The sequence below is a fragment of the Arthrobacter sp. YAF17 genome (assembly GCF_052113365.1).
Taxonomy (GTDB): domain Bacteria; phylum Actinomycetota; class Actinomycetes; order Actinomycetales; family Micrococcaceae; genus Arthrobacter.
In genome coordinates, this window is record NZ_JBFRDB010000014.1 from 1 (window position 1) to 112,333 (window position 112,333).

At 67.7% G+C, this 112,333-nt stretch carries 102 protein-coding genes, 3 pseudogenes and 2 riboswitches; of the genes and pseudogenes, 66 read left to right on the plus strand and 39 right to left on the minus strand.

Annotated features, from left to right (window positions below):
* Window positions 1-363 precede the first annotated feature (363 nt).
* From pucL to AB4Y67_RS12530, 9 genes are all read left to right on the plus strand, one after another.
* The gene (gene pucL, locus AB4Y67_RS12490) at window positions 364-1,272 is read left to right on the plus strand and encodes a factor-independent urate hydroxylase (RefSeq protein WP_441406100.1); all 909 of its coding nucleotides are present in this window, start codon (window positions 364-366) and stop codon (window positions 1,270-1,272) included.
* Between the two features lie 130 nt (window positions 1,273-1,402).
* Window positions 1,403-3,001: a malate synthase A gene (gene aceB / locus AB4Y67_RS12495; RefSeq protein ID WP_441406101.1), complete on the plus strand. Its 1,599-nt coding sequence runs from the start codon at window positions 1,403-1,405 to the stop codon at window positions 2,999-3,001.
* A 4-nt stretch (window positions 3,002-3,005) separates the two neighbouring features.
* Window positions 3,006-4,328, plus strand: a complete 1,323-nt coding sequence (locus AB4Y67_RS12500) for a DUF6986 family protein (protein WP_441406102.1) — start codon at window positions 3,006-3,008, stop codon at window positions 4,326-4,328.
* Window positions 4,329-4,348: 20 nt separating this feature from the next.
* Window positions 4,349-5,164 (plus strand): bifunctional allantoicase/(S)-ureidoglycine aminohydrolase, encoded by an 816-nt coding sequence (locus AB4Y67_RS12505; RefSeq protein WP_441406103.1) that lies wholly within the window; start codon window positions 4,349-4,351, stop codon window positions 5,162-5,164.
* A gap of 23 nt (window positions 5,165-5,187) precedes the next feature.
* The gene (locus AB4Y67_RS12510; protein ID WP_441406104.1) at window positions 5,188-5,349 is read left to right on the plus strand and encodes a hypothetical protein; all 162 of its coding nucleotides are present in this window, start codon (window positions 5,188-5,190) and stop codon (window positions 5,347-5,349) included.
* Window positions 5,350-5,379: 30 nt separating this feature from the next.
* A complete protein-coding gene (locus AB4Y67_RS12515; RefSeq protein WP_441406105.1) occupies window positions 5,380-6,177 on the plus strand; it encodes a hydroxypyruvate isomerase family protein in 798 nt (265 codons plus the stop codon).
* A gap of 179 nt (window positions 6,178-6,356) precedes the next feature.
* Window positions 6,357-7,766, plus strand: coding sequence for an allantoinase AllB (allB, locus tag AB4Y67_RS12520; protein ID WP_441406106.1), 1,410 nt, complete (start codon window positions 6,357-6,359; stop codon window positions 7,764-7,766).
* 67 nt (window positions 7,767-7,833) lie between these two features.
* Window positions 7,834-8,313, plus strand: a complete 480-nt coding sequence (gene bcp, locus AB4Y67_RS12525) for a thioredoxin-dependent thiol peroxidase (protein WP_441406107.1) — start codon at window positions 7,834-7,836, stop codon at window positions 8,311-8,313.
* Between the two features lie 76 nt (window positions 8,314-8,389).
* On the plus strand, window positions 8,390-8,824 hold the full coding sequence (locus AB4Y67_RS12530) for a DUF6855 family protein (RefSeq protein ID WP_441406108.1): 435 nt from the start codon (window positions 8,390-8,392) through the stop codon (window positions 8,822-8,824).
* Between the two features lie 108 nt (window positions 8,825-8,932).
* Here the strand turns inward: AB4Y67_RS12530 and AB4Y67_RS12535 are convergent, their stop codons facing one another.
* Window positions 8,933-9,781 (minus strand): class I SAM-dependent methyltransferase, encoded by an 849-nt coding sequence (locus tag AB4Y67_RS12535; RefSeq protein ID WP_441406109.1) that lies wholly within the window; start codon window positions 9,779-9,781, stop codon window positions 8,933-8,935.
* A 96-nt stretch (window positions 9,782-9,877) separates the two neighbouring features.
* Between AB4Y67_RS12535 and AB4Y67_RS12540 the strand changes: the two genes are divergently transcribed.
* The 3 genes from AB4Y67_RS12540 to purM all read left to right on the plus strand — a co-directional run bounded on the left by AB4Y67_RS12540 (window position 9,878) and on the right by purM (window position 13,132).
* Window positions 9,878-10,222 carry a hypothetical protein gene (locus AB4Y67_RS12540; protein WP_441406110.1) on the plus strand — a complete coding sequence of 115 codons (345 nt, stop codon included), beginning with the start codon at window positions 9,878-9,880 and terminating at the stop codon, window positions 10,220-10,222.
* Window positions 10,223-10,286: 64 nt separating this feature from the next.
* Window positions 10,287-11,963, plus strand: coding sequence for an amidophosphoribosyltransferase (gene purF, locus AB4Y67_RS12545; RefSeq protein ID WP_441406111.1), 1,677 nt, complete (start codon window positions 10,287-10,289; stop codon window positions 11,961-11,963).
* The gene (gene purM, locus AB4Y67_RS12550; RefSeq protein ID WP_441406112.1) at window positions 11,960-13,132 is read left to right on the plus strand and encodes a phosphoribosylformylglycinamidine cyclo-ligase; all 1,173 of its coding nucleotides are present in this window, start codon (window positions 11,960-11,962) and stop codon (window positions 13,130-13,132) included. Before purF ends, purM begins: the two co-directional genes overlap by 4 nt.
* Before the next feature lie 82 nt (window positions 13,133-13,214).
* On the opposite strand, the gene AB4Y67_RS12555 is transcribed toward purM, so the two are convergent.
* A complete protein-coding gene (locus tag AB4Y67_RS12555) occupies window positions 13,215-13,997 on the minus strand; it encodes a VOC family protein (protein ID WP_441406113.1) in 783 nt (260 codons plus the stop codon).
* A gap of 230 nt (window positions 13,998-14,227) precedes the next feature.
* Window positions 14,228-14,461, minus strand: a complete 234-nt coding sequence (locus AB4Y67_RS12560) for a DUF3073 domain-containing protein (RefSeq protein ID WP_082492711.1) — start codon at window positions 14,459-14,461, stop codon at window positions 14,228-14,230.
* Window positions 14,462-14,851: 390 nt separating this feature from the next.
* On the opposite strand from AB4Y67_RS12560, the gene AB4Y67_RS12565 reads away from it, so the two are divergent.
* Complete coding sequence (locus AB4Y67_RS12565; protein WP_441406114.1) at window positions 14,852-15,655, plus strand: septum formation family protein; 804 nt, start codon at window positions 14,852-14,854, stop codon at window positions 15,653-15,655.
* 103 nt (window positions 15,656-15,758) lie between these two features.
* Here the strand turns inward: AB4Y67_RS12565 and clpB are convergent, their stop codons facing one another.
* Entirely contained in the window at window positions 15,759-18,428 is a 2,670-nt protein-coding gene (gene clpB / locus AB4Y67_RS12570) for an ATP-dependent chaperone ClpB (protein WP_441406115.1), read from the minus strand.
* Window positions 18,429-18,974: 546 nt separating this feature from the next.
* On the opposite strand from clpB, the gene AB4Y67_RS12575 reads away from it, so the two are divergent.
* From AB4Y67_RS12575 to AB4Y67_RS12600, 6 genes are all read left to right on the plus strand, one after another.
* The gene (locus tag AB4Y67_RS12575; protein WP_441406116.1) at window positions 18,975-20,033 is read left to right on the plus strand and encodes a LacI family DNA-binding transcriptional regulator; all 1,059 of its coding nucleotides are present in this window, start codon (window positions 18,975-18,977) and stop codon (window positions 20,031-20,033) included.
* 127 nt (window positions 20,034-20,160) lie between these two features.
* A complete protein-coding gene (locus tag AB4Y67_RS12580) occupies window positions 20,161-21,480 on the plus strand; it encodes an MFS transporter (RefSeq protein ID WP_441406117.1) in 1,320 nt (439 codons plus the stop codon).
* 92 nt (window positions 21,481-21,572) lie between these two features.
* The gene (locus tag AB4Y67_RS12585) at window positions 21,573-22,337 is read left to right on the plus strand and encodes an SDR family oxidoreductase (RefSeq protein WP_441406118.1); all 765 of its coding nucleotides are present in this window, start codon (window positions 21,573-21,575) and stop codon (window positions 22,335-22,337) included.
* A 42-nt stretch (window positions 22,338-22,379) separates the two neighbouring features.
* On the plus strand, window positions 22,380-23,312 hold the full coding sequence (locus AB4Y67_RS12590) for a 3-keto-5-aminohexanoate cleavage protein (RefSeq protein WP_441406119.1): 933 nt from the start codon (window positions 22,380-22,382) through the stop codon (window positions 23,310-23,312).
* Between the two features lie 4 nt (window positions 23,313-23,316).
* Window positions 23,317-24,312, plus strand: a complete 996-nt coding sequence (locus tag AB4Y67_RS12595; protein WP_441406120.1) for a glycerate kinase — start codon at window positions 23,317-23,319, stop codon at window positions 24,310-24,312.
* A gap of 314 nt (window positions 24,313-24,626) precedes the next feature.
* Entirely contained in the window at window positions 24,627-25,151 is a 525-nt protein-coding gene (locus tag AB4Y67_RS12600; protein ID WP_441406121.1) for a carboxymuconolactone decarboxylase family protein, read from the plus strand.
* Here AB4Y67_RS12600 and AB4Y67_RS12605 read toward each other — a convergent pair.
* From AB4Y67_RS12605 to AB4Y67_RS12620, 4 genes are read right to left on the minus strand one after another with little or no spacing between them, the layout of a single operon-like run.
* Window positions 25,139-26,188 carry a sulfate/molybdate ABC transporter ATP-binding protein gene (locus tag AB4Y67_RS12605; RefSeq protein WP_441406122.1) on the minus strand — a complete coding sequence of 350 codons (1,050 nt, stop codon included), beginning with the start codon at window positions 26,186-26,188 and terminating at the stop codon, window positions 25,139-25,141. The genes AB4Y67_RS12600 and AB4Y67_RS12605 overlap by 13 nt on opposite strands.
* Window positions 26,185-26,988 (minus strand): ABC transporter permease, encoded by an 804-nt coding sequence (locus AB4Y67_RS12610; RefSeq protein ID WP_441406263.1) that lies wholly within the window; start codon window positions 26,986-26,988, stop codon window positions 26,185-26,187. Before AB4Y67_RS12610 ends, AB4Y67_RS12605 begins: the two co-directional genes overlap by 4 nt.
* Before the next feature lie 53 nt (window positions 26,989-27,041).
* Window positions 27,042-27,854: a molybdate ABC transporter substrate-binding protein gene (gene modA / locus AB4Y67_RS12615; protein ID WP_441406123.1), complete on the minus strand. Its 813-nt coding sequence runs from the start codon at window positions 27,852-27,854 to the stop codon at window positions 27,042-27,044.
* Entirely contained in the window at window positions 27,851-28,261 is a 411-nt protein-coding gene (locus AB4Y67_RS12620) for a TOBE domain-containing protein (RefSeq protein ID WP_441406124.1), read from the minus strand. Before AB4Y67_RS12620 ends, modA begins: the two co-directional genes overlap by 4 nt.
* Before the next feature lie 172 nt (window positions 28,262-28,433).
* Here AB4Y67_RS12620 and AB4Y67_RS12625 point away from each other — a divergent pair, with 172 nt between their 5' ends.
* The 5 genes from AB4Y67_RS12625 (at window position 28,434) to AB4Y67_RS12645 (ending at window position 32,570) form a co-directional block, all read left to right on the plus strand.
* Complete coding sequence (locus AB4Y67_RS12625; protein ID WP_441406125.1) at window positions 28,434-29,780, plus strand: FAD-binding oxidoreductase; 1,347 nt, start codon at window positions 28,434-28,436, stop codon at window positions 29,778-29,780.
* Window positions 29,781-29,881: 101 nt separating this feature from the next.
* Window positions 29,882-31,075, plus strand: a complete 1,194-nt coding sequence (locus tag AB4Y67_RS12630) for an AI-2E family transporter (protein WP_441406126.1) — start codon at window positions 29,882-29,884, stop codon at window positions 31,073-31,075.
* Between the two features lie 25 nt (window positions 31,076-31,100).
* On the plus strand, window positions 31,101-31,970 hold the full coding sequence (locus tag AB4Y67_RS12635) for a DUF4031 domain-containing protein (protein ID WP_441406127.1): 870 nt from the start codon (window positions 31,101-31,103) through the stop codon (window positions 31,968-31,970).
* 52 nt (window positions 31,971-32,022) lie between these two features.
* Window positions 32,023-32,175 carry a ribbon-helix-helix protein, CopG family gene (locus AB4Y67_RS12640; RefSeq protein WP_441406128.1) on the plus strand — a complete coding sequence of 51 codons (153 nt, stop codon included), beginning with the start codon at window positions 32,023-32,025 and terminating at the stop codon, window positions 32,173-32,175.
* Window positions 32,172-32,570, plus strand: coding sequence for a VOC family protein (locus AB4Y67_RS12645; RefSeq protein WP_441406129.1), 399 nt, complete (start codon window positions 32,172-32,174; stop codon window positions 32,568-32,570). Before AB4Y67_RS12640 ends, AB4Y67_RS12645 begins: the two co-directional genes overlap by 4 nt.
* 80 nt (window positions 32,571-32,650) lie before the next feature.
* Here AB4Y67_RS12645 and AB4Y67_RS12650 read toward each other — a convergent pair whose 3' ends face one another.
* Window positions 32,651-33,163 (minus strand): SRPBCC family protein, encoded by a 513-nt coding sequence (locus AB4Y67_RS12650; RefSeq protein WP_441406130.1) that lies wholly within the window; start codon window positions 33,161-33,163, stop codon window positions 32,651-32,653.
* Between the two features lie 22 nt (window positions 33,164-33,185).
* A complete protein-coding gene (locus AB4Y67_RS12655) occupies window positions 33,186-33,599 on the minus strand; it encodes a YccF domain-containing protein (protein ID WP_441406131.1) in 414 nt (137 codons plus the stop codon).
* A 132-nt stretch (window positions 33,600-33,731) separates the two neighbouring features.
* Here AB4Y67_RS12655 and AB4Y67_RS12660 point away from each other — a divergent pair, with 132 nt between their 5' ends.
* Together AB4Y67_RS12660 and AB4Y67_RS12665 are read left to right on the plus strand one after the other, a co-directional pair.
* Window positions 33,732-33,890: a hypothetical protein gene (locus AB4Y67_RS12660; protein WP_441406132.1), complete on the plus strand. Its 159-nt coding sequence runs from the start codon at window positions 33,732-33,734 to the stop codon at window positions 33,888-33,890.
* Window positions 33,891-33,912: 22 nt separating this feature from the next.
* Window positions 33,913-34,308 (plus strand): hypothetical protein, encoded by a 396-nt coding sequence (locus AB4Y67_RS12665; RefSeq protein WP_441406133.1) that lies wholly within the window; start codon window positions 33,913-33,915, stop codon window positions 34,306-34,308.
* A gap of 17 nt (window positions 34,309-34,325) precedes the next feature.
* Here the strand turns inward: AB4Y67_RS12665 and AB4Y67_RS12670 are convergent, their stop codons facing one another.
* Window positions 34,326-34,871: a YceI family protein gene (locus AB4Y67_RS12670; RefSeq protein WP_441406134.1), complete on the minus strand. Its 546-nt coding sequence runs from the start codon at window positions 34,869-34,871 to the stop codon at window positions 34,326-34,328.
* Between the two features lie 119 nt (window positions 34,872-34,990).
* A pseudogene (locus AB4Y67_RS12675) lies at window positions 34,991-35,858 on the minus strand (LLM class flavin-dependent oxidoreductase).
* On the opposite strand from AB4Y67_RS12675, the gene AB4Y67_RS12680 reads away from it, so the two are divergent.
* The gene (locus AB4Y67_RS12680) at window positions 35,772-36,005 is read left to right on the plus strand and encodes a hypothetical protein (RefSeq protein WP_441406267.1); all 234 of its coding nucleotides are present in this window, start codon (window positions 35,772-35,774) and stop codon (window positions 36,003-36,005) included. The pseudogene AB4Y67_RS12675 and the gene AB4Y67_RS12680 sit on opposite strands and share 87 nt — an antisense overlap.
* 53 nt (window positions 36,006-36,058) lie before the next feature.
* Here the strand turns inward: AB4Y67_RS12680 and AB4Y67_RS12685 are convergent, their stop codons facing one another.
* Window positions 36,059-36,676: a phosphoribosylanthranilate isomerase gene (locus tag AB4Y67_RS12685; protein WP_441406135.1), complete on the minus strand. Its 618-nt coding sequence runs from the start codon at window positions 36,674-36,676 to the stop codon at window positions 36,059-36,061.
* 210 nt (window positions 36,677-36,886) lie between these two features.
* On the opposite strand from AB4Y67_RS12685, the gene AB4Y67_RS12690 reads away from it, so the two are divergent.
* Window positions 36,887-37,558, plus strand: coding sequence for a HutD/Ves family protein (locus AB4Y67_RS12690; RefSeq protein WP_441406136.1), 672 nt, complete (start codon window positions 36,887-36,889; stop codon window positions 37,556-37,558).
* Here AB4Y67_RS12690 and AB4Y67_RS12695 read toward each other — a convergent pair.
* The 4 genes from AB4Y67_RS12695 to AB4Y67_RS12710 are packed head-to-tail and all read right to left on the minus strand — an operon-like array spanning window position 37,555 to window position 41,674.
* Window positions 37,555-38,382, minus strand: a complete 828-nt coding sequence (locus AB4Y67_RS12695; RefSeq protein WP_441406137.1) for an ABC transporter permease — start codon at window positions 38,380-38,382, stop codon at window positions 37,555-37,557. The genes AB4Y67_RS12690 and AB4Y67_RS12695 overlap by 4 nt on opposite strands.
* A 40-nt stretch (window positions 38,383-38,422) precedes the next feature.
* Window positions 38,423-39,352 (minus strand): ABC transporter permease, encoded by a 930-nt coding sequence (locus AB4Y67_RS12700; protein WP_441406138.1) that lies wholly within the window; start codon window positions 39,350-39,352, stop codon window positions 38,423-38,425.
* A gap of 1 nt (window position 39,353) precedes the next feature.
* On the minus strand, window positions 39,354-40,541 hold the full coding sequence (locus AB4Y67_RS12705; RefSeq protein WP_441406139.1) for an ABC transporter substrate-binding protein: 1,188 nt from the start codon (window positions 40,539-40,541) through the stop codon (window positions 39,354-39,356).
* A 59-nt stretch (window positions 40,542-40,600) separates the two neighbouring features.
* Window positions 40,601-41,674 carry an ABC transporter ATP-binding protein gene (locus AB4Y67_RS12710; RefSeq protein ID WP_441406140.1) on the minus strand — a complete coding sequence of 358 codons (1,074 nt, stop codon included), beginning with the start codon at window positions 41,672-41,674 and terminating at the stop codon, window positions 40,601-40,603.
* A 221-nt stretch (window positions 41,675-41,895) separates the two neighbouring features.
* Between AB4Y67_RS12710 and AB4Y67_RS12715 the strand changes: the two genes are divergently transcribed.
* The 6 genes from AB4Y67_RS12715 to AB4Y67_RS12740 all read left to right on the plus strand — a co-directional run bounded on the left by AB4Y67_RS12715 (window position 41,896) and on the right by AB4Y67_RS12740 (window position 46,250).
* Window positions 41,896-42,636, plus strand: coding sequence for a FadR/GntR family transcriptional regulator (locus AB4Y67_RS12715; RefSeq protein WP_441406141.1), 741 nt, complete (start codon window positions 41,896-41,898; stop codon window positions 42,634-42,636).
* 26 nt (window positions 42,637-42,662) lie between these two features.
* Complete coding sequence (locus AB4Y67_RS12720; protein WP_441406142.1) at window positions 42,663-43,373, plus strand: cache domain-containing protein; 711 nt, start codon at window positions 42,663-42,665, stop codon at window positions 43,371-43,373.
* Between the two features lie 185 nt (window positions 43,374-43,558).
* Window positions 43,559-43,624, plus strand: a riboswitch (guanidine-III (ykkC-III) riboswitch).
* A gap of 9 nt (window positions 43,625-43,633) precedes the next feature.
* A complete protein-coding gene (locus tag AB4Y67_RS12725) occupies window positions 43,634-43,957 on the plus strand; it encodes a DMT family transporter (RefSeq protein ID WP_441406143.1) in 324 nt (107 codons plus the stop codon).
* Window positions 43,958-43,959: 2 nt separating this feature from the next.
* A complete protein-coding gene (locus AB4Y67_RS12730; RefSeq protein WP_441406144.1) occupies window positions 43,960-44,349 on the plus strand; it encodes a DMT family transporter in 390 nt (129 codons plus the stop codon).
* A gap of 218 nt (window positions 44,350-44,567) precedes the next feature.
* A complete protein-coding gene (locus AB4Y67_RS12735; protein ID WP_441406145.1) occupies window positions 44,568-45,578 on the plus strand; it encodes an aldo/keto reductase in 1,011 nt (336 codons plus the stop codon).
* A gap of 21 nt (window positions 45,579-45,599) precedes the next feature.
* Window positions 45,600-46,250: an MBL fold metallo-hydrolase gene (locus AB4Y67_RS12740; protein WP_441406146.1), complete on the plus strand. Its 651-nt coding sequence runs from the start codon at window positions 45,600-45,602 to the stop codon at window positions 46,248-46,250.
* Between the two features lie 151 nt (window positions 46,251-46,401).
* On the opposite strand, the gene AB4Y67_RS12745 is transcribed toward AB4Y67_RS12740, so the two are convergent.
* A complete protein-coding gene (locus AB4Y67_RS12745) occupies window positions 46,402-48,297 on the minus strand; it encodes a DEAD/DEAH box helicase (RefSeq protein ID WP_441406147.1) in 1,896 nt (631 codons plus the stop codon).
* Window positions 48,298-48,621: 324 nt separating this feature from the next.
* Entirely contained in the window at window positions 48,622-48,975 is a 354-nt protein-coding gene (locus AB4Y67_RS12750; RefSeq protein ID WP_441406148.1) for a hypothetical protein, read from the minus strand.
* Window positions 48,976-49,171: 196 nt separating this feature from the next.
* On the opposite strand from AB4Y67_RS12750, the gene AB4Y67_RS12755 reads away from it, so the two are divergent.
* From AB4Y67_RS12755 to AB4Y67_RS12765, 3 genes are all read left to right on the plus strand, one after another.
* On the plus strand, window positions 49,172-49,834 hold the full coding sequence (locus AB4Y67_RS12755; protein ID WP_441406149.1) for an SAM-dependent methyltransferase: 663 nt from the start codon (window positions 49,172-49,174) through the stop codon (window positions 49,832-49,834).
* A 316-nt stretch (window positions 49,835-50,150) separates the two neighbouring features.
* Window positions 50,151-50,321 (plus strand): CsbD family protein, encoded by a 171-nt coding sequence (locus AB4Y67_RS12760; RefSeq protein WP_441406150.1) that lies wholly within the window; start codon window positions 50,151-50,153, stop codon window positions 50,319-50,321.
* A gap of 616 nt (window positions 50,322-50,937) precedes the next feature.
* Window positions 50,938-52,422 (plus strand): amino acid permease, encoded by a 1,485-nt coding sequence (locus tag AB4Y67_RS12765; RefSeq protein WP_441406151.1) that lies wholly within the window; start codon window positions 50,938-50,940, stop codon window positions 52,420-52,422.
* A gap of 139 nt (window positions 52,423-52,561) precedes the next feature.
* Here AB4Y67_RS12765 and AB4Y67_RS12770 read toward each other — a convergent pair whose 3' ends face one another.
* Window positions 52,562-53,962, minus strand: a complete 1,401-nt coding sequence (locus tag AB4Y67_RS12770) for an MFS transporter (protein ID WP_441406152.1) — start codon at window positions 53,960-53,962, stop codon at window positions 52,562-52,564.
* A gap of 207 nt (window positions 53,963-54,169) precedes the next feature.
* Between AB4Y67_RS12770 and lhgO the strand changes: the two genes are divergently transcribed.
* Window positions 54,170-55,375 (plus strand): L-2-hydroxyglutarate oxidase, encoded by a 1,206-nt coding sequence (lhgO, locus tag AB4Y67_RS12775; protein ID WP_441406153.1) that lies wholly within the window; start codon window positions 54,170-54,172, stop codon window positions 55,373-55,375.
* Between the two features lie 34 nt (window positions 55,376-55,409).
* On the opposite strand, the gene AB4Y67_RS12780 is transcribed toward lhgO, so the two are convergent.
* Complete coding sequence (locus AB4Y67_RS12780) at window positions 55,410-56,642, minus strand: MFS transporter (protein WP_441406264.1); 1,233 nt, start codon at window positions 56,640-56,642, stop codon at window positions 55,410-55,412.
* A 143-nt stretch (window positions 56,643-56,785) separates the two neighbouring features.
* Window positions 56,786-57,403 (minus strand): class I SAM-dependent methyltransferase, encoded by a 618-nt coding sequence (locus tag AB4Y67_RS12785; RefSeq protein ID WP_441406154.1) that lies wholly within the window; start codon window positions 57,401-57,403, stop codon window positions 56,786-56,788.
* Between the two features lie 86 nt (window positions 57,404-57,489).
* Here AB4Y67_RS12785 and trmB point away from each other — a divergent pair, with 86 nt between their 5' ends.
* The 8 genes from trmB to AB4Y67_RS12825 all read left to right on the plus strand — a co-directional run bounded on the left by trmB (window position 57,490) and on the right by AB4Y67_RS12825 (window position 67,690).
* The gene (gene trmB / locus AB4Y67_RS12790; protein WP_441406155.1) at window positions 57,490-58,413 is read left to right on the plus strand and encodes a tRNA (guanosine(46)-N7)-methyltransferase TrmB; all 924 of its coding nucleotides are present in this window, start codon (window positions 57,490-57,492) and stop codon (window positions 58,411-58,413) included.
* 184 nt (window positions 58,414-58,597) lie between these two features.
* Window positions 58,598-59,404 (plus strand): DUF1206 domain-containing protein, encoded by an 807-nt coding sequence (locus AB4Y67_RS12795; protein ID WP_441406156.1) that lies wholly within the window; start codon window positions 58,598-58,600, stop codon window positions 59,402-59,404.
* A 161-nt stretch (window positions 59,405-59,565) separates the two neighbouring features.
* Window positions 59,566-59,653, plus strand: a riboswitch (SAM riboswitch).
* Between the two features lie 101 nt (window positions 59,654-59,754).
* On the plus strand, window positions 59,755-61,416 hold the full coding sequence (locus AB4Y67_RS12800; RefSeq protein WP_441406157.1) for an ABC transporter substrate-binding protein: 1,662 nt from the start codon (window positions 59,755-59,757) through the stop codon (window positions 61,414-61,416).
* A 6-nt stretch (window positions 61,417-61,422) separates the two neighbouring features.
* Window positions 61,423-62,382, plus strand: coding sequence for an ABC transporter permease (locus AB4Y67_RS12805; RefSeq protein ID WP_441406158.1), 960 nt, complete (start codon window positions 61,423-61,425; stop codon window positions 62,380-62,382).
* Between the two features lie 18 nt (window positions 62,383-62,400).
* Complete coding sequence (locus tag AB4Y67_RS12810; RefSeq protein WP_441406159.1) at window positions 62,401-63,300, plus strand: ABC transporter permease; 900 nt, start codon at window positions 62,401-62,403, stop codon at window positions 63,298-63,300.
* Between the two features lie 11 nt (window positions 63,301-63,311).
* The gene (locus AB4Y67_RS12815) at window positions 63,312-64,979 is read left to right on the plus strand and encodes an ABC transporter ATP-binding protein (RefSeq protein ID WP_441406160.1); all 1,668 of its coding nucleotides are present in this window, start codon (window positions 63,312-63,314) and stop codon (window positions 64,977-64,979) included.
* A gap of 33 nt (window positions 64,980-65,012) precedes the next feature.
* The gene (locus AB4Y67_RS12820; RefSeq protein WP_441406161.1) at window positions 65,013-66,263 is read left to right on the plus strand and encodes an acyl-CoA dehydrogenase family protein; all 1,251 of its coding nucleotides are present in this window, start codon (window positions 65,013-65,015) and stop codon (window positions 66,261-66,263) included.
* Entirely contained in the window at window positions 66,263-67,690 is a 1,428-nt protein-coding gene (locus AB4Y67_RS12825; protein WP_441406162.1) for an NtaA/DmoA family FMN-dependent monooxygenase, read from the plus strand. Before AB4Y67_RS12820 ends, AB4Y67_RS12825 begins: the two co-directional genes overlap by 1 nt.
* A 67-nt stretch (window positions 67,691-67,757) precedes the next feature.
* Here AB4Y67_RS12825 and AB4Y67_RS12830 read toward each other — a convergent pair whose 3' ends face one another.
* Both AB4Y67_RS12830 and AB4Y67_RS12835 read right to left on the minus strand, forming a co-directional pair.
* Entirely contained in the window at window positions 67,758-68,435 is a 678-nt protein-coding gene (locus AB4Y67_RS12830; RefSeq protein ID WP_441406163.1) for an anti-sigma factor family protein, read from the minus strand.
* A complete protein-coding gene (locus AB4Y67_RS12835) occupies window positions 68,432-68,932 on the minus strand; it encodes a sigma-70 family RNA polymerase sigma factor (protein WP_441406164.1) in 501 nt (166 codons plus the stop codon). Before AB4Y67_RS12835 ends, AB4Y67_RS12830 begins: the two co-directional genes overlap by 4 nt.
* A 243-nt stretch (window positions 68,933-69,175) precedes the next feature.
* Here AB4Y67_RS12835 and AB4Y67_RS12840 point away from each other — a divergent pair, with 243 nt between their 5' ends.
* The gene (locus AB4Y67_RS12840) at window positions 69,176-69,745 is read left to right on the plus strand and encodes a COG4315 family predicted lipoprotein (protein WP_441406165.1); all 570 of its coding nucleotides are present in this window, start codon (window positions 69,176-69,178) and stop codon (window positions 69,743-69,745) included.
* 37 nt (window positions 69,746-69,782) lie between these two features.
* Here the strand turns inward: AB4Y67_RS12840 and AB4Y67_RS12845 are convergent, their stop codons facing one another.
* Entirely contained in the window at window positions 69,783-70,655 is an 873-nt protein-coding gene (locus AB4Y67_RS12845; RefSeq protein WP_441406166.1) for a DMP19 family protein, read from the minus strand.
* Window positions 70,656-71,399: 744 nt separating this feature from the next.
* On the opposite strand from AB4Y67_RS12845, the gene AB4Y67_RS12850 reads away from it, so the two are divergent.
* Both AB4Y67_RS12850 and AB4Y67_RS12855 read left to right on the plus strand, forming a co-directional pair.
* The gene (locus tag AB4Y67_RS12850; RefSeq protein WP_441406167.1) at window positions 71,400-71,750 is read left to right on the plus strand and encodes a DUF3846 domain-containing protein; all 351 of its coding nucleotides are present in this window, start codon (window positions 71,400-71,402) and stop codon (window positions 71,748-71,750) included.
* Window positions 71,751-71,985: 235 nt separating this feature from the next.
* Window positions 71,986-75,474, plus strand: coding sequence for a DEAD/DEAH box helicase (locus AB4Y67_RS12855; protein ID WP_441406168.1), 3,489 nt, complete (start codon window positions 71,986-71,988; stop codon window positions 75,472-75,474).
* Window positions 75,475-75,760: 286 nt separating this feature from the next.
* On the opposite strand, the gene AB4Y67_RS12860 is transcribed toward AB4Y67_RS12855, so the two are convergent.
* Together AB4Y67_RS12860 and AB4Y67_RS12865 are read right to left on the minus strand one after the other, a co-directional pair.
* A complete protein-coding gene (locus AB4Y67_RS12860) occupies window positions 75,761-76,180 on the minus strand; it encodes a hypothetical protein (RefSeq protein ID WP_441406169.1) in 420 nt (139 codons plus the stop codon).
* A 75-nt stretch (window positions 76,181-76,255) separates the two neighbouring features.
* Window positions 76,256-78,178: a primary-amine oxidase gene (locus tag AB4Y67_RS12865; RefSeq protein ID WP_441406170.1), complete on the minus strand. Its 1,923-nt coding sequence runs from the start codon at window positions 78,176-78,178 to the stop codon at window positions 76,256-76,258.
* A gap of 121 nt (window positions 78,179-78,299) precedes the next feature.
* Here AB4Y67_RS12865 and AB4Y67_RS12870 point away from each other — a divergent pair, with 121 nt between their 5' ends.
* Together AB4Y67_RS12870 and AB4Y67_RS12875 are read left to right on the plus strand one after the other, a co-directional pair.
* Complete coding sequence (locus AB4Y67_RS12870) at window positions 78,300-78,890, plus strand: TetR/AcrR family transcriptional regulator (protein WP_441406171.1); 591 nt, start codon at window positions 78,300-78,302, stop codon at window positions 78,888-78,890.
* Window positions 78,891-79,026: 136 nt separating this feature from the next.
* Entirely contained in the window at window positions 79,027-80,004 is a 978-nt protein-coding gene (locus AB4Y67_RS12875) for a helix-turn-helix domain-containing protein (RefSeq protein WP_441406265.1), read from the plus strand.
* A gap of 96 nt (window positions 80,005-80,100) precedes the next feature.
* Here the strand turns inward: AB4Y67_RS12875 and AB4Y67_RS12880 are convergent.
* Window positions 80,101-81,567 (minus strand): annotated as a pseudogene (locus tag AB4Y67_RS12880) (APC family permease); the annotation flags it as partial.
* Window positions 81,568-81,869: 302 nt separating this feature from the next.
* Here AB4Y67_RS12880 and AB4Y67_RS12885 point away from each other — a divergent pair.
* Window positions 81,870-83,279 carry an aldehyde dehydrogenase family protein gene (locus tag AB4Y67_RS12885; RefSeq protein ID WP_441406172.1) on the plus strand — a complete coding sequence of 470 codons (1,410 nt, stop codon included), beginning with the start codon at window positions 81,870-81,872 and terminating at the stop codon, window positions 83,277-83,279.
* 190 nt (window positions 83,280-83,469) lie between these two features.
* Window positions 83,470-84,342 carry a prephenate dehydratase gene (locus AB4Y67_RS12890; protein WP_441406173.1) on the plus strand — a complete coding sequence of 291 codons (873 nt, stop codon included), beginning with the start codon at window positions 83,470-83,472 and terminating at the stop codon, window positions 84,340-84,342.
* Between the two features lie 18 nt (window positions 84,343-84,360).
* Here AB4Y67_RS12890 and betT read toward each other — a convergent pair whose 3' ends face one another.
* Window positions 84,361-86,658, minus strand: coding sequence for a choline BCCT transporter BetT (betT, locus tag AB4Y67_RS12895; RefSeq protein ID WP_441406174.1), 2,298 nt, complete (start codon window positions 86,656-86,658; stop codon window positions 84,361-84,363).
* 104 nt (window positions 86,659-86,762) lie between these two features.
* Entirely contained in the window at window positions 86,763-88,673 is a 1,911-nt protein-coding gene (locus tag AB4Y67_RS12900) for an FAD-binding monooxygenase (protein ID WP_441406175.1), read from the minus strand.
* 130 nt (window positions 88,674-88,803) lie between these two features.
* Between AB4Y67_RS12900 and AB4Y67_RS12905 the strand changes: the two are divergent.
* From AB4Y67_RS12905 to AB4Y67_RS12940, 8 genes and pseudogenes are all read left to right on the plus strand, one after another.
* Window positions 88,804-88,917 (plus strand): annotated as a pseudogene (locus AB4Y67_RS12905) (ArsR family transcriptional regulator); the annotation flags it as partial.
* 125 nt (window positions 88,918-89,042) lie between these two features.
* Window positions 89,043-90,548: a fumarylacetoacetate hydrolase family protein gene (locus tag AB4Y67_RS12910; protein WP_441406176.1), complete on the plus strand. Its 1,506-nt coding sequence runs from the start codon at window positions 89,043-89,045 to the stop codon at window positions 90,546-90,548.
* Entirely contained in the window at window positions 90,541-91,233 is a 693-nt protein-coding gene (locus AB4Y67_RS12915; RefSeq protein ID WP_441406177.1) for a GntR family transcriptional regulator, read from the plus strand. Before AB4Y67_RS12910 ends, AB4Y67_RS12915 begins: the two co-directional genes overlap by 8 nt.
* 10 nt (window positions 91,234-91,243) lie before the next feature.
* Window positions 91,244-92,758 carry a 5-carboxymethyl-2-hydroxymuconate semialdehyde dehydrogenase gene (gene hpaE, locus AB4Y67_RS12920; RefSeq protein WP_441406178.1) on the plus strand — a complete coding sequence of 505 codons (1,515 nt, stop codon included), beginning with the start codon at window positions 91,244-91,246 and terminating at the stop codon, window positions 92,756-92,758.
* Between the two features lie 52 nt (window positions 92,759-92,810).
* The gene (gene hpaD / locus AB4Y67_RS12925; RefSeq protein WP_441406179.1) at window positions 92,811-93,887 is read left to right on the plus strand and encodes a 3,4-dihydroxyphenylacetate 2,3-dioxygenase; all 1,077 of its coding nucleotides are present in this window, start codon (window positions 92,811-92,813) and stop codon (window positions 93,885-93,887) included.
* A 2-nt stretch (window positions 93,888-93,889) separates the two neighbouring features.
* On the plus strand, window positions 93,890-94,675 hold the full coding sequence (hpaH, locus tag AB4Y67_RS12930; protein ID WP_441406180.1) for a 2-oxo-hept-4-ene-1,7-dioate hydratase: 786 nt from the start codon (window positions 93,890-93,892) through the stop codon (window positions 94,673-94,675).
* Complete coding sequence (locus tag AB4Y67_RS12935) at window positions 94,660-95,490, plus strand: HpcH/HpaI aldolase family protein (RefSeq protein WP_441406181.1); 831 nt, start codon at window positions 94,660-94,662, stop codon at window positions 95,488-95,490. Before hpaH ends, AB4Y67_RS12935 begins: the two co-directional genes overlap by 16 nt.
* A gap of 43 nt (window positions 95,491-95,533) precedes the next feature.
* Window positions 95,534-97,039: an NAD-dependent succinate-semialdehyde dehydrogenase gene (locus AB4Y67_RS12940; protein ID WP_441406182.1), complete on the plus strand. Its 1,506-nt coding sequence runs from the start codon at window positions 95,534-95,536 to the stop codon at window positions 97,037-97,039.
* Here AB4Y67_RS12940 and AB4Y67_RS12945 read toward each other — a convergent pair.
* A complete protein-coding gene (locus AB4Y67_RS12945; protein WP_441406183.1) occupies window positions 97,027-97,968 on the minus strand; it encodes a LysR substrate-binding domain-containing protein in 942 nt (313 codons plus the stop codon). The two genes, AB4Y67_RS12940 and AB4Y67_RS12945, sit on opposite strands and share 13 nt — an antisense overlap.
* Before the next feature lie 103 nt (window positions 97,969-98,071).
* On the opposite strand from AB4Y67_RS12945, the gene AB4Y67_RS12950 reads away from it, so the two are divergent.
* The 4 genes from AB4Y67_RS12950 (at window position 98,072) to AB4Y67_RS12965 (ending at window position 102,373) form a co-directional block, all read left to right on the plus strand.
* A complete protein-coding gene (locus AB4Y67_RS12950; RefSeq protein ID WP_441406184.1) occupies window positions 98,072-99,268 on the plus strand; it encodes a cytochrome P450 in 1,197 nt (398 codons plus the stop codon).
* Between the two features lie 16 nt (window positions 99,269-99,284).
* On the plus strand, window positions 99,285-99,608 hold the full coding sequence (locus AB4Y67_RS12955) for a 2Fe-2S iron-sulfur cluster-binding protein (protein ID WP_441406185.1): 324 nt from the start codon (window positions 99,285-99,287) through the stop codon (window positions 99,606-99,608).
* A gap of 7 nt (window positions 99,609-99,615) precedes the next feature.
* Entirely contained in the window at window positions 99,616-100,854 is a 1,239-nt protein-coding gene (locus AB4Y67_RS12960; RefSeq protein WP_441406186.1) for an NAD(P)/FAD-dependent oxidoreductase, read from the plus strand.
* A gap of 121 nt (window positions 100,855-100,975) precedes the next feature.
* On the plus strand, window positions 100,976-102,373 hold the full coding sequence (locus AB4Y67_RS12965; RefSeq protein ID WP_441406187.1) for an MFS transporter: 1,398 nt from the start codon (window positions 100,976-100,978) through the stop codon (window positions 102,371-102,373).
* Window positions 102,374-102,405: 32 nt separating this feature from the next.
* Here AB4Y67_RS12965 and AB4Y67_RS12970 read toward each other — a convergent pair whose 3' ends face one another.
* The 7 genes from AB4Y67_RS12970 to AB4Y67_RS13000 all read right to left on the minus strand — a co-directional run bounded on the left by AB4Y67_RS12970 (window position 102,406) and on the right by AB4Y67_RS13000 (window position 108,738).
* Window positions 102,406-102,852, minus strand: a complete 447-nt coding sequence (locus tag AB4Y67_RS12970; RefSeq protein ID WP_441406188.1) for a hypothetical protein — start codon at window positions 102,850-102,852, stop codon at window positions 102,406-102,408.
* Window positions 102,853-103,085: 233 nt separating this feature from the next.
* On the minus strand, window positions 103,086-103,508 hold the full coding sequence (locus AB4Y67_RS12975; protein WP_441406189.1) for a heat shock protein transcriptional repressor HspR: 423 nt from the start codon (window positions 103,506-103,508) through the stop codon (window positions 103,086-103,088).
* Between the two features lie 15 nt (window positions 103,509-103,523).
* Window positions 103,524-104,513 (minus strand): DnaJ C-terminal domain-containing protein, encoded by a 990-nt coding sequence (locus AB4Y67_RS12980; RefSeq protein ID WP_441406190.1) that lies wholly within the window; start codon window positions 104,511-104,513, stop codon window positions 103,524-103,526.
* Between the two features lie 94 nt (window positions 104,514-104,607).
* Window positions 104,608-105,282, minus strand: coding sequence for a nucleotide exchange factor GrpE (gene grpE, locus AB4Y67_RS12985; RefSeq protein WP_441406191.1), 675 nt, complete (start codon window positions 105,280-105,282; stop codon window positions 104,608-104,610).
* Window positions 105,283-105,284: 2 nt separating this feature from the next.
* A complete protein-coding gene (dnaK, locus tag AB4Y67_RS12990) occupies window positions 105,285-107,147 on the minus strand; it encodes a molecular chaperone DnaK (protein ID WP_441406192.1) in 1,863 nt (620 codons plus the stop codon).
* Window positions 107,148-107,432: 285 nt separating this feature from the next.
* Window positions 107,433-107,825 carry a hypothetical protein gene (locus AB4Y67_RS12995; protein ID WP_441406193.1) on the minus strand — a complete coding sequence of 131 codons (393 nt, stop codon included), beginning with the start codon at window positions 107,823-107,825 and terminating at the stop codon, window positions 107,433-107,435.
* Between the two features lie 142 nt (window positions 107,826-107,967).
* Entirely contained in the window at window positions 107,968-108,738 is a 771-nt protein-coding gene (locus tag AB4Y67_RS13000; protein ID WP_441406194.1) for a TetR/AcrR family transcriptional regulator, read from the minus strand.
* Window positions 108,739-108,920: 182 nt separating this feature from the next.
* Between AB4Y67_RS13000 and AB4Y67_RS13005 the strand changes: the two genes are divergently transcribed.
* A complete protein-coding gene (locus AB4Y67_RS13005) occupies window positions 108,921-109,883 on the plus strand; it encodes an NAD-dependent epimerase/dehydratase family protein (protein ID WP_441406195.1) in 963 nt (320 codons plus the stop codon).
* A gap of 54 nt (window positions 109,884-109,937) precedes the next feature.
* On the opposite strand, the gene AB4Y67_RS13010 is transcribed toward AB4Y67_RS13005, so the two are convergent.
* Window positions 109,938-112,160 (minus strand): MMPL family transporter, encoded by a 2,223-nt coding sequence (locus tag AB4Y67_RS13010; RefSeq protein WP_441406196.1) that lies wholly within the window; start codon window positions 112,158-112,160, stop codon window positions 109,938-109,940.
* Window positions 112,161-112,333 lie beyond the last annotated feature (173 nt).

Sequence of the window (112,333 nt, forward strand, 5' to 3'; positions counted from 1 at the left end):
CGGTAGGACTCGGCCAGGTGCTTCGTCACCGCCTTGCGCTCACCCATCGTCAATCCCATCCCTCAAGGATGTCCGCGGCCAACGTCCCGGAGCTTTTCCCATGAGGCAACGTATCCGGCTACGCGGAGGTTTTTTATGAGTCAACGCGGATGCTTGTGATGTGCCTGCCGCCCCACTAGCCTAGGACCTACTTCGTGGCGTGCGTCACGTGACCTGGGAGCAGCAGGCAGGGTTGTAATGAGCTGGCGTCAACAGACGTCGGCTCTTTTTTGTGGGCCGGCGGAGAAGGAAACGGACGCGAAATGCGTACGAAATTTCTATGTGGCATTTTGGCTCCACCTACCGGAAGTTGGGAACCGCACCATGAGCAGCAGGATTGTCCTCGGACAGAACCAGTACGGTAAAGCCGAAGTCCGCGTCGTCAAGATCACCCGCGACACCGAGCGCCACGAGATCGACGACCTCAACGTCACCTCGCAGCTCCGCGGCGACTTCGCCGCAGCCCATCTTGACGGCGACAACAGCCACGTGGTGGCAACCGACACCCAGAAGAACACCATCTACGCGTTCGCCCGCGAGGGCATCGGCTCCCCGGAGGCCTTCCTGCTTCGGCTCGGAGAGCACTTCACGTCCAGCTTCGACTGGGTGACCGGCGGCCGCTGGGAGGCCGAGTCCTACCGCTGGGACCGCATCCAGGCCCACGGCGCGCCCCACGACCACTCCTTCGTGCGCAACGGCCAGGAGGTGCGGACCGCGGTGTTGGTCCGCGACGGCGCCGAACGGCACCTGCTCTCGGGCCTCAAGGACCTCACCGTCCTCAAGTCCACACAGTCCGGCTTCACCGGCTACCCGAAGGACAGGTACACCACCCTGCCGGAGACCACTGACCGGATCCTTGCTACGGAGGTCTCCGCCCGCTGGCGCTACCGGACGGGTACGGATTTCGGTTCCGTCGATTTCAACCAGGGCTACGAGGACATCAAAGCCCTGCTGCTGGAAGGCTTCACCGAGAAGTACTCCCACGCCCTGCAGCAGACCCTGTTCGACATGGGCGCGAAGGTCCTCGACGCACACCCCGGGATCGACGAAATCAGGTTCTCGATGCCCAACAAGCACCATTTCCTCGTGGACCTCTCGCCGTTTGGCCTCGACAACCCCAACGAGGTCTTCTTCGCCGCCGACCGCCCGTACGGCCTGATCGAGGCGGCCGTGCAGCGCGACGACGCCGCACCGGCCGACGCAGCCTGGGCCGGGATTGCCGGCTTCTGCTAGCGCCCGCCGCAGTCACGATCGGCAATGGGCCGCCGGAATCCTGCCCCGGGAGGCTAGTGTGTTCGCCAAGACCGACCCGGATCGCTGCCCGGATTCCCGTCCCCTGATTCACCGAAGAAGAAGGACCACCATGGCTCTCACAGTTTCAGCCCACCGCCCCGTAGACCGCGCCGGGGAGATCCTCACTCCCGAGGCGCTGGCCTTCATCGAGGAACTGCACCTGCGTTTCGCCGCAACCCGCGGGGAGCTGCTCAAGGCCCGCGCGGCCAAGCGCGAGGACGTGGCCCGCACCGGGCGGCTCGATTTCCTGCCGGAGACCCGCGACATCCGCGAAGCTGACTGGTCAGTGGCCGCCGCCCCGTCGGCCCTGCAGGACCGACGGGTGGAAATGACGGGCCCGGCCGCGCCGGCCAAGATGGCGATCAACGCCCTGAACTCCGGGGCGAAGGTCTGGCTGGCCGACCTCGAGGACGCCAGCACCCCCACCTGGCCCAACGTGGTCGAATCGATCCTGAACCTCGGCGACGCCGCTGCGGGCACTCTGGCCTACACCTCCCCTGAAGGCAAGGAATACAAGCTCCGGACCGACGCCCCCCTCGCCGTCGTCGTGGCCCGCCCGCGCGGCTGGCACCTGAGCGAACGGCACTTGCTGATCGACGGCGAACGCACCGTGGGCGCCCTGGTGGACTTCGGCCTGCACTTCTTCCACACCGCCAAGCAGCTGCTGCAGAACGGCGAGGGCCCCTACTACTACCTGCCCAAGATGGAGAGCCACCTCGAGGCCCGGCTCTGGAACGAGGTCTTCGTGTTCGCCCAGGACTACGTCGGCATCCCGCAGGGCAGCATCCGTGCCACGGTCCTGATCGAGACCATCCCGGCGGCGTTCGAAATGGACGAGATCCTCTACGAACTCCGCGACCACGCCTCCGGACTGAACGCCGGGCGCTGGGACTACCTGTTCAGCATCATCAAGTATTTCCGCGACGCCGGTCCGAGCTTTGTGCTCCCGGACCGCGCCACCGTGGCCATGACCGCGCCGTTTATGCGCGCCTATACCGAGCTGCTGGTCAAGACCTGCCACCACCGCGGCGCCTTCGCCATGGGCGGCATGGCGGCCGTCATCCCCAACCGCCGCGAACCCGAGGTGACGGCCCAGGCCTTCGAGAAGGTGCGGGCGGACAAGACCCGTGAGGCGAACGACGGTTTTGACGGGTCCTGGGTGGCCCACCCCGACCTGGTGCCGGTCTGCCGGGACGTATTCGACGCCGTCCTCGGCGAACGCCCGAACCAGCTGGAGAGGCAGCGCCCGGAAGTCTCGGTCACCCCGGACCAGCTCCTGGACATCGCCTCCGCGAACGGAACGGTCACCGAGGCAGGCCTGCGCCTGAACCTCTACGTCGCCGTCGCCTACACCGCGGTGTGGATCTCCGGCAACGGCGCCGTCGCCATCCACAACCTGATGGAGGACGCGGCGACGGCGGAGATCTCCCGCTCGCAGGTCTGGCAGCAGATCCGCAACAACGTGGTCCTCGCCGACACCGGCCGGACCGTGACCCGGGAGCTGGTAGCCGGGATCCTGGCCGAGGAAACCGAGAAGCTCCGGGGCGAGGTGGGCGAGGACGCTTTCGCGAAGCACTACCAGCCCGCCAGCAAGCTCATCGGCGACATCTGCCTCTCCGAGGACTACACGGACTTCCTCACGACGCCTGCCTACGAACTGGTGGACTAAGCCCGTGGCTGCGCCCCCCTCCGGTCCGCCGGCTGCGCTCCCCTCCGGGGCTCTCTCCGGCGCCGACCTGGACAGGATCGACGCCCAGCTCGCGGCCACGGACCTGCTGCTGGAGCGCAACTACCCCGGCGACGACGGCACCCGCCAGCCGGTCCACACCGTCTACGTCTCCGCCGACCGCTTCACTCCCGGCTTCGCCGCGGACTGGGGCGCCCAGGCCCAGGCCGCCGCCGACGCCCACGGCGGGCTGGAACGGCTCGGCACACTGCTCGGCCAGGACCCCGCCCTGGCCGCCGCCGTCGCATCCCGTGTGGCGGAGAAGCTCCTCAGCGAGCCGATCGAGGATCTCCGGCTGGACTTCGAAGACGGCTACGGGGACCGGGGTGACGACGTCGAGGACGCCGACGCCGTCGCTGCCGCGGCCGCCGCGGCCGCCGCTGTGGCGGACGGCAGCGCCCCGCCGTTCATCGGGATCCGGTTCAAGTGCTTCGAGGCGGCCACCCGTGCCCGCGGGCTGCGCACCCTGGACCTGTTCGTCTCCGGCCTGGCCGCCGCGGGCGAGCTCCCGGAGGGGCTGGTCCTCACCCTGCCCAAGGTCACCACCGTGGCCCAGGTGCAGGCGATGGACTACGCCGTGTCCCGGCTGGAGGAGGCCCACTCGCTGCCCGCCGGCCGCCTGCGGTTTGAAGTCCAGGTGGAAACGCCGCAGCTGATCCTGGGCCCGGACGGCACCTCCCCGGTAGCGCAGCTGCCGCACGCTGTCCCGGGCCGGATCAGCGCCCTGCACTACGGCACCTACGACTACTCGGCCTCCCTGCAGATCTCCGCCGAATACCAGTCGATGGAACACCCGGCGGCGGACCACGCCAAAGAGGTGATGCAGCTTGCTGTGGCCGGAACCGGCATCCGGCTCTCCGACGGGTCCAGCAATGTCATGCCCGTCGGCGACGGCGTGCAGGACGCCTGGCGGCTCCACGGCCGGCTGGTCCGCCGGTCACTGGAGCGCGGCTACTACCAGGGCTGGGACCTCCATCCCGCCCAGCTGCCGAGCCGCTTCGCCGCCACCTACGCCTTCTACCGGCAGGGCCTTCCGGCCGCCGCCGCACGGCTCCGCAACTATGTGGAGCGCACCGAGGGCGGGGTGATGGACGAGCCCGCCACGGCCCGGGCATTGGCCGCCTTTGTGCTGCGCGGCATCCAATGCGGCGCAACGAGCGCCGCGGAAGTCCTTGAGCTGACAGGTCTCAGCCTGCCCCGGCTGACGGGCCTGGCACACCCCCGGCTGGCGCAGCCGTCAGCCTCCCCACCCACTGACCGCAACCACTGACCTCAACCAGGAGTGAGCCCATGAGCAGCTACTTTTCCCCCGAGGGCGGCCTGCCGCCGCAGACCCAGCTCCTCACCGACCGTGCCGTGGTCAAGGAGGCCTACACGGTCATCCCCAAGGGCGTGCTGCGCGACATCGTCACGTCCAACCTGCCCGGCTGGACCAAAACCCGGTCCTGGATCATCGCACGCCCCATCGCCGGCTTCGCCACGACCTTCTCGCAGCTGATCGTGGAAGTCGCGCCGGGCGGCGGCAGTGACAAGCCCGAGGCGGAGGCCGGCGTCGAAGGCGTCATTTTCCTCACCAAAGGCGAACTGACCCTGACGCTCGACGGCGAGCGCCACCGCCTGGAGCCCGGCGGCTACGCCTACCTCGCCGCGGGCTCGGACTGGAAGGTGTCCAACGACGGGGCCGGGGAGGCTGCCAGTTTCCAGTGGATCCGCAAGGCCTATGAGCCGCTGGACGGCTTCGCGGCGAAGTCCTTCGTAACCCGGGACCAGGACGTGGAGCCGCGGCCCATGCCCGGCACGAACGGCGCCTGGGCCACCACCCGGTTCGTGGACCCGGACGATCTGGCCCATGACATGCACGTCAACATCGTCACGTTCCAGCCCGGCGGGTCGATCCCCTTCGCCGAGACGCACGTGATGGAACACGGGCTCTTTGTCCTGGAGGGCAAAGGCGTCTACCGGCTCAACGACGACTGGGTGGAAGTCGAGGCCGGCGACTTCATGTGGCTCCGCGCGTTCTGCCCGCAGGCCTGCTACGCCGGCGGACCGGGCCCGTTCCGCTACCTGCTCTACAAAGACGTCAACCGGCAGGTCCGGCTTACCTAGACACGGCTTGCTAGCCTGAGGCTGTGAAGTACGAGTCCCTGTGGATCGGAATGCTCGTTGGCGCGGCCCTCGGCCTGGTCATCGGCGTGGTCAGCGCCGACAAGCCCTTCACGGGCCTGCTGATCGGCGTGGGCATCGGGGCACTGGTTGGCCTGGCAGCCCGGAAGGACCCCACGAAGGGCTAGGAAGATCCCTGCGCACCAGAAAGGAACACCATGGCGTACTCCGTGAACTGCACCATCCTGCTGACCGAACTGCCGCTCCTGGAACGGCCCGCCGCGGCGAAGGCGGCCGGCTTTGACGCCGTCGAGTTCTGGTGGCCCTTCGCAAGCTCCGTCCCCGGCGACGCCGAGCTCACACGCTTCGAGCGGGCGATTACTGACGCGGGCGTCCAGCTCACCGGCCTGAACTTCAACGCCGGCGACATGCCCGCCGGCGACCGCGGCCTGGTCTCCTGGGCGGGCCGCTCCGCCGAATTCAGGGACAACATCGACGTCGTGGCCGGCATCGGCGGGCGGCTCGGCTGCAGCTCGTTCAATGCCCTCTATGGCAACCGGCAGGACGGGCACACCCCCGAAGCCCAGGACGAGCTGGCGGTCCAGAACCTCGCAGCCGCGGCCGCCGCCGTCGCCCGCATCGGCGGAACCGTGCTGCTCGAACCGGTCAGCGGCGCCCCGCGCTACCCGCTCCTGACCGCCGACGACGCCCTCCGGGTCATTTCCCGGGTGAAGGAGGACACCGGCGCGGAGAACATCAAGCTCCTTGCCGACTTCTATCACCTGTCCGTCAACGGGGAGGACGTCTCCGCCGTCATCGACCAGCACGCCCGCGACTTCGGGCACATCCAGATCGCCGACAGCCCCGGCCGCGGGGCTCCCGGCACCGGCGGGCTTCCCCTGGACGACTGGATCGCCCGCAGCCGCCAGCTCGGCTACGAGGGCTACATCGGCCTCGAGTACAAGGAACCGGCAGCAACCGCGTTCGACTGGGCCCTCCGCCAGCCGGCCCGGTGACCGCACCGCGGCCGCCGCCGCCGTCGCCGTCGCCCGTCAGGGGCACTTCGACACGGACGCGCCGGCCGCCGTCGCAAATTACGACGCCGACTCCCCCAATGCGCCCCTCAACGGTTCGCCGGCACATCCTCTGGGGAAGCCCGCAAGCAAGGTAGACACAGTAAGCAAGGAGAGCCTGAATGCCTGAAGGAACCTTCGACCTCGTCATCCGCGGGCAGCGCGTCCTGACGGCGGCGGGGACCTCGCCGTGCGAGGTGGGGGTGCGCGGCGGGAAGGTCGCCGCCATCGAGCCGCTCGGCGTCGGGCTCTCCGGGACGGAAGTCATTGAGCTAGCGGACGACGAAACCCTGCTCCCGGGTCTGGTGGACACCCACGTCCATGTCAACGAACCGGGCCGCACCGAGTGGGAGGGCTTTGCCTCCGCGACCCGGGCGGCGGCGGCCGGCGGCGTGACCACCATCATCGACATGCCGCTGAACAGCATCCCGCCCACCACCACGGTGGACGGCCTCAACCGCAAGCGCGGGGTGGCCGAGGGGCAGGTGTTCGTTGACGTCGGGTTCTGGGGCGGAGCGGTGCCCGGCAACAAGGCGGACCTGCGCGCACTTCACGACGAGGGCGTCTTCGGTTTCAAGTGTTTCCTGCTGCCGTCCGGCGTGGACGAATTCCCGCACCTGGACGCCGAAGAGCTGGAAGAGGACCTCGCCGAGCTCAGGTCCTTCGATTCGCTTATGATCGTTCATGCCGAGGACCCCCAGGCGATCGAACATGCCCCGCACCAGGGCGGCGGCCAGTACGCGGCGTTCCTCGCGTCCCGCCCCCGCGGCGCGGAGAACAAGGCCATCGCCGAGGTGATCGAACGGGCCCGCTGGACCGGCGCCCGCGCCCACATCGTGCACCTGTCCTCCTCGGACGCCCTGCCCATGATCGCCAGCGCCAAGCGCGACGGCGTCCGTCTCACCGTGGAGACGTGCCCGCACTACTTGACCCTGATGGCCGAGGAAATCCCCGACGGAGCCACCGCCTACAAGTGCTGCCCGCCGATCCGCGAGGCCGCCAACCGGGAACTGCTGTGGAAGGGTTTGGCGGACGGGACGATCGACTGCATCGTCTCCGACCACTCCCCGTCCACCCTGGACCTCAAGGACCTGGAAAACGGCGACTTCGCCGTGGCCTGGGGCGGGGTTTCCTCGCTCCAGCTGGGCCTGTCGCTGGTCTGGACGGAGGCACGGCACCGCGGCATTCCGCTGGAACAGGTGGTGTCCTGGATGGCCCGCCGGCCCGCCGAACTCGCCAGGCTGGCCACGAAGGGCCAGCTCGCCCTGGGCTTCGACGCCGATTTCTCGATCTTCGCGCCCGAGGATTCTTTCGTGGTGGACGCCGCCAAGCTCAGGCACAAGAACCCCATCACCCCCTACGACGGCAAGACCCTGTCCGGGGTGGTCCGCCGGACCTTCCTTCGCGGCCGTGAAATCGACGGCCGCACCCCCCGCGGACAACTGCTCCGCAGGGGAGGAGGAGCTGTCCCGCCGGGAGGTGCGCCCGCAGCCCAGGCAGAGGTGCGCGGTCCGGCGGAATACAGCCTCTGAACCGGTGGTTGTTTAACGACAGACCGCTTAGTCCGCAGACACCAGCAACAGACCCCGAAGGAACGCCATGAGCCCCAACACCCCCATCAAGCTCCAGCCCGGAACGCCTGCCCCGGAGTTCACCCTTCCGGACGCCGCCGGGCAGAAGGTGTCACTAGCCGACTACCGCGGCAAGAACGTCATTGTGTACTTCTACCCGCAGGCTGCCACCCCGGGTTGCACCACCGAGGCCTGCGATTTCCGCGACAGCCTGGCCTCCCTGCAGGGGTCCGGCTATGAGGTGCTCGGCATCTCCCCGGACGCCCCGGAGGCCCTTGCCGAGTTTACGGGCGACTTCGCACTGACCTTCCCGCTGCTCGCCGACGAGGACCACGCCGTGGCACTGGCCTACGGCGCGTGGGGCGAGAAGCTGGTCAACGGCGAAGTCACCGAGGGGATCGTCCGCTCCACCGTCGTCGTTGACCCCGAGGGCAGCGTCCGGCTGACCCAGTACCAGGTCAAAGCGCAGGGGCACGTCGCCGCACTTAAGGACGCGCTCGGCGTCTAGGCTCTCGCGTCGTACCGGCGCACTGGGTAGGCTCGGTCCAAACAGCGCCGGCAACGGCCTACGCGAAGGCGGACACGTGGCAACTGGAACAAAGCAGGATCCCTGGGTGCTCAAGACAGCCCCCGGAACGTCCGAGTACACCATGTACCGGGACGAGGAGTCCGATCCCGCCGCCCTCGTATGCCAGGTCGGCTCCACGACGCTGAAGTATCACCTCCGGGCCGTTGAGGACCTTCAGCTGTGGCTGATGGAGCGGGTCGATTGGGTGCCGCTGGGTGCCGCCGACGAGAACAAGCCAGCCGCCGAAGGAACCGTCGAAGCATGGGGGCGGGATCCGGAGAACCCCGTGGGCGGCTGGTACGGGCTGCGGAAGGGCTACCGCGGCCGGTTCGGCATGTACCTTCCGCCGTTGTTGGAAGCGCTGGGCCTGGTTGAGCTCACGCACGACAAGCGCAACAACTCCGTCCGCGCCATCATCGCCGACGCCTCAGGCCCCGCTATCCCTGCCTGACCGGGGGCGGCCCGCCGGCGTTTCCGCGGCGTTTTCGGACAAGCGCACCGGGGATCCAAGGCGCGGCGGTCCGAAATCGTAGCGTCCGTCAGAAAACGGCGAAGCGGCCTACACCCGGGTCCCCGCCACGATGGTGGCCGTGGAGCGGAGCCGGATGGCGCCGTCGTGCTCGTAGCGGCCCAGCAGCTGGAAGATATCGGAGCGGATCAGCTCCCGGGATTCCCTGTCCGCCCGCGCCAAGCCCACGGCCACGGTGGTCGCAATGTCGGTCATGAACTCCCAGTAGAGCTCGGGTGACGCCTTGACCAGGTCCGTGCTGACCTTCCGCTCGCTGACGTCGACCAGTCCGGCCTCGCGGAAGAGCCGGCCCATGAACCCCTGCGCCGCGCAGCGGAACAGCCCCGGCGTGCCCGGCGGCGGCGGGGGCAGTTCGGTGTGGCGGGCGATCGTGCCGAGGATCAGGCTGGCCCACGGGTTCTCGGCGGCGCGGCCCCAGACGGCGGCGCTGATCCGGGCGCCCGGCTTGGCCACGCGCACCATTTCGCCCACAGCCGGGGTCATCCTGGGGAAGAACATAAAGCCGAAGCGGCAGAGGACGGCGTCGAAGGATCCGTCCTCGAACGGCAGGGAAGCGGCGTCTCCGACGGCGGTGTGCACGTTGGCCACGCCGCGGGCTGCTGCCTTCTCGGAGGCCACCCGCAGCATTCCCGCCGACAGATCCAGCAGGGCGACGCTTCCGCGCGGAACGAGGGCGGCGGCGGTGAGGCCCGGTTCGCCGGTTCCGGCAGCGACGTCGAGGACCACGGAATCCGGGCGGAGCCCCGCCTCCCGGATGACGGCGTCGCCGAAAGGGGCGTGCCAGCCGAGGATTTCCGCGTCCCATTTGCGCCAGCCGGCGGAGAACTCGTCCCAGGTGCTGCGCTGCTGGTCCCTGATCTGCTCCGCTGAGGCTGACATGGCGCTCCTAGGCTGTTCCGTGCCCTCCCCCACCCCTTAGTGTGCGCCCCTGCACCGGGCCGTAGCAATGGCTCCCGGGGCAGTAGGCTTAAGACCATGGCTACCCCCGAAAACCCCGGCACCCCCAGCGAGCAGCACGTCCCCGAACGGCGCGAAATCACCGTGCGCCGGGCGCCGAAGTACGTGCCGTTCCTGGTCCTGGGCGGACTGCTGGGCTTTGGCGTGGCCGCCTTCCTCGCCTACGGCCTCCCCGGCGATGAGGCCTACGATGCCAGCGCGGTGTTCGGCTTCTTTATGATCATGTGCGGCGCCGGCGGCGTCATTCTGGGCGGCACCGTCGCACTCATCCTGGACCGGTTGAGCGTCCGGCGGGCCAAGCACGCCGTCGTCGAGTCCGTCCCGGATTCCGTTCCCGACAACGGGGAGCAGCAGGGCGCCTGAGCGGCCGCAGGTCATAAACCGGCCGCCGGGAAAGTCCTACCGCACAACGTGAGATAATCAACCAGTGGCACGCGGCGATGGAAAACTTTCTCATGACCTTCTCTCTGGCGAAAAAGGCCCCCAGGACGCATGTGGCGTCTTCGGGGTCTGGGCTCCCGGCGAAGAGGTCGCAAAACTCACCTATTACGGGCTGTACGCACTGCAGCACCGGGGTCAGGAGTCTGCTGGCATAGCGACCAGCGACGGCCAGCGGATCAACGTCTACAAGGACATGGGACTCGTATCCCAGGTCTTCGACGAGACCACGCTGAACACCCTGACCGGGCACTTGGCCGTCGGCCACTGCCGTTACTCCACCACCGGCGCCAGCCACTGGGCCAACGCGCAGCCCACTCTGGGCGCGACGGCGACCGGCACCGTGGCCCTGGCCCACAACGGCAACCTGACCAACACCGCCGAGCTCAAAGCCATGATCGAGGACCGCAACGGCGGCCAGCTCAGCGGCGAAATGAAGCAGGGCAACACCTCGGACACGGCCCTCGTCACCGCCCTGCTGGAGGGCGAAGAGGGCAAGTCGCTCGAAGAGACCGCGATGGAACTGCTGCCCAAGATCAAGGGCGGCTTCTGCTTCGTCTTTATGGATGAAGGCACCCTCTACGCGGCCCGCGACACGTACGGGATCCGCCCGCTCTGCCTGGGCCGGCTGGAACGCGGCTGGGTGGTCGCCTCCGAGCAGTCCGCCCTCGCCACGGTCGGCGCCAGCTTCATCCGCGAAATCGAGCCCGGCGAGTTCATCGCGATCGACGAGGACGGCGTCCGCTCCCAGCGCTTCGCGGAGGCGACGCCGGCCGGCTGCGTCTTCGAATACGTCTACCTCGCACGCCCGGACGCCTCCATCGCGGGCCGCTCCGTGTACGAGTCCCGCGTGGAAATGGGCCGCCAGCTGGCCCGCGAAAACACCCAGGAAGCGGACATCGTCATCCCGGTGCCGGAGTCCGGCACCCCCGCGGCCGTGGGCTACGCCGAGGAATCCGGCATCCCCTTCGCGCACGGCTTCGTCAAGAACTCCTACGTGGGCCGCACGTTTATCCAGCCCTCGCAGACGCTGCGCCAGCTCGGCATCCGGCTCAAGCTCAACGCCCTCGAATCCGTGATCCGCGGCAAGCGTGTGGTGGTCGTGGATGACTCGATCGTCCGCGGCAACACCCAGCGCGCGATCGTGCGGATGCTCCGCGAGGCCGGCGCCGCAAGCGTCCACATCAAGATTTCCTCCCCGCCGGTCAAGTGGCCCTGCTTCTACGGCATCGACTTCGCCTCCCGGGCGGAACTGATCGCCAACGGCGCCACGATCGATGAAATCACCCAGGCCATCGGCGCTGACTCGCTGGCCTACATCTCCGAAGACGGCATGATCGAAGCCACCCGGCAGCCGCGCGAACGCCTGTGCACCGCCTGCTTCACGGGCAAGTACCCGATCGAACTTCCGGCCGCCGACAAGCTGGGCAAGAACCTGCTGGAGCGCCCCGACTCCGTCGGACAGCCTGTCGGACTCCCCGCCGCCGGCGCTCCTGCCGGATCCGCCACGGGTGCTGCCGACGTCGATCCCGCCGTCGCCGACGATGAGGACCCCGCCGAGAAGGCCGGGGCCACGGGCTGCGATCCGGGACCGGACGCCGAATTTGAAGAACTGCTCACCGATGCCGACCGCGTCACCTCAGCCGACAAGAAAGAGCCAGTATGACTTCCGCCTCCCCGGCCGCTGACATGAATGCCGCCCAGAACGCCGTCGGCATCACCTACGCCTCCGCCGGCGTCGACGTCGAAGCGGGCGACCGCGCCGTTGAACTGATGAAGGGCGCCATCAAGGCGACCCACAACTCCTCGGTGATCGGCGGCGTCGGCGGCTTCGCGGGCCTGTACGACGTCTCGAAGCTGCTCACGTACAAGCGCCCGCTGCTGGCCACGTCCACGGACGGTGTGGGCACCAAGGTCGCCATCGCGCAGGCCATGGACATTCACGACACCATCGGCTTCGACCTCGTCGGCATGGTGGTCGATGACATCGTCGTCGTGGGCGCCGAGCCGCTGTACATGACCGACTACATCGCGTGCGGCAAGGTTGTCCCGGAGCGCATCGCGGACATCGTCCGCGGCATCGCGGCCGCCTGCTCCGTCGCCGGCACCGCCCTGGTGGGCGGCGAAACCGCGGAGCACCCGGGCCTGCTGGGCGAGCACGAGTACGACGTCGCCGGCGCCGCCACCGGTGTTGTCGAAGCCGCCGACCTGCTGGGCCCGGACCGCGTCCGCGCCGGCGACGTCGTGATCGGCATGGCTTCCTCCGGACTGCACTCCAACGGCTACTCCCTGGTCCGCCGCGTCATCAACCACGCCGGCTGGGCCCTGGACCGCCACGTCTCCGAATTCAGCCGCACGCTGGGCGAGGAACTCCTGGAGCCGACCCGCGTCTATGCTGCCGATTGCCTGGACCTGGCCCGCACCTTCCCGGTGAACGGCTCCGCCGCCGGCCAGGCCGTGCATGGCTTCAGCCACGTCACCGGCGGCGGTCTCGCCGCCAACCTGGCCCGCGTCCTGCCGCAGGGCCTGGTGGCCACCGTGGACCGCGCCACCTGGCAGCTCCCCGCCATCTTCCGGCTCGTCGCCGAGCTGGGCAACGTCCCGCTGGCCGATCTGGAGCGCACGCTGAACCTCGGCGTCGGCATGGTCGCGATCGTCTCCCCCGAAGCCGCCGACGCCGCCGTGAACCGCCTCAACGAGCGCGGACTGCCGGCCTGGGTCATGGGCACCGTGGAGGCGGACTCGGACTCGATCGTCAAGACCGGCCCGGACTACGTGCAGGGCGCCAAGGGCGTCGACGGCGGTGCCGTCCGGCTGGTCAACGCCTACGCCTAAACCCCCAAGCACTAACATCGAGTGCTCTATAACCGCCGTTTAGAACGTCCAAAACGGCGGTTATAGAGCACTCGATGCGTGTCTAAACCTCCAGCAGGCTGAACACGCCGCCCTGCGGGTCCTCGAGGGTGGCGATGGTGCCGGCTTCCTCCACCTCGTCCGGTTCGATCAGGACCGTGCCGCCGGCGGCTACGGCCGCTGCGACCGCCTCGGGGACGCTGGATACCCCGAAGTACACCTGCCACCCCGGCTTGAGCGTGCCTTCCGCGTCCGCGGGGACGGCGGCGATCCCGGCCACCTCGGCGCCGTCCACCATCAGCGTGGTGTACTTGCCGCCGTCGTCCTGCGGGTATTCGGTCACGTCGTGCCCGAACAGCTGCTGGAAGAATCCGACGGCGGACTGCGGCTCGGGCGTCAGGAGTTCGGCCCAGGTCAGGGCCCCGGGTCCACCGCCGCGGGTGGTGCCGAGGTGGCTTCCGGCCTGCCAGGCGCCGGTGGTGCCGCCTCCGGGCGGGGCGAAGAAGACCATCACACCGGTTTCGCCCACTGCCTCCGGACCAAACTCGAGGGTACCCCCTGCGTGGCCGAGGCCGGCGGCGAGCTCCGCGGCGTCGGGGGATGCGAAGTACACGTTCCACTGCGGCGCGGCCCCGGCGGCATCCTGCTGCGGGTTCTGCGGCGCGATGACGGTGACCAGGTCGTCGCCCAGGAACGCCTGCGCGTAGCTGCGCCCGTCCGGGGTGGGCAGGTCCTCGAAGCGCCAGCCGAACACCGCGGCATAGAAGGCTTTGGCCGCCACGACATCGCTCGTCTGGAGGTCCGTCCAGCAGACCTCGCCTTCGGTGAATCCCGTGCGCATGGTCATGGCAATCCTTTCGGAAATTTGTGGTGCGGGCCGGGTGGTGCCGGCAGCTTCAACCTAGCCTGAGGCTCAGGCCTGGACAACTGCGCGGACACTCCGCGGCGCATGGCCGGGCGGAGTAGCCGGGCAGCAGAAAACCCGCCGTCCACGCCCGAACTGGGAGTGGCCGGCGGGCCTGAAATCACGTGGTCGGCAATCCGCGAGCGGAACAGCATGCCGGAAAGAAGTGTCGACTAACCTATCCGACGGGAATCTACCTCGTCGTCGTCCTCTTCCACATCGTCCGCGTACTTATCCACATAAGCCGAATAATCCGGCTCAACGGGCTCACTCGAGAAACGACTCGGTGCACGACCCTCAGAGCTCTTGAGCTCACGCTGAAGCGCAGAGTAGTCAGTGTTCGGGGAATAGTACTTAATATCCCGAGCCTGCTTGGTAGCTTTTGCCTTTTGACGGCCGCGCCCCATGGCGTGACCCCCTTTTGTACTCGGACCGGAGGTGGTCACCATTGGCGATCGGTGAGGCCCCGGAATGTTTGGTCAATTTGTCGTACACCTAGATTACATGCTTTCTGCCGCAACTGCTCCCCGGGACGGCCGCTGTGGACACTGTTGCCCGCGCCGCAGCCCCGGACGGCGCCCCGGCGGCATGCGGCCCGCGCGGCATCTTAGATAGAGTTCCGTAGTGGACTTCCGGAAACGGGTCCTTGCGCCGGGCGTCCAGCCGCGGCAAAGACGCACGAAAGTGGTGAATTATCAGTGACCGAAGAGAACGAAAGGCCCGGCGGCGCCGGCATGCCTGGGGTTCCCCCTGCCGGCGGACCCGGCGGACGGTCTGCCCCCGCCGTATCGTCTGCCGTGCCCCCGAAGCCCTCGACGCCGCCGACCTCCGCAACGCCGGTTGTCCCGCAGGCCGCTCCCGCCGAGCCCCCGGTTGCGCAGCCCGTTGAGCAGCCCGCGGCCCCGACCGCACCGCCGCCCGTCCGCCCCTTCGTGCCGCCCGTCAGCCGGCCCGACGCCGGGCAGCCCCGCTCCCGGCGTTCCGGCAGTGCCCAGGTCGCTCCGGGAGCCGCAGGCAGCGCCCTCGCAGGGGCTGGCAAGGCGGCATCGGAGAAGGCCTCGCAGCTCGGCGGATGGCTACGCCGCCAGAGTCCGGCCCGGCTCGGCGCCGCGGTGACCGCCGTCGTCGTTATGGGACTGCTGATCTGGTGGCTGACATCACTCGGCGGCAGCAAACAGACAGTCGCGGATACCTCCTCCGCCCCCGCCGGGACCGCGGCGTCGTCCGCCCCCGTGAGCCGGGGGGCGCTTCCGCTGGAGGGGGTCGGCCCGCTGGACTTCCAGGCGGGCGATTGCTTCAAGGACTTCGACCCGGAGGCGCCGCAGTCCACCATCGTGGACTGCGCGACGGGGCACTCAGCACAGCTGATCGCCATCCATCACTATCAGGAGTCAGACGGCTATCCCGGCCTGGCGGCGCTGAAGGACAAGGGGCGCGAAACGTGCCGCAGCGCGCAGTTGACCGCCGCCGCCACCAACTACGACCTGAAGCAGCGCAACGCCTACCCGAGCTCCACGAGCTGGGACAACGGCGACCGCCGGGTGGACTGCTACGTCACCGCGGGTACCGGGAACGTCATTATGGAATCGCTGGTTCCCTAAGGCGTTCCCGCGAGGGATTCTGCACAAAAAAGAAACTGCCAGCCGGAGCAAGGTCCGGCTGGCAGTTCTTGTTTAATGCTGCGGGGTCCTGACGCAGCGGGGCCTACTCCTTGCGGCGGACGGTGAGTCCGCTGCCGGTGGACGCGCCGCCGGCGGGCCGGTCCGAGGCTTCTGCGCCGCCCACGGTGAGCTCCATGAGGTCCGGTTCGGTATCGACGAGCACGGTGTCGCCGTCCGTGATGTCGCCGGCAAGGATGGCCTTGGCCAGGCGGTCGCCGATTTCGCGCTGCACCAGGCGGCGCAGCGGCCGGGCGCCGTAGGAAGGGTCGAAGCCCGTCACGGCGAGCCAGGACCGGGCCCCCTCGGTCACTTCCAGGTTCAGCCGGCGGCCCTTGAGGCGTTCGCCCAGCTCCTTGACCTGCAGCTCCACGATCCGGGACAGCTCCTCGATGCTCAGCGGATCGAACAGCACCACCTCATCGAGCCGGTTCAGGAACTCGGGCTTGAAGGAAGCGTTCACGGTGGCCATGACGGCATCGCGCTTGGCGGCCGCGTCGAGCGTCGGGTCCACCAGGAACTGGCTGCCAAGGTTCGATGTCAGGACCAGGATCACGTTGCGGAAGTCCACGGTGCGGCCCTGGCCGTCGGTGAGGCGGCCGTCGTCGAGCACCTGCAGGAGGATGTCAAAGACCTCGGGGTGGGCCTTCTCCACCTCGTCCAGCAGCAGCACGGAGTACGGCCGGCGCCGGACGGCCTCGGTCAGCTGGCCGCCCTCCTCATAGCCCACATAGCCGGGAGGGGCGCCGACAAGGCGGGCCACGGAATGCTTCTCCGAGTACTCGGACATGTCGATCCGCACCATGGCGCGTTCATCGTCGAACAGGAAGTCGGCCAGGGCCTTCGCCAGCTCGGTCTTGCCGACGCCGGTGGGGCCCAGGAACAGGAAGGAACCGGTGGGCCGGTTGGGGTCGCTGATCCCCGCCCGGGCCCGTCGGACGGCGTCCGAGACCGCAGTGACGGCCTTGGCCTGGCCGATCAGCCGCTCGCCCAGCACGTGTTCCATCTCCAGCAGCTTCTGGCTCTCGCCCTGCAGCATGCGGCCGGCGGGGATCCCGGTCCAGGCCGAAATCACCTCGGCGATGTCGTCGGCGGTGACCTCGTCGGCCACCATGAGGTCCTGCTTGGCCCCGCCGCCGGCCACGCGGGCGGACTCCGCTTCGGCCGCCACGTTGAGTTCGCGCTCCAGGGCGGGAAGTTCGCCGTACAGGATCCGTGAGGCTGCCTCGAGGTCGCCTTCGCGCTGGAACTTCTCTGCGGCGGAGCGCAGCTCGTCGATCCTGGCCTTGAGGTCGCCGACGCGGTTCAGGCCCGCCTTCTCGGCCTCCCAGCGGGCGTTGAGCCCGGCCAGTTCTTCCTTCTTGTCCGCCATGTCCGCCCGGATCGCCACCAGCCGCTCCACCGACGCGGGGTCGGTCTCGTTGGCCAGCGCCAGTTCCTCCATGGTCAGGCGGTCCACGGAACGGCGCAGCTGGTCAATCTCCTCCGGGGCGGAGTCGATCTCCATGCGCAGCCGGGAAGCGGCCTCATCCACGAGGTCGATCGCCTTGTCCGGCAGCTGCCGGCCGGAGATGTAGCGGTTGGAGAGCGTGGCCGCGGCGACGAGGGCGGAGTCGGCGATGGCGACCTTGTGGTGCGCCTCGTAGCGTTCCTTGAGCCCGCGCAGGATGCCGATGGTGTCCTCCACGCTGGGCTCGCCGACGTAGACCTGCTGGAAGCGCCGTTCCAGCGCCGGGTCCTTCTCGATGTTTTCGCGGTACTCGTCCAGCGTGGTGGCGCCGATCAGGCGCAGCTCGCCGCGAGCCAGCATGGGCTTGAGCATGTTGCCGGCGTCCATGGAGCTGTCCCCGGTGGCGCCGGCGCCGACCACGGTGTGTATTTCGTCAATGAACGTGACGATCTGGCCCTCGGAGCTCTTGATTTCCTCAAGGACCGCCTTGAGCCGCTCCTCGAATTCTCCGCGATACTTGGCGCCAGCCACCATGGACGCGAGGTCCAAGGCGATCAGGGTCTTGCCGCGCAGGCTCTCGGGGACGTCGCCGGCCACGATCCGCTGGGCCAGTCCTTCGACGACGGCGGTCTTGCCGACGCCGGGCTCGCCGATGATGACGGGGTTGTTCTTGGTGCGGCGGCTCAGGACCTGAATGATGCGGCGGATCTCGGCGTCGCGGCCGATCACCGGGTCCAGCTTTCCGGAGCGGGCAACAGCGGTGAGGTCGGTGCCGTACTTCTCCAGCGCCTGGAAGGAGTTCTCGGGGTCGGCGTTGTCCACCTTGCGGTCGCCGCGGACACCCGGCAAGGCGGCGAGCAGCGCCTCGTGGGAGGCGCCGGCGTCGCGCATCAGCTTTCCGACGGCGTCACTTCCGGACGCGAGCCCCAGCAGCAGGTGCTCGGTGGAAACGAAGCTGTCGCCGAGCCGCTCGGCCTCGTTCTGGGCGTTCTTGATGGCCTGCAGGGCGGTGCGGGACAGCTGCGGCTGCTGCACCGAGCTGCCGGAGGTGGAGGGCAGGGCCTTGATGGCGGTGCTGGCCTGGACGCTGACGGAATCCGGGTCCGCCCCGGTGGCGCGGAGGAGGGCGACGGCGACACCCTCGCGCTGGTCCATCAGCGCCTTGAGCAGGTGGGCGGGTTCGAGCTGGGGGTTCCCCGCCGTCGAGGCGTTCATGGCGGCAGCCGCGAGAGCCTCCTGGCTCTTGGTGGTGAATTTGGCGTCCAAAGAGAGCTCCTTCCGGGAACATGCTGATATTAAAGTTGAGTGTACTCCGCTCAACTTTGCATAGAGTCCCTTTGGGTCCATGTTTGCCGACGGCGAAATGACTGTCCAGTGCCGGAGTCCCCCGCGCGGCGCCCGGCACCCCACTCTGGGACATGCCCTCCGCCCGCGACCGCCACTGGACATAGTCCCACCATGTCCAGTGTCCGAGCCCAAGCCTGGACATGTCCCGGAGGATTGGGCCGCAAGACTGGACATGCCCTCCTGGACTCGGCGCCCGGACTGGACATGCTCTCCCCAGGCGCCGGGCAATGGACATGGTCCCACCACGTCCATTGTCCGGGCCCAAAACTGGACATGCCCCGTGCATCCGGGCGCGAAAAATGAGCATGCCTGCCGGGCGCCGCGAGGGATGAGCATGTCCCGTCGGGTCCGGAGCGGGGATTGGGCATGTCCCGCGAAAATCACTTAACGTTGCTTAAGATTCGGGAGCCTCCCTACTGTAACTGAGGTCACAGGAACACAAACGGACGCGAAGGAGGGCCGGACATGCAGGATCACGCCACAAGCGCCACCCTGGGTGGCCGCGTGCCGCCGGTTTCGGCCGCCGCTGTGGCCCGGGCGGCAGGGGTCTCCTCCGCCGCGGTGTCCTACGTCCTCAACGGCAAGAGCGGCGTCTCGCCGGAAACCCGACGCCACATCATCCACGTGGCAAACGAGCTGGGCTTCAGGCCCCGTAAGTCCTCGCAGTCCACCGACGCCCAACGCACCCGGGTGATCGGCCTCATCCTGCCGAACATCATCAACCCCATGTTTCCGAGGTGGGCCCAGGGCATCATTTCCGCTGCAGCCGAGTCCGGCTACGAGGTGTTCGTCGCTACTACCCAGGACGACCCGGACGTGCTCGCCCAGGTCACGTCGACCCTCGCGAACCGCAACGTGGACGGCATCATCCTGGCCGCCTCACTCCGGGACGACGCCACCGCGCTCCGCACCCTGAGGGCCGCCCGAATCCCGTATGTCTGCCTCTCGCGGCGGGCCGACTTCCTCGACTCCGACTTTGTCGGGATCGACGACGACGCCGCGGCGACCACGCTGATGCAGCACATGCTGAGCCATGGTTTCACGGAGATCGCCACTGTGATCGGTCCGCGGTTTTCCACCGCGTCCCTGGCCCGGGAACAGGCGTTCGTCCGCACCGCCGCCGCCGCGGGGATCAGCATCAGCGGCGACCGCAAGATCAGCACACGGGTCAACAACGAGGGCGGACGGCTGGCGGCCGAGCGTCTGTTCTCCGCGGAGACACCGCCGCAGGCCGTCGTGTGCGGGAGTGACGAACTGGCCATCGGCGTTATGGAATACGCCCTGGCCCAGGGACTTCGGATCCCGGAGGACGTCGCCGTCGCCGGCTGCGACGGCCTCCCGCACAGCCGATCCGGGCTCATCAACCTGACCAGCATCGTCCAGCCCCAGCAGGAGATGGCCCACGAGGCCTTCGCCATGCTGCTCAGACGCATCGAAGCCCCCTCCGGCACGTACAGCTCAAAAGTGTGCCCGCACCGCCTGCATATCGGGCGCACCTGCGGCTGCACCCCTCCAGCCCGCTAGCCCCGCCACCGCACCACACCCAAGGCCAGCCACCCTGGCACCTTCCCTACTGCCCTGTTGCCCGGCCACCGGGCTGCCCGAACCGCCCATCCACCTGCCCTGACCACCAATTCAAGGACGAAGACCCATGTCAGTTGTATCCGCACCAACGAAGATGCGCACACCAAAGGAAATCAACGGTGTGATCCTCCGCAGAGTCATGCCGCTGCTCATCGGCGCCTACATCATGGCGTTCCTGGACCGCACCAACATCGGCATGGCCAAGGACCGGCTCGAGATTGACCTCGGCATCTCCGCCACGGCCTACGGCATCGGCGCCGGCCTGTTCTTCCTGACCTACGCCCTCTCCGAAATCCCGTCCAACCTGATCATGCACAAGGTGGGCGCGCGTTTCTGGATTATGCGGATCATGATCACGTGGGGCATCATCTCCGCCTGCATGGCCTTTGTGCAGGGCGAATGGTCCTTCTACATCATGCGGATGCTGCTCGGCGTCGCCGAGGCCGGGCTCTTCCCCGGCGTGATGTACTTCCTGACCCAGTGGTTCGTCGTGAAGGACCGTGCGAAGGCCAACGGCATGTTCCTGCTGGGCGTGTCCATCGCCAACATCGTCGGCGCACCGCTGGGCGGCCTGCTCCTCACCATGGACGGCTTCGGCGGCCTGCACGGCTGGCAGTGGATGTTCATCATCGAAGGCCTGCCCGCCTGCGTCCTGGCCTACGTCGTCTGGAAAAAGCTTCCGGACCGTCCCACCCAGGCCACGTTCCTCACCGCTGAAGAAGCCACCGACCTCGAAGCCCGCATCGCCGCAGAGGAAAAGGCGGGCGCTGAAGCGTCCGGCAACCACCGCCTCCGCGACATTCTCAGGGACAAGCAGATCCTGCTTGTGGTCGGCATCTACTTCACCCACCAGATCGCCGTCTACGCGCTGTCCTACTTCCTGCCCTCCATCATCGGCACGTACGGCAAACTCAACCCGCTGCAGATCGGCCTGCTGACGGCCATCCCGTGGATCTTCTCCGCCGCCGGGGCCCTGCTGGTTCCCCGGTTCGCCACCGACGGCCGGCGCTCCCGCCTGCTGGTCACGGGAACGATGATCGGCATCGTCTCCGGCTTCGCCCTCGGCGCAGTCGGCGGTCCGCTCCTGGGAATGATCGGCTTCTGCCTCGCCGCCTTCAACTTCTTCGCACTGCAGCCGATCCTCTTCACGTACCCGGCCACCCGGCTCACCGGCGCCGCCCTCGCCGGCGGCATCGCCTTCGTCAACACCATCGGCCTCTGCGGCGGCTTCCTCGGCCCGTACGTGATGGGCATGATGCAGGACGCCACCGGCTCCAAGCTCTCCGGGCTCTGGTTCATCGTGGGCATGTGCATCATCGGCGCCCTGCTCTCGCTCATGCTCAAGCGCGGCACCGAAAAGCCCGAGCTCGCCCCCGTAGCCCACTAAGCCTCACCGGCCCGACTGATCCTGCTGACGCGCGCCAGACGCGCGGGCGTCAGCAGGATCAGTCCACCGCTCCACCAACGCAAGGAAACGTCATGGATTTCAGCTCAAAAAGGGTGCTGGTCACCGCCGGCGCCAACGGCATCGGCCTGGCCATCGCCACCAAGTTCCAGGCGCTCGGCGCCGCCGTCTTCGTCACGGATATTGACCCCGACGCCGTCGCGAAGGCCCGCGTCAACGGCCTAGCCGCCGCCGTTAGCGACGTCTCCGACGAGGACCAGGTCCGCGAACTGATGTCCCTGGTCCAGTCGGAACTGGGCGGCTTGGACGTCCTGGTCAACAACGCCGGCATCGCGGGACCCACCGGGCCTCTCGAATCGCTGGACACGGCCGCTTGGAAGGCGACCTTCGACGTCAATATCCACGGCCAGTTCTTCTGCATCAAGCACGCCCTGCCGATGCTGCGGCAGGGCAGCGAAGCCTCGATCGTGAACCTCTCCTCCGCCGCCGGCCGGCTGGGCATGGCCGGGCGCAGCGCCTATTCGGCGTCGAAGTGGGCCGTGATCGGGCTGACCAAGACGCTCGCGATCGAACTCGGCCCCGACCGGATCCGGGTCAATGCGATCTGCCCCGGCGCGGTCAACGGCCCCCGGATCGACGCCGTCATCGCGGCCAAGGCGCAGATGCTGGACCTCCCGGCGGACCAGGTCTCCGAGCTCTACCACAACCAGTCCTCGCTGGGACGGCTGATCGAAGCCGAGGACATCGCCAACATGGCCGCCTTCGCCGCCAGCGACATGGCCCGCAACGTTAACGGCCAGGCCCTGGCCGTCGACGGCAACACCGAGAAACTCTACTGATCCGGCCAGCCCGGAAAATTCGGCCCACCCTAGGAGACCCCCATGGCTGCTTCCCGCAAAGTCATCATCACCAGCGCCGTCACCGGCGCCATCCACACCCCGTCCATGTCCCCGTACCTGCCGGTCTCCCCCGATGAGATCGCCGACGCCGCCATCGGCGCCGCGGAGGCTGGCGCCGCGATTGTGCACATGCATGCCCGCGACCCCCGGGACGGGCGGCCGTCCCAGGACCCGGAGCACTTCGCCCCGATCCTGGACAAACTCAAGCGCAACACCGACGCCGTCATCAACATCACCACCGGCGGCTCGCCGCACATGACCGTGGAAGAGCGTATGCAGCCCGCGGCCCTGTTCAAGCCCGAGCTCGCGTCCCTCAACATGGGGTCGATGAACTTCGGCCTCTACCCGATGCTGGACCGGTTCACCGAGTTCGGCCACGACTGGGAGCGGGAAGGTCTCGAGAAGAGCCGCGACCTGGTTTTCAAGAACACCTTCCAGGACATTGAGACCATCCTGGGCATCGGCAATGAGAACGGTACCCGGTTCGAGTTCGAGTGCTACGACATCTCGCACCTGAACAACCTGGCGCACTTCCACGCCCGGGGCCTGGCCAAGGGTCCGCTGTTCGTCCAGTCCGTTTTCGGCCTGCTCGGCGGGATCGGCGCCCACCCGGAGGACCTGATGCACATGCGCCGCACGGCCGACCGGCTCCTCGGCGACGACTACCAGTGGTCCATCCTGGGCGCCGGGAAGAACCAGATGCCCCTGGCCACCATCGGCGCCGCCATGGGCTCGCACGTCCGGGTCGGGCTGGAGGACTCGCTCTGGATCGGCCCCGGACAGCTCGCAACGTCCAACGCGCAGCAGGTCACCCGGATCCGCACCATCCTCGAGGCCCTCAACTTTGAGGTCGCCACCCCGGACGAGGCCCGCGAAATGCTGCAGCTCAAGGGCCGCGACAAGGTCGGCTTCTAAGCGCATGAGCATCCTCGTTGCCCCGGACAGCTTCAAGGGGACCTTCACCGCCGTCGAGGTTTCCCGCCACATTGCGGCCGGGATCCGGTCCGCCGGCGGTGAGGCGGTTGAGCTGCCGGTGGCCGACGGCGGCGAGGGGACCTTTGCCGTGCTGGTCCGGGGCCTGGACGCCCGGCAGGTCAGCGTCAGCACGGTCGGGCCGTGGGGCGACGCCGTCACGGCGGCGATCGGGCTGACGGCGGACGGGACCGCCATCGTTGAACTTGCCGCCGCCAGCGGTCTCAACCTTCCCTCCAGCCGGGGGCGGGATCCGCTGGCTGCCAGCACGTACGGCACGGGCGTCCTGATCGCGGAGGCCGCCCGGCTGGGGGCACGGCGGATCCTGGTGGCATCCGGCGGGTCCGCCACGACCGACGGCGGCGCCGGCGCCATCGCTGCGATCGAGGAACTCGGGGGACTCCGGGGCGCGGACGTCGCGGTCCTGAGCGACGTCACCACCCGGTTCGGCGACGCCGCGCGGATCTTCGGACCCCAGAAGGGCGCCGGCCCGGCTGCCGTGGACATTCTCACCGACCGGCTCGAGCAGCAGGCCCTGGCGTTCCTCCGCGAGCACGGCCGTGACCCGCGCACCGTTGACCGGACAGGAGCCGCCGGCGGGTTTTCCGGCGGGATGTGGGCACGCTACGGGGCGACGCTGGCCTCCGGCGCGGACTACGTGCTGGACCTCCTGGACTTCGAGCAGCACCTCGCCGGCTGCAGCGCGGTCGTGGTCGGAGAGGGCCGGCTGGATTCACAGACCGGCCAGGGCAAGATCATCGCGGCAATTCTCGCCCGCTGCGGGACAAAGAGCGTTTACGCCGTCGTTGGGTCTGTGGGCGCCGACCTGGGCGATTACGCCGGCAACTTCGACGACGTCATGGTCGCCAGTGACGCGGCCGCGATGGTGGCCGCCGGGGCAAGCGTGGCCCGCGCCGCGGGACATGCCCTCCGCCAGCCGTGAACACTGAACATGTCCCACTATGTCCACTCGCAGGACCAAGGAATGAGCATGTCCCCTCGGACTGGGCCTCAAGACTGGGCATGTCCCCCTGCGCACTCGGCACTAAGCGCCACCCCCGTTAAACCATTTCGGCGGCCGGCTCCCCCAAGGAGCCGACCGCCAATGAATGGGGCTGGTCCGATGTCGGGAGGCCAGCCCGGAGCGGTCGGGGGAACCGCCCCTGCAGGGGAACTTCGCTGTATATGCATCTTGTCACACATGTGACAGATTTGTCACGCGATATTTTCGGCGTTTCCGTGGGTAGTCTTTTGACCATGGATGAGACAGCAGCAGCGCAGCACCACACCACCCAGTCCGTCTTCCTGGACAAGGCCCACCCCGCCGCCTGGCGGGCCCTCAACGGGCTGGGCCTGAAAGCCAAAGAAGCCGCGGATGACGCCGGCCTGGACCAGACCCTGATCGAACTGCTGAACGTCCGCATCTCACAGATCAACGGCTGCGCCTACTGCCTGGACCTGCATGTGGGCGACGCCGTGAAGAACGGCGAAACCGCCCAGCGCCTGGCCGTCCTCCCGGCCTGGCGGGACACGGACCTGTTCACCGAGAAGGAACGTGCCGCCCTGACCCTGGCCGAGGCCATCACCAACATCTCCGACGCCCGCGCCCGCGAACACGAGGGCGCCACCGCCCGGAAACACCTCACGGACGCGGAGTTCTCCGCCGTCAGTTGGCTGGTGATCGCCATGAACGCGTTCAACCGGGTGTCGATCGTCAGCCAGCACCCCGTCCGCAAGGGCCGCGGCGAGCCCGGTACCGCCGGCCGCCGTCAGGCCGGGTAGATCGCCACAGCCGCCGCCTTGACCACGAAATAGACCTCAAGGCCGGGAGCCAGGCCGAGGTCCGCGGAGGCGGCGGGGGTCACGTCCGCGGACAGCTCGCCGGCGCGGACCCGGATCTGGTCGCCGTGCGGCTCCAGGTCCGTGACCGTGACCCGGAACGAGTTCCGCGGGCTGCCGTGCGCCTCACTCAGGAAAACGGACACGGCCGACGGCGGGAACGCTGCCACGCCTGTCTGCCCCGCGACGAGCGGCGCGTCGTGCTGACCGGCGAACTCGAGCCCCTCGGCGGACCGGATGCCGGCCGTCGTCACGGTCCCGGACACCAGGTTCAGCCCGGCCAGTCCCGCGGCGAAGCGGCTGCGCGGCCGCCGGAGGACCTCACGGGTGGGGCCGTCCTCGGTAATCCGGCCCTCCTCCATCACGATCACCCGGTCCGCGAGCATGTACGCATCCAGGACATCGTGGGTGACGATGATGGCCCGCCGCCCGGCCAGCACCCGCTTGAGGAGCCGCCGCAGCAGCGGAGCCGCGTGGATGTCCAGGGCGGACAGCGGCTCGTCGAGCAGCAGCACCTCCGGATCCACGGCCAGGGCCCGCGCCGCCGCCACACGCTGCGCCTGACCGCCGGACAGCTCCCCCGGCCGGCGGTCGGCGAGGCCGGCGGCGTCGACCTCGGCCAGCCAGTGCCGTGCGGTCTCCCGGGCCTCCCGCTTGGGCACCCCCGCGCTCCGCGGTCCGAAGGCGACGTTTTCGAGCGCGCTCAGGTGCGGAAACAGCAGCGGATCCTGGGCCAGCAGGGCGGTGCCGCGGCGGTGCGGCGCGGTCCAGGTGTGCACGCCTTCGCCGAGCTCAAACAGGACCCGGCCGTTCACCTCCGACCGGCCGCTGTCCGGGCGGACCAGCCCGGAAATCACGGAAAGCAGGGTGGATTTTCCGGCCCCGTTCGGGCCGAGCACCGCAACCGTCTCACCGGGCGCCATGCTCAGGGAGACTTCAAAGCGGCGGGCAGCGAGGGCGGCGTCGAGAGTGAACGTCATGCCGACGCCCGCTCTGCTTGGCCCGCGCTGCGGGTCGTTCTGTTGCCGGACCCGGCCGGCCCGGGTCCCCGGTAGGAGAGCCCGACGACGACGACCGCCACCACGACAAGCAGCAGGGACAGCGCGACGGCGGCGTCGGCGTCGGTCTCCCGCTGCAGGTAGATTTCCAGCGGCAGCGTGCGGGTGACTCCCTGCAGGCTGCCCGCGAAGGTGAGCGTGGCACCGAATTCGCCCAGGCTTCGGGCGAACGAAAGCACAGCCCCCGCAGCGAGCCCGGGCAGCACCAGCGGCAGGGTGACCCGGCGCAGCACCGTGGTGGGGCGCGCGCCGAGGGTGGCCGCCACGGCCTCGTACCGGCTGCCGGCGGAGCGGAGCGCGCCTTCGAGGCTGACCACGAGGAACGGCATGGCCACGAACGTCTGGGCGAGGACCACCGCCGTCGTGGAGAACGCGATCTGGATCCCGGCGATTTCGAGGCTCCTGCCCAGGAGGCCCTGGCGGCCGAAGGCGTAGAGCAGCGCGATGCCGCCCACCACCGGGGGCAGCACCAGCGGCAGCAGGACGAAGGAGCGCAGCAGCCGTTTGCCGGGGAAGTCGCCGCGGGCCAGCACCAGCGCCAGCGGCACCCCGAACAGCACGCACAGCACCGTGCTCGCGGCGGCCGTGCGGAGGCTCAGCCCCAGGGCCGTGAGCGAGGATTCGGACGTGATAAGCGGGATGAACTGCGGCCAGTTGACCCTGGCCACCATGCCCACAAGCGGCAGCAGCACCAGCAGCGCCCCGACGGCGGCAACGGCCATCACCCAGCGTGGAATCCCGCTATAGGAACTGTCCCCCCGGCGTCTCACGGTGCCTAAGGGGTTCCGAAGCCGGCGCCGCTGAGGATCCGCCGGCCTTCGGGGCCGGTGACCGCCGCGATGAACGCTGCAGCGAGCTCTTTGTTCTTGCTGGTCCGCACCGCGGCGATGGGATAGGTGTTGACGGCCTGCGAGGCCTCGGGGAAGGGGATTTCCTTCACTTTGTCTCCGGCGGTCCTGACGTCCGTGACGTAGACCAGCCCGGCATCGGCCTCTCCGGAAACCACCTTGCCCAGGACATCGGTCACGGACGCTTCCTCGCTGACCGGCTTTAGGGTGGTGCCGGTTTTCTGCTCAAGGGTCTTTGTGGCCGCGCCGCACGGAACCTGGGCCGCGCAAATGACCGTTTTTACCCCCGGCCTGGCGAGATCCGCGAAGGAGGTGACGGACGCGGGGTTGACCGGGGGCACGACAATCGTCAGCACATTGGTGGCGAAGTCCGCGGGCGATCCTTCCACCAGCGAAGCGTCGGAAACCTTCGCCATGTTCTTGGTATCGGCGGAGGCAAACACGTCCGCCGGCGCGCCCTGGCTGATCTGGGCAGCCAGATCGGAGGAGCCGGCGAAGCTGAACATGACCTTGGTCCCGGGATTCCTGGCCTCGAAATCACTGGCCAGCTCGGTGAAGGTGGCCTTCAGGGAAGCCGCGGCGAAGACCGTGATGGTCCCCGGGGGCTTCGCGCCCTCCGACGCACCGGCTGCAGCGGACGACGGGCCGCCCGTCGAGCCGGGCTTACCTGTGGCGCAGCCGGTGAGCCCGATGGCCAGTACGCCTGCGATCAGGAGGGCCTGGATGCCTGGACGTTTCATACGACGCTCTTCCCTTTCGGGGTTTCGATGATCACCGTGGTGGCTTTGACGACGGCGGTCGCGACCGAGCCGAGCTCCAGGCCCAGCTCCCGCACTGCCTCGCTGCTCATCAGGGACACCACCCGGAACGGCCCGCACTGCAGCTCCACCTGGGCCATAACGGTGTCCGCGGTGATGGCGGTGACAAGGCCGACGAAGCGGTTGCGGGCCGAGCTGCCCGCCCGGGCCGGATCCTCCGGAAGCTGGGCCTGCTCCCGGGCGAGCCGTGCCAGTTCCAGCCCGTCCACGGCGAGCCGCCCGGCGTCGTCCTTGTGGGCGGTCAGGCTTCCGTTCTCGGTCCAGCGCCGGATGGTGTCATCGCTGACACCGAGCAACCGGGCAGCTTCCGAGACGCGAATATTAGGCATGCGGCAACTCTAACCCGCATTTGCGGAGCAGGAGGCGCTTCTGTCCCGCAGATTCGGAAATTACTGCCCGACGCCGGCCCGCCACTTACCCGCACGCGCCCTATCCCCGGCACCGCCACCGGACCTAAGATTTCCGCGAGGGGTGGAGCCGCGGTCGCCGAGGAGCACCGCTGTGAAGTGGATTACACCTGTTGACCCGGGCTACGACGAATCCCGGACGTTGTTCAACGCCATGATCGACCGCCGCCCGGCGGTGATCGCACCCTGCGGTGACGCCGCCGACGTCGCCGAGGCCCTGCAGTATGCAAAGGACAACAGCCTTGCTGTTGCCGTCCGGGCCGGCGGGCACTCCGTCGCCGGCATGTCATTGAACGACGGCGGCCTGGTGATCGACGTCCGGCCGATGAAGTCCGTCAGCGTGGACCCCGCGGCCCGCACGGTCACAGCCGGCGCCGGGCTGACGTGCGGGGAATTCGACCGGGCCACCCAGCAGCACGGCCTCGCGCTCACCGGCGGCCGCGTCTCCACCACGGGCCTGGCCGGCTTCACGCTGGGCGGCGGTTCCGGCTGGCTTGAGCGGGCCTTCGGCTTTGCCTGCGACGACCTGATTTCCGTGGATCTGGTGACCGCTTCCGGGGAGCAAGTGACGGCCAGCGCGGCGGAGAACCCCGAGTTGTTCTGGGCGCTGCACGGCGGCGGGGGGAACTTCGGCGTCGCCACGTCCTTTACGTTTGGCCTGCACCGGCTCGGCCCGACGGTGCATGCGGGCCTGATGCTGTGGCCGGGCGACGCAGCTCAGGAGGTCAGCCGCGGCTACCGGGAAATCGCACTGGCGGCGCCGAATGAGGAATGCGCAACCATCGCCTACCTCACTGCCCCGCCCGAACCGTTCGTGCCGCCGGAGATGGTCGGCAAAATGGCGGTCGGCGTCGTCTACGTTTATGCCGGGGATGCCGCGGAAGGTGCCGAGCATGCCAAACCCTACCGCGGGCTGGGACCCGCCGTGGAGCTCCTGGAGGACACCGGCTATGCCGACTTCCAGTGCTCCCTGGACGACCCGCCGGGCAAGTACAACTACTGGACGGCGGATTATCACGACGAGCTTCCCGATGCCGCACTGGACGTCATCATCGAGTCAGCCCACAACCTGCCGGGTCCCAGTTCCCAGCTCCTGGTGCCCCACTGGGGCGGCGCCGTGGGGGGCGATGGCGCGGCCGCCACGCCGCTGCGGCACCGGAACTCCAACTGGGTGACCCACCCCTTCGGCCTGGGTGATACCCCGGAGGGCGGCCAGGAGGCGAAGGCCTGGGTCAAAAGGTTCCGCCAGGACATCGCGCCTTACGCGAACGGCGGCGTGTGGCTGAACTTCATCGGCGACGAGGGCCAGGACCGCGTCCGCGCGGCCTTCGGCGAGGAGAATTACAGCAGGCTGGCCCGGGTGAAAAGGGAGTTTGATCCGGAGAACACTTTCCGCGGAAACCAGAACATCCGGCCCGCCGCGTCCGGATCCGTGCCCTGATCCGCGCCCTGATCCGCGGGCACGTCCCGCAGGCTTACGGCCCGGGCTGTGAGACGGTTGGTAAGTAGCGTGACCATCCGACCGTGGGAGAAAAAATCAGCATGCGCAGTCCGGAAAAGACAACCCCGTGGGGCGACAGCCTGGGCCGCGCCAGCATCAGGACCGCACAGGTGCTCCTGCTGCTGGTCCTGACCGTGGTGGTGGTCTATGCCCTGATCCAGGTCCGGCTCGTGGTGATTCCGGCGCTGCTGGCGCTGATCCTGGCCGCCGCGATCGCGCCCTTCGTGCACTTGCTGCGCCGCCGGGGCTGGCCCGGCACGGCCGCCACCACCGTGTCGTTCCTGCTGCTCCTGGCCGCGTTCGGGGCCGTGATCACGGGCATCGTCCTGGCCGTCATGAGCCAGTCCGACGAACTGGCCAGCAAGGCCACGGAGGGCTTCGACCGGGTCTACGAGTTCATCCGCACCGGCCCCTTCCCGATCGATGACCAGCAGATCCAGCAGGCCCGCGACGCCGCCATCGACTTCGCCACCAGCAGCACCGTCGGCGCCGGCGCCATTTCCGGGCTCAGCGCGGCCGGCAACTTCATCACCGGCGCCCTTCTTATGGCGGTCATCCTGTTCTTCTTCCTGAAGGACGGCGAGCGCATCTGGGCCTTCGTGCTGCGGGCGTTCAAGGGCGAGAAGCTGGTCAGAGCCCGTCTTGCCGGGGAGCGGAGCCTCAACGTGCTCGGCGGCTATGTGCGCGGGACCTCCATCGTGGCTTTCGTGGACGCGTTCTTCATCGGCCTGGCGCTCGTCATCATGGGGGTGCCCCTCGCCCTGCCGCTCGCGGCACTGACCTTCATCGGCGCCTTCATCCCGCTGATCGGCGCCACCCTGGCCGGGATCCTGGCTGCGCTCGTCGCGCTCGTGGCCAACGGCCCGCTCGCGGCGCTGATCGTGATCATCGTCGTGATCGTGGTCAACCAGCTCGAGGGCAATTTCCTGCAACCCGTCGTGATGGGCCAGGCACTCAACGTGCATGCGCTCGTCATCCTGCTGGCCCTCACCGCCGGCACCATCCTCGCCGGGATCATCGGCGCGATCCTTGCCGTCCCCCTCGTGGCAGTGGCCTGGGCCGCGATCAAGGCGTGGAACTCGGCAGACGCCATCACCCCCGAGGCCATCGCTGAGGCCGAGCATGAGACCCGGCTGAACGAAAACGGCGAGGGCGTGCGCTCCAAGCCGCACCACGCCCGGACGCAGCAGGAAGACCAGTCCGACACCGCGGACGCGGACGCCACCCACGGCTGATCCGCGGCCTGTCTAGACTTCCAGTATGGCCATTTATCTTGACCCTCCGCTCTGGCCGGCGCACGGGACGCACTTCTCGCATCTGATCTCGGACACCTCGCTGGAGGAACTGCACGCCTTCGCTGCGGCGTCCGGCATTCCGGAAAGGGCGTTCGACGGCGACCACTACGACGTCGCCGAGGCCCGGTACAGCGCGCTTGTGGCGGCCGGGGCCGTCCCGGTGGAGGGCAGGGTCCTGGTCCGCAAACTAATTTCCAGCGGCCTGCGGATCCCCGCCCGGCGGCGCAACAGCTCCCTCAAACTCCCCCTGCTGACCCGTTGGAACGCCGTATTGCCGGGCCACGACGCGCTCTTCCTGGACCTGCTGGACCGCTGGGGCGAGGAGCACCGGAAATACCACGGCCGCACCCACCTGCTCGCTGTGCTCGAAGCCCTGGACCTTCTCACCGAGCCTGCCGATCCGCCGCGCACCGTGCTGCTCGCGGCCTGGTTCCACGACGCCGTCTACCGCGGAATCGCGGGCCAGGACGAGGAGGAATCGGCCCGGCTCGCCGAAGACAGGCTTGACCACGCGGGCCTCCCCGCGGCCGAGGTGGACGAAGTGGCCCGCCTGGTGCGGATGACGGCCGACCACCAGCCGGAGACCGGCGACGGCACTGCCGCCCTCCTCAGCGACGCCGACCTCTCTGTGCTCGGCGGAACCCCGGACGCCTACGCGCGGTACCTGGCCGCCGTCCGGCAGGACTTTGCGCACATCGGCGACGACGATTTCGCCGCCGGGCGCGCCGCCGTCGTCCGCCAGCTCCTGCAGCTGGAGCCGCTCTTCCACACCCCGCGCGGCAGGGACCTGTGGCTGGAGGCGGCGCGGTGGAACCTGCAGGCCGAGCTCGGGTAGGCGGGACGCCACCTCCTAGCCAAACGGACACTAGATTGCTAGCATTCTAGCCATGGTCGAGAAAACGCAGTTCAACGTGTACCTGCCGGCGCCGCTGGTGAAGCGGGTCAAACATGCCGCCATCGAAGAGGGCATGTCCCTGTCGGCCTATGTGGAACAAGCACTGACGCAAGTCCTCAACAGCAAGGAAGGCCCGGAAAAATGAGAATCACGCCGATCCGCTACGTGCGGGATATCGAGACGTCCAACCGCTTCTATGCCCTGCTCGGCCTCACGGAGCAAACCGCGGCCACCAGCGGCACCTGGGCCGAACTGCGCGGCGACGGCGGCGGGCTGGGACTCCATATCGCCGCCACCCCAGGGACCCACCTCGACGCCGGCGCGGTGTCGCTGCAGTTCACCAGCGACGAGAAGCTGGAGCCCCTTGCCGGGCGCCTGGCCACGGCCGGCTTCGCGCCGTCCGCCATTATCGATGAAACCTTCGGCCGCTTCTTCACCGTCGCGGACCCCGACGGGTATGTCCTCCAGGTCAATGAGGCGGACGAGGAGCTGCAGAACATCAGCTACGAGACCCGTGAATCCGCAGCCCTGAAAGCGTAGCCGGGTCCACAACGCGGGGTTACGTGGCGCCCATCAACCCCATCGGGACGGACGCTGGGTGACCCGCGTTGCACGGATTTTCAGGGACTGCGGCGGAGGTGTTCGGCGAGGCGGTCAAAGGATTCACGCCAGCCAACGCCGTGGGCGTCGCGGCTTTCGATCGTTTCGAAAGGGCCCTGGAGAAACGTCATCCGGGTGCCGCCGTCGACCTCGTCCAGCTGGAACGTCACCTCGGTCTCAAAGCCGCGGGTTCCGTCCGGCTTGTCCCAGGCATGGGTGAAAACCAGGAGGTTGGGCGGCTCGATGTCCGTGTGGACGCCGCCCCACCAGAGTTCTTCTCCCGTGCTGTCGTGGACCATGCAGGCCCGGTAAAGTCCGCCGACCTCCGGGTCCGCCTCGATGCTCTCGCGCGGAGTGTGGAAGCCCCGCGGTCCCCACCACGCCGGTGCCTGCTCCGGATCGGTCAATGCCGACCACACCCGGGGAACGGGGGCTTGGAACTCCCGGGTAATGACCAGCATGAGGTCCTCGGCCGCGGCGTGGACAACACCCTGGCCCGACGGCGCCGGAGTGGCGCTGGCATGCTCGGACATTGCGGTCCTCCTCTGAAGCGGACTAGCGGTATGACTTGCTGTAGGCCGTCACGAAAGGCCTGTCAGTCGGGACGATCTGTTTGCCCAGCGGCATGAGCGAGACCGGAATGAGCTTGAGGTTGGCGATGGCCAGCGGGATGCCGATGATGGTGATGGCCATGGCGAAGGCGGTCACCACGTGGGCGATCGCGATCCAGACGCCGGCGACGAGCAGCCAAATGACGTTCCCGAGCAGGGAGAACAGCCCGGTGCCGCCCGGGCGGTCCACCACGGTGCGCCCGAAGGGCCAGAGTGCATAGTTGGCGATCCGGAACGACGCGAGCCCCCACGGGATGGTGACGACCAGCAGGCAGCAGATGATCCCGGCCGCGAAATATCCGAGCGCCAGCCAGAGCCCGCCAAAGAGCAGCCAGATGATGTTGAGCAATGTCTTCATGGCTCCATTGTCCCCTCCCGGAGGCCCGTCCGGCCTAGGGGTTCACCCTGAATAATTCCTGAATTGCCCCGCGTGACGCGGGCCGCGGGCAGGAAGCTTTGCGAACACACGAAAGGGCACAATACTTGGAGCATGCCCGCACTCTTGAAGTTCGCCCTGATCGTTGCCCTCGTCCTGCTGGTGGTCGGGTTGGTTGTGAAGGCCGTGCAGTTCCTGCTCTACGTGGGCCTCCTCGTCCTGGTGGGCGCCGGCGTAATGTTCTTCGTGCGCCGCTCGCGCATCTCCCGCTGACGCCGCAGGCAGGGATACGCAGATGACCAACATCGGGGACCTGCTCGGGCCCATTCTCGAAGTCATGACGTGGGTGGGATTCGTCCTGGGCCTGCCGCTGCTGGTGTGGGGATGGATTGTCCGGCGGCGGCATTGCGAGTGGACCGGGACCACGGGCACGGTGATCAGCGCCGGCGGATTCACGGGGTACAGCTGGACGGACCACCACGACGCCGACCACCACTCCCTGCTGCCGGCGGCAGAGTCGCATGACCTGGTGGTCGGGTCCGACGTCGACCTCTTTTACGATGTGTGCCACCCGTCCCGCTGGGGGCTCACCCCGCCCAAGCAGGACAATGCCGCCTGGACCCTGGGCTGGATCCTCGCCGGGGTGGGCATCGTTTCGACGGTGGGCGGCTTCGTCCTGCTGCTTTTCTAGACGCCGGTCTTCCCTGGCTAGGCCTGCTTCACGAGTGCGGCGTCGACATTGATCTTGACCTTGTCGCTGACCAGCAACCCGCCGGCTTCGAGGGCAGCGTTCCACGTCAGGCCGAAGGCCTTGCGGCTGATCTCCGTCTCAGCACTGAACCCCGCACGGGTGGCGCCGAACGGGTCGACGGCGACGCCGGTGAACTCGACCTCCAGCTCCACCGGCTTGGTGACGTCGCGGATGGTCAGGTCGCCGGTCAGCACGTAGTCCTCGCCGTCACCCCGGATCGCCGTGGCCCGGAATGACATCTCCGGATACTTTTCGACGTCGAAGAAGTCTTCGCCGCGGACGTGGGCGTCGCGGTTGGCGTCGCCGGAGTCAAAGCTGGCGGTTTTGATGCTGGCATGCAGGCTGGCATCCGCCAGGGAGTCCCGCACCCTGGCCTCGGCAGTCGCCTCATTGAAGCGGCCGCGGACCTTGCTGATGCCTGCGTGCCGGACGCTGAAGCCGACTTCGCTGTGGGACATGTCCAGCGTCCAGACGCCGGGGGTCAAACCTTCGGGCAGAGTCACAACGGTCTCCTTCGCGCGGTTGGCGGGGCGGGCCCGCCGGGTCATTGGGGTACTCCCCCAAGGAGCCATGCTAGCCACGGCGCCGCGGCCCGGCTAGCCCTTCGCGGTCCCCGGCGGCGCTACACCCGGGGCTTCGGCGCCCAGCCGATCGCGGGCGCGATGTGCCGGACCACGGTGCCCAGCAGCTTGGCGTTGAAGTCCACGCCGAGCTGGTTGGGGACCGTAAGCAGCAGGGTGTCGGCGTCCCGCACGGCGGCGTCGGCCGCCAGCTCCTCGGCGATGGCATCCGGCTCGCCGACGTAGCTCCGGCCGAAACGGGCCACCAGGCCGTCGATCACCCCGACCTGGTCTCGCTTTTCCCGGAGGGCGCTGAGGCCGAAGTAGCGCCGGTCCTCGTCGTCGACGATCGGCAGGACGCTGCGGCTCACCGATACGCGCGGCTCGTGTTGATGGCCGGCGTCGGCCCAGGCCTGGCGGAACATGCCGATCTGCTCGGCCTGCAGCTGGTCGAACGGCACGCCGGTGTCCTCGGTGAGCAGCGTGGAGCTCATCAGGTTCATGCCCTGTTCCGCGGTCCAGACGGCGGTGGCCCGCCGCCTCTGCCATCCCGGCGCCCGAGATCGCGCGGCGGAACACCGCGGTGTGCCTCCTGGCCATGTCCGCCGCGGTCTCGCCGTCGGCGGGTACGTGGCCGAAGGCGGCGGCGCCGTCGCGGGCGGGTTCGGGTGAACCCCGGCTGATTCCCAGCTGCAGCCGCCCGCCGCTGATCAGGTCCGTCGCGGCGGCCTCCTCGGCCATGTACAGCGGGTTTTCGTAGCGCATGTCGATCACGCCGGTTCCCATTTCGATCCGGCTGGTCCGGGCGGCGACGGCGGCCAGCAGCGGGAACGGGGAGGCTTGTTGCCGGGCGAAGTGGTGCACCCGGAAAAACGCGCCGTCCACGCCCAGTTCCTCGGCGGCGACGGCCAGTTCGATGCCCTGCAGCAGGGCTTCGCGGGCGGTCCGGGTGCGGGAACCCTCGCCGGGTCCCCAATGGCCGAAGGACAGGAATCCGATGCGCTTCATGTCAGGGGCAACACGGGAGGGCCCGGCGGCATTCCGGGTCGCCCCAATGTCTGCTCCCCGCCGAGGTGACACTTCGCGCCCATGTTGGTTCAAAGGATCGGCGCGAAGTATCACCTCGGCGGCTAAAGGCGCATTCCGCGCGTCTTGGACTTGGCCGCGGCCACAAAGTCTCTGATTTTGGCCAGGTCCTTCACCCCGCGGGAGGACTCGACGCCGGAGGAGACGTCCACACCCCAGGCACCCGCCTGCGAGGCCGCATCGGCGACGTTGGCGGGATCCAGCCCGCCGGCCAGCAGCCAGTTCCGCCCGTCCAGCCCTTTGGCGCGGACCGAGGAGTAGTCCCAGGCCTCGCCGGAGCCGGGCACCGCTGCGTCGATCAGGAGCAAGTCCTCGCCCCAGTCGGCGAACGCGTCCGGTGCGGCGGACATGGTGACGGCCCGGATGAGTCTGAGCCCGGCGTCGTGCACGGTTCGTACGTCGTCCGGGGTTCGGTCGCCGTGGAGCTGGACCCACTCGAGCCCCGCCTCACGGGCACGGACGACGGCGTCTGCCGCGGCTTCGTGCCGGAAGACGCCGACGGCAGGGATCCCGGCCGGGACGTGGGCCAGGAGTTCCCGTGCCTGCGCCGGCGTGACTTCGCGGGGGCTGCGGGTCAGGACGAAGCCGACGGCGTCCGCCCCGGCGTCCGCGGCGGTGCGGACCGACTCGGGGGTGCTGAGCCCGCATACCTTGACGAACATCCGGCTCCTTCTTCGGTGTTTACGTTGCTTCTGCCACCGACGGTAGCAAGGACTTCGGCAGGCCGGCGCGCCGGGTGCCCAGATGACGGGCCCCGGGATGACGACGCCGCGCCCGCCCCCGAGGTGACATTTGGCGCCCATGTGCTTCCAGAACATCGGCGCGAAGTCTCACCTCGGCCCCGGTTCCCGGCCGGCGGATAGGGTGGAGGGATGGAGATCATCCGCTTTGCCGAGCTGAAAGCCCAACCCTGGCGCAACGGCGGCGGCGTGACGCGCGAACTGGCCAGCCATTCGACGTCGACGCCTTCCCCCGACGGCGCAGGGCCAGGCAGCACGGGTTCCGCCAACGGCTGGGACTGGCGGGTGAGCATTGCCGACGTGTCCAAGGCGGGCGACTTCTCGGCGTTCCCCGGGATGGACCGCGTCCTCACCGTCGTGGAGGGCGAGCTCCTGCTGCTCATCGTCGACGGCGCCGAGCACCCGCTCGAGAAGTACCGCCCGTTCCGGTTCTCCGGCGACGACGCCGCGTCCGGGGCACTGCCCACGGGCGACATCCGGGACCTGAACGTCATCACCCGCAACGGCCTGTTCAAGGGCTACACCTCCATCATCGAACTCTCCAAGAAGCGGGCGCATCCCGTGTTCGAGCGCCAGCTGGGAATCCTGCTGCAGGGCCAGGCTTCGGTCACCCCCGGCGCGGCCGGATCCGGCCGGGCCGACGTCGAACCAGCCGACAGCGCCGCCGGCGCCGCCGGCGCCGCTGCGGCCGAGCCGGCGACGCTCGCCCGCTATGACGCCGTCGTTGGTTCCGATACCGCCACGCCGGAGATCCTGGGCCGGGGCTTCCTCGCCGTCGTGTCGATCGACAGCGTCGGCGATTAACCCTCCGTAGCCTTTACGCGCGTGCCGCCGATGCCCACCGAGTCCTGGGACAGGCGCTGCGCGAGCCAGATCGGCACGATCGAGACGACGATCAGCACGACCGCCACGACGTTGACCACCGGCGCCTGGTTGGGCCGGAAGAGGTTCTGCAGGATCCAGATCGGCAGGGTCGTGTCCCCGGCGCCGATCGTGAAGGTGGTCACGATGATCTCGTCGAAGCTCAGCGCGAAGGCCAGCAGCCCGCCGGCCAGCAGGGCGGAGCGGAGCTGCGGGAACGTGACCAGCCGGAACGTGGTGAACACGCCGGCGCCCAGATCGGCGGACGCCTCCTCCAGTCCGCCCTGCATCCGGCGAAGCCGCGCAATGACGTTGTTGAACACCGTCACCATGCAGAAGGTGGCGTGCGCGATCACCACGGTCCACATGCTCAACGAGACACCCAGGATGGTGGTGAACATGTTGTTCAGCGCGATGCCGGTCACGATGCCGGGCAGCGCGATCGGCAGGATCACGAGCAGGCTGATGACGTCCCGGCCGAAGAATTGATAACGCAGCAACGCGAGCGCCAGCAGCGTCCCCAACACCAGCGAAATGAGCGTCGAGACCGCCGCCACCCACAGCGAGGTGACCAGGGCCTCGCGGACGCCGGTGGAGTCGAGGGCCCGCCCCCACCATTCCAGGGTGAACCCCTGCGGCGGCCAGCCGAACGTCCGGTCCGCGTTGAAGGAGTTCACCACCACCAGCAGCAGTGGGACGTAAATGAAGAGGAACACCAGCGCGGTGACGACGCCGAGAACGACTTTGGCGCTTCGGGAAAGTCTCATGGTGCTCCTGCCGTGTGGTCCGGGCCAACCGCCGCCATTGTCACAGGCTGTTGAGGGCGCCGGAGCGCCGGACGATGAAGAGGTACAGCGTGATGATCGCGATCGGCACCAGTGACACTGCCGCCGCGAACGGCAAGTTGTKCGCGGCCCCGACGTTCGCGTAGACCACGGTGCCGAGCATCTGGGTGGTGCCGCCGACGATCTGGGCGGTGATGTAGTCCCCCAGCGAGAGCGAGAACGTGAAGATCGTCCCGGCAATGATGGAGGGGACCAGCAGCGGGAACATGACCAGCCGCATCGTGGTCAGCGGCTTCGCGCCCAGGTCCCCGGAGGCCTCCAGCAGCGATTCGGGAACCCGGTCGAACCCGGCGTAGATCGGCAGGATCATGAACGGCAGCCAGATGTAGGCCAGCGTCAGGATCACGGCGCTTTCGCCGTACCCCGGCGATTGCAGCCCGATCGGCGCACCCAGCCACTCCAGCAGCCCGCCGTCGGCCAGCACATTCCGCCAGGCGTAGGCCTTGACGAGGTAGCTGGCCCACAGCGGCATCAGCACGGCCACCACCAGCAGCTTCTGCCAGCGCGGGCTGGCCACCTTGGCGATGAAGAACGCCATGGGCAGGGCAAGGACCAGGTCGATCAGCGTCACGGCAATGGCGATCCACAGCGTCCGCAGGGTGATGCGCTGGTAGACCGGATCGGTCAGGACCGTCACGATATTTTCCGTGGTCCATTCTGTGGACACCTTGCCGGTGAAGGTGTCCACAGTCCAGAACGCGGTGATCAGCAGCGCCGCCAGGGCTGCGATGTAGACGAGCACCAGCCAGCCGGCGGGGGCCGTAACCAGCCCCGCCAGCCGAAGCTTCGGCGAGCGGTGGAGTAACGCCGAGAACTTGTGGGCCTTGGGCCGGGGCACGGCGGCAGCTGCCGGCGGGGCCCCGGGGACCGGGTGCTGCGTCTGGACCGTCATGTCAGCCCTTGATCTCCGTCCACGCCTTCGTCCACTCCGCGTAATCCGTGCACTGGACGTCCGTGCGGCCGTCCAGGCACTTCGCCACTGGGGTGGTCCAGTACCAGATCTGCTTGGCGTAGGCCTCGTCGCCGGAATGATAGGTCTCGCAGTGCGTCTTGTCGACGGTCAGATCGCAGGCCTTGGGGTTGGCCGGCGATTCACCGAAGAACTCCGCCACAGCCGCATTCGCCTTGGGGCTGGCGATGTAGTCGAGCCACAGGTAGGCGCAGTTCTGGTGCTTGGATACCGAACTGATCATCCATGTGTCCGACCAGCCGGTGGCGCCCTCTTCGGGGAGGAGGGTCTTCACGTTGGTCCCGTTCGCACCGGCGATGTTCGCGCCCACCTGCCACGTGGTGCCGACCACCGTGCTGCCGCTGGCGAAGGCCTGGACCTCTTTGACGACGTCGCTCCAGTACTCGCCGATGTGCTGGCGCTGCTCCTTCAGCAGGGCAACAGAGGCCGCGAGCTGGTCCTTGTCCAGCGCGTAGGGGTTCTTGATGCCGAGCTCCGGCTTGTGCGCCATCAGGTACACGGCGGCGTCGGCGATGTAGATCGGCGAGTCGTACGCGGTGACCTTGCCGCTGTGCTTGGCGGCGTCGTCGAACACGGCCCTCCAGGACGTGGGCGCCGGGGTGACGGCATCCACGGAGTACATCAGCAGGTTGGCGCCCCAGCCGTGCGGCATCCCGTAATTCTTGCCGTCGACAGTGTTCCAGGCCTTGTCCTTCAGGAACGGGTACACGTCGGCGTAGTTCTTCAGCAGGCTCATGTTGACGGGCTCCACGTTGTTGCCGGCTATCAGCCGCAGGGAGGCGTCGCCGGAGGCCGAGACGACGTCGTACTGGCCGGTCCGCATCAGGGTCACGGCCTCGTCCGAGGTGCCGAAGGGCTTGAAGTTCACCTTGCAGCCGGTCTCTTTCTCGAAAGGGGTCACCCAGTCGACGGCGGGGTCGTTGCTGCCGTCCTCGGCGTAGCCCGGCCAGCCGAGGATGGAGAGCTGCCCCTCGCCCGGGCCGATTTCGGTCTTGACCGGCTGCGCGGACTGGGTGGCAGATCCCCCGCCGGTGGTGCCGCAGCCCGCCAAGATGAGGGCTGCCGCCGCGGCCACCCCAACCACGAGGGAGGCCCTGTTCCTTGATGCCATGATCCTTACCTTTCGTTGTGGGGTGAATCAGATTCAGGCTCGGGGCGCGGACATACGATTCAGGAGCCGGCGGGCGGCAGCCAGACGGCGTCGTCATCGTCCCAGCTCACCGTGACGCGCCGGTCCAGCAGTTCGGCGTCGCCGCCTTGTAGCGTCTCCGGCTCCAGCACGACGACGGCGGGACCGTCGTCGAGCTGCACCCGCACCTGGGTGGCATGCCCCACGTAGACGAGGGAGGCGACGGTTCCGGGGAGGGACGTGACGCCGTCGCGCGGTTCCGGGGCCGCCGCCCAGGACAGGCGCAGCCGCTCCGGCCGGATGCAGACCTGCTCCGCGCGGCCGTAGAGTTTCTGGGCGAGGCCGGCGTCGAAGATGTTGGACGTGCCGACGAAGTTGGCCACGAACGCGCCGCCGGGGCGCTCGTAGATCTCGTGCGCCGTGCCGATCTGTTCCAGGCTCCCGTTGTTGAAGACGCCGATCCGGTCACTCATGGTCAGGGCCTCCTCCTGGTCATGGGTGACGAAGATGAAGGTGATGCCCAGCGAGCGTTGCAGCTCTTTGAGTTCCACCTGCATCTGCTGCCGGAGCTTCAGGTCCAGGGCGCCGAGCGGCTCGTCCAGCAGCAGGACCTTGGGCTGCACCACCAGCGCCCGCGCCAGGGCCACGCGCTGGCGCTGGCCGCCGGAGAGCTGGGCGGGCTTGCGTCCGACGAACTTCCCCAGCTGCACCCGTTCCAAGGCGTCGCGGGCCCGCTCGTGGCGCTCCTTCCTGGGCATGCCGCGCACGCGCAGGCCGTAGGCGACGTTGTCGATCAGGGACATGTGCGGGAACAGGGCGTAGTCCTGAAAGACGGTGTTGAGGTTCCGTTCGAAGGGCGCCATTCCGGTGACGTCCTTGCCCTCGAGTTCGATACTTCCGGAGGTGGGCAGCTCGAAGCCTGCGATCAGGCGCAGGACCGTGGTCTTGCCGGATCCTGACGGCCCGAGCATCGAGAAGAACTCGCCCTGGCGGATGTCCAGGTCCACGGCGTTGACGGCGACGGTGTCGCCGAAGACTTTGGTGAGTTTCCGCAGGCGGATCGCCGGAACCGCGTCCGTTCCCGTCTGCCGGCCGGCGGCGAGCGTTTCGGTCATGGGGTGCGCCTAACTCCGTTGCCGGATCGTTCCAGATGCGACACAGCGGGGTGTGATTCAGGCCACAACGGGCTGTTGAGCCAAATGCTATTACTCCATAGGTTTTGTGTATAGACCCCCGGAAAAGCCCGCATTAGGATGGCTTCAACCGGGCGCGGGGAGCCCCCAGCGTCCGTTGCAGGTGCAGGAACCGCCACGCCAAAACTGCCAGGGAGGCCCGGATGCTGCTGACACCGCAGGGCGCCTCCCGGAGCCTGGCGGCCGTGTTCACGCCCATCAAGTCCCGGGGCCTGGTGGACGAGGTATGCGGCCGGATCGAACAGGCGGTGGAAACCGGTCTGCTCACCAGCGGCCAGCGGCTGCCCAATGAGACGGAGCTCGCCGCCGCCCTGGGCGTTTCCGCGGTGACGGCCCGTGAGGCACTCTCGCAGCTCCGGACCTCGGGCATCATCCGCACGTCCCGGGGCCGCAACGGCGGAAGCTTCATCGCGGACGACGTCCTGCCCTCCCGGGAGCGCGCCCTGGAGCAGCTGCGCGAACTCACCCGGCTCCAGATCAGCGACCTGGGACTGCACTACCAGGCCATTGCCGCCGCCTGCGCCGGCGTCGCGGCCCGGCGCTCCGACGCCGCGGACATGGCAATACTGCGTTCCTTCATCCCCGCCGCGGAAGAGGATCCGCTGCACTGGCGGCTGGCCCTGTCCGAGTTCCTGCTCGAGGTGGCCGCCATCGCCCGCTCGGCCCGGCTGGCCCGGGAGCTGATCCGCCTGCAGGTAGACCTGGGCACCCTCACGCTGCTGCCCTGCGCCGACTCCCGCTACCGTACGACGACAGCCGGCCTCCTCGAGGAGGCCGCGGCCGCCGTCGAATCCCACCAGCCGGCAGCCGCGGAAGCAGCCGTAAAAGCCCTGGTCACCGCCACCACGGACTGGCTGCTGAACGAACAGTCCAAACGCTACTGACCAGTTCCTTCGAGCCAAGGATCCCGATGCCTGAAACCACCGCCTCCCCCGACACAAGCACCCTGCCCGCCGCGGAACTCGACGCCGTCATCACCGGCGTCGAGGACCGGCTCGCGGCGTGGGCCGCGGAGACGGGAACAGCACTGGCGGCCCTCTCCGGCAAGGTCACCGGCACCGCCGTGGACAAGCTCATCCGGCCGGTGGTCGAGGAACTGGTCCGGACCCCCGACGGCTACGCTGCCGGCGCCGGCTTCCTCGCCAACGCCGGGCTGCTGGGGCCGGAACGCAGCTACATCGCCTGGTGGCAGGGCGAGGAGCTGGAACATGTGGACGCCCTCGCCAATTTCAGCCCCAACTCCATCAGCCGGTACGTCAAGTCCGAGTGGTTCCGCATCCCCGTGGAAACCGGCCAAGCCCACGTGACCGGGCCCTACGTCGATTTCCTGTGCACGGACGAATACGTCCTCACCTTCACGCACCCTGTGTTTTGCCGCCCGGACGGTCCGGTGGTGGGCATTGTGGGGATGGACGTCACCGTGCAGCGGCTGGAGCGCGGCGCCATGCCGGGTCTGCGCCGGATCGGGGACCGGGCCACGCTGGTGAACTCTGACGGCCGCGCCATCGTCTCGGCGGCCCCGGACATCGCCGCCGGTGACCTCGCCGCGGCCGAGGACGGCTGCAGCGTCTATCCCGTGGGCCGGAAGTTCCGGATCTGGACCGGCGCCACCGCGCTCTGACCCCCATCGGCTGCTCCCCACCGGCCCCCTCGCCTCGCAAGCTCGGCCAGGGAACCCTGCCGGCGTGGGCCCGACTGCCCTTTTGAGGGGTCATGAGGGCACATACGGAGCACTCGATTGTGGTTACGGCGTCGATCCTCGGGCCGGTGGGTTCGCCTCTGCGCAGGGGCGTTGCTAAGCTGGAATGAAGGCCCCTTCTTTGGGCCTCCGGACGACGGATCAGTACCCGGCACGCGACAAGACTGGCCACAGGAGCAGTCATGTCGTGGTTAATTCTTATTCTTTCGGGCTCGTTGGAAGCCGTCTGGGCCGCAGCCCTGCACCGGACAGCGCAGGCCACGGGCCGCCGCCGGATCGCACCGGCCGCCGTCTTCCTCGTCTCAGTGCTCGCCAGCACCGGCGGGCTCGCCGTCGCGATGCAGTCCATTCCGACCGGAACCGCCTACGCCGTCTGGGTGGGCGTCGGCGTCGTGCTGACCTCCGCCTACGCCATGGTCAGCAAAGTCGAGCCCGCGACGGCGGGGCGGATCCTGCTCCTCGGCGGGATCGTCGCCTGCGTGGCCGGCCTGAAGCTGGTGGCGTAACCATGGCCGCGAACCGCACGCCGATACCGGCAACCAAGGCCCCGGCAACCAAAGCGCCGGCCACCACGCTGGCCTGGCTCATCCTGCTCGCATCCGCCGTACTGGAGGCGGTCTGGGCCACGGCCTTGGGCCTCTCCGACGGCTTCACCCGTCCGCTGCCCACCCTCGTCTTTGCGCTGACCGCGACCCTGAGCATGGCCGGGCTGGGTCTGGCCGTGAAAAGCATCCCGCTCGGCACGGCCTACGCCGTCTGGGTGGGGATCGGCGCGGCGCTGACGGTCGGCTGGGCGATGGCGACCGGCGTCGAACCGGCAAGCCCGCTCAAATTGCTGTTCATCGCCGGGATTGTTGGCTGCGCGGCGGGTCTGAAGCTCCTGCCGGCGGCGAAATAGGCAACGGAACCGGCGTCGGAGGCCCATCAGCCGCCATTCCCCGCGGAATCTCCCCACCCTTAAGGCAGTACGACGGCGTGTCCCCCGCGGCGCGCCGTCGTACCGGCCGCACAGCATTCAGAGGTGGGGAGATTCTTCCGTCGGGGCCGGAATAGCCGCGCGCACCCCGAGGTTCTTGGCAGGGACCGAACTACCCAAAGCGCGATTGGAGACCAAAGATGACGGCAGCGACAGTCCGGCTCGGCGACGGCCTGATGGTCAGCCCCCTGGGGTTCGGCGGCATGGCCCTGACCCCGGTGTACGGGGACGTGGATCCGGCCGAGGCGCTGCGGACCCTGCATCACGCGGTGGACGCCGGCGCCAGCTTCATCGACACGGCGGACATCTACGGGGGTGGCAGCAACGAGGAGCTGATCGCCAAACTCCTTAAGGAGCGCCGCAGCGAGGTGGAGCTGGCCACCAAGTTCGGGCTGGTGGGCACGCCGGCCACCGGCTACTCCGACATCCGGGGCGACGCCGCCTACGTGCGGGAGGCCGTGGACCGAAGCCTGCGGCGGCTGGGCACCGACACCATCGACCTGTACTACATGCACCGCCGTGACCTCCGCGTTCCGATAGTGGAAACCGTGGAGGCCATGGCGGGGCTGGTGCAGGCCGGCAAGGTGCGGCACCTTGGCCTGTCTGAAGTGACGGCCGAGGAGCTGCGTGAAGCCAGCAGTGTCCACCCGATCGCCGCGGTCCAGAGCGAATGGTCCATCTGGAGCCGCGATGTCGAACGCAGCGTTGTTCCCGCGGCGGCCGAACTCGGGGTGGGTTTTGTGCCCTATTCGCCGCTGGGCCGGGGATTCCTCACCGGCACCGTGGACGCGGCGTCGCTGGGCAGCAACGACTTCCGCCGCAACATCCCGCGTTTCGCCGAAGCGGCGCTGGACGCCAACCAGGGGGTGGTCGCCGCCGTGCAGGCAGTCGCGGCTGAACTTGCCGCTTCCGGGCAGGCTGCAACTCCTGCCCAGGTGGCTCTGGCCTGGCTGCTCGTGCAGGGCCGGAGCCTGGGATTGCCCGTGGTCCCCATCCCCGGCACGCGCAAGGCGGACCGGATTGACGAGAACCTGGGTGCTTTGACGCTCGACTTCACCCCGGCGCAACTGGAGAAGCTCGACGCCGCTGCGGACGCCGTCGTGGGCTCTCGCTCCGCGGACCCAAACTGGGTGTCCCAGGGCCGTGAATAGCGTCTCCGTAGACTGAAGCCCATGGACTCGCTCATTCACTCGTTACGGAACATCACCATCCGCCGGATTTCGGTCAGCGAGATGGACAACAACGTGTATCTGCTCACCGCGAAGGCGTCCGGTGCCCAGCTCCTGATCGATGCGGCCGATGATCTGGCCGCCATCCAGGAACTGCTGTCCGACGCCGCCGCGGATACTTCCGCGGAGCCGAAATTGGCGCTGGTTGCCACCACCCACCAGCACTGGGACCACGTCCGGGCGCTGCCGGGCCTGGTGGAAGCCACCGGCGTGAAGACGGCGGCCGGGACTGATGACGCCCCGGAACTGCCCGTGCCGGTGGATGTTCTGCTGGATCACGGGGACGTCGGCAACTTCGACGGCTTCGACGTGACGGCAGTGCACCTGCGCGGCCACACCCCGGGGTCGATCGCGCTGGTTTACCAGGACCCGGAGGGCCCGGCGCACATTTTCTCCGGCGACTCGCTGTTCCCCGGCGGCGTGGGTAACACGCAGAAGGATCCCGAACGGTTCGCCCAGCTGATCAGCGATGTCAGCGAGCGGTTGTTCGATGTATACCCGGATGACACCGTGGTGCACCCGGGCCACGGGAAGCCCACCACCCTGGGCGCGGAACGCCCGCATCTGGAGGAGTGGCGCGCCCGCGGCTGGTAGCTGGCCGCTGCGCTTTCAGACTGGCGCTACGCTTTCGGACGGACGCTGCGGGAATCCCCGTAGCGTCCGTCCGTTTGTGTAGCGGAAAACCCTGGGGCCACGACCGCCGGGTTCCCTGACCGAGCTTGCGAGGTTAGGGAGCGGTTGGGGATTAGCGGCTGCGGCGTTCGTTCGACGCCGGGGCTGACGCGCGGCGGGGTCCGCCGCTGCGTGCCGGACGGCCCTCGCCGGAACGGCCGTTGCCGCCGCCTGCGTATGAGCCGCCCGAGGTGCCGCCGGTGTTGGAGGACCAGACAGCCGCGCTGCCTCCGGATTTGCTTCCGCCGGACTTCGCACCGGCAGCTGCACGCTGGCCGGTTGCCGGACGGCCGTTACGCTGGCCGCCGGTTGCGCCACCTGTGCGGGGTGCACCGCTGCGGGGGGCGCCGCTGCGGGGAGCCGAAGCGCCCCGGGCGTCGCTACGACCTTCTGCTGCGCGGCCGTCGGAACCGCGGCCGGCCGACGCGCGGCCGCCTGCAGCCGGAACATCGTTGCGGTGGGTGCCGTACGACGTCGAGCGGGCACGGGTGCTGCGGCGCTCGGCGCGCTCGGCATCCTGACGGTCCTCGTTGCGCTCGATGACGCGCTCGGCAGCGTTGCGGGCAGCGGCCTGGCCTTCGTAGGCCACGGCACGGCGCTCGGCCCGCGGAAGGTCGGTGCGGGGAGCTTCGGTTCCGACGCGTCCGCGTCCGCCACGGCCACCCCGGCCACCCGCAGTGGGTGCCGCCTGGGTGGTGCGGCGGGCGCGCTTGCGCTCGGCGTTGGCACCGGTGGAGCTGCCGCCGCCCTGGTTGGACTTGGCTGCCAGCAGCGCGGCGCGGGTGCGCGGATCGATCTTGTCGGCCATTTCGCCGACCAGCTGGGCAACCAGCGGGGAGTTGGCGGTGACGCGCTCGAAGTTAACCTCGACGCCGGCAGCCTTCATGAGCTTCTTGACGTCGGACTGCTGCTCCGGGAGGGTCAGCGTGACCACGGTGCCGTCGGAGCCTGCGCGGGCCGTACGGCCTGAGCGGTGCAGGTATGCCTTGTGCTCCGTGGGCGGATCCACGTGGATGACCAGTTCGACGTCGTCGACGTGAACGCCGCGGGCGGCGACGTCGGTGGCGACCAGGACGCGGACCTCGCCCGAGGAGAACTCGGCCAGGTTGCGGTCACGGGCGTTCTGCGACAGGTTGCCGTGCAGGTCGACGGCGGGGATGCCGGCGTCGGTCAGGGTCTTCGCGAGCTTGCGGGCGTGGTGCTTGGTGCGCAGGAAGAGCACGCGGCGGCCGGCACCCGAGGCGAGCTCGACGATCAGCTGCTTCTTGACGGTCTGGTCGTTGACGACCAGCACGTGGTGTTCCATGGTGGTCACCGCGGCCTGTGATTCGTCCACGGCATGGGTCAGCGGGTTGGACAGGTAACGCTGGACGATCTTGTCCACGCCGTTGTCCAGGGTGGCGGAGAACAGCAGGCGCTGGCCCTGGCTGGGGGTCATGTCCATAAGCTTCTTGACCACCGGGAGGAAGCCGAGGTCGGCCATGTGGTCGGCCTCGTCCAGGACGGTGATCTCGACGCCTTCGAGGGTCAGGATGCGCTGGCGGATCAGGTCCTCCAGGCGGCCCGGGCAGGCGATGACGATGTCGACGCCGGCGCGCAGCGCCTTTTCCTGGCGGGCCTGCGAGATGCCGCCGTAGATGACGGTGGTGTTCAGGCCCATGGCCTTTGCCATCGGCTCGATCGTGGCGTTGATCTGGGTGGCCAGTTCGCGGGTCGGTGCGAGGACCAGGCCCATCGGGCGGCCGGGCTTGCGGAAGTGCTTGGCTTCCCGCTCAGCGAGTCGTGCTACAAGCGGGATGGCGAAAGCAATGGTCTTGCCGGAGCCGGTGCGGCCGCGGCCCAGGACGTCGCGTCCGGCCAGGGTGTCCGGGAGGGTCTTGACCTGGATGGGGAACGGTTCGACGATCCCCTGGGCGGTCAGCGTGTCGGCAAGTGCTTTGGGCGTGCCGAGGGCAGCAAAAGTAGTCATAAGTTTCAAAGGTCTTTCAGGCGGCATCCATGCGGATATCGGCCCCCGGTGCCGGTTGGCCCAGGGGTTCGCCGAAGAAAAGTCAGGTGATCAACCGGCCAGCTGCTGTAAGAAGCGGCGGCCAGGACCAAATAGAACGCGTTCATCGACGCAGGATGTGCCTCTCACATGAAAAAACCCACTCCCTGAGCGGAATCCGAAAGGAATCCAGCAGGGGAACCGGTTGATGAACCGGACCGGTCATTCAAGACCAAAGTGGGCATCACTGCACATCAAGTTCACCCAGTCTATCATCCGGCGGGGCCAGGGCCGCCTTCTCCCCGCTCAGGGCACCAAAGCGGGCGCCTGGAACAGCGGCACGTGCGACGCCGGCCGCACGGCCCCCGGGGCCTTCGCCGGCGGCAGCATAGACGGCTCACTGCCGGCCGCGGCGCCGAACGCTGCGGCCGGGCCGCGCCCGGCGGCCGGAACCGGCACCCGCACTATCACCAAGGCCTCGGTGTCAATCAGACGCCGGGTTCCGGTGCCTTCATCCAGGATCCAGAACAGGTCCGTGTCCGCCACAGTCCGGATTACCTCGCCCCGATGGAAGAGCTTGCCGTTGTGCCACGCTTCAATCTGGTCCCCCACAGACAACTCCCCCATCGATTGAACCTGCTGCGAAACTTCTGCAGTCATGGCCTGCCCCTTCCCCCGATTCGGATTCACCCCAGTGTCATTCCGCTCTCAGGCTTCAGCCTCCACCATGAAGGTTTCGACGGCGTTTCCGTGCGGTGATGTTCTTGTGTCGCCCAGTCCTTGGTTCCGCCGGCAGCCTCCCCCTGCCATGATGTGGAAAACGACCCCACCACCCACACGACCGACGAGGACAACGATGACGGAGCACAATCACCCCGCGGAGACCAGCAGCGCCAGCGCGGCCGAGGTGTGGGACGAGAAATACCGGAGCCGGACAAGGATCTGGAGCGGCGAACCGAATCCGCAGCTGATTGCCGAGGCCTCGTCCCTTCCGCCCGGGACGGCCCTTGACCTGGGCTGCGGCGAGGGTGCCGACGCCATCTGGCTCGCCAGCCGCGGCTGGAAAGTCACCGCCGTCGACGTCTCCACTGTCGCGCTGGAACGGGCCGAAGCGCACGCGCAGGAACGGGGCCAAGGCGGGAACATCACGTGGGTGCGGGAGGATCTCGCCACGTGGGTGCCTGGGGAGCTGTTCGATCTGGTCACGGCCCAGTTCCTGCATTCCACGGTGATGCCCTGGCAGCAGGCCCTCCAGCTGGCCGCCGCCGCGGTGCGGACCGGCGGAACACTGCTGATTGTGGGCCACCACCCCGCGGGGCTGCCGCCGTGGGGGCAGCACCACCATGCGCCGGAGAAGTTCTACACGGCCGAGCAGCTGGCGCGCGAGCTGGGCATTGAGGAGCCCGAGTGGCGCCTCGACGTCGTGGACACCCGGCACCGCAGCGCCACCGGGCCCGACGGCGAAGCTGCCGCCCTCACGGACGCCGTCCTGCGCGCCACCCGCCTCGCCGCCCGCTGACCGCGGCTGATCCGCCGTTTCGACGTCGCCGTCACCGGTGACGTGCCGGTTCGGCGGGAGGCCCCGGCGACCCGCACAGTAGCGGCGAACCCGCGTTCTCCGCCTGTCGGCAGCCTCGACCCTGCCCTGCCCGGGGCACGCCGCCCGCGGAAAACTGTTGCGGGAAATCGACCGGCCGCCGGAGCCATCCGATTCCCGTTCTGCTTCGAATCACCAGCGGAACCCGATCCAACGTGTCCGGAGATGACCGGATCCGCTAAGCACCAGGTCGGCGAACAAGATCGCGACATCGAGTTTTCGCCGGAAAGGCAAGATCATGGCAATGAACGACAAGGCCAACTACACGGTCATCCACCACCTCGGCGCGGCCAAGGAAGGAGCCGGAAAGTTCACCGGCAACGACGAGCTCAAGCGCGAGGGCCAGAATGACCAGACCCAGGCCAGGTTGCAGGAGGCCGTCGAAACGGGTGAAGTACGCGGCGGCTGACATCGGAGTTCAGGACGCAGCTGGCAAGCTCACCCGGGGCTATAGCAAGGACTAGGTAGCGCCCCCGAGCGGATGGTCCGGGCCGGGGAGAAACCCGGCAGGCGAGAGCACCTGAACGTGCGGTCCCGTCGTCGACCTCGCCGGTAGCCCGCGAATTCGCCGGAACTTTCCGGCGACCCCGCACGCTACCGGCGACATCGCGCGTCCCGGCCCCGCGTTTCCCGGATTCAGATATGACATGGGACACTGGACGACAACTGAGGCCATGTCGGTCGACGGTTGTCGACCATGGGAACGCCGGGAAAGGCCGCCGGTCAGCCCGGGCCGGAGCCGCGGCGGTAGACGGACGCCGGCGTCGAAAATTCCCGGTTTCGCGGCGGAGCGGGCCATTTAGCCCTCCGGCCCGGAGGCCCAGCGCGTCCCCCGGGGGCCCCGCCACGGGAAGCTCGACGGCGCTGGGTCGCCGGGCACCGGCGCCGCGGAACCGCCCAAATCCCGCCTCTACGCTTAAACCACACGACAAAGTGTTACCTCCATCACACCTCCGATGGATCCGTGCGGGCCTGCGGCGGAATGCTCTCCGCCCGTGGCCCGCCTGTAACAAGGAAGAAGCCTAATGTCTGAACGCACCACCACGGCTGTCCCGAACATCGCTCAAGAGTCCTCCCCCGGCAGCCAAGGCCAGGAACCGCACCTCGCCCGCGCACTGGGCAACCGCCACATCCAGCTGCTGGCCATCGGCGGTGCGATCGGCACCGGACTGTTCATGGGCTCCGGCAAGACCATCTCGCTGGCCGGCCCGTCCGTCATCTTCGTCTACATGATCATCGGCTTCATGCTGTTCTTCGTCATGCGGGCCATGGGCGAGATCCTGCTCTCCAACCTGAACTACAAGTCCTTCAGCGACTTCGCCGGCGATCTCCTGGGCCCCTGGGCGGGCTTCTTCACGGGCTGGTCCTACTGGTTCTTCTGGGTGGTGACCGGCGTGGCCGACATCGTCGCGATCGCCGGGTACGTGGACAAGCTCGCACCGGGCACTCCCCTGTGGATCCCGGCCCTGATCACTCCCGTGGTGCTGATCCTGCTGAACCTTCCCACGGTCAAGGCCTTTGGCGAGGCCGAATTCTGGTTCGCCATCATCAAGGTGGTGGCCATCCTGGCCCTGATCGGCACCGGCATCGTAATGATCGCCACGAACTTCACCTCCCCCAACGGCGCAGTGGCGAACCTGGCCAACATGTGGAACGACGGCGGCATGTTCCCGCACGGCATGTTCGGCTTCATCCTGGGCTTCCAGATCGCCATCTTCGCCTTCGCCGGCATCGAACTGGTGGGCACCGCGGCGGCAGAAACCAAGGACCCCGAGAAGAACCTGCCGCGGGCCATCAACTCCATCCCCATCCGTGTCCTGCTGTTCTACGTAGGCGCCCTGGTGGTCATCATGGCGGTCAACCCGTGGCGCACCATCGATGCCGCCAGCAGCCCCTTCATCGGCATGTTCACCCTGGCCGGCCTCGGCATCGCCGCGGTGGTCATCAACCTGGTGGTGCTCACCTCCGCGGCCTCCAGCGCCAACTCCGGCATCTACTCCACCTCGCGCATGGTCTACGGCCTGGCCCAGGACGGCAACGCCCCGAAGGCCTTCGGAAAGCTGAGCATCCGCAAGGTTCCGCAGAACGCCCTGCTGTTCTCCTGCATCTTCCTGCTGGCCGGCCTGGTCCTGCTCTACTCGGGCGACTCCGTGATCGGCGCCTTCACCGTGGTCACCTCGGTGGCCTCCGTGCTCACCATGTTCGTCTGGTCCATGATTCTCATCAGCTACATCGTGTTCCGCCGCCGCCGTCCCGAGCTGCACGCGGCCTCCAAGTTCAAGATGCCGGGCTCGGGCTTCATGCCGTACGTGGTGCTCGCCTTCTTCGGCTTCATGCTGGTGGCGCTTGGCCAGGCCGACGACACCCGGCTCGCCCTGCTGGTGGCGCCGCTCTGGTTCCTGATGCTGGGCGGGGCCTGGTACTTCAACCGCCAGACGCCGCTGCAGCAGGCCCGGATTGCGGAATGGAAAGCCATCCGCGACGCCGATTCCGTCCCCGCAGCGGGCTAGGCAAAAACCCGCCACCCGGCGCCCCGAAGGGCACCCGGGCAGGGAGCTCCGGCCGGATCCACCGGCCGGAGCTCCCTTGGTTTAACTCCAGCGCTTCAGGCGCGGAAAACTCGGGCACCGCGGCCGGGCGGCGCCGGCCTTACCGCCGCCCGGAGACCCGCGGGGCAACCACGACGGCGGCGACGCCGATCAACGCCGTCAGGGCGAAGACCCCGCCGAAGGAGGCCACCGCCGTCGGGAACGCCGCAAAAATGATTCCCGTGGTGGCGAGCGACAGCGCCCCGCCAAGCGAATCGGAAATGGACATCGCGGAGCTGTTGAAGCCCTCGTTATCCCTGGTGGACAGGGCCAGGGTCATGACGCTCAGCCGCGCGTACATCACGCCCATGCCGCCACCCGCCACTACCCACGCGGCAATCGCGACGGCGGCCGGCCAGCCCAGGAGCGTGGTCACGAGCACCAGAACGACGGCGCCGAGGACCATGGCAGCCCCGGTCCGAACCGCGCGGCGGTGGTCCAGGCGGGACCCGAGTCTGCCCTGCACCGCGGAGCCGGCGGCCCACGAGACGGCTCCGCCCGTGAGCGCCAGTCCGGCGAAGGTGGGCGAGAAGGAGTACCGCTCCACCAGCAGGTACGGCAGGTAGACCTCGGCGCCGAAGAACGCCGCCGAGGCCAGGCCGCGCGTAAGAATGACGCTGGGGAGGCCCCGGCGGGCCGTCAGGGTTCCCCGCGGCACCAGCGGGCGGACGGCAATGAGGGCCACGACGACGGCGGCCACGGCCACGACTCCGCCCGCCACCGGAAGCCTCGAGGAGAGGTTCAGGCCAAGCACGGCGAGCGCCGCGAGGGCAGCCCAGGCCAGCCTGCCGGAGCCCGTGGACTTGCGGGTGGACATGTCCTTCGGTGCGGCGCCCTCCCGCGTTCCGGCGTCGGGCGTACCGCGCAGCCCGCGCAGGGCGGGAACGATCATCAGCAGGGCCGGCACCACCAGGCCCACCACGCCGAGGAAGACCCAATGCCAGCTGAGCACCTGCGCCACAATGCCGGCGGCGAAGGGTCCCACCAGCGAGGGAATCACCCAGGCCGCGGAAAACGCGGCGAAGATCTTCGGGTGCAGCACGGGCGGATAGACCCGGGCGATCACCACATACAGCGCCACGGTCATGGCGCCGCCGCCCAGGCCCTGGACCAGCCGGCCCGCCACGAGGGCGGGCATGGTCGACGCTGTTCCGGCGATCAGCAGGCCCAGCACAAACATGGCCACGGACGCGTACAGCGGCCCCACCGGGCCGCGCCGGTCCGACCAGTTTCCGGCGGCCACCATGCCGATGACGCCGGTGGCGAGCGGACCGGCGAACGCCAGGGCGTAGTAGGCGGCCCCATCCAGTTCACGGCTGACCAGCGGCATGATCGTGGTCACCGCCAGCGACTCGAAGGCAGCCAGGAACACGAGGGCACAGGCACCCAGGGTCACCAGCAGGTACTCGTGGTGGAAGATGCCGGCTGATTCCAGGGTCGGGGCGGGGGTGGTGCGGGGCAAGGGCGTGGCCTGATCGGTAGTCGTGGACGGATCCGCGGCACCTCAGCTGACATTGAGGTCAGGGCCCGTTGCCGGGCTGAGTTTCCTGGCGGAACCGGGATGTTGGCTTAAGGGGAAGCATGCCACAGCCGGCGGCCGGGACGCAGCCCTTGGCACCGGCGGGGTTCTATACTCGCGGGAAGACCACGGCGACAAGGACGCAATGACGTGACTGAACGAATCGGAATCATCGGTGGCGGGATTGTTGGCATCGCGCTGGCCCGCGCCCTTGCCCAGGCCGGGACGGGTGAGGTCACGGTCTTCGAGAAGGAGCACCGGCTGGCCGCCCACCAGACCGGCCACAACTCGGGCGTCGTCCACGCCGGCCTCTACTACGCCGAGGGCTCGCTGAAAGCGCAGCTATGCGTTGCCGGACGTGCGGCCCTGCGGGACTTCTGCCTGCAGAAGAACCTTCCCTACCGGGAAGTCGGCAAGCTGGTGGTCGCCGTCGACGAGTCCGAGCTGCCTGCCTTGGCCGAAATCGAACGGCGGTCCCGGGCGAACGGCGTGCCCGGCCTGGCCCGGGTCGACGGCGCCGCGCGGCTGCGCGAGATCGAACCGCACGTCGCAGGGGTAGCCGCGGTCCATTCACCGCACACCGCCGTCGTCGATTTCGCGGCGATTACGGAAGCGATGGCCCAGGACGTCCGCACCGCCGGCGGCACGGTCCTGCTGGGGCAGGAGGTGGTTGCGATGGCCGTTGAAGGCGGCACCGTGCGGGTAGGAACCGCCGGGTCCGAGCACGTCTTCGACCGGGTGATTGCCTGCGCCGGCCTGCAGTCCGACGTCGTGGCCCGCCTGGTGGGCGCCGACCCCTCGCCGAGAATCCTCCCGTTCCGGGGCGAATACTGGTCTCTCAGCCGGGAGCGGGACCACCTGGTGCAGGGGATGATCTACCCGGTGCCTGACCCCCGGTTCCCGTTCCTCGGCGTGCACTTCACCCGTGGCGTGTACGACGACGTGCATGTGGGTCCCAACGCCGTCCCGGCGCTCGCCCGCGAGGGCTACGGCTGGCGCTCCGTCTCGGTGAAGGACACCTGGGATTCGCTGCGGTGGCCCGGAGCCGGCCCGCTGGCGAAGAAGCACTGGCGGATGGGCATCGACGAGATCAGCGCGTCGCTCTTCAAACCGGCCTACTACCGCAAGGCCCGGCGCTTCATCCCCGAGCTCACCATGGCGGACCTGACGGCGAAGACAGCCGCGGGCGTCCGGGCCCAGGCCTGGGGCCGCGACGGGTCGCTGCTGGACGACTTCGCGGTGGACCAGATGGGGCCGGTGACGCTGCTGAGGAACGCGCCGTCGCCGGCCGCAACGTCGTGCTTGGCCATCGCGGACTACCTCGTCGAGCAGTATCTGAAGGCCCTGCGCCGCTGAGCCCAGCTGCCGCCAGATTCAGCCGGAGACGGGCTCAACCGCCGACGAAGCGGTTCCGCCCGGCGCGGTAGCCGAACACCGCCGCCAGCAATCCGACGACGAGGAACAGCACCCCGGCCGCCGCGAACGACCCCGTGGCCTGGTGCAGCTGGCCGACCATCAGCGTGCCGGTGGAGCCCACCCCGTAGCCCACGCCCTGCATCATGCCGGACAGGTGCGCGGCGGTGTGCCCGTCCCGGGTGCGGACCATGATCATGGTCAGCGCGACGGCGGTCAGGCTGCCCTGGCCCAGGCCCAGCAGCCCGGTCCACAGCCAGATCAGCTCCAGCGGACCGAAGATACTCAGTGCGAAGCCGCCACCGGTCATCAGCGCCACCACGGTGTTGATGCGGCGCTGGTCCCGGAACCGGGTGGCCAGTGCCGGGGCAAACAGGGACCCCAGCATCTGTAGCACGATCGAGACGGAAACGATCAGCCCGGCCGTGCCGCCGTCGACGCCGCGTTCGCGCAGGATCGGGGCCAGCCAGGCGAAAACGCTGAAGGACATCATCGCCTGCAGCACCATGAAGATGGTCACCTGCCAGGCGACCCCCGAGCGCCACACATTCACGCCGCCGTGCGACAACCGCTGGCGGCCGTGGCGCTGCCGGATGGCCACCGGCAGGAACAGCAGAAGAACAACGCCGGCGGGCAGCGCCCAGAACTGCAACGCCGCGGTCCACTCCCCTGTCGCACTGAAAACGGGGTAGGTGAATCCGGCGCCGAGGGCCGCTGAGGCGCAGATCGCCGTGGTGTACAGGCCGCCCATCAGGCCGAGACGGTGCGGGAAGTCGCGCTTCACCAGGCCGGGCAGCAGCACGTTGCAGAGCGAGATCGCGGCGCCGCAGGTCGCCGTCCCGGCCAGCAGTGCGGGGAGGTGGCCTGCATCGCCCACGTCCAGGGGCCGCAGCAGCAGCCCTGCGGTGAGTGCGGCCATGGCGCCCAGCAGCACGCGCTCGGCCCCGAAACGGCGCGCCAGGACAGGAGCCAGAGGGGCGAAGACGCCCAGCAGCGTCACCGGCACGGTGGTGAGGACCACCACCGCCCAGCCCGGCAGCCCGGCGTCGGCTGTCACCTCCGGAAGAACTGCAGAGAAACTTGAGAACACCGTGCGGAGGTTCAGCCCGATCAGGACAAGGCACACGCCCAGGTATGCCAGCGCGCGGCGGCCGGCGGCCCGGGTGGGTTCCGCTGCGGGGACGTCGTCGATCTCGGCGTCCACCAGCATGCCCCGGCCGTCCTCGATCTCGAGGCCGCCGACGGTGGAGTCCTGGGAGCTCTTCGGTGCAGTCACGGACCCATTCTGGCAGGCTCGTCAGCGCAGGCCGTTGTCAACAGCGGCCCGTCAACAGCAGCCTGCCGGCGGTCCTGTCAGCTTCGGCTCAGGATCAGGTAGCGTTCGTCGCTGATCTCCTTCCCCCACAGCGCCGGGTCTGTCAGCGGGACGACGTCGGCGTCGCGGCGGTGCCTGAGAACCAGTTCCCGGCACTCCGCCGAGGAAATGCCGGCCCCCGTGCCCCACAGCCCTTCCACCAGGATCATGGTTCCGGGTCCGCGCAGGAGCCGCGTCCAACGGCCAAGCGCGGCGTCCGGATCCGGCAGCGCCCACAGCACGTGACGGGCCAGGACGACGTCGCAGCCCGCCGGCGGGTACGGCGGTTCCGAGGCGTCACCCCGCAGGAACTCAACAGCTGCCGGAGCCCGGGCGCCCGCGGCGTTGGCCGCCTCGGCTGCCTTTACCCGCGCCGCCTCCACCATCTGTGCGGACAGGTCCAGGCCCCGGACGCGGTGGCCCGCCTCCGCCAGCAGGATGGACAGGCTGCCGGTCCCGCAACCCAAATCGGCCACTTCGCTGGCGGGCACGGGAATGAGCGGCAGAATCAGCTCCGCCCAGGCACGGCGGACGCCCGGATCCAGCAGGCCATGGTCGGCCTCCCGATCGAAGTCCGCCGCCTGCCCGTCCCAGTATTCGCGTATCGCGTCCGTCATGCGGACAGTCTGCCACGGACCCCGGACTGGAACGCGTGCCCACGGTCCCACCGGCCCGACGGTGGAACTCCACTATTCTGGAAGGGATGAGTGAAACCCCAGAATCCCCCGAAACGCCGCAGCCACCGCGCCCGGTGACCCCCGGCAGCCAGGCCTCCTTCGGCACCTACGGCGGCCGCCCGGTCAGCTTCGTCCGGCGCGGCACCAGGCTGCAGGGCCGCCGGCAGGCTGCGTGGGAGGAGCATTCCGACCGGTGGGCCGTCGAGGTCCCCCGCCACATCGCCAACACGTCCGTGCACCCGGACTACGTCTTCGACGCCGAAGCCGAGTTCGGCCGCAAGGCGCCACTGATCGTGGAGATCGGTTCCGGGCTCGGCGACGCCGTCTGCCACGCGGCCGAGGAGAACCCGGACACGGACTTCCTTGCCGTTGAGGTCTACACCCCGGGGCTGGCGAACACCCTCATCAAGATCAACAGCCGCGGCCTGAGCAACGTCCGCGTCGTGGAGGCGAACGCCCCCGAGGTGCTCGCCACCATGCTGCCGGCCGGTTCCGTGACGGAGCTGTGGGTGTTCTTCCCGGACCCTTGGCACAAGTCCCGGCACCACAAGCGGCGCCTCATCCAGCCGGCGTTCGCCGAACTGGCCTCGCGGGCCCTCAAGCCCGGCGGCCTCTGGCGCATCGCGACGGACTGGTCCAACTACGCCGTGCACGTGCGGGAGGTCCTGGCCGGCTCCCCCGACTTCGAGAACCTGCACGACGGCGAGCGCAGCGGCCCGGAGAGCCCCCTCACCAAGGTGTGGGAATCCGGCGTCGAATCCCTCGTGGGCGGCGCCCCCGTCAAGGAGGGCCGCGCCCCAGTGAGCACCGAACACACCGGCCCGAACGAGGGCACCGACGAGACCGGCGGCTGGGCGCCGCGGTTCGACGGCCGGATCCTGACGAGTTTCGAGAACAAGGCGCACGAGGCGGGCCGGCTGATCTTCGACCTCAGCTACCGGCGCCGGTAGCTCGGGTCGAGGCGGCCCGCCGGCCGTGTCCGAACCCTCTGCTGTCGCCACTCAGTATCCGGATTCCCGGGTGCTGTTCCCCGGCGGCTCCCCGTGGCACGATTGCGGAAGAAGCAAGAACCGGGCGGACCAGAAGCCCGGCAGAACCACCGAGCCAGTTGAGGAATCCGCCATCAAAAAAGAAATGAAAACCGCCGCGGACACGGCGGAAGAGATCACCAACTCCCGTGCGCTGGAGGTCGTGGCCCGTGCCGGTTTCGCTGTGAGCGGCATCCTGCACCTCCTCATCGGCGTGGTCGCGATCCGGCTCGCCATGGGCGGGGAAGGAAAGGCCGATGTCAGCGGAGCCGTTCAGCAGCTCGCCAGCCAGCCGGCCGGCCCGCTGTTGCTGTGGACGTCGTTCGCGGCGTGCGTGGCCCTCGCCATCTGGCAGACCAGTGACGCCATTTTCGACTTCGAGCACCTGCCGGCCAAGAAGAAGCTGGCAAAGAAGCTCAAAGCCGCGCTCCAGGCCGTCGTCTATGCCGGGCTCGCCATCACTCTGTTCTCGTTCGCCAACGGCGCCGGTTCTGACCAAAGCAGCTCCACGAGCGACCTCACTGCGTCCGTGCTGAAAGCCCCCGGCGGCTACGCCCTCCTGCTCGCCATCGGCGCAGCCGTGGCGATCACCGGGATCGTGTACGCCATCCGGGGCTTCCGCCAGTCGTTCGCCGAACACCTCCGCCTCCCGGCCTCGCAACGGGCGCGGACTGCGGTGACGGTCCTGGGAGTCGTGGGCTATGCGGCCAAAGGCATCGCCCTGCTCCTCGTGGGGCTGCTCGTCATTATCGCCACCGTGAAGGCGCACCCCGAGGAGTCAACCGGGGTCGACGGCGGGTTGAAAGCCCTCCGCGACCAGCCCTTCGGCGTGTACATGCTGGCCGCCGTCGGCGTGGGCCTGATCTGCTACGGCATCTTCATGATGGTGCGGGCGAAACTCGCCAAGATGTAACGCCCGCCGTGAGACGCCCGGACGCGGAAACCGGGCCTTTGTGATCATTTGTTGCAAAACGTGTCGTAATTATTGGGAAATCGAAGATTCTGCAGGAAAGTAGGTGTTGCCTCCACCGGAAACGGTCGCGGCAACGAGAAACGACCTTCTTTACGAATTACTAACCATCCAGATCGGCTGAGAGACCTGGCTCGATGACGCCGTAGCAACCACCTTCGGGCACGGTGCTAATGCCAGGACCGATGGATATTGCCACGATCCCAGGTTCCACCACCCTGCGCCCTGCGGCGGCCGGCGTGTGTGGGGCCTGCGATTCTGGAGTTCCTCGGTCATGACCGAGAGGATCCCCGATGGGTACCAATGAATCACGCACGGCAACGACCAACGCGAAGGCCAGACGCCGCCCCCTGCGTTTGCTGACCCTGATGGGGGCGGCGGCCCTGGCCCTGAGCGCCTGCGGCGCCAACCCGGCCGGCACCGCGGCCTCGCAGGTCCAGGACGGAACCCCGGTGCAGGGCGGAACCTTCGTCTTCGCCGAGGTCACCCCGATCAACAACTTCCAGACCCAGGCGGCGCGCTTCTACGAAAAGGCGAACGTCCTGAACAGCGTCTTGGACCGGCTGACTTACTTCGATGCCAAGAAGGGCGAGCTCGTCCCCTGGATCGCGAGCAAGTTCACCGCGAGCGAGGATCAGACCAAGTTCACCTTCACGATCCGCCCGGGAGTGACCTTCAGCGATGGAACACCGCTGGACGCCAAGGCGGTCCAGGCCAACTTCGACGCACTGGGGAAGGGCATCGAGAGTGCGAAGATCCAGCCGAACGTTGATTTCTCCACTTACCAGTCCTCCCGGGTCATCGGCGAGGATCAGGTGGAGGTCACGCTGTCCTCCCCAGACGCCAACTTCCTGCGCGCCACGTCCTCCGTCACCGCCGGACTCGTCTCGCCGAAGACCCTGACCCTGGACAACGCCGGCCAGTCGGCCATCGCGAAAATCTCTGGTTCGGGTCCCTTCACCTTCGAATCAGAGAAGGCCGACGAGGAAATCGTCCTGGCTAAGCGTTCCGACTACGCCTGGGCACCGGAAGGCGCCGCCAACCAGGGTGCCGCCTATCTGGACAAGGTCGTCGTGAAGTACCTGCCGGAAGTGGCGCACCGTGCGGGCGCCGTGCAGACCGGCCAGGTTGACCTGGTCCGCGGCCTGCAGCCGGCCGACGAAACTGCCCTTGCCGGGAGCGGCAACCAGGTCCTGCCGGCCAAGGGCATTGACCTGACGGCCAACATGGCGGCGGTGCGGATCGGCAGCGGCAAACTTGCGGACGCGAAGGTCCGCCAGGCATTGCAGCTGGGCATCGACCGGCCGACGCTGAAGGACACGGTGCTGTCCGACAGCTACGAACTGGCCGGCTCCGTCCTGAACCGTGAAGCGCCTGACTTTACTGATCTCTCCGCGGACCTGGCCTACAACCCGGAGAAGTCGAAGAGCCTGCTGGAGGAGGCCGGCTGGGCGGTCGGCTCCGACGGCATCCGCGCCAAAGACGGCCAGAAGCTTGAGGTCACCGTCACGTCGTCGAACAACTCAGTGGTCATCAAACCCGCTTTCGAACTGATCGAGCAGCAGTGGCGCAAGATCGGCGTGAAGCTGGTCAACCGCGCGGCGGACAACGCCTTCCTGGCGACTGCCATGAAGGATCCCAACGTGGAATTCTTTGGAACCCGGCAGTTTGCCTACGGCGGCCTGGGGCCAGTCTTCGGCCCGGTCACCAACACGCAGACGTTGAATGCGGACCAGCAGCTCAATGAACTCTTCGCTAAGGAACACGCCGCCACCAGCCCCGCAGCGCACAAGCAGCTCGTCGCCGACGAACAGCGCGCGCTGGTTGTGGACCAGGCGTTGGCTCTTGTGCTCTGGGACGAAGTCCAGGTTTACGGCGCCAACGCGAAGGCGCATGTCGACTTCACCTCCGGTACCGCGCCGATTTTCCAGGGTGCCTGGAAGACCGGCAAGTAGGCCATCATGGGCCTCTACTTTGCGCGGCGCCTCGGGCAGGCGCTGCTTGTCATCTGGCTGGCGTACACGCTCGTCTTCCTGGCAGTCCAGCTGCTGCCCAGCGATCCGGTCACGATCTTCCTCTCGGCGGACGCTGCGGCGGACCAGGCAACGATTGATGCCATGAAAGCCCAATACGGCTACGACCAGCCGCTGCTGGTGCAGTATTTCGGCCAGCTTGGGCAGCTGCTGGGTGGGGACGTCGGGTACTCCCTGGCCTCCGGGCAGTCGGTGGCGACCCGCATCGGCGCGGTGGCCGGGTCCACCCTGGCGCTGGCCTCCAGCGCCTTCGTGTTGGCCGTCGTCCTCGCGGTGGCCCTCGTGGCCTCGGCCACGTTGAGCCGGTCGGCGGCGCTGAAGCGATTCATCACCAATCTCCCGCCGCTGTTCGCAGCGGTTCCGGTGTTCTGGCTCGGGCTCGTGCTGCTGCAGCTGCTGTCCATCCAGCTCGGCGTGATGTCCCTGTTCCCGGACGGTTCCTTTGCGTCGCTGGCAGTTCCCGTCCTTGTCCTGGCCCTGCACGTTTCCGCCCCGATCGCGCAGGTACTGCTCAAGAGCATCACGAAAGTCTATGAGCAACCGTTTGTCGACGTGCTGCGGGCCAAGGGCGCGTCCCCCGCATGGATCTTCTACCGCCACGTCCTGAAGAATGCGGCGGGTCCGGCAATGACCATTGCCGGTATCACGGTGGGAACCCTGCTCGCCGGTTCCGTGATCACGGAGACCGTGTTCGCCCGCTCCGGCCTCGGCTCGGTGGTCCTTCAGGCCGTCACCGTCCAGGATGTCCCGCTGGTCCAGGGCCTGGTCCTGCTGACGGCGTCGGCGTTCGTTGCAGTGAACCTGATCGTCGACCTGCTGTATCCGCTGCTGGATCCCCGCATCCTCAAGAGCAGTGCCCACGGCTCGCCAAGAGCACTGACTGCCTGAGACAGAACGGAGAACCTTGTGAGCATCGAGCTACTACGAACGGACCCTGTCGCTGAGGTGGCCTTGCCGCCCGCCGGTGGCGGCACCGTCCCGCGCGGCCCGGGAAAGCGCCAGGGAAACATCCTGCGCTCGGCGGGCCTGTGGCTGACCGTCATTCCGCTGCTGATCGTCCTGGGGTGGGCATTCCTGCCGGGCCTTTTCAGCTCCTTCGACCCCATCAGTGGCATTCCGAAACAGAAATTCCAGCCGCCAAGTGCCGGGCACTGGTTCGGAACCGACCACCTGGGCCGGGACGTCTACTCGAGGGTCGTCCACGGCACCTCGCAGACCCTGCTCACAGCAGGGCTCGCTGTCCTGATCGGTTTCGTGGTGGGAACGGCGTTGGGCCTGTTTGCCGCGACGGCGGGCCGGGCCGCCGATGCGGGCACCATGCGCCTCGTGGACGTGCTTTTGGCCGTGCCGGGGTTCCTGATCTCCCTCATCATTGTGACCGCGTTCGCGCCGGGACCAATCTCGCTCGGCGTCGGTGTGGGCATCGCCTCGATTGCCTCGTTCGCCCGTGTGGTGCGCTCGGAAGTTCTCCGCGTCCGCAACCTGGACTACGTGGAGGCCGCTTTCCTCAACGGGGGATCCTACTGGTCCGTCGTCTGGAAGCATGTCCTGCCGAACTCCTGCGGCCCGGTCCTTGCCCTGCTGGCAGTCGACCTTGGCGCTGCCATTCTCGCAATTTCCGGGCTTGGCTTCCTCGGCTTCGGTGCCCCTCCCCCCACGCCGGAGTGGGGTCTGCTGATCTCCGAGGGCCGGCAGTACCTCGCCGGAGCATGGTGGATGACAAGCCTGCCGGGCCTGGTCATCGTGCTGACGGTGGTGCTCTTGGCCGGTCTCGGACGCCAACTTCTCAAGATCTTCCGGTTCTAGTCAGGAGCCCCATGACTCTCAATGCAGCAAACCCCATCGCCGAACCCGGGCCTCTCCTTGAGGTGCGCGGACTGCAGGTCGAATACGGCCGCGGCCCAGGGGCCATCGTGGCCGCAGATTCACTCGACCTGGTCCTCAAACCAGGTGAGATCGTCGCCGTCGTTGGCGAATCCGGTTCCGGCAAGAGCACGCTCGCCAAGTCGATCATCGGCCTTCTCCCCGAAGCAGGCGGGATCTCTGCCGGAACCATTGTGTTCGACGGAATTGAGCTGACCGGACTTTCCGAACGCGCAATGGAGAAAATCCGTGGACGCAGGATCGGCATGGTTCCGCAGGATCCCGGCGGCTCGCTGGACCCGGTGAAGACGGTCGGATCCCAAGTGGCCGAGGTCTTCCGGCTGCACCCGGAGGAAGGCAAGCGCTCTAAAAGCGAGATCCGGGCGGAGGTCATCCGGCTCTTCGAACTGGTGGGCATCGACCGGCCGGCGGAGCGGCTGAAACAGTACCCTCACGAGCTCTCCGGCGGACTCAAGCAACGGGTCCTGATCGCAATCGCCTTCAGCCTGGGACCGAAGCTGCTGATTGCCGACGAGCCGACCTCCGCGCTGGACGTCACGGTGCAGCGGCGGGTGCTCGAGGTCTTCAGCAAGCTGGCGCGGGACCAGGGGACGGCCGTCATCTTCGTGACCCATGACCTGGCCGTCGCCACCGACCTGGCCGATCGGATCGTGGTGATGCGGCAGGGCAGGATCCTAGAAGACCGTCCCGTCGCCGACATCCTGGCGGAGCCGGAGGACGACTACACACTCAGGCTGCTGCGCGAGGCCTCTCCGGCCGCCCCGAAAACCGGCCTGGCCGCAGCGGCTACGGACCGCGACAAGCCCGATGCGGCGATCGAAGTCCGCGGACTCACCAAAGTCTTCGGCAAGCGCGGGGCTGAACACCGCGCGGTGGATGACATCAGTTTTGCAGTGCGCCAAGGAACCACCTTCGCCCTGGTGGGCGAGTCAGGGTCGGGCAAGTCCACCACAGCCCGCATGATCATGCGGCTGCTGGACCCGACGTCAGGCACCGTGAAGATCCACGGGAACGATGTCACGTCAACCGAGGGCAAAGACAAACGGGAGCTGTGGCGCTCCCTGCAGCTGGTGTACCAAAATCCGGATTCGGCCCTCGATCCGAGGCTCACCGTGCGGGACATCGTCGCCGAGCCCCTGGTGAATTTCCGCGTCGGGTCGCGGCTGGAACGTCGCGCCCGGGTTGCCGAACTCCTTGACCAGGTGAACCTCCCCGCACGGGTCGCCGGCAGCAGGACCAAGGAGCTGTCCGGCGGCCAGCGCCAGCGCGTGGCGATCGCCCGGGCCCTCGCCCTGGGCGCCCGCACCATCGTCTTGGACGAGGCCCTCTCCGCCCTGGACGTCCTGACGCAGGCCCAGATCCTGCTCCTGCTCGAAGACCTGCAGCGCGACCTGGGACTGTCCTACCTGTTCATTTCCCACGACCTGCACGTTGTTGAACGCTTCGCCCACGACGTCGGTGTGATGAGCCGGGGCCAGCTGCGCGAAGTCGGCCCGACTGCGCAGGTCTTCTCTAATCCGCAAAGCGAATACACCAGCCTGTTGCTCAATTCCAACCCCGGCCACCGCCTGCGCGAACTCGTCGCGGCGACCAGCCACTAAGAACATCAGTACCCGTTCAACGTTAGGAACATGATGACTGTCCCGACAGAAGTAAGAGAACTCAGCGGGGAGGCCCGCTACGCGGAGTTGTCCGCCCGCTTCCAGGATGTCTTCGCGCGGATCGCGGAAGGTGCCCTGGAACGCGAGTCCAGCCGCGTCCTTCCGTTCGAGCCCGTCGCCTGGCTGAAGGAAAGCGGCTTCACCACCATCCGGGTCCCCGCCGAGCATGGCGGGGAGCCCGTCAGCTATGAGCACCTGAGCCGGCTGCTGATCGAACTCGCCGCCGCGGACTCCAACGTTTCACACCTGCTGCGCTCACACTTCTCGTTCGTGGAAACGATTGCCCTGCAGCCGGTCGAGTTCCGCAACCGCTGGTTCCCCCGGGTCCTGGCCGGGGAGATCTTCGGCAACGCTGCGACGGAACGCTCCGGCAACGCGCTGGGCACCACCCAGACCAAGCTGCGCGAGGAAGGGGGCCGCTGGCTGCTGAAGGGCGAAAAGTACTACACAACCGGCAGCATCTTCGCCGACTGGGTCGTGGTCATGGCGAGCACGGAGGGCCGTGAGGGCCGCCAGTACGCCTTGGTCCGTGTGGACGACCCCAAAGTCACGATCCTCGACGACTGGGACGGGTTCGGGCAGCCGCTCACCGGCACCGGAACGGCCATCTTTGAGGACGTGGAGGTCGACGCCGGGGACATCATCCAGCGCAAGGTCACCAGCACGCTGGAACCGGCTTTCTTCCAGCTCGTTCTGCTGGCCGTGCTCGTCGGAATCGGCCAGGCGGCGCTTCGCGACGCCAGCACGCTGGTCCGCGAGCGCACCCGCACCTTCAATACCGGATCAGGTTCACTGTTCCGGAACGATCCGCTGATTCAGGAACGCGTTGGCCAGATCGCCGCCGGCGTCTACGCCGCCCGGTCCGTCGTGGTGGCGGCCGCACGCGATCTGGATGCCGCCGTCGACCCTTCCCTCGGACTTGAGGCGGAGGCCGCCTTCGTCCGGGCCGAGCTCGGGGTGCAGCAGGCCCATGTGACGGTCCCGGGTCTGGTCCTGGCCGCCGCCAATGAGCTGTTCGATGTTACCGGCGCTTCGTCGACCAGCCGGGGCAAGGGGCTTGACCGGCACTGGCGCAACGCCCGGACGGTGGCCACCCACAACCCGGCTGTGTTCAAGGCGCGCTCCGTCGGCGATTACCACATCAACGGCACCATTCCCACGGGCCTGCACAGCATCGGCGACGCGGTCCAGGCAACCACGCAGATCCAGGGGAGTGATTCCTGATGGGAACCTTTGACGAACGTCCCCGGCTGCTCCTGAGCGCTTTCGTGATGAACACAACCACCCACATCCTGGGCGGTCAGTGGCGGCATCCGGAGGCGCAGCAGCACCGCTTCAACGAGCTGCAGCTGTGGGTCGACCTGGCCCGCGAGCTGGAGGAGGCAAAGTTCGATGCGATGTTCTTCGCCGACGTCGTGGGGCTGTACGGCGACCACGAGGGCGGCTGGGCCTCGTTGGTGGAGCGGGGGCTTCAGGTCCCTTCGAACGATCCGCTGGTGCTCTGCTCCGCGCTGGCCGCCGTGACCAAGGATATTGGCCTGGCCATGACGAGCTCGGTGATCCAGTCGGATCCGTTCCAGCTGGCCCGTCAACTGTCGACCCTGGACCATATTTCCAATGGACGTGTCGCCTGGAACATCGTGACCAGTGTGCTGGAGAACTCCCACCGGAACTTCGGCAACGCCGGGCTCACTCCGCACGACGACCGGTACGACTGGGCCGAGGAATACACCGAGGCTGTCTACAAGCTATGGGAGGGTTCCTGGGACGACGACGGCCTGCTGGCCGACAAGGTCCGCGGCATCCACGCGGACCCGGCCAAGGTCCACAAGATCAACCACCGCGGGTCCCGTTACTCCATTGACGGCCCGCACCTTGTCGCGCCCAGCCCGCAGCGCACCCCCTTCCTGTTCCAGGCGGGGAGCTCCTCCCGCGGCAAGAAATTCGCCGCAGAGAACGCGGAGGCAACGTTCCTCTTTGCGCCCAACGTTGACTACGTCAAGAAGCAAACCGCCTCCATCCGGGCCCTCGAAGCCGCCGCCGGCCGGGCCGCCGGCGACGTCAAGATCTTCGGCGGACTGTCCTTCGTGATCGGCAGCACCGAGGCGGAGGTCGACCGCAAGCAGGCCGAATACGACGAGTACTTGGACCTCCACACGATCATCGCGCATATCGGCGGCGGGATCGGCGTCGATTTCGGTGGTCTCCCGCTCGATACTCCGCTAGGCGAGATCGAGACCGAGGGCGCCCAGGGCGTTCTTCAGGCAGCCATTGCGTCCGTGCCCGGCGGCAAGCCGACCATTGGCGACCTGGCGCGGTACCGGGCCAAGGCCCAGCAGATCGCCGGCACGCCGGAACAGATCGTGGACGAACTGGAACGGTGGCAGGATGCCGGGATCGATGGTGTGAACATCATCAACCAGATCATCCCCGGGTCCTACACCGACTTCATCCAGGGCGTGCTGCCCGAGTTGCAGCGCCGCGGCCTGGCCCAGACGGAGTACGCGCCGGGCACCCTGCGTGAGAAGGTCTTCGGCCGTGGCCCGAAGCTCGAGCCGACCCACCCCGCAACCCGGTACCGCGGTGCCTTCAGCGAGCTGTCGGCAGCAGCAACAGTGAAGGCGAACGGCCTGGCTCCGGTGCGGGCTTAGCCGGATACTGCCCCGGGCACCAAGGGAGCGGACGGCTGCGACCACGTTCGTGCGGTCGCGGTCGCCGCTAGCCGTGGGGGACGGCGATGACGGCCATGGTCTGTTGCTGCCCGTCCCGCATCTCGACGCTGGCGATATTAGTCAGCTGTAGGGGCGTGGCCCCGGTGATCCTGACCCTGCCGCTGGGCGTGGCCGTCCACGCGCAGGCGCGCTCTTCGCCGCCGCCGCTGTCCTTCACCCACAGTGAAAGCGTGCCGTCCACCGGCAGGCTCCGGCCCTCGACCGCGAGCTCGGTGCCCCACGTCTTCTTGACCATGCCCACCGTGAACTGCAGCCCGTCGCCGGCCTGGACGGAGTAGCTGGCGTCCGGCTTGGGCGGCGGGTTGACCAGCGGCGCGGCCAGGATCCCGAGGGCGAGGCACGCCGCCGCCGCCGCCGCCACGGCGGCGGTCCACCGGAGCCGGACCTTCCGGCGCCGCGTGGACAGCTCGTCGAGCAGCCGCCGCGGCACGGCAGCCGGCGCGGGAACCGACGGCACCGGTTCCCGCCCGGCCGCCGTGCCGAGGGCGACGGCGTCGGACACCGGGAGCGCGTCCAGCAGCGCCGGGAGGCTGGCCAGTTCGTCCAGCTCCTGCCGGCAATCCGTGCAACGGGCCAAGTGCTGCTCAAAGGCGGCGGCCTCGTCAGGCTCCAGGCCGCCCAGCAGATAGGCGCCGAGCAGTTGGTGCGGGTCAGTAGCACTCACCGTTGCACCCCCATTTCATCAAGGATTGTCCGGAGGGCCCGTACGGCGTAGAACGCCCGGGACTTCACTGTTCCACTCGGGATATTCAAACTGACCGATGCCTCCTGGACGGTATAGCGGCGGTAATGCAGGGCCACCAGGACGTTGCGGTGCTCCGCGCTGAGCCGCAGCAACGCCTCTTCCATCAGGACCCGGTTGAGGAGTTCGTCGACGCGTTCCGCGCCGCCGGCCGGGTCGGCCAGATCCCGGTCCGTCGTCTCGCGGGGCCGGCGCTGGGCCTTGCGGTAGTTGTCGATCATGATGTTGCGGGCGGTCCGGAACAGGTAGCTCCGCATGCTTCCGGTGATGTGCGGGGCCTGCTGCCAGACCCGCAGCACGGTCTCCTGCACAATGTCGTCCGCAAGTTGAGGGTCCCGGCAGGCGCTAAGGACGAAGCCCCTGAGCGCTGCTCCGTGGTCGCGGTAAATCGCAGCCACCACGTCTTCGTCCAGCGGCATGACCGTCCACCCTTCTCTGCGGTTCCGCCTTGCGGTTCCGCAGCCCTTCGGCTCACGCTTCTGCCCCTACGACGTGCTGATCGCCGGAAAAGTTCACGTGCACCGGTTGCGGGGCCCGGTCCGATGCAGCCATGAACCATTCTTACCCCGGAGGCGTCGTAACGGTTAGCGCCGCCGGACCAGCTGGAGGGTTCGCTTCACGGTGCCTTCGAGTCATGGAGCATTCGAGTCAAGGAGCAGCAGATGAAGAAGCACCTCAGCATTGGCCTGTCCGCTTTCGCCCTCGCCGCACTACTCTCCGGCTGTGCCGGCAGCAGCGGAACCACCACTTCCCCGACGACGGCGGCGGCGCCAACCAGCGCGGCGGGCCCCTCGTCGGCTACCGCGTCGACGTCAGGCCCCGCCTCGACGTCGGGTCCCGCTTCGACGTCGGCACCGGCCGCTGCCGCGGCGGACCTCAAGGTGGCGGATTCCTCCGCCGGCAAGATCGTGGTGGGCAGCAAGGGCATGAGCGTCTATTACTACACGAAGGACGTCAAGGACTCCGGGAAGAGCGCCTGCACCGGCGGCTGCCTCGACGCGTGGCCTCCGGTCCTCGCCACCGCTGACACACCAACAGTCGACGGCGTCACCGGCACCGTGGGCACGATTGCCACCCCCAACGGCAAGAAGCAGCTGACCATCAACGGGATGCCGGTGTACTACTACGCCAAGGATGTTGCTGCCGGGGACATTACCGGCCAGGGCGTCGGGAGCGTCTGGTACCTCGTGGGCCCGTCCGGTGCCATGATCACCGCCGCCGCCGGGTACTAACAAAGGACGGACGGCGGCGGGCACCGGACAGCAGGGTTCAGCCGTCGGCGTCCTCGAACTCGACGGCGGCCAGGATTTCCTTGGTGTCCGGGTGGATCATGACCGCTTCCTGCTCATCGTCCAGCATGAGGAACTCGCCCTGGTCCGTGATGAAATGCCACGCCAGGGCGGTCTGGCCCTCGTGCTCGTAGTTGGGGTCGCCCATGGTGATCTTCAGGAGCGTGTGCCCGGCCACGGCGCACAGCTCGCGGATGATCATCTCGAATTCCGGGGTGTCGAGCAGTTCATCTTCGGCGGCCTCAGCCTGGCGCTCCGCCAGGTTGGGGATCCGGGACACGCGCTCGGCGATGTGGCGCTCCAGTTCCTCATCGTCCAGGACGAGGAGGTCTGCCTGGCTCCGGAGCCACGCGGCGTTGAGCGCGACAATGTTTTCGGTCTCCAGCAGGGTTTCAAAGTCGCCGTCGAGCTCTTCCAGGAGGCGGACGGCGTCCGGGACACCGCCGTCGTCATCGCCTTCGAGGTCCGTGTCCCCGTCAAGGTACGCGTCTGCTTCCTCCTCGGAGAGGGAGTCGAAGGCACCGACGCTGCGGTTGAAGAGGTCAAGGTGCGCGGCGGCCCCCATTCCTTCCAGCCCGGCCCGGATCCAGGCATCGATCTCGGCGCGCTCGGGCGCGGAGAACACGTACTGGGCGAAGCCACCGCCCAGACACTGCGTCAGGTAGAAGTCAACGTAGTAGCTGCCCAGGGCGCTGGGGGCGATTTCCTCGATGTCGAGCAGCTCCGCGTACATCAGGTTGACCACGTCCACGTTCGCGTCGACCACGTCCGCGTCGCTGCCGTTGATGCTCTCCCGCGGCAGAACCGTCGCGTATCCGGTGGCGGGAAGGGTGGTGGAAAGGCCGTTGCTCATGGAAAATCCTCACTGCTTAGGCGGGTACCGCTCCGATCCCCTTCAACGTACGTTGCACGGCTGGCGCCGCGGTTGAGCCGGAGCTGAACGTCCGGCGAAGTTTGGGTGACCCGGGACGGCGGGGACAACGACGCGTGGCGCGATGCTTCAAGGTGCGCCTTCGTTCGGGCGGGCAAATTTCGTGCGCTTTCTTGTGTCCGAGACCGGTCCGCAATTTCCTGTAAACCCGCGGACTGGCATTTAAAATATAAGTGGGTATGGTGATGGGTAGATAGCGTTTAGAAAGGCGTGATTCCATTGTCAGGAAAGTCTCCCAGAAGCAGCAGTGCCAAAAAAACGGGAAAGTCGATTCTCGAAAAGAGAGCCGAAAAAAAGGCAAAAAGCGAATCCAGCGAAAGTCTGTTCGCAAAGCCGCGCAAAAACCAGCGGTGACACTTCGGCCGTGACGCACCATCCGCACGCAGCCACGGTTGCGGGCGGAAACGCGCCTACAACGCGCCCGGGGGCTGGGGCCCTATGCGTTGAAGGAACTGCGGGCAGCCGGACGCGAGACTCCTAGCCGCGGCCGGCTGCCCGCAACAACCGCCAAAAACTTCCAAATTCGCGTCAAGACGGTTTTATACAAACTACACGACCGATATTTGATGCTTCACTATGCTTCGACGGGCGCCGGATGATTCTCGGCTGGACCGCTTTTGAAGCCTGTGGAAATTGCCGATCGTTGAGACACAGAAAGACCCAGTCATGCGCCAGACCCATACCGCCCTGATTATTCCGGCCCGCTTCAGCCACCCCATTCGTGCCGAAGAGATCGACACTTCTCTGGCGACACGGCAGACCCTGGTTGAAGGCAGCGTCGGGGCCATCACTTTTGTGGATTGGCACGTCTATCTCAACGACGAGGCAGACTCCATCCCCCTGCCGCTGAACGCCCGGGCCGAGGTGCTGATCCGCGAAGCAGGCCTGCGGCTCGATGAGAACGTCCGCGGGACGGTTGTCTTCCTTGGCAACGGAAACAACGGCGACGACGCGGCTGCACCTGCCCACCTGCTCCGGCTGGCCGAGCGCCTCTTCGACACAGCGTTGGCGGCTTGACCCCTGGCAAGAATCCGCGGAGCTAGGCCACTGGCTCCACCAACGTCCGGGTCCGCGTGGTCATCCGCCTGAGCGGCAGTTGCCAGGGAGTCCACTTCGCCGCGTGACGCGCCGCCGGTCAGAGTTCAGCAGACGAAGCACCGCCCACGGCCCTCGTGCCGGCCCCTGAGTTCGAGGGGCCCCGCCCGGCTCGCTAAGATGGATCAGATGACCAACTGCTGAAAGTAGTGCGCACATGCCATCCCATCCGGACGAGAGTGCGGCACTGGCGATACAGACTCCCGCAATCAACGACCGCTCCCTCGCGGCCGGGCTTGCCTACGCCATGGGGAGCCGCGTTTCCGGGATTTCCTTCGACGCCGCCACCGGCCTCATGCTCGGCAAGGTGCGGGGCGGCGCCGATGCGCCATATTCGACGACGGCGAAGCTGGTCCGGAAGGCGGGCGGCTGGAGCTGCACCGTGGGCGTCTGCAGCTGCCCGGTCCGGAAGGACTGCAAGCATGTTGCCGCCCTGCTGTTCTCCGCCGAGGACAACCCGGCGATCCGGGTCCAGCTGCTCGCACCCGCCGACGTCAGCCGGCTGTCCCGGCAGGTCCCGGCGCTGGAGGTCCCGGACTGGGAACAGGCCCTCAGCCCGCTGATCGCCCAACCGGGAATCACCGCGTCCACCAACGGCATCCCGCTGGCGCTCCAGTTCGAAATCGAAGAACCCGCCCCGCACTTCTCCTACACCGGCCGCCGCGATCCGCTGCGCAGCGTCCGGCAACTGAAGGCCCGTCCCGTGATCATGGGCGCCAAGGGCAAATGGATCCGGGGCGACGTCTCCTGGAACACCCTGAGCTACCTCAGCTACCGGCGCGAATGCAACGAGGCCCACGTCGAGTGGATGCAGGAGTTCCTGGCCGCGCACACCGCCCAGGCCAACCGCCAGCACGCCGGGACCGGACTGTGGCTGGGCTTGAACACCTATGCCGGCAAAAACCTGTGGAGCCTGCTGGCCCAGGCCCGGAAAGTCGGCGTGGCACTGGTCCACAGCCGGGGTCCGGAGCCCGTGCGGCTCGTTGAGCAGCCGGCCGCCGTCGGACTCAATCTGACGCGGTACGGAACCGCGCCGGTCCCGGCTGAGGCAGCCGACGACGTCGTGCCGGCGCCCGCCGGCAGCGACGACGGCGGGCTGTCGCTCACCCCTACCATCACGGTCGAGGGGGAAGTGGTTGATCCGGCCTCCGTCGGGACCATCGGGCGGCCGGCCCACGGCATCTTCCTGACTTCCGGGGCGGACGCCCTGCCCGGCATCGCGCCCGGAGACTCCATCATCACGCTCGCCCCGCTGGAGAACGGGCTCAGCGAGGAACTCCTGACGTTCGTCACCGCCGGTACCACGCTGCACATTCCGGCCCGGGACGAGAGCCGGTTCCTGACAGGCTTCTACCCCAAACTCAAGCAGAGCGCCCGGGTCACGGCCTCCGACGAGTCCGTGGAACTGCCCCAGCTGGCCGTTCCCACCCTGTCGCTGCTGGCGAACTACGGCGCCGACCACCGGGTCCGGCTGCACTGGGAATGGCACTACAAGTCCGGCAAACTCGTCACGGCCCAGCCGCTGTGGCGCCACCCCGGCGATCACGGCTACCGTGACGACCCCGCCGAAGCCCGGATCCTCGAAACGGTCGGGCAGCCGTGGGACGTGGTGGCGGCCCTGGGCGAGTCGGCCACCGGCGGCTGGGGAACACCGCGGCTGGCGGCTTCGGCGGAACTCAGCGGCCTCGACACCCTGGCCTTCACCGAGGAGGTCCTCCCCGCGCTCCGCGACGTTCCCGGCGTCACTGTGGATACCGCCGGCGAGATCGCCGACTACCGCGAGGCCGAAGAGGCGCCGGTCGTATCCATCTCCACCAAGGCCACCGAACAGCGTGACTGGTTCGACCTGGGCATCCAGATTTCCCTGGAGGGCCAGCCGGTGTCCTTCGCGGCCGTCTTCTCGGCCCTGGCGGCCGGCCAGACCAAGATGCTGCTCCCCAGCGGGGCGTACTTCTCCCTGGACCTGCCCGAACTGCACCAGCTCCGCGCCCTCATTGAAGAGGCCCGGGAACTCCAGGACAACAAGGATGCGCCCCTGCAGATCAGCCGATTCCAGGCCGGGCTCTGGGACGAACTGGCCCAACTCGGCATCGTGGACCAGCAGGCCGCAGCGTGGCGCGAGGCTGTCGGCGGGCTCCTGGAAGGCGGCGTGAAGGGCCTGCCGCTGCCGGCAACGCTCAACGCCGAGCTGCGCCCGTACCAGCTCGAGGGCTTCAACTGGCTCAGCTTCCTCTACCGCCACGGACTCGGCGGCGTACTGGCCGATGACATGGGCCTGGGCAAGACGGTGCAGGCACTGGCGCTGATCTGCGCCGCCAAGGACGCGGCCGCGGGGCAGGAAGCGTCCGACGGCGGCGCTGCCGCCACGGAGTCCCCCGCCGCAGAGTCCCCCGCCGCTGCCCCCAATGCGCCCTTCCTCGTCGTCGCCCCCACAAGCGTCGTGGGCAACTGGGAGGCCGAGACCGCACGGTTCGCCCCGGGCCTCACGGTGCGGGCCATCGGCGAAACGTTTGCCAAGAGCGGCTCGGACCCGGCAGCGGCGATGGCCGGTGCGGACATCGTCATCACCTCCTACGCCCTGTTCCGGATCGACTACGAGGCCTACGCCTCCAAGCAATGGGCCGGGCTGGTCCTGGACGAGGCCCAGTTCGTCAAGAACCACCAGTCGAAGGCCTACCAGTGCGCACGGAAGCTTCCGGCGGCGTTCAAACTGGCCATCACCGGAACCCCGCTGGAGAACAACCTCATGGAGTTCTGGGCGCTCACCTCGATTGTCGCGCCGGGCCTCTTCTCCAGCCCGAAGCGGTTCGCCGAGTACTACCAGAAGCCGGTCGAAAAGAACGGTGACAAGGCGCAGCTGGACAAGCTCCGGCGTCGGGTCCGTCCGCTGATGATGCGGCGCACCAAGGAACAGGTCATCCACGACCTGCCGCCGAAGCAGGAACAGATCCTCGAGGTCGTGCTGAACCCGCGGCACCAGAAGGTCTACCAGACGCACCTGCAGCGGGAGCGCCAGAAGATCCTGGGCCTGATCGACGACGTCAACAAGAACCGCTTCACCATCTTCCAGTCCCTCACCCTGCTGCGGCAGCTCAGCCTGGACCCCTCCCTGATCGACCCCTCGCTGTCCGGCGTCCGGTCCAGCAAGCTCGACGTGCTCTTCGAGCAGCTCGAGGACCTCGTGGCCGAAGGTCACCGCGCCCTCATCTTCAGCCAGTTCACCGGTTTCCTGGGCAAGGTCCGCGAGCGGCTTGTCGAGGAGAACATCGAGTTCTGCTACCTCGACGGCGGCACCCGGAACCGCACCGACGTCGTCAATGAGTTCAAGAACGGCGCCGCACCGGTGTTCCTGATCAGCCTCAAGGCCGGCGGGTTCGGCCTGAACCTGACGGAGGCGGACTACGTGTTCCTGCTGGACCCCTGGTGGAACCCGGCCTCGGAGGCGCAGGCCGTAGACCGCACGCACCGGATCGGGCAGGCCCGGAACGTGATGGTCTACCGGCTCGTCGCCAAGGACACCATCGAGGAAAAGGTCATGGCGCTCAAGGCCCGGAAATCCCAGCTGTTCGCCGACGTCATGTCCGGTGACGCGCTGTCCGGCGGAGCGCTCACCGCCGAGGACCTGGCCGGCCTGTTCACCGACTGACGCGCTCCATCCAAACAGCAACGCGGGGTCACGTAGCGCCGGTAAAACCCCCAAGGATGGGCCGGATCTGACCCCGCGTTGCGGGGCTCAGCCTGCGTCGCCCCGGAGCGGTTCCGGGTGGCGCTCCAGCCCAGTTACCCGGCGCCGCACCCCCTCTCCGCGCCCGGGATACAGCGGGATTCCGCGGGATACAGCGCGTGCGTGGAGGGGCGGGCGGAAGTAACTGGGCGGGAGCGTCGCCATGATCCCGGCAGTCAGCCCGTGTGGTCCTGGAGTTCGGGACCCCTCATGACAGGTAAGCCGGCACGGCCTCACCTGCGGCGCGAACACCCCCGGTGCAGGAGCGCCGCCGGAGCCGGGCCAGGAGCGTCGCGGCGAACAACGCCGTCGTCATTTCCAGTGCGATGACCGCCAGCAGCATGCCGGCGCCCGAAGTTGCCGCCCCGGCTGCCGCAGCAGTGCCGCCATGGTTAGTGTGGCCAGATGCCCCGGGACCGGTGCCGAGGAGCAGGAGCGCATGCACCCCGGTCATCACCAGCGCCGAGGCCATGACCTGGCGAAGGGATCTGATTCGCCCGTGGCGCCAGATATGAACGGCACACGGCACGCACACCGCCACCATGGCAAGCATGAGCAGGTTCAGCCATGTCCCGTGCTGGTTCCCGGCGACAAGCCACAGGTGCGCGAGGCACGACGCCGCCGTCACTGCGGCGCAGATCCGGGAATGGAAGACGACGCCGTCCCGGCGGCCCGGCTCGCTGCGGAACTCACGGCGGCCGGACTAGCCGTGGCAGTGGCCGCCGGCCGGCTGTGCACTCGCGGGCACATCCAGCACGGGGCTGCGGTCAAAGAATCCCTCGGGCCGGAGCTTGAAGCCGACCGTGTCCACCGGCATGATGGGCCAGTCTTCGGGACGGGGGAAGTGGGTCAGGCCGAAGGTGTGCCACACGACGATGTCCTGGCCATCAATCTCGCGGTCCTGGGCAACGTAGGCCGGCAGACCCGCCCCACCGGAATGCTGGTTCACGAAGTCGCCGGTGGGGTACCGCTCGTCGTCGGCGTACCGGGTGACCCACAGGTCCTTCGTGGCGAAAGCGGCGCGCCTGGCGATGGAGGACTCCGGCGCAGCCAGCAGTGTGGGCTGGTTCCCGGAGTGGAGCTTGTAGCCCACGGGCTCGCCCAGGCGGTTGAGGGATTGCGGGTTGGAGATGACCCAGGTCCGGCCGCTTCCGGCGTCGGCCTCACGGACGCCCTCGGACTCCCTGGAGAGTACGGTGCGCTTACGGGTGAAGGCGTTGCCGCGTTCGTTGCCTGCGCCCATGGCCTGCCGGACCACGTCTTCCTCTTCCACCCGGTTGGCGAAGCCGTCAATGGCCATGTCCAGGCGGGCACTGAACAGATGCTGGTGGAAGGGGGCGCCCAGGCCCGGGGCGAGCTGGGAGATGTTTGCCGAGCCGCCCTCCGGGAAGGCGGAGGTGAAGACGACGCCGGTGGCCTTGGCCTCGAACTCGATGGTGCCGTCGAGGTAGAGGTACCAGTAGAAGCCGTAGTCGTAGTTGCCGATGGTGGTGAAGAAGGAGATCACCAGGCGGCGGTTGCGGCGGGTGTAGTTGATGCCCGTCCAGAGGTCGATGTGCTTGGCCAGGATTCCCCAGTCCTCCTCGTGCATGCAGATGCCGTTGCGGATCTCCCGGGGGTTGCCGAACGCGTCGCTGATGACGGGGCTGAGGTACGTGATCTCGCCGAGGCAGTCGCAGCCCAGTTCCAGGGAGTTGGCGTACTGGCCCACGAGGTATTCACCGGTATCAAAGTAGTTCTGCCAGGACCGGATCGGCGAGGGATCCCCGTAGGGAACCACCATTTCGGCGATGGAGGCCCGGTTAATGATGCTCCGTTTCCTGTCGCCGTCCTGGAACGCAATATTGTGCAGCACCACGCCTTCGCGGACGTCGAAGCCGACGTCGACGCTCCACTTTTCCCACTCGACGTGGTTCCCGCCCGTGACGCTGAAGCTGGGACCCTCCGGCTGGGTGATGCTGATGGGCTTTTGCGTGGTGCGCAACGGGCCGGTGAGCTCCGGATCGGTGTAGTTGCCGTGCTCCGCGGGTACCGGGACGACGCCGGTGTCCAGCACCTGCGTGACTTCCTTGCTGACGACGTCGACGTACGCCACCAGACCGTCCACGGGGTGGGCCCAGGCGCTGTCCTCGGGGAAATCCTGCACGAACGCCAGGCCGCGGAGAATCCGGCGGCCCTTTTCCTCCGGATACTCGAACACTCCGGCAGACAGCGGGGCGACGCGGACCTTGCTGACGTCAAGGCCGCGGGCGGCGAGCGCCTTGAGCCACCGCTCGTCCGTGGCCAGGAGCGCCTCGACAACTTCGAACTCCTCCTCCAGAACCGGCAGCTCGCCGGTCACAGCCGTGTCCAGCTCGACAGCGGAAATCACCGCGCCGCTGGACAGCGAGACGGTCACGTCAGCGGGCTTTCCCCCGCGCACATCGTGCAGGAAGACCCGGAACCGGCGGTCTTCGGTTCCCGCCGGCGCGTTCCTGGCGGGGTCCACCAGACCCAGGTACGCTATGCGCTTGGTCTCGCCCAGCAGGCCCGCCGCCCGCAGGATGCCCTGGACTGCAGTGATTTCCGCGTCTGCGGCCAGGCTGTACGGGCTAATCGAGGTGCGGTTGTCGGTTTGTGCGGTCATTATGACGGCCTTCGTTCGGGGACCCTGGCGGGTCGGAACTTTATTTTCTATAGTTGTAGAGAATACGGAAATGTAAGCTGTGCCACAAGAGTCCGACGCAAGAAAATTGGGGAACTGTCCGGTGCCAAAGATTGTCGACCACGACCAGCGGCGGCTCGAACTCGTCGACGCCACATGGCGGATCATCGCCCGGCTCGGGATCGAAAGTGCCACCATGCGGGAGATCGCCCTCGAGGCCGGTTTTGCGAACGGGGCACTCAAGCCGTACTTCCCCACCAAGGATGACCTGCTGACCTTCGCCTTCGGGCATGTCTTCAACCGCACCAACGAGCGCATCGCCGAGGTCACCGCCGGGCAGGCCGGGCTCCCGGCCCTGCGGGCATTCTGCGTCGAGGTGCTGCCCCTGGATGAGGAGCGGATCAACGAGGCCCGGATTGTCATCCCGTTCTGGCAGAAGGCCATCAACGACCCCGGCAAGGCGCGGATCCACCGGGACTCGATGGCGCAGTGGCTTGCGGCGATGCGGCAGTACCTTGCCGAGGCGCGGGAGGCCGGCACCGTCACCACCGGCGTCAACGACGCCGCACTCGCAGGTCAGCTGCTCAACCTCCTCCTCGGCGCGCAGATCGCGGCGGCGCTTGCACCGGAGGGCCAGGTGGAGCTCGGGCTGAACGAGCAGCTGGAGGGCTTCCTCACCCTGCTGTCCGGCTAGGTCCCGGACAATCTTTTTTCGCCGGTTGTCGAAAAAAGATGACACCGGCGAGCTGCGACGCTACTCTGAAAGGACTGTGCCCCAGGACACATTCCTAGAGGACAGTCCCAGAAATACGACGGCGTCAGGATCTTCGATGACCGCAGTTGCAGTCCGCCCCTCGCCCAGTCCCGCCGCACAGGACATCCGCACCAGCACGGCAGAATCCTTCGACCACTGGCGGCACCTCGTCGCGGAATCGTTCGTTCCGCTGGCGGCCTCAAGCCGGAATGCGGAGACCTTCCGCGGACGCATGCGGGCCCGCAGGCTGGACCGCGTGGCACTCGTCGAGGTCTCCTCGACGAGCCATGAGGTCCACCGCACGCCGGCACTGATTGCGCAGTCCAACCAGCGGTATTTCAAGCTCAATCTCCAGCTGCAGGGCACGGGGCTCCTCATCCAGGACAACCGTGAAGCCCTCCTGCGCCCCGGCGACCTTTCCATCTATGACACCAGCCGCCCCTACACGCTTGCCTTCGAGGGTGACGCCCGGCTCATGGTGGTGATGTTTCCCTGGGATGCGCTGTCCCTGCCGCCGGACTGCATCGCGCAGCTTTCGGCCACGCGGATGGCGGCTGGCGCCGGCCTCGCCGCGATCGTCGGGCCGTTCATCGCCCACCTCGCGGGGAACCTGGATGCGCTGAGCGGCCCCAGCGGGTCCCGCCTCGCCACGAATGCCCTCGATCTCGTCTCCACGATGCTGCATTCGGAACTGGACATGTCCCCCGACCGGATGCGTCCGCAGGCCCTGCTGGCGGCCTCCGTGCGGGAGTACATCGACGCCAACCTCGCCGACCCGCTGCTGTCGCCGGCTTCCATCGCGGCCGCCCATTTCATCTCCACCCGGCACCTGCATAACGTCTTCCACGAATCCGGCGCCACGGTGGCGAGCTGGATCAGGACCCAGCGGCTGGAGGGGGCGCGCCGGGAGCTGCGGGATCCGCTCCTGGCCGGGCTGCCGGTGGGCGCCGTCGCCGGGCGCTGGGGCTTCCTCGACGCGGCCCACTTCAGCCGCTCCTTCCGTGACGCCTTCGGCGATTCCCCCAGCGACTGGCGCCGCGGCGCTTCCGCTTGACCTGCGCCCACCGCCGACACAATCCGCCGGCCGGGACGCCAGCGGGCTGACATTCTGACTGATACGCGGACGGGCGGCGCCGGATCCCTCCGGCGCCGCCGCTGCGGCTGCCACCGCCGCCTTCCGTTCGACGCCGAACTCCACCAGCACGCCGGCCGCGAAGACCACAGGTACGGCGATCAGCAGCCCCACGGCCGTTTCGGTACTGCCGCCGATCAGCGCCGTGAAGTTGCTGACCACCAGGAACAGGACCCAGCCAAGCAGCACGGTGGCCAGCACCGGCGCCACGGCCGTCTGCCAGACCTGGCCGGCCACGCGTTCCCGGCGGAAGTAGGCCACCACCGCCAGGGACGACAGCATGTACAGCACCAGGAGCGCCGCCACGGCCAGGCCGCTGAACCAGGAAAAGAGCGTCAGGACAGGATCCAGGGTCATCACGGCGAACGGCGCCACCAGCAGGAACGCGAGGGCAGTCTGGATCCGCGCGGCGACCGCGGGGGCCCGGTGCCGGTTGGTCCGTGCCAGGACTGCGGGCATCGACCCCCGCAGGGCCAGCGAATGGAGGTAGCGGTTGATGCCGTTGTGGAATGCGATGATGCCGGCGAGAAGGGACGTCACCAGCAGGATGCCGGTGACCGTTCCGGCCCACGGGCCGAACAGTTCCACCATCGGCGTCAGCACGAAGGCGGTGGAATCGCCCGAATCGAGGGCCGCGCCCGCGGCGTCCATCACGTGCGAGGGTCCGTAGTAGCTGACCAGCATCCAGGAAATGAAGGAGAAGAACACCGCGATGACCCCCACCGACAGGTACGTTGCGCGGGCCACCGTGCGGTGGGCATCCTTGGCCTCGGCCGAGTAAATGGCCGTGGACTCGAAGCCGAACATGGACGCGACCGCGAACATGATGGCCACGCCCGGGGCGCCGGTGGCGATCGCCTGGGGCGAGAAGGACGCCGCCAGGCTGAGCCCTTCCGGGCCTCCGCCGTGCAGCAGAACGGTGAAACCGAACATCAACAGGATGGCGACTTCCAGACCCACCAGAATCGCCAGAACCCGCGCCCCGAGTTCGATATTGAGGGATCCCAGCACCTGCACCCCGGCCATGGTGATCATGGCCAGCAGCCACCAGGGCACCACGATTCCGGCGGACGCGAGGAGGCCCGAGAAGGCCGCGCCGTACAGACCGTACATGGCGGCCTGGACGGTACTGTATGCGAGGAGCGCCAGCCACGCAGCTCCTGCTCCGATCTTCCGCCCGAAGGCGGCGGTTACGTAAGCGTAAAAGGCGCCGTTGGCCTGGATCCTGCGGCTCATCGCGACGAATCCGACGGCGAAGATCATGATGACGATGCCCACCACCAGGTACGCCCCGGGCGCGCCGGGCCCGTTGCCGAGGGCGGCAGCCAGCGGTGATGCGCCGACGATCCCGGTCAGCGGCGCCTGGGCGGACAGGACAAAGAAGAGAATACCCATGACTCCGACGCTGCCTGCGCGTAGCGCGGTGGAGTGCTCCTTGCGGGGGGTGGCTTCTGCGGTCCGGGACTCGGAATTTGAAATACTCATCGGATCCTTCTTAACGGTCATGAGTGTGGGGAAAGGTGCGCCCGTAAAGGTGAATGGCACCGTGCAAACCAGCTTGACAGGTGGCCCACGTCACTTTTTTGTCGATCAGCGACCGGTTCTTGTCCCACAGCGCAATGGAGCCCGGGCCCCAGCAACCCTTCGCACGGAGTCAACTGCAGTTCGCGCAAAGACAAGACCGCGTGCCCGTCGCCGGGAGAGACTCGGAGATGTCAGTTCGGCCGCTCTGGAACCATCCTGCGCCGCACCTGCCCCTTCTTCAACTACTCGATGTGGAGTGCACCATGGAAACTTACGACGCTCTTCTGGCCTCAGTTGCCCCCGCCACCGGCCAGGGCCGGACCATCCTCGACCCCGCCACCGGGGAGCCGGTCGGCGAGGCGCCGGTCCACACTGTCGAAGACCTCGAGCAGGCCATCGCCGCCGCCGAAGCCGCCCAGCCGGCGTGGGCGGCGCTGGGCCACGACGCCCGGTCGGCCGCGCTCCTGAAGGCTGCGGACGCCGTCGAACGCTCCGCCGAAGAGCTCGCCCAACTGCTCTCCCGCGAACAGGGCAAGCCCCTCAACGGCCCCAATGCCCGGTTCGAAGTCGGCGCCTGTGCCGCCTGGCTGCGCGCCGCTGCCGGCACCCCGCTGGACCCCGATACCGTAGTGGACGACGGCGAAACGCGCGCCGAACTCCACTACCGGCCCATCGGCGTCGTCGGCGCGATCGGGCCCTGGAACTGGCCCATGATGATCACCGTCTGGCAGATCGCCCCGGCCCTCCGGATGGGCAACGCCGTGGTGGTCAAGCCCTCCGAATACACCCCGTTGTCCGTCCTGGCCCTCGCCAAGGTCCTCAACGAAGAGCTCCCGGACGGCCTCCTGACCGTGGTCAGCGGCGGCCGCGACGTCGGCGAAGCCCTCGCCGGACACCCCGGAATCGGAAAGGTGATGTTCACCGGCTCCACCGCCACCGGCAAGGCCATCATCAAATCCTCCGCGGACACCGTCAAACGCCTCACCCTGGAACTCGGCGGCAACGACGCCGGCATCGTGCTTCCCGACGCCGACCCGAAGGCCATCGCCGAGGGCCTGTTCTGGGGCGCCTTCATCAACACCGGCCAGACGTGCGCGGCGCTCAAGCGCCTCTACGTCCACACCGACATTTACGACGCCGTGTGCGAAGAACTCACCAGGGTCGCTGCCGCCATGCCGATGGGTAACGGCCTCGACGAGAACAACGTCCTCGGCCCGCTGCAGAACCGCCAGCAGTTCGACGTCGTGGCCCGGCTGGTGGAGGCCGCCCGCGAATCGGGTGCCCGGATCCTTCTCGGCGGCAACCCGGCTCCGGACCAGCCCGGGCACTTCTACCCCGCCACGCTCGTGGCCGACATCGGCAACGACAATCCGCTCGTGTGTGAGGAACAGTTCGGTCCCGCCCTGCCGATCATCCGCTACGGCACCGTGGACGAGGCGGTCATCATGGCGAACGCGCTCGACGTCGGCCTCGGCGCCTCCGTCTGGTCCTCCGACGCGGCAGGCGCCCGGAAGGTGGCGGCCTGCCTCGAAGCCGGCACCGTCTGGATCAACAAACACGGCGCCGTGGACCCGCGGATCCCCTTCGGCGGAGCCAAGCAGTCCGGCTACGGCCTGGAATTCGGCGTCGACGGCCTCAAGGCCCTCGGTGTCCCGCAGGTCATCAACGGCTGAGTCCAGGCGCGGACAGATCGACGGCGGAGGGCGGGGGCGGCAGGCCCCGCCCTCCGCGAGCGTCGGGACACGATTTCCGCCGCAGTCGCCCTGGGCCTCCGGGCCGCCGCCAACGGGGCCACTGCCCGAATGGCGATACTAATGCTCCGCAGTTGGGCGGCTGGGCACCGGCCCTGACACCATACGGACTATGGCCCAGAAGATTGCGTACCAGGGTGAGCCCGGCGCCAACTCCAATATTGCGTGCGCGCAGATGTTTCCCGACCTGGAAAGCGTTCCCTGCGCCAGCTTCGAGGACGCTCTGGAACTGGTCTCCACGGGTGAGGCCGCCCTGGCCATGATTCCCATCGAGAACTCGATCGCGGGGCGGGTGGCTGACATCCACATCCTGCTGCCGCAGTCCCGTCTGCAGATCGTGGGCGAGTACTTCCTGCCGATCCATTTCGACCTGATGGGCATCCCCGGCAGCACCATCGAGGGGGCCACCGAGGTCCACAGCCACATCCATGCCCTGGGCCAGTGCCGCAAGCTGATCCGCAGTGCCGGCCTGAAGCCTGTCATTGCCGGGGATACCGCAGGTTCCGCCCGGGAAGTGCGGGAGTGGAACGATCCGGCCAAGCTGTCCCTCGCTCCCCCGCTCGCGGCTCGGATTTACGGCCTGGAGGTGCTGGCCTCGCGGGTGGAGGATGATCCGTCCAACACCACCCGGTTCGTGGTCCTGGCCCCGGAAAAGGACCTGTTGTCCCGCAAGGAGTTGCCGGGACCGGCCGTGACCAGCCTGCTGTTCCGGGTCAGGAACGTCCCGTCCGCACTCTTCAAGGCGCTGGGCGGCTTCGCCACGAACGGCGTGAACATGACCAGGCTGGAAAGCTACATGGTGGGCAACGAGTTTGCTGCCACCATGTTCATGGCCGACGTCGAAGGGCACCCGCAGGACCTGCCCTTGCGGCTGGCGCTGGAGGAGTTGGAGTTCTTCACCACCGAGGTGCGCATCCTGGGCGTTTACCCCGCCGCCGAATACCGGATGGGGCAGGAGCGGACCGGGCAGCCGGCCGGCAACTAAGGGCGCACCCGCGCCGCGCTACGGTTTGCCGCCCTGGCCTCCACCGTCGCCGTCACCATCGCCGTCACCGTCACTCGCGGCAGCGTCAGCCGCCACCGATTCAATCGCCACGATGGATCCCGTGGCCGGCGGCACCGGCGGGGTCAGCACCGAGGCGTAGTCATGCTGGGTGGAGTAAGTCAGGAAGCCCAGGTGCGCCTCGTACCGGTCCAGGACGTCGTCGATGATCTGCTGGTGGGTCACGCCCATCAGGTCGTACCCCTCGGAGCCGGTCTGGGCGAACACTTCCACCCGGTAGTAGACGTCGGTTTCGCGGGACATCCGGCCGCCGAACATCGGCACGGGAGCCTCCACGGCCTGGATTTGGTAGTGGAAGTCGCGGTGGTCCGGGATCGTGACCACCAGTGCGTAGCTGGAGATCCCGGTCTGCTCGTTCGGAACGATGTCCAGGGTGGCCTGATAGCCCTGCTTGGTGAACTCCTTGAGCACGTCAGCCAGCGCCGGTTGCGCAGTCTTTTCCATGAACAGCGCCACCTGCTTCTTGGACGGATAGGAGCGCATCCCGGCGAGCCGCTGGCGCCACGTGCGTTCGGGTACGTGGCCGCCGTGCGCCGCCGTTGCCTGCCGGCGCAGGACCTGGCCTTCGCGCTCGGCCCGCTCCATCCGCAGTGCCTTGGAGAACGACGCCATCACCAGCCAGGCGATGATCGTCACGGGCAGGGCGAAGATGAGGGTGGCGTACTCCATGGTTGTCACACCGCCGGCTACAAGCATCGCGATGGCCAGCAGTGCGGTGAGGACCGCCCAGAAGATGCGCAGCCATTTGGCACCGTCCTGGGACGGATCCGGGATGGACGACGAGAAATTGGACATCACCATGGCGCCGGAATTGGCACTGGTGAGATAGAACAAGAGGCCGGAGAGCGTGCCCAGGCCGATGAGGAATCCGGCGCCGGGGAACATGGCCAGCAGCGCGTACCAGCCCTGTTCCGGGCTGTCCATGGCCAGCTGGGCGAATTCCGTGTTGCCGTTCAGGACCTCGTGCATGGCACTGTTGCCGAAGATGCTCACAATCAGGAAGTCGCACAGCACCGGGGCGGTGATGGCCGCAATCACGAACTCCCGCAGCGTCCGGCCGCGGGAGATGCGTGCCAGGAACAGGCCGACGAACGGCCCCCAGGCCAGCCAGAAAGCCCAGAAGAACAGGGTCCAGCTGGCCATCCATTCCGAACCGCCGTCCTCGTACGCGAAGGTCTGCAGGGTGCGGTCGGGCAGGGTGAACAGGAACCGGCCGATGTTCTCCACCATGGAGTTAAGCAGGAACGAGGTCTGCCCGGTCACCAGGATGTACAGCAGCATGGCCGCCGCACTCCAGATGTTCAGCTCGGAGATCCAGCGGATCCCCCGGTCGACGCCGGACGTGCACGCCGCGATGGTCAGGACGACGGCGACGAGCACCAGCGCGATCTGGAGGGCCAGCCCCTGCTGCAGGCCAAAGATCAACGCAAAGCCGACGTTCAGCAGCACCACCCCGATGCCCATGGACGTGGCCACACCGAAGACCGTGCCCACCAGGGTGACGATGTCGATCGCGTCGCCGACGCCGCCACGGACGCGCTTGCCGAGCAGCGGATACAACGCCGCCCGGATGGACAGCGGCATGCCCCAGCGGTAAGCGAAATATCCCATCGCCATGCCAAGGAGCGCATACATGGCCCAGCCGGCCACGCCGTAGTGGAACATGGTCCACACCACGGCGTCCTGGGCCGACGCCGCCGTCTGGCCTTCGCCCACCGGCGGCATCATGTACTGCGTGATGGGTCCCGTGACGGAGTAGAAGAGCATGTCGATGCCCACACCGGCGGCGAACAGCATGGCCACCCAGGTGAAGAGCTTGTACTGCGGCCGGGAGTGGTCCGGGCCCAACCGGACCGAGCCTTCCTTGGACAGCGCAACCCAGAGCACAAAGACGATCACCACGGTGACGGTCAGGACGTAGAACCAGCCGACGTTTTCCGCGATCCAGGCCACGACTGTCTTCATGGTGGCCTGCGCGTGGGTGGGCACCACCATCGCCCAGACGGAAAAAGCGATGATGACGACCGACGCGATGATAAACACCCGCCAGTTGATCTTCGGCCGCGGCTCCTCGATGAGTTCGGCCGGCCCGCGGCTCAATTCCTGCCTGGAAACCGGCGGCCGGTTCTCGGAATCCTGGCCGCCGCGCTTGCGGTCCGTGCCCCCCAGCTGACTTCGTGGGATCGGTGCATTCGATTGTCCGTTTGCAACACGCCGCACGATTTCTTCTTCAGCCATGGAATCCCATGTTACTCCGCGGCCTGAAATCGGGGCCGGGTCAGCGGGATCTCAGCAGGCGGCGTCCTCCCTTGATCTCAGGCACCAGACGCCCCTTTCCGGCGTCATGCCTCCACCGGTTTCCGGGCCTGCAGGAGCGGCGCGAAGAACGCGGCGAGCTCCGCCGTCGCCGTCAGGGGCAGGACGTTGGCCACATACTGGTCCGGGCGCACCACAACCACCACGCCGCCGCGGTCGATGCCGCGCAGCTCGAAGATGTCCGCCGACGGATCGGTGGCGTAGACCTTCTCGAGGTAGTTGAGCTTGAACGGCCCCACCTGCGGCTTGAACACCGACGGCACGGCGCCGATGTCCACGCTGGTGTGGTCCTGCTGGTAGATCACCTTCACGTCGAACCACGCGTCACGGTCGGCGCCTTCGGGTGTGGCGGCGAGCGGCGAGTCCGTGGCGTCTGCCAGCCACGCGGCCAGGTCCGCGGTCGGCGACGGCGCGCCAGCCTGTTGTCCCGGCGCGGCAGCGTCGGCGAAGACGTAGATGCGCCACCGGCCGTCCGCCATGGCCTGGTGGCCGAGCTGCAGGGGGTTGGTGTCGCAGACCCGCACCACGGGCGCGGATTTGAAGCGCTTGCCGATGGTGAAGCCGGCGGCGAGGTCCTGGTGCGCAGTCCCGCCGATGAGCATGGAGGGGGCGTACTGGGTCATGAAGCCGGCCGGGAATTCGGCGGTGCTGACGTAGAAGTCCTCGAGTTCGGAGGGGCTTTCGAACTCTTCAGGCTTCTTCGCCATCAGCGTCGACCACTCCTTGTCGAAGTCGATGAGGTTCTTCGCGATGACCTGGCGCTCGGCCGAGTACGTTGCCAGCAGGCTTTCCGGGCTGCGGCCCTCCAGGACGTGTCCGAGCTTCCAGCCCAGGTTGAAGCCGTCCTGCATGGAGACGTTCATGCCCTGGCCCGCCTTCGCGCTGTGCGTGTGGCAGGCGTCGCCGGTGATGAACACACGCGGGGTGCGCGTGCCGCGGTCCTCCGGGAGGACGTCGTCGAACCGATCGGTGAGGCGGTGGCCCACCTCGTACACGCTGTGCCAGGCGACGTTGCGCACGTCGAGCGTGTAGGGGTGGAGGATCGCGTTCGCCTTGCCGATGATCTGCTCGATTGTGGTGCTGCGGACGGCGCCGTTGTCCTTCGGATCGACTTCGCCGAGGTCGACGTACATACGGAAGAGATGGCCGCCTTCGCGCGGAATCAGCAGGATGCTGCCGCCCGTGCCGGACTGGATCGCGCACTTGGTGCGGATGTCCGGGAAGTCCGTCACGGCCAGGACATCCATGACGCCCCAGGCGTGGTTGGCCTGGTCGCCGGCGAGCGTGCAGCCGATCGACTCCCGCACCTTGCTCCGGGCACCGTCCGCGCCGACGACATACTTGGCGTGGACGATGCGCTCCCGGCCCTCATCCGGGCCGGCGGTGTGGAGGAGTGTGACGGCGACGGGGTACTCCCCCTCGCCGATTTCGAGGCTGCGGAACTCGAAGCCGTAGTCGGGCGCCATGCGGCTGGGCGAGTTCGCCATGAATTCGCCGAAGTAGTCCAGCACGCGGGCCTGGTTGACGATCAGATGCGGGAATTCGCTGATGCCCGTCGTGTCGTCGACGGCGCGGGCGCTGCGGACGATCCGGGAGGGGTCCGCGGGGTCCGGCTTCCAGAAGGCCATCTCGGTGATCCGGTACGCCTCGGCGATGATCCGCTCCGCGAAGCCGAAGGCCTGGAACGTCTCGACACTGCGGGCCTGGATGCCGTCGGCCTGGCCGATGGCGAGCCTGCCGCCACGGCGCTCCACGATCCGCGTCGTGATGCCCGGGAACTGGGACAGCTGCGCGGCCGTGAGCATGCCCGCGGGCCCGGTGCCCACAATGAGCACGTCGACCTCGTCAGGAAGCTGGGTAGGGCGGTTGATGCCGACGCCGGCAGCCGGCTGGACGCGCGGGTCACCGGATACGTATCCGTGATGGTGGAAATGCACGGGCTGTCCTCACTTCGTTGTGGCTAGGTGCCGTTGCTTCGGTTGTTCGATAATAGAAATACATGTTCTAATATCGAATTACAGCATTGACTATAGGTGGGGCCAAGGGCAAGCGCAAGATTTTTTGTGACGCCCCCATAGTGGCCTGGCCACACTGGCCCGCGGCGTGGCCCGCGACCTGCAGACGGCGGCGCTTCCGGAACTGACAACCCTCGCCAACCAGCTGGGCATCACCGCCCTCCTTGGAAGCCGCGCGGCAAATCAGCGAGCAGCTACACTAGCCGCAGGGGCCGGGAAAGGTTCTTGACGGATCTCTCCGGAGAGTGCATAGTTATCGTATACGATTTCGTACTCGATGAGGAGTAGCACTTGGAACAGGTCACCGACCGCATTCTGGCCGCGGCCCGCAAGGTCATCGCGGTGCACATCAACTACCCCAGCAGGGCGGCCCAGCGCGGCCGCACGCCGGAACAGCCGTCCTACTTCCTGAAGCCGCCCTCCTCCTTGGCGTCCGGTTCCGCGGAAGCCCCGTCCACGGTGGAACGCCCGGCCGGCTGCGAACTGCTGGGCTACGAGGGCGAGATTGCCCTGATCATCGGCACGCGCGCCCGCCGCGTCGGCATCGCGGAAGCATGGAGCCATGTCGAGTGGGTCACCGCCAGCAACGACCTCGGCGTCTACGATCTGCGCTACGCGGACAAGGGGTCCAACCTCCGGTCCAAGGGCGGCGACGGCTTCACGCCGATCGGCCCGGGGCTCATCGGCGCTGACACCGTGGACCCCGCCGGACTCCGGATCCGCAGCTGGCACAACGGTGAACTGGTCCAGGACGACACCACGAGCGACCTGCTCTTCCCGTTCGCCCGGCTCGTCGCGGACCTGTCCCAGCTGCTCACGCTCGAAGCGGGGGACATCATCCTCACGGGCACCCCGGCCGGCGCCTCCGTGGCCAAGCCGGGCGACGTCGTCGAGGTCGAAGTCAGCACTGACGATGAGGTGGGCGGCGGCGCCGTCAGCACCGGTCGACTCACCACCAGAGTGGTGGAAGGCACGACGCCGTTCGCCGACTATGGTGCCCGGCCCAAGACCGATGACGTGCAGCGGGAAGAGGCCTACGGATCGCGCGAAGCCGCCGGACTCGGCGCCGCGGAAGGCGCCGCCGTCGGGCATGTCCTGACCCCGGAACTGAAGGCGAAGCTGGAAAGCGTCTGCACCGCCACCCTGTCATCCCAGCTGCGCAAGCGYGGCCTGAACAACGTCAGCATCGACGGGTTGTCCGCGACCCGCCCGGAGAAGCGGGTGGTGGGTCTGGCCCGGACACTGCGTTACGTCCCCAACCGCGAGGACCTCTTCAAGACCCACGGCGGCGGCTTCAATGCCCAGAAGCAGGCCATCGACTCGGTCAACGAGGGCGAAATCCTAGTGATGGAGGCCCGCGGCGAGAAAGGCACCGGCACCATCGGGGACATCCTGGCACTGCGCGCCCAGGTCCGCGGCGCCGCGGCCATCATCACCGACGGCGGCGTCCGTGATTTCTCCGCCGTGGCCGCCATGGATATGCCCACGTATTACTCCAACCCTCACCCTGCCGTACTGGGCCGCCGCCACATCCCGTGGGACACGGACATCACCATCGCCTGCGGCGGAACCACCGTGCAGCCCGGCGACATCATCGTGGCGGACTCGGACGGCATCCTGGTGATCCCGCCGGCGCTGGCCGACGAGCTCGCCGACGATTCCATCGCGCAGGAACGCGAGGAGGTCTTCATCGCGGAAATGGTGCAGCAGGGTCACAGCGTTGACGGTCTCTACCCCCTGAATGCGTCCTGGCGGGCCCGGTTTGCGGAATGGGAAGCAGGCAAATCCCATGCCTAAAGCCACTCTCGCAGCCGGTGCGCCCGCCGCAAGCAGCAAGTCCGAGCAGGCCTACGCCGCAGTGAAGGCCAAAATCGTAGAGGGGGCCTTCACTCCGGGATACCGGCTGGTCCTGGCCAAGATCGCGACCGACCTCGGCTTCAGCGTGGTCCCGGTCCGGGAAGCCATCCGCAGGCTCGAAGCCGAGGGACTGGTGAAGTTTGAACGCAACATTGGGGCCACCGTGGCGGGCATCGATCCCACTGAGTACCTGTACACCATGCAGACCCTGAGCATCGTGGAGGGTGCCGCCACGGCGCTGTCCTCACCGCTGATCGGCGGGACGGACATTGCCCGGGCACGCGCCGTGAACGAGGAGATGCGCAAATGCCTGCAGGACTTCGACCCCGACAGGTTCACCCAGCTCAACCAGGACTTCCACAACGTCCTGTTTGAACACTGCCCCAACCCGCACATCCTGGACCTCGTGCACCGGGGGTGGAACCGGCTCGCCGGGCTGCGGTCCTCCACCTTCCGTTTTGTCCCCGGCCGCGCCTACGAGTCGGTGGACGAGCACGAGGCCCTGCTGCAGCTCATTGAGTCCGGCGCCGACGCCGACACCATCGAAAAGGCGGCCCGGGTCCACCGGTCCGCCACGTTGGACGCCTACCTCGCCCAGGCGTCCACCGCAGCCAGCAACGACTAAGGAAACCACCATGACGTTCACCGCCGAACAAGCCACCACCCACTACGTTCCGCAGGACCTGCCCACCCATATCCAGCACTACATCAACGGCGAATTCGTTGACTCCGTGGGCGGAAAGACCTTCGACGTCCTGGACCCTGTGTCCAACCAGAACTACGCCACCGCCGCCGCCGGCCAGAAAGAGGACATCGACCTCGCCGTCGCCGCCGCCCGCGAGGCCTTCGTCAACGGGCCTTGGCCGAAGATGAAGCCCCGCGAACGCGCCCGCGTGCTGAACAGGATCGCCGACGCCGTGGAGGCCCAGGAAGCACGGCTCGCGGAGCTGGAGACCTTCGATACGGGCCTGCCCATCACCCAGGCCAAGGGCCAGGCGCTGCGCGCGGCCGAGAACTTCCGCTTCTTCGCGGACCTGATCGTCGCCCAGTTCGACGACGCCATGAAGGTCCCCGGCGCCCAGATCAACTACGTCAACCGCAAGCCGATCGGCGTCGCGGGCCTCATCACGCCGTGGAACACGCCGTTCATGCTGGAGTCCTGGAAGCTCGCCCCGGCGCTGGCTACCGGCAACACGGTGGTGCTGAAGCCGGCCGAATTCACGCCGCTCTCCGCGTCGCTGTGGGCACAGATTTTCAAGGACGCCGGCCTGCCCGACGGCGTCTTCAACCTGGTCAACGGACTGGGCGAGGAAGCCGGCGACGCGCTGGTGAAGCACCCAGATGTCCCGCTGATCTCCTTCACCGGTGAGACCACCACGGGCCAGACGATCTTCCGGAACGCCGCGGCCAACCTCAAGGGCCTGTCCATGGAGCTCGGCGGCAAGTCCCCGTGCGTCGTGTTCGCCGACGCCGACCTCGACGCCGCGATCGACTCCGCMCTGTTCGGYGTCTTCTCGCTCAACGGCGARCGCTGCACCGCCGGCTCCCGSATCCTSGTSGARCGYGCCRTSTAYGASGARTTCTGCGARAAGTACGCCGCCCGCGCMAAGAASATCGTGGTCGGCGACCCGCACGACCCGAAGACCGAGGTCGGCGCGCTGGTCCACCCGGAGCACTACGCCAAGGTGGCCTCCTACGTGGAGATCGGCAAGTCCGAGGGCCGGCTGCTCGCCGGCGGCGGCCGTCCGGACCACCTGCCCGAGGGCAACTACATCGCCCCGACCGTGTTCGCCGACGTCGCCCCGGACGCGCGGATCTTTCAGGAGGAGATCTTCGGGCCCGTCGTCGCGATCACCCCGTTCGACACCGACGACGAGGCCCTCGCCCTGGCGAACAACACCAAATACGGGCTTGCCGCTTACATCTGGACCCAGAACCTGACCCGCGCCCACAACTTCTCCCAGAACGTCGAGGCCGGCATGGTGTGGCTCAACAGCCACAACGTCCGCGACCTCCGCACCCCGTTCGGCGGCGTCAAGGCCTCCGGCCTCGGCCACGAGGGCGGCTACCGCTCCATCGACTTCTACACCGACCAGCAGGCCGTGCACATCACCCTCGGCACCGTCCACACCCCCAAATTCGGCGCCTGAGCCCTTCCGGCCAGCGCCACCCCAGAACCCCTTTCAAAGAAGAGAGAATCCCATGACCAACTTCGTTCCCACCCCCACCGTTCCCGCGCCGGACATCGTCCGCTGCGCCTACATGGAGATCGTGGTCACCGATCTCGCCAAGTCCCGCGCCTTCTACGTGGACCTCCTGGGCCTGCATGTCACCGAGGAAGACGAGAACGCCATCTACCTGCGCTCACTCGAGGAGTTCATCCACCACAACCTGGTGCTCCGCAAGGGCCCCATCGCCGCCGTCGCGGCCTTCGCCTACCGGGTGAAGTCCCCCGCAGAAGTGGACGCCGCCGAGGCGTACTACAAGGAACTGGGCTGCCGCACCGAGCGCCGCAAGGACGGCTTCACCAAGGGCATCGGCGACGCCGTCCGCGTCGAGGACCCGCTGGGCTTCCCGTACGAGTTCTTCTACGAGGTGGAGCACGTGGAACGCCTCACCCAGCGCTACGACCTCTACTCCGCCGGCGAGCTGGTCCGGCTGGACCACTTCAACCAGGTCACCCCGGACGTCCCGCGCGGCCGCAAATACCTCGAGGACCTCGGCTTCCGCGTCTCCGAAGACATCCAGGACTCCGACGGCGTCACGTACGCCGCATGGATGCACCGCAAGCAGACCGTGCACGACACCGCCTTGACCGGCGGCAACGGCCCGCGCATGCACCACGTCGCGTTTGCCACCCACGAGAAGCACAACATCATCCAGATCTGCGACAAGATGGGTGCCCTGCGGATCAGCGACCGGATCGAACGCGGCCCCGGCCGGCACGGCGTCTCCAACGCCTTCTACCTCTACATCCTGGACCCGGACGGCCACCGCGTGGAGATCTACACGCAGGACTACTACACCGGCGACCCGGACAACCCCACCATCACCTGGGACGTGCACGACAACCAGCGCCGCGACTGGTGGGGCAACCCCGTGGTCCCGTCCTGGTACACCGAGGCCTCCCTGGTCCTGGACCTCGACGGGAACCCGCAGCCCGTCATCGAACGCACCGACGCCTCAGAAATGGCCGTGACCGTGGGGGCCGACGGATTCTCCTACACCCGCAAGGAAGGCTCTGAGGCTGAGGGTTTCAAGCTCGGGGCGCAGCTGTAGCCATGCTGGATGCCAAGACGATCGAGGCCATCGCCGACGAACTGCTGGAAGCGGCCCGGACCCGCACCCCGGTCCCCCGCCTGACGGCCCGCTACCCGGACATGACGGTGGAGGACTCCTACGCGGTCCAGCAGTTGTGGCGGACCCGGAACGAGGAGTCGGGCCGGACCCTGGTGGGTCGCAAGATCGGCCTCACGTCCAAGGCCATGCAGGCCGCCACCGGCATCACCGAACCGGACTACGGCGCCATTTTCGATGACATGGTACTCGAGACGGGCTGCTCGGTGGAGTGGGACCGGTACACGCATCCGCGGGTGGAGGTGGAGCTGGCGTTCGTGCTGAAGAAGGACCTGTCCGGACCCGGCTGCACCATCTTCGATGTGCTGAACGCGACCGACTACGTGGTGCCGGCCCTGGAGATCCTGGACTCCAGGATCGAGATGGAGGGCCGGACCATCGTGGACACCATCTCCGACAACGCGGCGATGGGCGCCATGGTCATCGGCGGCCGCCCGGTCAAACCCGACGCCGTGGACCTCCGCTGGGTCTCGGCCATCCTGTACAAGAACCAGACCGTGGAGGAGACCGGCGTCGCCGCGGGCGTGCTGGACCACCCGGCCAACGGTGTGCACTGGCTGGCGAACAAGATCGCCGCCCACGGGGACGCCATGAAGGCCGGGGACATCATCCTCGCCGGGTCCTTCACCCGCCCGCTGTGGGTCTACAAGGGCGACACCGTCCACGCGGACTACGGACCCCTGGGAGTTGTCACATGCCGCTTCGACTAGAAAACACCTTCCGGGACGCCCTGGCCAATGAGGACGGCGCGGCATACCGGCCGCTGGCCGGGATGTGGGTGTGCTCCGGCAGCCCGCTCATCGCCGAACTCTGCGCCGGTTCCGGGCTGGACTGGCTCCTGGTGGACGCCGAGCACAGCCCCAACGGGCTCGAATCCATCCTCGCCCAGCTCCAGGCCATCCACGGCTACCCGGTCCACACACTGGTCCGGCCGCCGGTCAACGACACCGTCGTGATCAAGCAGTACCTGGACCTGGGCGTGCAGAACCTGCTGATCCCGATGGTCAACTCGGCGGCCGAGGCCGAGGCCGCCGTCGCCGCCACCCGCTACCCGCCGCAGGGGGTCCGCGGAGTCGGCTCGGCGCTGGCCCGCGCCGCCCGCTGGAACCGGGTCCCGGACTACCTGTCCCGGGCCTCCGAGACGATCAGCCTGACCGTCCAGATTGAATCCGCGGCGGCCGTGGACGCGGTCACGGACATCCTGGCGGTCGACGGCGTGGACGCGATCTTCCTGGGCCCCTCCGACCTCGCAGCCTCCCTGGGCCTGCTGGGCCAGCAGGAACACCCGGAGGTGCGTGCCGCCGTCGAACGCTGCCTCTCCGCGGCCAGGGCGGCCGGTAAACCCGCCGGTGTGAACGCCTTCAACCCCGCCACCGCACGCCACTACCTCGAGAACGGCGCCGACTTCATCCTGGTGGGAGCCGACGTCGCCCTGCTGGCCCGGGGCTCCGAGGCCCTCGCCGCCGAATACGTCCGGCCGGCCGCGGCCAAGGCCGCCGGCGACGGCACCCCCGCCAGTTACTGACACCGACACAGACACTGCCCCTGACCCCTAAAGGATTTCCTTGATGAGCGTTGCACCCGCACTCTCCCCTGCCATTTCCCCTGACCGGGAAGCCTCCGTCCTCGCCTCCGTGCCCACCGGGCTGTTGATCGGCGGGCTCTGGCGGGACGCGTCCGACGGCGGCACGTTCGACGTGCACGACCCCGCCACCGGGAAGGTCCTCGCCTCGCTCGCCTCCGCCACCAGCCAGGATGCGGTCGCCGCCCTGGACGCGGCCGACGCTGTTCAGTCGTCCTGGGCCCGGACCGCTCCCCGGGTGCGGGCCGAAATCCTGCGCCGGGCCTTCGACCTGGTCACCGAACGGGCCGAAGACTTCGCGCTGCTGATGACCCTGGAAATGGGCAAGCCACTGGCTGAGGCCCGTGGCGAGGTTACTTATGGGGCCGAATTCCTGCGCTGGTTCGCCGAGGAAACCGTCCGCGACTACGGCCGCTACCTCACCACACCCGAGGGCAAGAACAAGATCCTCGTCCAGCACAAACCGGTCGGCCCGTGCCTGCTGATCACCCCGTGGAACTTCCCGCTGGCCATGGCCACCCGCAAGGTCGCCCCCGCTATCGCGGCCGGCTGCACCATGGTCCTGAAACCGGCCAAGCTCACCCCGCTGACCGCGCAGTACTTCGCCCAGACCATGCTCGACGCCGGTCTGCCCGCCGGTGTGCTGAACGTCGTCGCCTCCTCCAGCGCCTCCGGGATCTCAGGGCCCCTGCTGGCCGACCCGCGGCTGCGGAAAATCTCCTTCACCGGCTCCACCCCGGTGGGCAAACGCCTCATGGCCGACGCCGCACAAAACGTCCTCCGGACCTCCATGGAACTCGGCGGGAACGCACCGTTCATCGTTTTCGAGGACGCCGACCTGGATAAAGCCGTAGACGGGGCCATGGCCGCCAAAATGCGCAACATGGGCGAAGCCTGCACCGCCGCGAACCGCTTCCTCGTCCAGGAATCCGTCGCGCAGGAGTTCACCGCCAAGTTCGCCGCCGCGATGGCCGCCCTGACCACCGGCCGCGGCACCGAACCCGGCACCCAGGTGGGCCCGCTCATCGACGCAGCCGCCCGCGACGACGTGCACGCCCTGGTGGCCGCCGCCGTCGACGCCGGAGCCACCGCCGTCACGGGCGGCGCCCCCGTGGACGGCCCCGGCTACTTCTACCCGCCCACTGTGCTCGGCGGCGTGCCGAACGACGCCGCCATCCTCGGCCAGGAAATCTTCGGACCCGTCGCGCCGGTGACCACGTTCAGCACGGAAGAGGACGCCATCCGCCTCGCCAACAGCACCGAGTATGGCCTCGCCTCGTACCTCTATAGCCGCGACTTCAACCGGCTCCTACGCGTAGCAGAACAGATCGAATTCGGCATGGTGGGCTTCAACGCCGGCGTCATCTCCAACGCCGCCGCACCCTTCGGCGGCGTCAAACAATCCGGCCTCGGCCGCGAAGGCGGCACCGAAGGCATCGCCGAATACACCACCACCCAATACATCGGCATCGCCGATCCCTACGCTGGCTGAGGCGGGGGACCGGCCGCGGTGCGCCTGGCGGATTGCCAGGCATAGCCTGCGGCGAAGTCGACCATGGCCTGCGCGCGGTCGGTCAGGCGGACTGCCTCGGGCCAGACGATACGCACGGACAGCGGCTTCACCGCCGGAACGAGGGGCTTGCTCACCACGGCAAGCCCCTCATAGCTGGCATCAACAGCAGGGTGTTGCACCAGCACGGAATAACCGAGGCCGCGGCCGACGAGCGAACGGGTGACCTCAAAGTCGGTGGTGCGATAGCGGACGTTCGGTTCCACCCCGGCACGTTCAAACAGCGAGATACTGTGGTGGCTGCTGGGCGGCGCGTCCAGCAGCACCATCGGCTCGGGGGCCAGATCCCTCAGGGAAACTTCGGACATCTCCGCCAGACGGTGCCCGGCAGGCAGCAGCGCGTAGGCGCTTGTCCTGTACAGCTCCACCTCGGCCAGCCCGGCCGGCAGATCCGTTTCGTAGACGACGGCCAGGTCGAGCCCGCCGTCGAACAGCCGCTCCAGCAGGCCGGTCTGCGTCCCTTCCACGGACGACAGCTCCACCAGGGGGTGCTCGCGCATAAACCCCTCAAGCAACGGCGGCAGTACCGTCGGGGCGAGCGTGAGGTAGCAGCCGATGACCAGCGGACCAGCCAGTTCCAGCCCGCCGCTGGACGCGCTCAGCTCCAGTTCCTCGGCGTCCGCCAAGAGCAGCCTGGCGCGACCATAGAGGTGTTTCCCTGCCGGCGTCAGCGATACGCCGTGCGCTTTGCGGCGGACCAGCAGTTGCACCTTGAAGATCTTCTCGAGCTCCGTCACGGAAGCGTTCACAGCGCCCTGCGAGAGGTGGAGTTTCAGCGCCGCGGCTGAAATTGCCCCTGCATCGGCCACCGCAACAAACTGCGCCAGCTGCCGGAGGGTATAGCGCGCCATTCGATTCCTCAATTTTTCCGTTGATAATGGGCATTTCTTCGAACTTTACCAGTGGTTATGACGCCTGCCACAGTGGAGGAAACCAAAACTGACAGGAGCCACAATGACGTTGGACACCGCGCTGGCAAAGACCGCCCCCATAGCCGACTGGGTCACCCTCGCCGATCTGCACCGGGACCCCTTTCCCATCTATCAAAAGATGCGGGAGGAGGCCCCGGTACATTGGGTGCCGGAAGTTGGCCGCTTCATGGTGACCAGCTACGACGCCTGCCACCTCATCGAGAATGACCAGGAGACGTTTTCCGCCAACGAGACCGGGTCCCTGATGAAGCGGGCCATGGGCCACTCCATGCTGCGGAAGGACGATCCGGAGCATGATGTGGACCGCAAATCCTATGGCTCCGTGCTGCGCCCGAAGGCCATCAAGGAAAAATGGAATGCAATCTTCGAACAGAACAGCGAAACTTACCTCGCACGCCTCGAAGCTGCGGGTCCCGGCGCCGACCTGATCACCGAATACGCGGCGCCCTACGCCGCCGAGAACCTGCGGCTGATCATGGGCTTCCACAATGCAAGCCAGGAAGACATGCAGCGCTGGTCCCAGACGATGATCAACGGCACCGGGAACTACGCCGACGACCCCGAGGTCTGGGCCGCATCCAAAAAGTCCTACGACGAGGTTGACGACGCGATCGACGAGATCCTGCCGTACCTGCTGCGGCATCCGGACGGCAGCCTTCTCTCCGGACTTGCCTCCATGCCCATACCACTCGAGGCGATCCGCGCCAACATGAAGATGACCATCGGCGGCGGCCTAAACGAGCCCCGCGACGTCCTCGGCGTCGCCGTGTGGGCGCTGCTGCGCGACCCCGCCCAACTTGGCCTGGTCAAAGCCGACCCGACGCTCTTTCCGGCCGTCTTCGAGGAGGCCGTCCGCTGGGTTGCGCCGATCGGCATGTATCCCCGGGAAACAACCAGGGAAACCGTCCTGGGCGGGATCACCTTGCCCAAGGGCGCCCGGCTTGGTGTGGTGATCGGCGCGGCCAACCGGGATCCGGCCATCTTTGCCGACCCCGACGCGTTCGCCATCAACCGCGAAAAGAAGCCGCACCTGGCCTTCGGCGGTGGAAACCATTTTTGTGCCGGCACTTGGGTGGCTCGCGCATCCGTGGCGGCCGTCGCTCTCCCCCACCTGTTCTCCAGGCTGAAAAACCTTCGCCTGGACCCTGATCAGACTGCTGTGGACTCCGGCTGGGTTTTCCGGGGCATGACAATCCTCCCCGTTTGCTGGGACAAATAGAAAGAACCTAAGAACCATGACCAAAATCAGTTTTCACCACAACGGCGGCAACGTCGATGTCCTCGACGTTGCCGCCGGGACCTCCATCATGCGCGCCGCCGTCGCCAACGGCGTGCCCGGCATTATCGGCGAATGCGGCGGCCAGGCCATGTGCGCCACCTGCCACGTCTATGTCCGCGAGGAATATGTTCCCGGCCTGCCGGGGATCGGCGAAGAGGAAGAGGAGATGCTCGACTGCACCGTGGATCCCCGGGATCCGGAGCGAAGCCGACTGGGCTGCCAGGTCTTCCTCAAAGACGGCTACGGCCTCGAAGTCGATGTTCCGGGACAACAGGTCTGAGCGGCCCATGGACAACGTTGTTATCGTCGGAAACGGCCAGGCGGGGATCCAATTGGTTGAGTCCCTGCGCGCTGAGGGCTACACCGGGCCCATCACGGTCATCGGCGAGGAGGAGCACCTTCCCTACCAGCGGCCTCCGCTCTCCAAGGATTTCATGGCTACAGGCCACGAACCGCAGCCGTTGCCCTTACGGGCCGAAAGATTCTTTGCCGAGAACGACGTCGATTCCCGTCTGGGCGCGTCGGTCACAGCGGTAGACAGGGAATCGCGCACCGTAACGCTGGCCGGCGGATCCCGCCTCGGCTACTCGACCCTGGTTTTGGCCACCGGCGCGGCCAACCGCACCCTTGACATCCCCGGCAGCCAGCTGGGCGGCATACACGGGCTGCGGACCCTCTCGGATGCCCGGACCATCCACGCCAGCCTGAACCGGGCCACATCCGTGGTGGTGATCGGCGCCGGCTTCATCGGCATGGAGTTTGCTGCGGCGGCACGGCAGCGCGGCTTGGATGTGACAGTCCTTGAATTTGCCGACCGCCCCATGGCCCGCGCGCTCACGCCCACAATGTCCAACTATTTTGCGCAGGCGCATCAACGCAACGGCGTGACCATGCGTTTCGGCGAAGGAATAGCGGCCTTCGCCGGTCGGGACGGCCAGGTCAGCGGAGCCGTCAGCACCAGCGGACAGACCTACCCGGCCGACCTGGTGTTGGTGGGTATCGGCGTGGTGCCTCGGACCGAACTGGCCACCGCGGCCGGACTGGCCGTGGATAACGGGATCGTCGTGGACGCCGGCATGCGCACGTCAGACCCCGCCATCTTCGCCCTCGGAGACTGCGCCAGCTTCCCCGCTCGGGCAGGCGCCCGAATACGGCTCGAGTCCACCCAGAATGCCACCGACCAGGCCAGGCACACGGCCCGTTCCATCCTCGGGAAAGCCGAGCGGTACGCCTCACTTCCGTGGTTCTGGTCCCAGCAAGGCCCGCTCAAGCTGCAGATCGCCGGGCTGAGCCGCCCCGGGGACCAAACGGTGCTCCGTGGCGATCCAGCCGCGAATAGGTTCTCCGTTTTCTGCTATCGGGACGGTGACCTTGCTGCCGTTGAGTCCGTCAACAGCCCAGGCGACCACATGGCGGCCCGCCGGCTGCTGGCGCAGGGCCGGTCGGTTTCACCCGCAGAGGCTGCGGACCAGGCGTTCGACGTCAAAGCCCATTCGCTGCAGGTTCCTGCGCGGGCATTGACATGACTTGAATCACAACTACACTAATTGATTGTATACGATTTCATGTATGAGATCGTAGATAGTTGCATCCCCGCATCCCTTTTCGCGCCACGCAGACGTGGCCCTCCGCAACAAGGAATAAAACATGAGTGCTATCCCGCTCGAGCAGCGACGCTCGGCAAAGGAAAACCGCCGCGTGGCGTTCGCTACCATCGTCGGAACCACCATCGAGTGGTACGACTTTTTCATCTACGCCAATGCCGCGGGCCTGATTTTTGCAAAACTCTTTTTCGAGCCGGCCGGCAGTGACATCGGCATCCTGATTTCTTTCGCCTCCGTCGGACTGAGTTTCCTGTTCCGCCCGCTAGGGGCCTTCCTGGCCGGACACTTCGGCGATCGCCTGGGACGACGGGCAATGCTCGTCATCACACTGATCATGATGGGTGTTGCCACCACGCTCATCGGTGTGCTGCCCACCTACGAGACCGCGGGCATCGTGGCACCCATCCTGCTGCTTCTGCTGCGCATCGTGCAGGGCATTTCGGCAGGCGGGGAATGGGGCGGCGCGGTTCTGATGGCCGTTGAACACGCCCCCCGTTCCAAGCGCGGCCTGTTCGGTTCCTTCCCCCAGCTCGGCGTTCCCTTGGGCATGCTCCTTGCCTCCGGCGTCCTAGCTCTGATGTCCGGCGTGATCTCCCCCGGTGCGGCCTTTGTGGAGTGGGGCTGGCGCGTCCCGTTCCTGCTCAGCTTCGTTCTTATCATCGTGGGATTTGTGGTCCGTCGCAGCGTCGAGGAAAGCCCCGTTTTCGAGGAAATCGCGCAAAAGAAGCAGCAGACCCGCGTCCCGGTTGTTGAACTGTTTAAGAAGCACTGGCTGCTGGTCATCATCGCTGCCCTCATCTTTGCGGGCAACAACGCCGCCGGCTATATGACCACCGGCGGCTACATCCTCAGCTATGCCACAAACCCCAAGGGACTTGCCATGGACCGCACCTCGGTCCTCATGGCAGTTACGGCCTCCGCCGCCCTCTGGTTCGTCTTTACGCTGATCGCCGGGTTCCTCTCCGACAGCATCGGCCGGAAGAAGACTTATCTCATCGGCTATGGCTGCCTGATCGTGACAGTCTTCCCGTTGTTCTGGCTGGTCAATACCGGCAACATCTGGGCCCTGTTCCTGGGCCTGGCAATGTTCACCGTGGGGCTCGGCCTGACGTACGGTCCGCAGGCTGCCGTCTACAGCGAACTGTTTCCCGCCTCCATCCGGTTCTCCGGCGTCGCGATTTCCTATGCGCTGGGTGCCATCATCGGCGGCGCCTTCGCACCCATGATCGCCACCGCGCTGGTGCAGGCCACCGGGACCACGGTTTCGGTCTCCGTCTATCTGCTGATTGTCGCGCTGGTTTCCACCGGAGCGGTCCTAGTCATCCGCGACCGCAAAGGCATTGACCTGAGTATCAACAACCAGGCCGAGCAGGAAGTCGGCGCCACAGTCTTCGACAGCCGCCGGCCCACCGTCCGCGAGGACGTCGACGTGAACGCCTGACCACGCTCGATCACAGCGCGCAGCGGCGCCGGTCAACCCATGGCCGGTGCCGCCGCCGTGCCCGAACTGAACTGGCGGCGGGCCCAGCGGGCCAGTTTTTTGCCCTTGCCCTTCCACCAACTGTCCTCGTCGCCGCCGTGGCGCCACCGGAAGATCACCATGACCATCACAAAGACTCCGGCCGCAACCTCCTGCCACGTTCCGCTGGCAGCATCGATCAGCACGGTGACCGCGCTGATCAGGATCGACGGCCAGGCCAGGGTGGTGAAGACGGTGTTGGCCACGTAACGGCGATGCGACCGGGGCACGGAGAGGGCGCGGACCATGTCGAAGCAGACACACACCACCACCACCGTCTGGCCCAGGGACAGCAGGATTGAGCCGGTCAGGGATCCGGCGAACATCGCCAGGACCTGGAGTCCGGAGTTCATGACCTGCCCGCGATCAGTGCGGGTCCAGGTGCCGATCTGCCCGGCCAAGATGGATTCAACATTAGGTGCCCCCCCCGGCTGTCCTCGCTGCTTCACTGGCTGCGACGCCAGATTCCTGCCATGGACAATTCAAACGGCCCGGCGGCCCCGAAGTCACGCAAACGCTGTACCCGTCTTTACGGACGCTGACACCCGGCGACAGCGCACCAGTACTCACTCTGGGGCGCTGACTACGTGGACAGAAGAGGGAGGACGGAGGAGGGAGCCGGAAACCGGCTCCGTCACTCGCTGTTCCGCGGCCGCCACACCACAACGGCCTGGGAGCGGGCACGGGGGCGCTGGCCGCGGGCCAGGCTGACGACGTCGCCCGCGGCTCCGGCGGCGAAGATGCGGGAGTCCAGCGCGCGGGGGCGGCGTTCGATTTCCTCGCTGAGTTCGGTAACGCGCCGCTGCAGGGCAGCCACCTGGTTTTCCAGCTGGAGGATCCGTTTGATGCCTTCGAGCGAAACACCCTCCTGGGAGAGCCGCTGCACCTCGCGGAGCATGGTGATGTCCCGCTGTGAATAGCGCCGGGACTTGCCGGGCGCGCGGCTGGGCGACACGATGCCCAGCCGGTCATACTGCCGCAGCGTCTGGGGGTGCATGTCCGCCAGCTCCGCGGCGACGGAGATCACGAAGATCGGCTGCTCGTACTCGATGGCCATGGCAGGCACCCGTTCTTAGAGCCGGGCCTTGGCTGCCAGTTCGGCGCGGACGTCCTCGCCGGCGGTGGCCGCGCCGAAGGCCTTGACGGCCTCCTCGGCTTCCTTGCTGAGCTTCCGCGGGACGGCGACGTCGATCGTCACCAGCAGGTCCCCGGTTGCCTTGGAGTGCTTGACGCCGCGCCCCTTGACCCGGAGGGTACGGCCCGACGGCGTGCCGGCCGGGACGCGTACCTTGACCTTGTCGCCGTCGATGGTGGGAACCTCGATATCGGCACCCAGGGCTGCCTCCGGGAAGGTGACCGGCACGTGGATGCGCAGGTTGTCGCCGTCGCGGACGTAAAAATCGTGGGGCTTCACCGCGACGGTGACCATGAGGTCCCCGTACCCGGCCGGACCGTACTGGCCCTTGCCACGGACCCGGACCTTCTGGCCGTCCTTGATGCCGGCCGGGATGCGCACGTCGATGACTTCGCCGTCCGGTTCACGCAGGCCGATGGTGGTACCGCGGATGGACCCGGCAAAGGAAATGGAGGTGGACGCCGTGCGGTCCGCGCCCTTCTGCGGGGCACGCTGGAACGACTGGCCCCCGCCGAAGCCGCCGCCGGCGCCACCGCCGAACAGGTCGGCGAATTCCGGCGGCATGCCGCCCGCCGTGCTGTAGCCGCCGGAGTGGCGTCCCCCGCCGCCGGTAAACAACCCGCCAAAGAGGTCCTCGAAGCCGGCCCCGCCACCGGCTCCGCCGCCGCCGCCACCGGGCGCGAACCGTGCGCCGCCCATGGCCCGGATGGCGTCATACTGCTGGCGCTCGTCGGGATCGGAAAGCACGGAGTAGGCCTCGGAGATGTCCTTGAACTTCTTCTCCGACGCGGTGTCACCGGCGTTCGTGTCCGGGTGGTGCTGCCGCGCGAGCTTCCGGTAAGCCTTCTTGATGTCGGCGTCGGAAGCGTCCTTGGCGACTCCAAGGATCTTGTAAAAGTCCTTGTCCACCCAGTCCTGACTAGCCAATGGCGTTTCCTTWCAAAAGTGTGTGCCGAGGTGACAGTTCACGCCCATGTTTGGTTGAAACACGGGCGCGAACTGTCACCTCGATGGCGTGCTGCTACGCCGGAACCGCGACGATGACCTGTGCTGCGCGGAGCACGCGGTCGCCGGACCTGTAGCCGGAGCGCAGAACCTGGCTGACGGTGTCGATCTCGACGTCCTGGCCGGGCTGCTGGATGAGGGCCTCGTGGATCGTGGGGTCGAACTCCACGCCGGTCTCATTGATGCGCACCAGGCCGTACGTCTTCAGCGCGTTCTCCAGCTTGGCGGCGATCGCGGCGAACGGTCCGTCCGCGAGGTCACCATGCTGGCGGGCGGCGTCGACGTCGTCCAGGACCGGCAGCAGGGAGTTCAGGACGCCGATGACGGCCATCTCCCCTGCCACGGCACGGTCGCGTTCGACCCGCTTGCGGTAGTTGACGTACTCGGCCTGCAGGCGGCGAAGGTCATTCCTGAGCTCCTCCGTTTCCGCACCGTCGGCACCCTGGGCCACGGACTCCGCGGCCGGCACCTCAACGCTGTTGAGGATGTCCTCCGCCTGGGACAGTGCGTCCCCGGAACGGGAATCCGCAGCATCGGCGTGCTCCTGGTCGGGGTGGCGGGCCTGGCCGGTCTTCGGATCAACCTTGCGGTTGTCGTGGATGATCGGCTTCTGCGGCTCGCTTTCCCGCTGTTCAGCGTCGCGACGGCTCTCGGAAGAACCGTGCTCTTCTTCGTTACCGTGATGCGGCATGGCTACTTCTTCTCGTCTTCGTCAACGATCTCGGCGTCGACGATGTCCTCATCGGTGCCGGCTGCCGGCTCACCGGCCGGTGCACCCTGGGCGCCGGTGGCGCCGTCCGGGGAACCTGCCTGGGCGTAGATGGCCTCGCCGAGCTTGCCCTGGGAAGCCTGGAGCTTCTCGAACGCGGTCTTCACGGCGGCGTCATCAGTGCCTTCGAGGGCTGCCTTGAGGGCGTCGACGTCGGCCTGGACCTCGGTCTTGACCTCTTCCGGCAGCTTGTCGGCGTTGTCGGCGATCAGCTTGTCCACGGAGTAGGCGAGCTGCTCGGCAGTGTTGCGGGTGTCGGCTGCCTCGCGGCGGGCCTTGTCCTCTGCTGCGTGCTCCTCGGCGTCCTTGACCATGCGGTCAATGTCTTCCTTGGAGAGGCTGGAACCGCCCGTGATGGTCATGGACTGTTCCTTGCCGGTGCCCTTGTCCTTCGCGGACACGTGGACAATGCCGTTGGCGTCGATGTCGAAGGTGACCTCGACCTGGGGGACGCCGCGCGGGGCCGGAGCGATACCGGTCAGTTCGAACGTGCCCAGCGGCTTGTTGTCGCGGGTGAACTCACGCTCGCCTTGGAAGACCTGGATGGCCACGGACGGCTGGTTGTCATCCGCCGTCGTGAAGGTCTCGGAGCGCTTGGTCGGGATGGCCGTGTTGCGCTCGATCAGGTGCGTCATGATGCCGCCCTTGGTTTCGATGCCGAGGGAGAGCGGGGTGACGTCGATCAGGAGGACGTCCTTGCGCTCACCCTTCAGGACACCGGCCTGCAGGGCAGCGCCGACGGCGACGACCTCATCCGGGTTCACGCCCTTGTTCGGTTCCTTGCCGCCGGCGAGTTCCTTGACCAGGTCGTAGACGGCCGGCATACGGGTGGACCCGCCGACGAGCACGATGTGGTCGATCTGGGACAGCTGGATGCCGGCTTCCTTGATGACGTCGTGGAACGGCTTCTTGGTGCGCTCGAGCAGGTCCTTGGTGAGGTCCTGGAACTTGGCGCGGGTCAGCTGCTCGTCCAGGTGCACCGGGCCGTCGGGGGTGACGGAGAGGTACTGGAGCGAGACGTTGGTGCTGGTGGAGGAGGAGAGTTCCTTCTTGGCCTGCTCTGCCGCCTCACGCAGGCGCTGCAGGGCGATCTTGTCCTTGGACAGGTCGATGCCCTTGACCTTGAGCTGGTTCAGCAGGTAGTCGACGACGCGCTGGTCCCAGTCGTCGCCGCCGAGGCGGTTGTCGCCGGCGGTGGAGCGGACCTGGATGGTGGAGAAGTTGTCTTCGTCCTTGCCCACTTCGAGGAGGGAGACGTCGAAGGTTCCGCCGCCGAGGTCGAAGACGAGGATGAGTTCATCTTCCTTGCCCTTGTCCAGGCCGTAGGCCAGTGCAGCCGCGGTGGGCTCGTTGACGATGCGCAGGACCTTGAGGCCCGCAATTTCGCCGGCCTCCTTGGTGGCCTGGCGCTCGGCGTCGTTGAAGTACGCGGGAACGGTGATCACGGCGTCCGTGACCTTTTCACCGAGGTAGGACTCGGCGTCGTTCTTGAGCTTCATGAGGATACGGGCGGAGATCTCCTGCGCCGTGTACTTCTTGTCGTCAATGGCGACGGACCAGTCGGTGCCCATGTGGCGCTTGACGGAAGCAATGGTGCGGTCAATGTTGTTGACGGCCTGGCGCTTGGCGATCTCGCCGACCAGCACTTCGCCGGACTTGGAGAACGCAACAACCGACGGCGTGGTGCGGCCACCCTCGGCGTTGGCAATGACGGTGGGCTCGCCACCTTCGAGAACGGAGACGACGGAGTTGGTTGTTCCGAGGTCAATACCTACTGCACGTGACATGTGTTGCTTCCTTCTTTCCTTGGAAACTTGCTGAGATGGCTGCGGACCGCAGCGGTTATAGCTCGCCGGATCCGACCGTTATTGAGCGATCTGCACTCAACTTTACTCAGGGGCGTTTCAAAGTCAATTCAAAGTTGAGTGACCTACGCTCAACTTCACTTTTTTGGCGCTGCGGAGCGTTTCTTCAGCGGCTGGGAATTCCCGGAATTCCGGGCATGGTTGTGCAGCCGCGGCGCTGACGCCCCGCTGTTCGCTGTGCGCGAAGTCCGCCGCCTGGATGTCCTCCTAGCGTTCGCCGCGGCCCTCTTCGCCGGCAGATTCGTCCCTCGCGGGCGCCTCGTCGGCGGCGCGGCGGGCCGGCCGGCCACTGGCGGCGCCGGCTGCTCCATAATCACCTTCGGGATACTCCCCCTCTTCGACGGCGGCCGATGCTGCGCCGGTGCCACCCGCCGTCCCGTAGTCACCCTCGGGGTAGTCGCCCTCTTCGGTGCCGACGGCGGTGGCGCCGGCGACGCCCGCCGAGCCGTAGTCGCCGGTGGGGTATTCGCCCTCGGCGGCCTCGGGCGGATTCTCCCCGGCAGTGCCCGCGGTGCCATAGTCTCCCTCGACGTACTGGCCCTCGGCGGCCTCTGCTTCGGGCTCTGCTGCCTTGCGGTCAAACTCACTGTTTTCGGACATGGTTGGATCCCTCCTGGAAGCTTCAGCGCGCCCAGGCAGGCGCAGGGGCAGTCTATCGAGCGCCGCCGGGAGACAACAGGGGGATCAGGGAAACGGAGAGACCCCGCCCCGGCGGCGGCCCGGCCGTGGGTCGACTTAACAGTTATTCCGGCTGAGCGGCCCGCCCGCCGGACTGGCCCGCCGAGGGCCCAAGTCCCGCGAGATCCGCCAGCACGGCCAGATGGTGGGCGAAGAGCTCATCCGGGGCGGCAAACGTATCCGCGCCGTACTGGCCGAAGACCTCGAAGCTGATGGCGCCGAAGAGTGAGGTCCAGACGAGCGCACCCCGCGCCATCAGGCTGTCCGGCACGGCGAGTCCCATCCCGGCCCGGATGCTCTCCAAGTCGGCCGCCAGCGGCGCGGTGACGGCAGCCGGACCGCCAGGCATCGTCAGCCGTCCGGCGCGGTAAGCGCCGTCGAGGAGTGCCATCAGCGCATATATGACCCGCGTACCCGGGCCGGTGGTCCGCTCGGCCGGCGCTCGATAGCCGGGCACGGGACTGCCGAAGAGGAGCCCGTAGCGGGCCGGTTCGCGCAGGGCCCAGCGCCGCACCGCGGAGCCCAGCGCACTGAACCGTCCGGCGAAATCGCCCACCGGAAGGACGGCCACGGCGGCTTCCACTTCGTCCCCGAGCTCGTTGTACGCATCGACCAGCAGCAGGGTCAGCAGCTCTTCGCGATTCTCCACATAGCGGTAGACCGCCGAGGAGACGACGCCGAGATCCCTCGCCACGGCGCGCAGCGACAGAGCGGCAGCCCCGTGCAGCGCCAAATGTTCCCGGCCGAGGCGGACAATGTCCTCAATGGTCCGGACCCGGGCCCGCTCGCGGGGCGTGAGTGGCTTCTGGGGCGGGGAGCTGGCGGTCTGTGGCACGGCTCCAGCATTTCACAAATCAGAGCAGTGTCAACAAATGTGAGCACCGCTCTTGACATCCCGGAAGGATGGACGCATTCTGTATCCAGAGAGCACTGCTCTCAAAATCGGTGAGGCCAGGCTGCAGGGCAACCCCGCCCGGACGGCAACAACCGAACCCAACCCAGCGAAAGGAAACCAACGTGTCCCAGCCCAAATCCCCGGAGTCCCCGGCCCGGGCATTCTTTGTAGTTACCGGAGCCGGGCCCGTCGGCTGGACAGTTGCCGAGCAGCTTGCTGCCGCAGGCCACCGGGTCCGCGTGCTCACCCGTTCCGGCAACGGCCCGGACCACCTGCTCATCGAGAAGAAGGCAGCGGACGTGTCCGACGCGGCGCAGCTTGGCGGGTTGTTCAGCGGCGCCACAGCCGTGTTCCACTGCATCCACGGCTCCAAGTACGACGCGAAGGTCTGGGCGGCGGAACTTCCGGGCGCCGAGCAGGCCGTGCTGGCCGCGGCAGGCGAGGCGGGCGCCGTCGTCGTCTTCCCGGAGAGCCTGTACTCCTACAGCGAACCTGACCGGCCGATGACCGAGGAGGGGCCGCGCGAGGCGCAGGGCGGCAAGCGGGGCGTCCGCACCGCGCTGCTGAAGGCCCGGGCTGCCTCCGCGACCGACACCGTGAGCGTCGTGGCGGGTGATTTCTTCGGCCCCAGGGTCCGCATGTCGCACGCCGGCGAGCGTATGGTCCGTCCCGTCGCGGCCGGCAAGCCAATGCAGGTGGTCGGCCGGGCGGACCAGCCGCATTCGTTCACGTACGTCCCCGACCTCGCTGCCGCCATGATCGCCGCGGCGGACAAGCCGAACACATGGAACCGGGTGTGGCATGCGCCCACCGGACCTGCGCTGACCCAGCGCGAGCTTGCGGGGGCCTTCGCCAGCGCAGCCGGCGCCCGCGCCCCGCGCGTCACGGCGATCCCCGGATGGGCGCTGAAGGCGATGACGGTGTTCTCCCCTGACATGCGGGAAATCGCCGAGACGCTGTACCAGTTCGAGCGCCCGTTCGTGATGGATTCGACTGCGAGCCAGGCCGCCCTCGGCGTGGCGCCCACCCCGCTGACGGAAGCAGCCGCCGCCACGGTCGCCTGGTGGGGGGACCAGGAACGGTGACGACGGCTGCGGTCTAAGTCCCGACGAGCGGGGTTTTGGCCATCGGGGTTCCGCTTAGCGGCTTCCCGCCTCCGCGGGCGCGGGCTCCGGGACGGCGGGCAGGGCGCTTGCGGCGGCATCCGCCTCGGGGCGTCCCATCCTGCTGGGCCACCAGATCCGCGGGCCGATGTCGTAGGCCAGGGCCGGCACCAGCAAGGAGCGGACCAGCACGGTGTCCAGCAGCACCCCGAAGGCCACGATGAAGGCCAGCTGCACCAGGAACATGATGGGGATGACGCCCAGGGCCGCGAAGGTGGCCGCGAGCACCACGCCGGCGGAGGTGATCACACCGCCCGTGACGCCGAGGCCGCGCAGGATCCCGGCCCGGGTGCCGTGCTTAAGAGATTCCTCCCGGACCCGGCTCATCAGGAAGATGTTGTAGTCCACGCCGAGTGCGACGAGGAACACGAACCCGAACAGCGGAACCGTGGCGTCGGCACCCGGGAATCCGAAGACGTTGTTGAACACGAAGGCGGAGACACCCATTGCGGCGCCGTAGGACAGGACCACCGAGGCGACCAGCAGGACCGGCGCCAGCACCGAGCGCAGCAGCAGCATCAGGATCACGAGGATGACGGAGAGGACCACCGGGATGATGGTGACAAGGTCCCGCTGGGCGGTGGTGTTTGTGTCCAGGGCCGTCGCGGTCACTCCGCCGACCAGCGCGCCGGCGTCGATCTCCTTGAGTTCCCGGCGGAGGTCCACGACGACGTTTTCGGCCTCGGTGGAGTCCGCGGCGAAGTTCAGCGTCGCGTTGATCAGGACCTTCCCGTCCCGCACTGCGGGAGCCGCGGGGGCGGGAGCGCCTGGAGCAGCCGGCGCGCCCGCGATGACGGGCGCGCCGCCGTCGGCCAGCAGGTAGGCGTCCCCGACGCCGCCAGTCGCCCTGGTCTTCGCCAGGACTTCCTGGGCCCTGGTCTCGTCCGCGACGATCACGGCGGGGCTGCCGGAGCCGGCGTCGAAGTGCCGCGCCAGCGCATCCTGGCCGTCGACGGCGTTGGAAGCGGTGAGGATGACGTCGGTCTGCGGAACACCGTTGGCCTTGAGCTGCAGGACGCCGGCGGAAGCCACCAGGAGCAGCAGCACGGAGGCGATCCAGACGGTCCGGGGCCGGCGGGAAACGAGGGAACCGGTGGCCCGCCACACGCCCTTCTGCCCCTCTAGGCCGGTGACGAGTTCAGGCTCGCGCTCGGTCTCCGGGAGCAGCTTGGGGCGGAAGGGCCAGAACGCGGCGCGGCCCAGCAGCGCCATCAGCGCCGGCAGCAAGGTCAGGGCGGCGAAGAGCGAGCAGAGGATGCCCGCGGCCGCCACGGGGCCGAGGGCCTTGTTGGAGTTGAGGTCGGAGAACAGCAGGCACAGCAGGGCGATGATGACGGTGGCACCGGAGGCGGTAATGGGCTCCCACGAGTTTTTCCACGCGGTGAGCGCGGCGGCCGTGCGGTTGGTGGTGTGCGTCAATGCCTCACGGAAGCGCGCCACGTAGAGCAGCGCGTAGTCCGTGGCGGCGCCGATCACCAGGATGGACAGGATGCCCTGGCTCTGGCCGTTGAGCTGGATCCAGCCCAGTTTCGCCATGCCAAAGACCAGCAGGATGGCGGCACAGAGGGCGAAGACCGAGGTGAACAAGACGGCGATCGGCAGCAGCAGCGAGCGGTAGACGATCAGCAGGATCAGGAACACCGCGCCGAGGGCCACCAGCAGGAGGATGCCGTCGATGCCGGCAAAGGCGCTGACGAGGTCCGCGGTGAGCCCGGCCGGGCCGGTCACAAAGGTCTGCATTCCTTCCGGAGCAGATTCCTGCACTACCGCGCGGAGTTCCTTGACCACTTCCTTGACTTCACCGGCCGCATCGATCGGGACCACAAACTGCACGGCCTTGGCATCCTCTGACGGGATGGGACCGACGACGGTACTACCGGCACCGACGGCCTCCAGCTTGCCCTTAAGTGCTGCCGCCTCGCCGAGCTGCGCCGGCGTGAAGGCGGAGCCGCTTTCGATGACAATGACGGCGGGAATCTCGTTGGAGTCCCGGAACTTGGCCTGCCAGTCCTGGGCCGCGGTTGCCTCGGCCCCCGCGGGCAGGAAGGAAGCCTGGTCGTTCGAGGAGACCTCGTCCAGCCGGCCGAAGGTGGGCCCGCCGATCCCGGCGATGGCCAGCCAGGTGAAGACGAGCAGGACCGGAACCAGCCAGCGCAGCCAGAAGGGGACACGGGCACTGTGCAGTGGGGTCTTTTTCATGGGTCCTTCAGGTGCATTCCTAGGAGGAGTAGAATTGACTCAATCATAGACTATCTCCACGATAGAGATAAATGGGCTAACCAAGAATCCGGGAATCATCTCGGGACCGGCGCGGGTCCGATGCGTCGGCCTGCTGAAGTAAACTCCGGAGGGCGCCACCAACTGCGGAACAG

Coding starts and splice junctions, on each gene's coding strand:
- pucL (WP_441406100.1), top strand. CDS start 364: ATGAGCAGCAGGATTGTCCTCGGACAGAACCAGTACGGTAAAGCCGAA.
- aceB (WP_441406101.1), top strand. CDS start 1,403: ATGGCTCTCACAGTTTCAGCCCACCGCCCCGTAGACCGCGCCGGGGAG.
- AB4Y67_RS12505 (WP_441406103.1), top strand. CDS start 4,349: ATGAGCAGCTACTTTTCCCCCGAGGGCGGCCTGCCGCCGCAGACCCAG.
- AB4Y67_RS12515 (WP_441406105.1), top strand. CDS start 5,380: ATGGCGTACTCCGTGAACTGCACCATCCTGCTGACCGAACTGCCGCTC.
- allB (WP_441406106.1), top strand. CDS start 6,357: ATGCCTGAAGGAACCTTCGACCTCGTCATCCGCGGGCAGCGCGTCCTG.
- bcp (WP_441406107.1), top strand. CDS start 7,834: ATGAGCCCCAACACCCCCATCAAGCTCCAGCCCGGAACGCCTGCCCCG.
- AB4Y67_RS12535 (WP_441406109.1), bottom strand. CDS start 9,781: ATGTCAGCCTCAGCGGAGCAGATCAGGGACCAGCAGCGCAGCACCTGG.
- AB4Y67_RS12540 (WP_441406110.1), top strand. CDS start 9,878: ATGGCTACCCCCGAAAACCCCGGCACCCCCAGCGAGCAGCACGTCCCC.
- purM (WP_441406112.1), top strand. CDS start 11,960: ATGACTTCCGCCTCCCCGGCCGCTGACATGAATGCCGCCCAGAACGCC.
- AB4Y67_RS12555 (WP_441406113.1), bottom strand. CDS start 13,997: ATGACCATGCGCACGGGATTCACCGAAGGCGAGGTCTGCTGGACGGAC.
- AB4Y67_RS12560 (WP_082492711.1), bottom strand. CDS start 14,461: ATGGGGCGCGGCCGTCAAAAGGCAAAAGCTACCAAGCAGGCTCGGGAT.
- AB4Y67_RS12575 (WP_441406116.1), top strand. CDS start 18,975: ATGCAGGATCACGCCACAAGCGCCACCCTGGGTGGCCGCGTGCCGCCG.
- AB4Y67_RS12580 (WP_441406117.1), top strand. CDS start 20,161: ATGTCAGTTGTATCCGCACCAACGAAGATGCGCACACCAAAGGAAATC.
- AB4Y67_RS12585 (WP_441406118.1), top strand. CDS start 21,573: ATGGATTTCAGCTCAAAAAGGGTGCTGGTCACCGCCGGCGCCAACGGC.
- AB4Y67_RS12590 (WP_441406119.1), top strand. CDS start 22,380: ATGGCTGCTTCCCGCAAAGTCATCATCACCAGCGCCGTCACCGGCGCC.
- AB4Y67_RS12595 (WP_441406120.1), top strand. CDS start 23,317: ATGAGCATCCTCGTTGCCCCGGACAGCTTCAAGGGGACCTTCACCGCC.
- AB4Y67_RS12600 (WP_441406121.1), top strand. CDS start 24,627: ATGGATGAGACAGCAGCAGCGCAGCACCACACCACCCAGTCCGTCTTC.
- AB4Y67_RS12605 (WP_441406122.1), bottom strand. CDS start 26,188: ATGACGTTCACTCTCGACGCCGCCCTCGCTGCCCGCCGCTTTGAAGTC.
- AB4Y67_RS12610 (WP_441406263.1), bottom strand. CDS start 26,988: ATGGCCGTTGCCGCCGTCGGGGCGCTGCTGGTGCTGCTGCCGCTTGTG.
- modA (WP_441406123.1), bottom strand. CDS start 27,854: ATGAAACGTCCAGGCATCCAGGCCCTCCTGATCGCAGGCGTACTGGCC.
- AB4Y67_RS12620 (WP_441406124.1), bottom strand. CDS start 28,261: ATGCCTAATATTCGCGTCTCGGAAGCTGCCCGGTTGCTCGGTGTCAGC.
- AB4Y67_RS12630 (WP_441406126.1), top strand. CDS start 29,882: ATGCGCAGTCCGGAAAAGACAACCCCGTGGGGCGACAGCCTGGGCCGC.
- AB4Y67_RS12635 (WP_441406127.1), top strand. CDS start 31,101: ATGGCCATTTATCTTGACCCTCCGCTCTGGCCGGCGCACGGGACGCAC.
- AB4Y67_RS12640 (WP_441406128.1), top strand. CDS start 32,023: ATGGTCGAGAAAACGCAGTTCAACGTGTACCTGCCGGCGCCGCTGGTG.
- AB4Y67_RS12645 (WP_441406129.1), top strand. CDS start 32,172: ATGAGAATCACGCCGATCCGCTACGTGCGGGATATCGAGACGTCCAAC.
- AB4Y67_RS12650 (WP_441406130.1), bottom strand. CDS start 33,163: ATGTCCGAGCATGCCAGCGCCACTCCGGCGCCGTCGGGCCAGGGTGTT.
- AB4Y67_RS12655 (WP_441406131.1), bottom strand. CDS start 33,599: ATGAAGACATTGCTCAACATCATCTGGCTGCTCTTTGGCGGGCTCTGG.
- AB4Y67_RS12660 (WP_441406132.1), top strand. CDS start 33,732: ATGCCCGCACTCTTGAAGTTCGCCCTGATCGTTGCCCTCGTCCTGCTG.
- AB4Y67_RS12665 (WP_441406133.1), top strand. CDS start 33,913: ATGACCAACATCGGGGACCTGCTCGGGCCCATTCTCGAAGTCATGACG.
- AB4Y67_RS12685 (WP_441406135.1), bottom strand. CDS start 36,676: ATGTTCGTCAAGGTATGCGGGCTCAGCACCCCCGAGTCGGTCCGCACC.
- AB4Y67_RS12690 (WP_441406136.1), top strand. CDS start 36,887: ATGGAGATCATCCGCTTTGCCGAGCTGAAAGCCCAACCCTGGCGCAAC.
- AB4Y67_RS12695 (WP_441406137.1), bottom strand. CDS start 38,382: ATGAGACTTTCCCGAAGCGCCAAAGTCGTTCTCGGCGTCGTCACCGCG.
- AB4Y67_RS12705 (WP_441406139.1), bottom strand. CDS start 40,541: ATGGCATCAAGGAACAGGGCCTCCCTCGTGGTTGGGGTGGCCGCGGCG.
- AB4Y67_RS12710 (WP_441406140.1), bottom strand. CDS start 41,674: ATGACCGAAACGCTCGCCGCCGGCCGGCAGACGGGAACGGACGCGGTT.
- AB4Y67_RS12715 (WP_441406141.1), top strand. CDS start 41,896: ATGCTGCTGACACCGCAGGGCGCCTCCCGGAGCCTGGCGGCCGTGTTC.
- AB4Y67_RS12720 (WP_441406142.1), top strand. CDS start 42,663: ATGCCTGAAACCACCGCCTCCCCCGACACAAGCACCCTGCCCGCCGCG.
- AB4Y67_RS12725 (WP_441406143.1), top strand. CDS start 43,634: ATGTCGTGGTTAATTCTTATTCTTTCGGGCTCGTTGGAAGCCGTCTGG.
- AB4Y67_RS12730 (WP_441406144.1), top strand. CDS start 43,960: ATGGCCGCGAACCGCACGCCGATACCGGCAACCAAGGCCCCGGCAACC.
- AB4Y67_RS12735 (WP_441406145.1), top strand. CDS start 44,568: ATGACGGCAGCGACAGTCCGGCTCGGCGACGGCCTGATGGTCAGCCCC.
- AB4Y67_RS12740 (WP_441406146.1), top strand. CDS start 45,600: ATGGACTCGCTCATTCACTCGTTACGGAACATCACCATCCGCCGGATT.
- AB4Y67_RS12745 (WP_441406147.1), bottom strand. CDS start 48,297: ATGACTACTTTTGCTGCCCTCGGCACGCCCAAAGCACTTGCCGACACG.
- AB4Y67_RS12750 (WP_441406148.1), bottom strand. CDS start 48,975: ATGACTGCAGAAGTTTCGCAGCAGGTTCAATCGATGGGGGAGTTGTCT.
- AB4Y67_RS12755 (WP_441406149.1), top strand. CDS start 49,172: ATGACGGAGCACAATCACCCCGCGGAGACCAGCAGCGCCAGCGCGGCC.
- AB4Y67_RS12760 (WP_441406150.1), top strand. CDS start 50,151: ATGGCAATGAACGACAAGGCCAACTACACGGTCATCCACCACCTCGGC.
- AB4Y67_RS12765 (WP_441406151.1), top strand. CDS start 50,938: ATGTCTGAACGCACCACCACGGCTGTCCCGAACATCGCTCAAGAGTCC.
- AB4Y67_RS12780 (WP_441406264.1), bottom strand. CDS start 56,642: ATGCTGGTGGACGCCGAGATCGACGACGTCCCCGCAGCGGAACCCACC.
- AB4Y67_RS12785 (WP_441406154.1), bottom strand. CDS start 57,403: ATGACGGACGCGATACGCGAATACTGGGACGGGCAGGCGGCGGACTTC.
- trmB (WP_441406155.1), top strand. CDS start 57,490: ATGAGTGAAACCCCAGAATCCCCCGAAACGCCGCAGCCACCGCGCCCG.
- AB4Y67_RS12795 (WP_441406156.1), top strand. CDS start 58,598: ATGAAAACCGCCGCGGACACGGCGGAAGAGATCACCAACTCCCGTGCG.
- AB4Y67_RS12800 (WP_441406157.1), top strand. CDS start 59,755: ATGGGTACCAATGAATCACGCACGGCAACGACCAACGCGAAGGCCAGA.
- AB4Y67_RS12805 (WP_441406158.1), top strand. CDS start 61,423: ATGGGCCTCTACTTTGCGCGGCGCCTCGGGCAGGCGCTGCTTGTCATC.
- AB4Y67_RS12815 (WP_441406160.1), top strand. CDS start 63,312: ATGACTCTCAATGCAGCAAACCCCATCGCCGAACCCGGGCCTCTCCTT.
- AB4Y67_RS12820 (WP_441406161.1), top strand. CDS start 65,013: ATGACTGTCCCGACAGAAGTAAGAGAACTCAGCGGGGAGGCCCGCTAC.
- AB4Y67_RS12825 (WP_441406162.1), top strand. CDS start 66,263: ATGGGAACCTTTGACGAACGTCCCCGGCTGCTCCTGAGCGCTTTCGTG.
- AB4Y67_RS12835 (WP_441406164.1), bottom strand. CDS start 68,932: ATGCCGCTGGACGAAGACGTGGTGGCTGCGATTTACCGCGACCACGGA.
- AB4Y67_RS12840 (WP_441406165.1), top strand. CDS start 69,176: ATGAAGAAGCACCTCAGCATTGGCCTGTCCGCTTTCGCCCTCGCCGCA.
- AB4Y67_RS12845 (WP_441406166.1), bottom strand. CDS start 70,655: ATGAGCAACGGCCTTTCCACCACCCTTCCCGCCACCGGATACGCGACG.
- AB4Y67_RS12850 (WP_441406167.1), top strand. CDS start 71,400: ATGCGCCAGACCCATACCGCCCTGATTATTCCGGCCCGCTTCAGCCAC.
- AB4Y67_RS12855 (WP_441406168.1), top strand. CDS start 71,986: ATGCCATCCCATCCGGACGAGAGTGCGGCACTGGCGATACAGACTCCC.
- AB4Y67_RS12865 (WP_441406170.1), bottom strand. CDS start 78,178: ATGACCGCACAAACCGACAACCGCACCTCGATTAGCCCGTACAGCCTG.
- AB4Y67_RS12875 (WP_441406265.1), top strand. CDS start 79,027: ATGACCGCAGTTGCAGTCCGCCCCTCGCCCAGTCCCGCCGCACAGGAC.
- AB4Y67_RS12885 (WP_441406172.1), top strand. CDS start 81,870: ATGGAAACTTACGACGCTCTTCTGGCCTCAGTTGCCCCCGCCACCGGC.
- AB4Y67_RS12890 (WP_441406173.1), top strand. CDS start 83,470: ATGGCCCAGAAGATTGCGTACCAGGGTGAGCCCGGCGCCAACTCCAAT.
- betT (WP_441406174.1), bottom strand. CDS start 86,658: ATGGCTGAAGAAGAAATCGTGCGGCGTGTTGCAAACGGACAATCGAAT.
- AB4Y67_RS12915 (WP_441406177.1), top strand. CDS start 90,541: ATGCCTAAAGCCACTCTCGCAGCCGGTGCGCCCGCCGCAAGCAGCAAG.
- hpaD (WP_441406179.1), top strand. CDS start 92,811: ATGACCAACTTCGTTCCCACCCCCACCGTTCCCGCGCCGGACATCGTC.
- hpaH (WP_441406180.1), top strand. CDS start 93,890: ATGCTGGATGCCAAGACGATCGAGGCCATCGCCGACGAACTGCTGGAA.
- AB4Y67_RS12935 (WP_441406181.1), top strand. CDS start 94,660: ATGCCGCTTCGACTAGAAAACACCTTCCGGGACGCCCTGGCCAATGAG.
- AB4Y67_RS12940 (WP_441406182.1), top strand. CDS start 95,534: ATGAGCGTTGCACCCGCACTCTCCCCTGCCATTTCCCCTGACCGGGAA.
- AB4Y67_RS12945 (WP_441406183.1), bottom strand. CDS start 97,968: ATGGCGCGCTATACCCTCCGGCAGCTGGCGCAGTTTGTTGCGGTGGCC.
- AB4Y67_RS12950 (WP_441406184.1), top strand. CDS start 98,072: ATGACGTTGGACACCGCGCTGGCAAAGACCGCCCCCATAGCCGACTGG.
- AB4Y67_RS12955 (WP_441406185.1), top strand. CDS start 99,285: ATGACCAAAATCAGTTTTCACCACAACGGCGGCAACGTCGATGTCCTC.
- AB4Y67_RS12960 (WP_441406186.1), top strand. CDS start 99,616: ATGGACAACGTTGTTATCGTCGGAAACGGCCAGGCGGGGATCCAATTG.
- AB4Y67_RS12965 (WP_441406187.1), top strand. CDS start 100,976: ATGAGTGCTATCCCGCTCGAGCAGCGACGCTCGGCAAAGGAAAACCGC.
- AB4Y67_RS12975 (WP_441406189.1), bottom strand. CDS start 103,508: ATGGCCATCGAGTACGAGCAGCCGATCTTCGTGATCTCCGTCGCCGCG.
- grpE (WP_441406191.1), bottom strand. CDS start 105,282: ATGCCGCATCACGGTAACGAAGAAGAGCACGGTTCTTCCGAGAGCCGT.
- dnaK (WP_441406192.1), bottom strand. CDS start 107,147: ATGTCACGTGCAGTAGGTATTGACCTCGGAACAACCAACTCCGTCGTC.
- AB4Y67_RS12995 (WP_441406193.1), bottom strand. CDS start 107,825: ATGTCCGAAAACAGTGAGTTTGACCGCAAGGCAGCAGAGCCCGAAGCA.
- AB4Y67_RS13010 (WP_441406196.1), bottom strand. CDS start 112,160: ATGAAAAAGACCCCACTGCACAGTGCCCGTGTCCCCTTCTGGCTGCGC.